The sequence below is a fragment of the Leptospira meyeri genome, from assembly GCF_004368965.1.
Lineage (GTDB): Bacteria > Spirochaetota > Leptospiria > Leptospirales > Leptospiraceae > Leptospira_A > Leptospira_A meyeri.
In genome coordinates this window covers 922745-1038087 of sequence record NZ_SORO01000001.1, presented here as the reverse complement: position 1 = coordinate 1038087, position 115343 = coordinate 922745, and the positions used below count along the sequence as shown (strand labels likewise).

The window sequence follows — 115343 nt, the reverse complement described above, 5'->3', positions numbered from 1 at the left end:
TTTGTGTGATGGTATTACCCGGTGTGAAGTTATTTGCAGCATCAGCACCCCATAGCAGATATTCAATGGCATGCCAACCGACTGAAATATTTTTTGCAGTATCGCCATCAGGACAAGTTCCGCCAGAACAATCTCCTTCATTTGCATCGATTAATCCTTGTTTCGTGATTGGATTTGTTAGGATTACTGTATCAATATAACCTTCATCCAGGGGCCAAGCATTCATCAACGGCTCAAGTTCCACCCCACCTGTTAGAGCTGGGTTATCGATTGGTCCTTGGCTAAAACGAAAGATCTCCGTTTGTAAGTAACTCCTTCTTGCCTTTCTCCAATAGGTTTTGATTTCATTGAGTTCCGTAAGAGAAGGGGACGCTTTTGCCGTAAAAGTTGCCACTTTTTGCCTAAGGGCCACTACATCTGTATATGCATCGCTATAGTTTTGGAATGCAATTTGCGAATAGGTTTCGAGAAAAGCCGATTGGTTGGGTGCACTCCCCGCAAGAGCTAGGGCAGCCAGAAGCCCGGCTTCTGAGTTTTCGGATTCAGGAGTACAATAATTTAGCACAAGGCCAAGTGAAAGTACGAATGATAGATTTCGCATCAACGTCATAGGGCGTATATCTCCTTTGCGAATGAGATTAGTTCTCATTGTCATTTAAACAACGTTCGTAAAGCCCGTATTGAGAGCAAATGGTTTTATTTTTGTCCCGGTTGATATTTATCAGAGCTCCAACTTCTGACCAGTTAATGAACTTTGTTCAAAAAATCTCAATGGTTCGGAAATAAATTATTTGACACTTGTTCAAAAAGCCTTAATTATGTGGCAATTGTCTAAAATATGTTAAAAATGTTCCGATTGGGAGGAAATATGAACACAAATAGAATTCTAGGATTGGCATTGTCCTTGGTTTTCGCAGGCTCACTCTCTGCGCAGACGCAAAGCCAAATGTTCCAACGAGTAGGGGTTGTCGGGGATTCCCTGAGCCAAGGTTTCTTCGGGGTCACCGTAGAGAAAAAAACACAAGATTGGGCATACCCTGTGCTTGTGAGCAAACAAGCTGGTGCTTCTGTTTCTTACAATGTTTTGAAAGGACCTTTTGTTAACTTAGAGGATGTACTGAAATGGGACTGCGGTATTTTCTGTATCGCTGAAAGTATCATTGGTGGAAATGGCTCCACAGTATCTTTGCCAACACATGCGGGGATTACAGGAGCAGAGTATACAAGCCTCTTAAAGACTTCTGGTAAATGTGAAGACATCACGGCCACCAAACAAGAAAAAGAATGGTACTGGGCAAAGTGGTACTGGTATACTTACCGTTGGGTCACAGTTGCAGATTGCCAAGAACCAGACAAGTTTCACCGATTTGGTCTCCGGGATGCAGGAACACAAACCCAAGTAATGGAAAAAGTAAAACCTACTTTCTTATTTGGATCTGCTGGAGCTAACCACGTTCTTTGTACTGCCCTTCATACATCTACTGACTGTTTGGATGAAGCTAGATTCAAAAGAGATATCCGTGAATTTTTCCGCAGAATGTCTGCTATGGGAAGTTTACAAGGTGGAGTTCTTTTTACTGTTCCAAACGTAACAGCCATTGCATTTTTGGAAAACTATAAAGATCCAAATGGACGAGCAAACTATACAGGACTCAAAGCTTTCTTTAGAAATTCTGTATCTGATCCAAACCAAGTATTGGATGCAAATGAGATCTCAACAATTTCCACTTTCTTGAATATGTTAAATAACGAAATCAAAGCGCAAGCTGCGACAATGCGATTTGCCGTTGCTGATTTGCGTGTGATTTTTGATGATTTAAAGGAAAACGGAAGACCGATTCGTAGTGAATCTGGATGGTCTCCTGGAAATGCGAGAGCAAATTGGCCACTTCCAAACCAACCTGGGGTTTTCGGTTTAGATGGTGTTCACCCGAATATGTATGGTCATTCATTATTTGCTAATGAGTTGATCAAAGCAATTAACTCTCGTTATGGATACGCAATTCCGCAAGTAAGTGAATATACTGCATGGTATTATGACTCACTCAATAGAAACCCTGTGGACTTAAAAAAATTCCTGACAGAAAATATCTTTGGTCAGGCAATTTCTTGGGTAATTTCTATCTTTACATAAGAGGTTAAACGATGAGCAAACGGTTTATAGGTATCATTTCGGTTTGTGGATTTCTTTTAGTGTTGTTTGCTTTTGTGGTATGGAAATTTTCATCTCACAAAACAAACAAACAGGCAGAAGTCGCCGATTCCGATTTCGGAAAAACAGAAAGTCACGCCAAGTCGTTGTTTGACGATCCAGAGTTTGCCGACGCTCCCAATCCAGAAGAATTGGAATTGGCACAAGCTGAGGTACTTTGGCCGTTTGCTTTAGAGAAAAAACCTAATCGTAAGGAAGAGATCAAAGAAGAATGGAGAGATTTTGCGGCCAAGTATCCAAAAAATTTCTACATTCCTCGTGAAATTAAATCACGAATGACTGAGTCGGAAGAGAAGGAACATTTGGAGATGTTGGATTCTTTCACTGCAATGGATGCCAGTATTTCTGCTTCTATTTCCAAAGAGAAATGGTCAGACAAACCATCAGCGGAAGAGCCGGGTGCTACAGAAAGACCTTCTGCCAAAACCCAAAAAGCTTATTTTGATTTTAAGATCAACGAATTGGAATCCAGAATCCAAATGGTTGAGTATTGGATCGAAAACAAACATCCTTCCGGAGAAGTAAAACAATCTGCTGAAAAAGACCTTAGCCTTTGGAAAAAAGAACTGAGTAGTTTAAAAGAGGTGAGAAGCCAAGTTCCGAACTCGTAGACCACTCTCCTAACTTGCGTTAAATGTTAAAAGGAGGACCTTATGTCCTCTTTTTTTTTGCCCTTCCATTTTCCTCCCCTGACTCAAAAATTTTCGCTGTGCTTGACAGGAACGACGTTCAAAAAATAGATGAATTTGAGACTCGGTATCAGTGCCTTCTCGACCCTCTTAGGAGAACAGATTCTATGAACAAAAACAGAAATTTCCTCAAGTCCTTCTTGTTTGCTTGTATCACTTTAAGTTTGGTAACTCAATGCAAATCGAAAGAGGCTGACCCGAGTGCTCTCGCTTTGCTTGGTTTTAGCCTCAACCTTGCCACAATTTCAGGGACTCTTACGGACGGAGCAGGGAGTCCCATTCCCAATGCCAGTTTGGAGATGGCCACTTCGGCAAATCTTCGTTCCTCATCTTCACGTTCCCTTGCCAATACAACTGAAACCGGAGGCTGGCAACTTTCTTTAGGTTCGGGAACTTTTGAGATTTTAGTGAAGGATGCTAATGGGAAATTACTCGGATCGTTTAAGATTTCTTCTGCGGAAAACTTGGAACCTTCCATTGAAGATATTTCTCATTTGACTGACAAAATTTTTCTCGTATCTCTTGCCAACGAACGCCAAGTCGGATCGAAATTTGAAATCCTTTCTCCCAAGGATGGAAGCATTGTCAAAACTTATGATCTGACACTGAATATAAAAACTTCTGATTCTTTAACTTGCCAAGTTTTACAAAACAAAACAGAAAAAAATAGTTTTAATGTCGGAAAAGGGGAGGTCACATCTTCTCTTTCCATCAAACCAGTGTTTGGTTCCAACAAGATTCAAATCCATTGTACAAACTAAGTAGGAGTTTCTGCTAAAAAAACAATCCTAACGTATTTTGGAAATCGAATTGCTGCGGGAGGGTCTCACTCTGGTTATGTGGTGAATGGAAGCCTATACACTTGGGGTCGAAATAATTTTGGACAACTTGGATCGGGAACTTCAACAGGTGACCTTACCAATCCAACCATAACCAAACTTTCAACAATCGCAAATGTTGTTTCCCTTGGATTCAATCAAAACAATTCTCTTGCTATCACAGAAGACGGATCTGTTTGGACTTGGGGAGCCAATAGCAGTGGCCAATTGGGTATGGGAAATACCGGAGACTTACAAACTGCAGCCACGGATGCCGGACCAAGAAATCCTCCAAGAAAGGTGCCTGGAATTACAAATGCTGTCATGGGTGTTTACGGTTATGACCATGCAGTTGTATTAAAGTCTGATGGAACGGTTGTTAGCTTTGGTTTGAACTCTGTTGGTCAATTAGGAAATGGAGCCGGCGGAACGGGAACCTATTCTTCAAGTCCAGTGGCTGTGATAGGATTACCTAATGATGTAATCCAAGTAATTGCAGGTTCAGAACATTCGGCAGCCTTGACAAAGTCAGGTGATGTATATGTTTGGGGTAGAGACCAATATGGGAATTTAGGAGATGGAGTCATTGGTACATCGACTGAAGTAAACTCAACTCCCAAAAAAGTTCCTTCTTTATCGGGGATTGTTCATATTGCTAATGGTAGAGACCATATCCTCGCACTCAAAACTGATGGAACTGTTTATGCTTGGGGCCTTGCTTCGAGCGGGCAATTGGGGATTGGTGGGACTGGATCTCCTGCACCGGTTCCAACTCCAACACTTGTGACAGGGCTTTACAATGTGGTTTCTGTATGGGCAAATGGAACTCAAAGTTTCGCCATTCTCAGTGACGGAACAGTAAAAGGTTGGGGGGCCAATTCCAGTGGGAATTTGGGAACAGGACTTACCACTCCGGCAAAATTGTATACTCCTGGAGACATCGTTGTTGGTGTCAGGGACATCCAGTATTTTGGATGTGGAGCACTTCATAATTTCGCAATCTTAAAGTCTGGATCTTTGTATGGTTGGGGTTGGAACTTTAAAGGTTCCATTGGTCGTGCCGATCTCCAAGAAACTTGGGCTGCCACAACACCAATTTATCTCACCATTCCCGATTAATTGATGTTTGATTTTCATTGGTGCAAATGAGAAAATTATTAATTCTATTTTTTCTATCATTCACTTTCTATTTTGGATGTGCATTTGTTGAAACAAATACATGTCCTACAGGAGTGGGGTTATCCGAAATTGTTTATTCCTCATCCGTAATGGGATGTGAGAAAGAGAAAAAATTATGTGAAGATGGTTCCTGTTTGGCCTTACTTGGGCTAGTCCAAACCAACCGAAACCCATGGGATTATGAAGAGGGAGAAGAACTTTCGGGCGGAAGGGCAATGACAAGTTTTGTGACGGATGCCCGCGCTTTTCTCCAGTTCGGAAAAAATTCGCCATTAAATACAATCTCTGATTTTACGGTGGGCCAAGCAGTATTTGAAGTGCCGTGGACTGCAGGTTTTTCGGCTAGTCTTCCTGATCGTGATGGACTTGGACCTTTCTTCCATACAAATTCTTGTTTGGGATGTCATATAGGAAACGGAAGGGCAGTGGAAGACGATGGAGACCCTTTGGTTTTCACCTTGGTAAGGTTAGGTGTTGGAGCAAAAGGGAATGATCCTGAACCAGTCTATGGAACTCAATTCCAACCAAATGCAGTCGCTGGTGTGGCTCCAGAAGGCACTGTCCATTTTGAATATGATACTATTGATGGAAAATATCAGGATGGTAATACTTATTCTCTGAGAAAACCAAATTTGGTATTTAGTGGGCTCGGTTACGGTCCGCTTCACCCAAATCACAAAACTTCTGTTCGGTTGACACAACAGGTCATAGGACTTGGACTTTTGGAATCGGTACCAGAAGAAAATATCTTAAGTCGGTCTGATCCAATGGATTTGGATGGAGATGGAATTTCTGGAATGCCCAATTGGATCTGGGATCTTTCTGGGAGTGGGAAGTCTCTTGGTCGGTTTGGATGGAAAGCAAACGCTCCCAGTCTCAAACGTCAAAATTCAGCGGCCTTTTCTGGTGATATTGGTATCACAAGTCCAATGTTAGGTTCCGAAAATTGTTCATCTTCGCAAACCTCATGTGCCAATGCAATCGGTGGTGGTAAACCTGAGGTTTCAGAAGATAAAATCACTGCCATCACAAAGTATATGCAATTGGTTGCAGTACCTGTCCGCCGTAACCCAAATACGACGGCAATATTAAATGGTAAAAAACATTTTTTCCTAGCAGGGTGTCACAAGTGTCATACAGAAAAGCTGGTAACGGGAAATCAAACTCCTTTTGCTCAACTTGCCAATCAAACCATTCGTCCTTATACCGACCTTCTTTTGCATGATATGGGTGAAGCATTAAGTGATGGCAAAGCGGATGGTGAAGCAACAGAAACAGAGTGGAGAACGGCCCCACTCTGGGGGATAGGGCTTTTGGGAACGGTGAATGGAAAAGCTCGTTATTTACATGATGGGAGAGCTAAAACTTTGGATGAAGCGATCCTCTGGCATGGTGGAGAAGCAGAAAAAAGCAAAAAATATTTTTTAGCACTGAATGTATCAGAACGTGCAGGTCTGATACGATTTTTGTTATCATTATAATTGTTTTCGTTAGAAAAAACTGAGTAAGGGAATGTGTGAACCTTAAAAATTCACTCATTCCTTATGAATTAACACTTGAAGGCAGGCTTTTTAAATTCTAAATTTGTCTGGCATGCAAAAGACTTGGATTTTTCTTTCTTTTTTTTTCAGCTTAACTCTCTTTTTGAATTGTGATCCCGTTCCCACAAAAGAGGATACAAATCCTGTCATGGAAACAGTGCCAGAAGAACAACCAACAGAATCACTTTTGGAAGCTCTTGATTCATCTGATCCTTTTACAAGATCCCAAGCAACAATCCAATTGGGAAGCCGGGAATTTCGTTCCGCCATTCCAAAATTAAAAAAACTTTTAAAAGACTCGGAACCTGGGGTCCGCGCAGGTGCAGCCATTGCTCTTGGTGATTTAAAAGACAAATCATCTTCCACAACGATTGCCAATTTGATGTGGTCAGATTCTGAAAATCCGAAAGATGTTTATTTGGATGCTCTCACTCGTATGAAAGATCCTTCTGTGGGAAATAGAATTTATCCTTTGTTAGATGATAGTAATCCTACGCTTCGTTTGCAAGTTGTGGATGCGTTGGTTCAAATCGGAGCCAATTCAGTTGGACCTCAAGTTTTAAGTTTGGCTTTAAAAAACAAAGATAGGGAAAAAGACAAAACCTATGCGATGGCACTAGGAAAACTAAAAATTTCTGCCTCCGAATCCTATTTGTTAAGTTTGACAAAAATTCAAGATGAATCTCCTACCCTTGCTGCGGCCTATCTGGCACTTGGACGAATCAAAGCAAAAAATGCCAATGAAGTTCTTGTAAATGCACTGAATCTTCCCTATAGCAAAGGAAAAGAAAATGCATCCATGGCTCTCATTGAAATTGGAAATCCTTCTGTGATTACAAAAGTTTTCCAATCCCTAAACTCTGAAAATGCGGAAACGAAACTTTATGCGACTGACGTACTTTGTTCGATCCCATCGAAAGAAGCAGCCAAGTTAGCCTTTGGTCTGTTAAATGGAAAGGATACCAAAAATTGGGGAAGTGCAGCAAAGATTGTTGGTAGACAAAGGTATAAGGAAGGACGGATACGAATCGAAGAATTATTAGAAAAAACTTCTACACCTGAGCGAGATAGTTTTGCAGAAGCCCTAGGTTGGATTGGAGACAAAACTTCCATTCCCGTCCTTCGAAAGGTTTTGTTATCTGGGGAAAAAGAAGGGCCTTATGGTTCTGCTTGGGCTCTCGGTATCCTTGGTGCCAAAGAAGCAGTTCCTGATCTCATCAAAGCACTTGATATGGGTGATGCCAAATTAATGGTGTATGCTTTGGAAGCTCTTGGTTCTATCGCCGATCCAACAAGCCTTCCCAAACTCAAAAGTTTGTTAGCTGATAGGCCCAAAATGGCTCCGCAAATTCTATCTACTGTGGCACTCATTCCTACAGAAGAAGCTCGTTTCATTATCGAAGAAGCAACCAAATCAAAAAATGCCGAAGTATACAGGCCGGCGATGGAAGAAATTGCAAAACGAAAAGATAAAAAATCCATTCCTCTTTTGTTAGCTTATGCCAACGGTGATGATTCTGAAAAACGTAAACTCAGTTACTATGCACTCACTGCTGTGACAGGAGAAAAATTTCGCACAGCCAAAGAGTGGAATGAGTGGGCCAAATCCAAAGGTAATTTATAATTTTTAAATTGGTTTTTTTGTTAAGATCATAGGAAAGATTATATGAAATCGTTAGTGTTATATTTTTTTTTGGCGTACCTCATCTCTTGGACCATTTGGCTTCCTTTGTATTTGCCTAAGTTTGGGATTTATTTTTTACCGGTTTTGCCTTTTCATCATGCATGGGGAGCGCTTGGACCTTTGTCTGCTGCGTTTATTTTAAACAAATTAGAAGATGGCAATGCAGGTATAAAAGATCTACTCTCAAGAATGTTTCAGTGGAAAGTAAGTTGGTTTTGGTATTTCATTGCGATTTTTAGTCCCTTTGTCCTTCTTGTTTTCGCAACTTCTATCAATTATTTTAGTAGCTCAAAGTTTAGTTTTGATGGATTGGGTGGAAGCCTTGAGTTTCCCCAGTTTGGTTTTGTTTCTTTCTTTTTATACAATTTCATCGTCTATGGATTTGGGGAAGAAACTGGATGGAGAGGTTACGCCTTACCGAAGTTACAAAAAAAATGGAATGCTTTGACTTCAACGGTAATCCTTACATTTTTATGGGCGTTATGGCACACTCCGCTTTTTTTATATCGTCCTGGTTTTATGGCAATGGATGCGTTTGGAATTTTCGGATGGTTTATGTCTTTGTTTACAGGAGCCATTCTTTTGACCTGGCTCTATAATTCATCAAGAGGAAGTATTCTTATGGTGGCCCTTTTTCACGGGGCCATAGACATTGTGTTTACTTCTGACTCCATTGATACAAACATAATGAACATCACCGGGTTTTTGCTCGTTGTTTTTGCTGTGTTTGTACTTGGTTTGACGGGGTGGAAAAATTTATCCAAGGTAGGTAGGCAAACAAATTAAGGAATGCGCCAGTTTTGTTAATTGAATTTTGAGTCTTAACTTCCATCAATTCTAATAAAAATACGGGAGCCATTAATGATTTCGGGCGATTTATGAATGCATCCGTTATTTGGGTCATTAGGATGTGTATCTCCTTTCATTAAAATAACATCAAAGTTTTCTGTTTCTCTAACTAATCTAAAATCTTTTACTAAATGATTGTTTCTGCCACAGCCAAGATGATTTCTATCTGCGTTAAAATTTGGAATCCATTGCGTACTTGGTCCGATATAAGTACAGATCATCCGATAAGACAAAAAATCAACGTGATATAACGGACACTGTGTAGTTTCTATTGTTGATATGTGCAAGTTGTGTTCTTTTAATCCAGTGACCATCGCAAATAAATTGGAAAGTTGTAACATTTCTTTTGCAAAATCCAATACAGTTCGGTTGTAATGAATCGGAAGATATTTATCAATTGACTGGACTTCTTTGGAATTGATCTGAAGAGAAAAATTTTTGATTTTCGAAAGAATGTCTAAATAATTAATAATGTTTCTTGAAGGACTTCGTTTCCAAATAGCAATATTGATCCCTTTTCGGTTGATATCAAATAACACTTCTTTATTGTTTGATATACTAAAGTTTTCTATTACTTCATACACTGAGTTCATATTTTTTTGAAATCCTTCAGATTTTGTAATTGAGTTAAGAATTTTTTTATATTTGGGACTCCATACTGCTGTTTTGGGATCATACTTGAAATAAGGATTCCATCTTGAATGGCAAACAACCCATGGGCCAATCGATGTGAACCAATAACTCCAATACCTAGCATATTTTTAAGTTTAATAACATCATCTTCTTTACAGCTCTTCAGTGTATATCCATAAGCCTTTAAATGTGGATGGAGTTTTTTTATATCATCCCAAGATGTTTCTCCGTCAGATGCGATATGAATGATCTTTGCAGAGATATTTCTTTTCTTTATTTCTTCCTCTAAGTCTAAAACTTGAGTAGAACAAGCGTAACTTTTAACGTTGGGTAAAGTCGAAATTAAGAAAAAACCTTTTCTGCGTTTCAAATTTGGAAACTTAGAATTTGTATTCAAAACAGGTTTAAATTGAAACGTGTAGCACCATTTAAGTCCAATTTTGGGTCTTTTGCCAGTAAGTTCTACCGGCATGTCCCCCAGATAAACCTTCATACGTCTGACTCATCCTCTATTGCTTCCGACTCTTCTATCATAGAATCCCAATCGGGAAATGGATCTTCGAACTTTGCCCAACCATCAGGACCTTCTTTATATTCTGTATCACTTAGCAGGCATTTATCGAGAGTTGCCCGTAGTTTTTTTTCATCCATATCTCGACCAATGAGGACAATCTCTTGGCGCCGATCTCCCCAAGGTTCCAGCCAGTGTGCCTGTAAATTTTTAAATACTTCTGGATCATCGGGGATTTCTTCATCAGGGATACTGGCCCACCAATACCCTTCTGGTTTGTAGGAAGATAAGTTTCCCGCTTGGGAATACAAAACAACCCAATCCATTTTACTGGCAATCCATACAAATCCTTTGGCCCGAACCACGCCTGGTTTTTCTGAATGCAACCATTTGTAAAATCGTTCTGGATGAAAGGGACGTCTATTTCCATACACAAAACTTTTGATTCCATATTCTTCTGTCTCGGGAACATGTTCTCCTCGAAGTTCTTTTAACCATAAAGGGGACTGACTTGCTTTCTCAAAATCAAATCGCCCGGTATTCAATACCTTTGTTAAGGGAACTTTGCTATAATCGGTAGATATTATTTCCGCATCGGCATTTAAGGATCGTAAAATGGTAAGGAGCCGATTCTTTTTTTCTTCGGATAACAAACTGATTTTGTTTACAATGATGGTATTACTAAATTCAACTTGGTCTACTAGTAAGTCTACAATGTCCCGATCATCTTCATCACCTGCACCTAATTCTCGTTCTCTTAAAGAGTCTAGGCTTTGGAAGTCTTTTAAAAAATTGACTGCATCCACAACGGTGATCATCGAATCCAAGGTAACAATATCTGATAAACTAACTCCTGTTTCATCTTCAAATGTAAAGGTTTCGGCAATGGGAAGGGGTTCTGAAATTCCAGTGGATTCGATAAGGATGGAATCAAACCTTCCCTCTTTGGCAAGTTTTGTGATTTCAATCAGTAAATCTTCACGAAGGGTACAACAAATACAACCATTCGACATCTCCACTAACTTCTCATTGGTGCGGCTGAGACTTCCACCAGAGGCCACGAGCCTTGCATCAATGTTGACTTCACTCATATCGTTTACAATGACTGCCACACGAAGTCCCTCTCGGTTTGCGAGGATGTGGTTGAGTAGAGTGGTTTTGCCGGCTCCTAAAAAACCGGAGAGGACGGTTACGGGAATTTTTCCTGTCATTCGAATTTCCTTAATGCAATATAGTTGCATTTGTTTTGGTAAGGAAATTCCGTCAACCTTAAATGCAATTTTGTTGCATCAATTCCTGGAGAGGGTTTTATCCAGTATTTCTCCGCATTCTAAGGGAAATCCTTGCATTTTATGAATGAAGTTCAAATTCTTTAGAAATGCAATTGGATCCGTATTACCTAAAGGCCACAAAAACCATCAATTCGATTCGCTCTACTTTACTTGTTATCTTTATTTTAGGAATTCTAGGCAGTCTTGGCTCACTCCATAAAGACCAACTCATCATGATGCTTTTTACGACCTTCTTTTACGGAATGGTCGCATTGACACAGTTTTTGTTATTAAAAAAAGGGAAAGATCCTCGTGCCTTTTGGTTTGTGCTTGTGGATATCCTACTCATAGGTTCTAACACCTTAGGACAAAGTCTTATGGACTTAGATATTGCATCTTCTGCTTTAAAAGACGGTGTGAACTATATTATTTCCTTTTTTATTCTCTTATATTCGGGTTTTCTTTTTTCTTCAAAACAAACCTATATCATAGGATTTTTCTTAACATTAGTGCAAATTGGATCTTTGGTTTTTGCTGGTATTTCAGGAATGGAGTTTGTGGATCGAAATGATACACATAAAATGGCTTATGCAATTTCTTTACCTGTGGAAATTGTGAAAGTTTTCTTTTTGGGAATGGCTACTGTCGCGATTGCAAAAATGGTGAGGTTACTCACTTCGATTAGAGACGAAGCTGTCCAAGGGAAAAAAACTTCTGAAGAACATTCTAAAGTGATGGAAACACAAAAAGAGGCATTGGTAGAAACTGGAGAAAATTTAAATCAATCCGTTGCCGCCTTAAAAGTGTTTGCTGATGATTTAAATAGCCTTGTTCAAAACCAAGCTGCTTCCATTGAAGAAATTTCAGCTTCGTTAACAAAAATTTCACAATCTACGGAGAACTCTTTTACTTTTGTAAAAGACCAATACAATCGAATAGAAACCTTAAATGAAGAAAGCCACACCTTAGAGGGAATCGTTAAAACGGTTCGAGTAGAGATTGATATCATTTCTGGCCAAATCAACGAATCCTCTAAATTTAGTAATTTAGTAACAAATTCGATGGAAAACTTAAATTCTGTTTTAAGTGAGGTAAGTAATAGTTTCCAGAAGGTGGAAGATGTAAACCAAATTATGAAAGAAATTGCTGACCAGACCAATCTTCTAGCCCTCAATGCCTCCATTGAGGCTGCAAGAGCAGGAGAACATGGTCGTGGGTTTGCCGTTGTTGCCCAAGAAGTTGCAAAACTGGCAGAAAATTCTGCGCTAAACGCAAGTGTTATTTCCAAAACGATTCTTAAATCGAAATCGGATTTACTCAAAGGAAATGTTTCGGCAAAAGACGCAAACGAAATGGCATTAAATCAAAAAAATGAAATGAGTAAAATTCAAAATAAGGTGATCAGTTTTAATGAAAAATTTATCGACTTGCAAAGATTAAATGCTCGTGTTTTAGAATCACAGAAGGAGCTAAAGGTGTTGTCCTCCCAGTTGGAATCCATTGCCAAAGACCAATCCCTTGAAAATAAAGAGGTGATGAGAGCGGCACAAAGTATAGAAAAAGATGTCCAAGTAGTCGCAGAAAACACGAGAGTTCTTGCTGAGCATATTGAAGACATTCAAGGATTGGCAAACCGTATCAAATGATCCTTGTCTAACACCATTAACTTAACGGCTGTCCGTTTCGTTCAGGTCCTGAGATGGGAAAACTATTTGTAATTCTTCTCACCTCTTTGATCTTTGAGTGAAAGTCCTATTTAGGAGCCGACTCTATGATTTCGAATAACTATTTTAATGATAACGATGACCTAATTGATCATTTTGATTCCCTTACACCTTGGAACGAGGTAGTTGACCAATACGAACAAGGTTTTGAAGACTTTGCAGAATACCAAAAATCAGGAAAGGAAGAACTCGCTTTTGCTCCGGGAAACTATGAAGACGCCATTGAATTCTATCGTTCTACTTTAGAAGCAGGTGGGGACATTGCCGGAAACGATATCTCTCAAATCGCTAAACAAATGGATGAAGAAGGTCTCAAATACAAAGATGGCCAAGTTGGATTCCCCAAATCTATGTTAGATGTCGTTGAAAAAATCAAATCGGCCGGACTCCTTCCATACGGAATCCACAGACATTATGGTGGACTAGGGTTACCTTCTGTCGTACAATCGATGTTATCTGAATGTGTTTCTCGTGGAGACGGATCCCTTGCCATCACTCTTGGTTGTATGAACCTAGCAGAAACGGTAGAACGATTCGGGACAGAAGAAATGATCCATGAATTTGTTCCAAAGATGGCAGCTGGAGAACTTTGTGGTGCGATGGCTCTGACTGAACCAAACTACGGATCGGACCTTCCTAATTTACAAACCAAAGCTGTTAAAGGTGAAGACGGAACTTGGAAGATCACAGGAACCAAACGTTTCATCACTCACGCTTGTGGTTTTGGTAACGCTCCTTCCATCATCCTCACACTTGCGAGAACAGGAACTACGACAAGTGGTGCTCGTGGACTTTCTTTCTTTTTAGTTCACTCCAAAGATGTATTTGTAGCTTCCATTGAAAAGAAAATGGGACTTCATTGTTCTCCTACTTGCGAAGTGGTGTTTGAAAACAGTCCAGGGATTCTGATTGGGGAAGAAGGAAAAGGTCTTGTCAAATACTCAATGGCCATGATGAACCAAGCTCGCCTCAACATTGCGGCCCAAGCAATGGGGATTGCCACTGCAGCTTTCTTCGAAGGAAAAAAGTATGCAGAAGAAAGAGTGCAGTTTGGAAAAACCATTAACAACATCACTGCAGTGAAAAAAATGTTGGAACGTATGGAACGAGAAGTGGCTGCCATGCGTTGTATTCTTTACGAAGCAAGTTTTGCCGTAGACCAATATCGTTGGAAAGAAGAACGAGGAAAGATGAAAGGTCTTTCTGAGAAAGACATCAAAAAAGATGAGTCTTTCAAAAAATGGGAAAAACTTGCCTCTCTTTTCACTCCACTTTCCAAATACTACATCACAGAAATGGCAAACCTTGTGGCTTATGATGCCATGCAGATCCACGGTGGATCAGGTTATACAGAAGATTATGATGTAGCAAGACTTTACCGTGATGTTCGTATTACCAATATCTATGAAGGAACGACACAATTACAAACGGTAGCTTGTATTGGTGGGATTGTTTCAGGGATGACAGAAACGGGTATTTACCGTGAATACCTAAAATCGGAAATGGCAACTTTTGCATCTAGCCAAGGATTAAACGACCTATTCAAACAATTTGAAACCGTTGTGGCTGAATATGCGGAAATTGATTCCACTCCGCTTCGGGAAGAATTGGCCTTTGAAGTCGTAGAGTCTGCAGCTCGTTTCCACAATAGTTTGTTACTCGAAAGAAGTATTGGTCGTTCTAAGGTAGAAAGAAGAAACTATCGAAAGTCGATCACAGATGCCTATATCCTTGATAGTTCGGCAATCCTTGCTTCAAACCTAACAAAGATTCGTGGAAAGAAAAAAGCTCCAATCACTGCTTAAACCAGTAGATTCAAATCCTCTTCTTCCTTGTTACGCATGTTTTATGGAAGAAGGGGAAGGTATCAAGTCTTCCAACAAACCAGACATTCGCCTCTCTTCTCCATTTTCTTGGAGAGGAGATTCATTTCCTCCCATTTTAGATTCCGAAAACCCTGACCACAAAATACGCATTCGTGATTTAGGAATTCCTTATATTTTCGATATCCACACTCATTTTTTTCCAGAAACGGTAATGAAACTGATTTGGCGTTGGTTTGATAACGTGAACTGGGCGATCGGATACCGGTTACCAGAAAGGGAAAGAGTGGAACGACTTCACCACAATGGGATCGAACGGTTTACTACTTTAAATTATGCTCATAAAGCAGGTATGGCTTCTCCATTAAATGATTGGACTTATGCTAATTATAAAAAATGGAAAGGAGCCGTTCCCTTTGGAACTTTTTATCCCGAAGAGGGAGTTCTTACGTATGTAAAAAAGGCAGTGGAAGAGTATGAATTTTGTGGATTCAAACTCCACTGCGAAGTCTCTAAACTCAATTTAAACACTCCTGAACTTGCCGACACCTTTTTATATTTACAGGAAAAACAAATCCCCATCCTCATCCATACAGGAACGGCACCACTTCCCGGTGAGTTTACAGGGATCCAATTTTTTAAACCTTTTCTCCAAACCTATCCGAAGTTACGGATCATTGTCGCTCATATGGGAGCTCATGAAATCTCCGCCTATGCTTCGTTATTGGAAAGTTTTCCTAACTTAGGTCTTGATACCACAATGGTCTTTGTAGATTTTCTTGCGACCGGGAGAAAAGAAGATGTGGATGCGGCAGTTTTTTATCTGGAAAAATACCAGAATCAAATTTACTTTGGGTCGGATTTTCCGAACATTCCCTATAATCTAAACCATCCCATCACACGTTTTTTAGATCTACCGATTAGCGACCGGGCCAAACAAAAAATCCTACAACAAAACGCAGAAAACTTATTTTTTAAATGAAACGTGGTTGCATTTGCAACAGTGTTGCAAATAATGGGCCAACAGAGGTATTTATGAAATTTGCTAAATTTTTTCTATTTTCTGTTCTCAGTTTCTCTATTTTGAATTGTGCTGAACTGTTTCAGTCCCGAGATAAAAAAGACAATACGGATGCTTTGTTTGCTGCCTTGTTTGCTTCCCCAAGTTGTGGGCCAAGTGCCGTGTCCGGTTCAGCAGGAAATGGCACTCGTTATTTATTTACTGGATGTTCTGGCGACCCAACCTCTGTACTACGGGCATTTGGATTTACCTCTAGTGGGGTTACGTTCAATGCAGGAATCCAGGGAACAAGTCTCGCCTCGACAATTATTACCAATGCTTCCAGTCTTTCCACTTCAGGAAATGATTCGAAAGCGGGAATTGAAATTACATATTTGATGAACCAAGGAGATTCTTTGGTGGATGCTTTGGTCCAATCCACTTCTAGTTTTGCCGGCCCAGGTGTTCAGTTCTCTCCAACGCAGGCGCAGTGGTTGAATGGTTCCACTCCCTCCGCTTTTGTCACCACACCAAGCATTGCTTGGACCTCTTCTGTAGGGATCGAAAAGACAGTTTGTATCGAAGTTCATAAAGAAAATGCGAATGCACATATTTTTGGCTGGTCCAGTGCTTGTAATTCGGTCAATCGCTCTGCTTATGAATTTGAAGAAGAAGATGCAGTGATTACAGGCTTTACAGGAGACCGAGTTGGTTTAAAAATCAATAAAGCAGTCATCAAATCTATTACCATTTATTCTACTGTCATTGGAACGGCTGGTTCCTTACAGTAAAAATTAATAAGAAAGAACTAACGTGAAACCAAATTTTCGTTTTTCAAAATTCAAAATGGGGGGAGTATTGTTCTCCCTCCTATTTTCAGTGATTCTTTTTGCCCAAACTTCAGAATGGGAAAAGGAATTGTTTGAGAAAGGATCAGCTAACAAAAAAAATGCGGAATCTTCTGTTAAAACAAAGGAATCGAATTCTGATTGGGAAGATGATTTAGAAAAGGATTTATTAGACCAAGAAAAACGAGAAAAGGGAACCGAAGGAAGTCGAGGGATCACATCGCCAGTTCAATCGAACCAACAAATCAATCGTTCGGCCCAAAATCTTATGATGGATGCTTATGCTGCCATTGATATTGTTGGTGCTTGGGACAGAAACAAACCAAGGGGAACTGGGGAACGAATTGACAACCAGTTAGACATTCGCACCGCCGAATTTGGGTTTAATGGTGCTGTTGACCAATGGATGCGTGCCAATTTTATTGGGGCTGCTCATGGTGAAAATGGTAAGTATTTTTTTGAAGTCCATGAGGCTTGGGTTCAATTTCCTTTTTTACCTTTTAATACCTCGCTCAAAGCAGGCCAGATGTTCATAGATGTGGGCAGATTGAATAAAATCCATGCTCATGATCGAGCCTTTACTATGACTCCGATTGTTCATGAAAAATTCATTGGATGGGAATCTGCTATAGATACTGGTGCAGAATTTAGTATTCTATTTCCTTGGAAATGGATTACACAAGAACTTGTGTTAGGTGCTACAAATGGAAGGAAATGGGGTCATTCTCATGATGGAGGAATCCAAAAAAATAATCCATTGTTATATGCCCACTTAAAACATTTTTATTATTTTGGTAACAATTGGGGAACTCAATTTGGATTTTCTGGAATTCGATTTGAACCCACAGCGGAAAGAAAAAACCAAAGGCTTTTATACGGGATGGATGCAGTGCTCCGTTGGAACCGATCAAATTTAAGTGAAATTATGCTAATGGGAGAAGGTTGGTACCAACAAGAAATTTTTCCTTCCAATCTTGATCCCATAACATTTCAAAAAACGAAAGCTCCTTCCAAAGACCAGTGGGGTGCCTATGCATTTTTAGATTTTAAATTCCACCAATTATGGTCTATTGGGTTTCGTTATGATTATTTTACAGATAAGTCTCTGGTCGATCAAAACGGCGACCCTGCAAAAAATGCCATTGAGGCCCAATCATTCCAGATGACCTTTCACAGTTCGGAATTTGGAAAGGTAAGAGGTTCTGTGGAAAGAAGATACATTCAAGATTATTCAAAAGCAACAAATGAAGAAGTCAGAGAATATCGTTTTTATGTCCAAACAGTTGCCGTATTAGGTTCTCATCCAGCACATACTTATTAAGGAAAAGAAGAGGAGTTCTAAATCCAATGCGTTTTACATTTATGATTGTCAATCGATTCGTTTCTATTTTATTATTTGCCCTTTTTGTCGGCACACCATTGTTTGCAAAGGTTTCTCTTGTTACAAGTCTTCCCGATATCAAATACATCGCCGAACAAATAGCCGGTGATAGGGCGGAAGTTTCCGGAATGATTCGAGGAACCGATGATCCACATTTTGTCATGACAAGACCCGACTTCCTTGTCAAACTCAGCGAAGCAGATGTTCTTTGTGTGATTGGTCTTGATTTAGAAATTGGTTGGATTCCTTACCTCCAACAACAATCCCGCAATATCAAAATCCAAAAAGGCCAACCGGGATATTGTGATACTTCCTTTGGAGTAAAAATTCTTGGGGAACCAACGGTGATGATGGATCGTTCTATGGGGGATATGCATATTTATGGGAATCCACATTATTGGAATGATCCCATTAATGCGATCCAGATGGCACAAAATATAAAAAATGCTTTCACCCGTGTTGATCCTTTGAACGGAGAATACTACGAAGGGAATTTTAACACCTTCAAAAAACGTCTCATCCAACTCACAAAAGAAGAAATGAAAAAAATGGAACCCTATTTTGGTTTGAAGGTAGCCGTATTTCATGACCAGTTTGTGTATTTGGCTTCCCGGTTTAAATTCAATGCGAATTTAACCATCGAAGAAAGACCCGGAGTTCCACCTTCTGTTCGTTATATGGATCAGGTCATCAGTTATATGACTGCAGAAAAGATAAAAATTATCTTGATTGGTCCTTATCATAATCCAAAGTATGCTGAGTATGTATCTTCGAAGGTTCCGGGGAGCGTTGTTGTCACTTTACCCGTTTCTGTCGGAGGTAGTCCAGAGGCTCTCACTTACGAAGATACCCTGCGACTGATGTTACAAAAAATACGAGATGCAAGCGATAAAACCAAATAATCTAGAATCTCCTGTTTCATTGATTCATACTGACGCACTTTGTGTCGGATATAGAAGGGAATTTCCAGTGGTTTCCGATATCCATTTGCAGGTCCATTCTGGAAAAACCTATGCTCTCGTCGGTGGAAATGGTGCTGGAAAAACCACACTCTTTCGTACGTTGACAGAACTTTTGCCCCCACTCTCTGGAACCATATCTTTTTCAAAAACATTTACCACTTCCTATGTACCCCAAGCCAAACGTATGTCTCTTGAATTTCCTTTGCGAGTGGAAGATGTACTTCTGATGCCAAAAAATATTGGACTTAGCTTTTTACCGAAAAAGAAATTTTCGAGTGAAGATTTGGCACTTATTGAAAGAACAGGCGTTAGTTCGTATTTAAAAAAACAAATCTCTCTCTGTAGTGGGGGACAGTTACAAAAAGTCTTAATCCTTCGTTCCCTCCTCACAAAAGCCAATTTGATTTTTTTAGATGAACCAATGGATTCCTTGGATCATAATGCTAGAGAACTTTTCCAAACAGTTTTATCCGAATATCTAAAGGAAGGAAACAGATCCCTTTTTTTTATCACTCATAGTTTAGAACATGATTGGGGATTTGGGTTTGATGAAATTTTTGAAATAGACGAAGGAAAACTCTATAATATCACCAGTGGAGAAAGGCCGCCAAACTGCCACCACCATGACTAATATACTTTCTAATTGGACTTTATTTTTACCTCAAATCCTTGTAGGTAGCCTTGTGGGTGCCCTTTTATCAGTTCTCGGAATTTTGATCGTACTCAGAGGTATGACTTTTTTTGGTGTCACATTATCCCAAGCTGTTACTTTTTCTGTCGCCTTATCCTTGTTTATGGAATGGCCAGGAGAAATTTTCCCCATTCTATTCTCTTCTGTGTTAGTTTTTCCACTATTGTATGTAAGAAAATTGAGAGGGATGAAAGAAGAGGTCATCCTTGGAATTCTTTTTGTATTCTTTTCTGCGGCTTCGCAAGTCATGTTGTCCCTTGGTGGGAATGTCCAAAATCATTTGATGGCTGCATTTTTTGGGGATATTTTAACTTCACAAGTTAGGACAAATTCCTTTGGAATTTACATCGCTATTTTCTTTTTTATCCTTTACCTAAGTTTTTTCAGACGTTTTCTTTTTATTAGTTTTGATCGGGACGAATACAAAATCCAAGTGGGAAATCCTCTTCCATTTGATCTTTTGTTTTATATCATTTTGGCTGCCTCTCTTACCGTTGCCGTCAATTTACTCGGAACTTTTTATAGCATTGCCCATTTAATTTTACCAGTCTTTGCACTTCTCCCACTCATTCGTTCTTTAAAACTATTAACAGTTGTTTGTGTATTGTTTTCTGTATTTTCCACTATCTCTGGATTTTTGATTTCACTTGTCGGAATTGAAAGAAATGGGGAAATGATTTATTTTCCAACCTCATCTAGTATCATCCTTGTTCTCTGCGGATTGGCTTTTTTTCTCCATTTGATTCGATTTCTAACCACTTCCGTTTTTTCCAAATCTGTCCGATAAATAGTATGTGGAACTAATCCCTTGCAATAGCTGCGGTGAAAACCGCTTCCGTCCCATTTTTACAAAAGAAAGCCCACTGGGTGAATCGTTTTCAATTGTCTCTTGTGTTTCTTGTGGGCTCGTTCAAGTGAACCCCCAACCGGATTTTATGGCTGTCAAAAAGTATTACGACGATTCTTATTTTACTCAACGGACAGAAAGAGGGTATGACAATTATTATTCCGAAAAACTTCGGACAGAGATTGCTCGGGTCTTCCAACTCAATCTAAAGGATTTGGATTTTTTTTCTTGGGAGAGAGATCGTAATTCTCATTTGTTACCAGGGGAAAAACTGTCTTCTTTGGACATTGGATGTGCGGCTGGTTACTTTGTTGCTTACCAAAAAGAACGTGGATACGATGCTTTTGGTATTGAAATTGCCGATGGTCCCGTTCGTTTTGCGAGAGAAACCTTACACTTAAATATCTTCCAAGAGAACTTTTTAGATTGGGACATGGAGTTCCAAAATCAATTTGATGTCATCACACTATGGGCGACGATCGAACACCTTCACAAACCAAAGGAAACCTTAAAAAAGATTCAAAAACATTTAAAACCTGGTGGGGTGCTGATTTTATCCACCTGTCGTTACGGCTTACTTGCAAAACTTGGTGGGAAAAATTGGCGGTATCTCAATGTTCCTGAACATCTATATTATTATTCCTATAAGGGATTAAAAAATTTACTTCTGAGTTTGGGTTTTGAGAAACCAGTATCTTTTACCTATGGAAGTGGAATGACCTCACGCGCCGGAGCCAGTTTATTTTTCAAACTCCGGAAACGTGTGATGGACCAACTTGTAAAGTGGTTTCAGTCAGGTGATATGATGGTGTATATGGTACAGAAGGAGAACTAACCTTCGAGAGATTTTAAAATATCCTCAACACAGAAAGCAACCACTTCCTCCAATTCTGCTGTGGCATCTACGAAGATCGTAGATTCTGGTAAAATTGCCAAATAGTTTTGGTAGATGCGAGCCTGTTCCGAATCGACATCAAATACTTCTTCCTTACCACCACGACTTGTTCTACGTTCTTGTGCCTCTTCCGGTGAAAGATCTAAAAAATAAACTCGGTTGGGTTCAGGAAATCCTCTATCCTCATTTTTATATAAGATGTCGGCTGCATGTTCTTCATCTCTACCTTGGTAAGCGGCAGTGGAAAAATAATAGCGATCTTGTACAATTGATTTACCACTCTTTAACGTTGGTAAGATGACTTCATTGACCGAGCACTCACGATCAGCAATAAAGGTTTCTATCTGTTCTTCTTTTGTCAGTTTGAGTTTTCCTTGTAGGAACTCTCTGATTTTTTTTCCGTGCACACTGTCTGTTGGCTCTCTATGCCAAAGGTTTGGAATGGATTTTGTTAAAAGTGCTTCCGATACCATTCGAGAGACAGTGGTTTTCCCGGATCCATCGATCCCTTCAAAGACAAAGAACTGATTATTTTGGGGCATATCCCCTCCATTTTAAGAATGGTCGTTTTTTCCTCGACTTATTTACTAAACTCGGCAATTTAGTCTAAGGAGCAAAAACATGAAAAAAATTTCGTCTATGCTGATCATTGCTTTTTTGGCTGTATTTATGATTAACTGTGCCTCTGAAGAAGTTAAACAAACGCCAGTTGTGGAAGAACCAAAACCTTCCAAAAAACCAAAATTGGATGATTCATTCAAAACAAGAGCTAGAGATATTAAATAATTTCTACTCAAATCAGAAACCACCCTGGGCAACCTGGGTGGTTTTTTTTATCATTCCGCTTAATTAATAAGCAAATTTAGCGTTTTTCTTCCTCCCGTGTTCGTTGTTGCCTTTTAATTGGGCATATTGCAGTAAAATTCCCTACAATGCTTATTGGTACTGATCTTGCATTAAAAGATTGTATCTATTTATGATTACAGAAAGAGAAAGTCATCAGCTTCTGCGCGATTGGAAAGAATGGTTGTCTGGCGGAACCCTCGTTCCCGTTTTCCAACCCATCCTTTCGTCGGAATCCACTGGCATTTACGGTTATGAACTCCTCGGTCGTCTTTCCACTCCCGAAGGACTGGTAAGCCTAGGAGAATTCTTTTTATCTCAAACCTTTGGTTACGATGAAATTTTTTTCTTAAAAAAGAAAGTCGATGAAGAAATCCGTTATGCTGCCTTACAAAAATTTGCAAAAGAAGCACCTGCAGAAACCAAGTTATTTTTAAATATATCTCCGAACATAATGTACCATACATTGTTACAATTGGAAACAACACTCCCACAAACCATTCGGATGGTGAGAGAAGTTGGAGTGGACCCAGAACGGATAGTCATTGAGATTACGGAAGAAAGATTCCCACATAATTTAGAGTTATTACGTCCCGTTCTTAATTTATACCGACAAGAAGGATTCTCTATTGCTGTGGATGATGCCGGGTCGGAAGCAAGTAATTTAGATCGAATTGGTCTCTTTCATCCAGAAATTATTAAAGTCGACTTACAGATGTTAAGAAGGTCAACATTCTCAAGAAACTTCAAAGAAATTTTACTCAACTTATCAAAGTTGGGAGAATCTTTGGGAAGTAGTTTACTATTTGAAGGAATTGAATCGGAAGATGAACTTTACAATGCTTTGAATTACGGAGCAAGATACATCCAGGGTTTTTATTTTGCCAAACCAGAACCACTATTTGCAAAACGATTTGATTATAGAACTGAAATGCAATCTTCTTTAGAATACTTTCATGCCCGAAAACAATCGGAGATGAATCGCCAAATTGAATGGGAGACTATTTGGAAGGATAAACTATCTGAAATCATGATGGGATTTACGGAAGAGAATGGAATTTGGGAATGGAAGGGTGGATTTGAAACCAATGTTTTTGGAGATGGGGATTTTTTTCGGATGTACATCACAAGTCCGCTTGGGTTCCAGGTTTCTCCTAATTATTCCCGTGGTAATACAGGGAATATAGAACCGGACTATTCCTTTCTTGGAAAAAACTGGTCCTTTCGCCCATATTTTTTTGAACATTTGCACAAATCCAAAACGAGTCGGGATGCTTGGACTCTTTCCCAAATGTATCATGACATATCCGAACGGATGATGTTACGGACATTTGCTAGAAATCTTTCTGAAAATTTGATTTTATTCATCGATGTGGTGGTTTCAAGATCCTGAAAGGTTTTGCGAAAATCCCTCTCATCTGAGATCATGTCATTCAATATGGCAAAAATACAATTTTTGCAATTACCGGTACCTCCTCCTTCCTATTATGCAGCAACGGGAAATGTCCCCCTAGCGGCTGCTAGTTTAGCAAGTTGTCTCGAGTCCAAAGAAGACCCAGTTTTAGGTATCCAACCTTTTGTCATTCCTCCGGAAGATACAGATTCTTTAGGTGACAAAGAATTAATCGATCGGATCGCAAAAGAAGGTCCTGATTTTTTAGGTCTCTCATTATATTTATGGAATACAGAACGTAGCCTTTACATTGCCAAAGAAATTAAAAAACGAAATCCAGATACTAAGATCCTCATCGGAGGTCCAGAGGTCAATGATGACAACCCTTATGTTTTGGGGGAAGAGGGTTATGATATCGCTGTGTCTGGTGAAGCCGAACATAGTTTTCGAAACCTTATGCGGACCATCCTCTCTGGGTCTTCTTTGGAAGGATTGGAAAATGTGGCCTATCGGAAAGAAAACGGAAAACTTACATCCTTTGGAAAACAGGCACAAGCAAATTTTCCACTCACGGATTTTCCTTCTCCCTATACCACTGGCCATTTACAAGTAGATCCCAAACGTTCCACGTATTTGGAAACCGTCAGGGGTTGTAAATCGCAATGTACCTATTGTTTCTATCCTAAGTCCTCACAAAACTTAAGGACACTTGATATTCCTGAAACCATTCGTTTGATTTCCAATTTAAAAGAAAAAGGAGCCAGGGAACTGGTTTTTTTAGATCCTACCTTCAATCATAGACCTGGATTCGAAAATTTTTTGGATGCCATTGCTTTAGTAAACTCCGATGGCCAGATGTCCATGTTTGCGGAATTACGTTCGGAAGGTGTCACTCCAAAAATTGCAACTAAACTTCGTAAGGCGGGATTCACTCGAGTGGAACTGGGACTTCAATCCGTAAACGAAGAAACTTTGAAACGAGTGAAACGTTATGGTAGTCCACACAAAGTGGCAGAAGTGGCGAAGATGTTAGCTGGTGAAGGAATGGAACTGCTTCTGGATCTCATCATCGGACTACCTGGTGACAAACCGGATGATGTGGAAAGAGGAATTCATTTCTTTTTGGAACACGGCCTTGGGGAATGGGTTCAAGCCTTTCCCTTGTCCGTTTTGCCAGGGACTGCCATGCGTCGGGATGCTGAGAAAGAAGGACTTTCTTTTATGTCGACACCGCCATACCGAATCATCCAAACGCCGACCTTTAGTCCAAGGGACTTAACAGAGTCTTTGTACTTTGCAGAAGATTTACTCGAAAGACGACTGGATGAATTTCCAAGACCATTTTTGTGTGCACCAGAATCTGGAAAAAATGACCGAATGGATCTGGAGTTTTCAAGTTCGGGAATTCGATTTTTTAGTTCTGGGTTAGAGAATGCATTTGCAATGGCAAAGGAATGGTCGGGGAGTCGCCATCATAGTGTTTGGTTTCATTCCGAAAATTTGGGAAAGGATCTTTCTAGGATTCTAACATTCATCGAAGGGCGAATTAATTCTGAGCCATTTTCTACCATTGACTTTGTGATTCCTTTGGCCTCTGTTCCCAAATCAAAGGAAGTGGCAGATCTTGTTTCTACCCTTGAGGCCAAAAGAAATTCTTATTTATCCAGGACTTTGGCGCATCGTGGAGAGAACCTACAACACCGATTGGTCTTTGTCATCGACGGACAAAAGTTGGAACTGAAGAACTGGCGAAAGAATGAACTGGATTCAGCTTCGTATTTGATTTATGAAAAACTTCCAACAAGTAAAATCAAAAGTTTGGATCTTTCGGAAGAATCTTTCTATTTGGTGGATGGGGAAGAAGTTGATCCAAAGGATTTTGAATTCTTAAAACAAAATATGGATCCAGAGACCATAACATTTTCCTCTAGAAAACTAGAAGAAAGATGGTCGATGGAAGTTTTAGGTTACGGAGAACTTTAAATTAGGATTTGTGATTTTGTTTTCGAAAGAATTCCACGTTTTCCAAAAATCTTTTTTTCTCACCGGAACGAGAGGAGTGTCCCGCAATCGCCAAGCCTACTGTTAGGTGACCTTCTTCGTTTTTGGTAATTGTTTTGATTGTCCCAAACGCAGTGAGAGGAGATTGCATTTTAAAAAATATATCAAATTGGAATCCGGAAAGTTTTGGTAAACTTTGAATCAAATCAGGGTGGTCTACAATCACTTTGAGTCCACCTTCAGAAATATCAATCACTGGAAATTTTCCATCTGACTTGATCATATTTGAATGACGAATCCGGTCTACCATTTCAAAACATAAAGTTTTCATCTCCATGGCTTTCAGCAAATCAAAGGTTTCTGTTTTACTTTGCATTTGGATGTATCCAATCGGAATGGATTCTTCTTCATCAGTTAAATAGAGAATGGGGAGGATGAGTTCTGATTTGATTTTTTGGTTTCGTTTGTTATTGATTTCTTTATCAATATCTTCTTCGATTTCTTCTGAAAAAACCAAGAAGTCTTCGTTCGGAGCCGTTTCGTAGGATTTGCGATCGGTGGCATCTTCTAACAACAAACCCTTTTTGGTTTTTTTAATTTGGCGGATGATTTCTGAGTCTTCACTTGAGTTAAAAGTCGAAATCTTAATAAAATCCACTGAGTTTTTGAGTTTGGTTTCATAGTCTTGAAAGTTCACTTTGACTGCCGTCGGGACATGAAACATATCTGTTTCAATTTTTGCCTTACTGGAAACCACGTTGGTGATCCAAGCGGATCCAGGTGGGACAGGGATCCTTGAACTTTCTCTATCTTTTTTTGCGATGGCAATTTTATCTAAATGGAGTACATACTGCGACTCCCCTTTATCTTGTTCCACCGTACATTCCAGATGCAGGTATCGGCCTAAAATTTTGTATAGGGTGATTTTTTGGCCCACAGAAAGTGTCAGGGTAGGGCGAACGCTCACAAGAACCTTGTTCCCATCCGCTGATACTTTTTTTAAAAAACAACTTTCCCCAGAGTGGATGTTGTCCTTTAGACTCAATTCCTGGTTTAATAAAAATTTCGTCAAAACATGGAGTTTTTTTTCTTTGTCAGAAAAAACATCCAAAGATCGCTTACTTCTTTCTAGTGTTTCCATAAAAGGTCGTGTTACTTACTATTATCGGACGAATTTCTCCTGAAATTCTCTTGCACGGAGAGTTTTCTTGCCTAAAGTAGAAAAAGGAAGGATAATTATGTCAAATCAACCCCTACCAGGATCTGAGCTTTTCGATGGAGTCAGTGGACAAGAGCTCTTCTCGGTCAACATGGGACTCACCTATCGGGACTTTTTAGTTTTACCCGGATACATCGACTTTAACCCTAGCGATGTAGAACTCGAAACCAAACTTTCCAAAAACATTTCACTCAAAAGACCTCTGATGAGTTCTCCTATGGACACTGTGACTGAGTCAGAAATGGCAATTGCACAAGCGCTTATGGGTGGAATCGGAATTATACATTATAATAATAGTATCGATGAACAAGTGGATTTAGTTCGCAAAGTAAAACGATACGAAAATGGATTTATCAAAGATCCTATCCTTCTTTCTCCTGAACATACACTTTCCGATTTGGATGCAGTTAAAGAAAAGTATGGATTCAGTGGAATCCCCATCACTGAAGATGGAACCGCCAGCACCAAGTTAGTTGGTATTGTTACTAACCGAGATGTAGATTTCGAAAGAGATCGTGACATTAAACTTGGGAAGGTGATGACAACGGAGCTTATCACTGCTAACGTTGGAATTAGTTTGCAAGAAGCAAACAACATCCTTCGCACTAGCAAAAAAGGAAAACTTCCTATTGTTGATAAACAGGGAAAGTTAGTTGCTCTTATTTGTCGTAGTGACCTGAAAAAAAACAAAGAGTTCCCTCAGTCTTCCAAAGATGACCAAAAAAGACTACGAGTTGGAGCCGCACTTTCCACCTTACCAGAGTCACGTGATCGTATGGCGGCCCTTGCGGGAGTCGGTGTAGATGCCATCATCATAGATTCGGCACAAGGAAACTCTAGTTATCAAATGGAAATGATCCAATGGATCAAATCTAATTTCCCAAACATTGATGTGATTGGCGGAAACGTGGTAACAAAAGCGCAAGCGGCAAACCTAATTGCTGCTGGTGCCGATGGACTTCGGATTGGAATGGGACCCGGATCCATTTGTATCACACAAGATACCATGGCAGTGGGCCGTGCACAAGCGACTGCTGTATTCAAAACCGCTGAGTATGCACAAGCACATGGAATTCCGGTGATTGCAGATGGTGGAATTTCTAATATTGGAGACATTGCCAATGCCCTTGCAATTGGAGCTTCCATGTGTATGATGGGATCCATGTTTGCGGGAACAAAAGAAGCTCCAGGTGAGTATTTTTATGAAAATGGAATTCGTCTAAAGAAGTATCGGGGAATGGCTAGTTTGGAGGCGATGAGTAAAGGTGGGGATAAACGGTATTTCTCTGAATCACAAAAGATCAAAGTGGCCCAAGGTGTTTCTGGATATGTTGTGGACAAAGGATCTGTATTGAATCTCATTCCTTATCTCGTTCAAGGACTCAGACAAAGTTTTCAAGATATGGGATTTAGAAATATTCCCGACTTACACAAAGCATTGCGAGAAGGAAAACTTCGGTTTGAAAGAAGAACAGAATCTGCTCAAGCACAAGGTAGTGTTCATGGTTTGTATTCTTACACAAAACCATCCATGAGGGCGGAATAACAATTATTAATGAGATACCTTTCGATCTTCATAATCTTTTTTAGTTTCGTTTCGCTTGGCGCGCAAGGGGTACCTGATTCGAGTTTGTCGGCTCAGGAGCTTTTGGCAAGACTTGACAGAGAAATGGATTTCGGAAAAGGCCTTGTCAAAGGGACTTACGTTCTCATTCGCAGAAACGGAACTTCGGAAACTTGGAAGATCAATCGGTTTTTTAATGGTGAGGATGCTCTCCTTCTCTTTGATCGAAAGGGAAGGGGACTTGAATCCAAACTTTTGACGAAAGACGAGGGAGAAAATGTTTTTTTCTTCAATGTTTTAAGTGCCAAACTCTTTCGAAAAACAGATGATGAAAAATATGAGTCTCTGATGGGCACTGGTTTTTTTTACGTTGATCTTTCAGGATACTCTTATCAGGCCAATTATAACCCTTTAGTGAATACGGATTTGGAAATCGGTGGAGAAGTTTATTACCGAGTTTCTCTAAAACCTATCTTACCATATTTTTATAAAAAGTTAGTGTTACTGATAGGGAAAAAAGATCTCAAACCTTACCGTGTCGACTTTCACGATCGGGATGGAATTTTATTCAAAACATTGAACTTGAAGTATGGTCCCGTGAAGGTGAAGGAAGTTTCGGGAAAGGTAGAAGAAATTCAAAAAGCATCTCGCCTCGAGATGTTAGATTTGAACACAGGTAGCATTACGGTTTGGGAAATCCAAGAAGTGGATAAATCAGTGAACCCTGATGCTTCTTTGTTTGCAGTTGATAATTTAAGTCGTTAAATCTTTGTTAGATCCAGCTCTTATCCTTTTTCGAACTGGATTTATACCAAAACCATTCATAGTTTTATCGAAAGATGAGTTGGCCCACCTTCGTGCTTTGAGACTCAGTAAGGACGAGGCCGTTATCCAAATTCGAGATGGGATCGGTGGCTTGTATAACTATCAGTTTTCTCCCCTTTCCAAAGAATTGAAGTTTCTAAGCGAAACTCAGATTTCTCAAAAAATGGAACGCAAAACCATTGCGATTGCCCTTCCCAAAGGAAACCGCTTTGATTTCTTTTTACAGAAGGTAACAGAGATTGGCCTTGATGCAGTTGTATTTTTAGTGTTTCGTCATTCCATTCGCAAAGAGTTCAATTTGGAACGTGCCGAAAAAATTGTAAAAGAAGCCGCCGCTCAATCTAGGCAATCCGAATTACTTTCTCTTTCCATAGAACCTGCGAAAGAATGGATGGAGTCACATAAGGAAAGTTTGGTGGTGTTGCACCCACATAGGTCAGAAATTTTTACAGTGAAGCAACTCATTGGAAAAATTCCGGTGGTTGGGCCTGAAGGAGGATTTCATGTTGATGAAGAGAGTTGGATGGAAGAAAACCAAATTCCTAGACTCACCCTTCCCGGTGGGGTTCTCCGTACAGAAACTGCAGGCATTGTGGCCGCGAGTTTCCTTGTGTACGGAACTTAGATGAAGCGAAACTTTCTACTTATTGGTTAGCAAAAGAAGGGTTGTGGACAGATTGCAGTTGGTGGAACAAGCAGTAAAACAAGCAGAAGCTGCTGGGTAATTGTCTCCTGTGACATCAGGGTATTTACCTGCACAACCGGCATTACAAGCTTCTAAACTTCCGCCAGTGCATGTAACAAGGAAAGTCATCAAGTTCCTTTCCACCGTTTTGTCTTCTCTCTTTTGACAAGATGTAGAGAAGATCATGACAAAACACAATACAACCAAAACAAACAAACGATTCATATTCCTAAACTCCGTTCTCCCTGCATTTCGTCAATCGGTTCGTAAAAATCTTGACCCTTGTGACTTTTCCTATGCATTGGATGAGATCCTATATGTCAGACGGTCCTAAAAAGGTTTTAGAAAAAAAAGCGCACGGAGAGTTCGAATTCACCGCTTACGGGGAGTTTTTATCCTATTTCCACGCCCATATCGACATTTTCAAAAAACTACTCAAAGCTCGTAAAATGGACCCGGCCAAAGTAGAAGAAGTGGCTAAACAAATCAAATCCTATATGACAGGGAACATCAAAAAGACGGATCAGTTTTTTGAACACCTCCCTCAGTTTGCCACGATGTTAGGTGTTCCACAAAATGAGGTTTCCGCATACCTCAACACAAATTTTATCGAAGTTCTAAATAAAGTACAAGAAAAACTAAAAGCACAGGAATTGGACAAACTGACGAATGCGCCAGCTCCCAGTTTTTCATCTGTAGCGGAAGAAATTGTCGAACGACTCCAGGTCACTCATCCCAAAGATTTTGTTTTCGCTCAAAAAGGGATTCTGATGGTTCTTGAAAACCCTATTACTGGTGAGATCATTGAACCCAAAGGCCTGATGGCGGAGTCGGCCAAAGCAGCACTTTCGATGCCAGCAAGTGCCGAATCGGAGAAAGAACCTGTTTCTTTGACTGATGCATTAGCAATTGCGAATGCGCCTCCAACACCTGTTGCCAAAAAACAATCTCTCATTCCAGAAAAAGACAAATCCATTCTTTTGGAAATTGTGGAAACTTTTGGCGATACATTGACGGGAGAACTCTTAGAAGTAAGAATCGGTCCCGATCCCAAAGACAATCCAGTCCAAGAAACAAACCAATCCAACCAGCAATCCAATTCATCAGAAGAATACGAAATTGAAGATTTAGATTTTGAAGAATCTGACTCATCTTCCTCCTCTGCTTCTTCCAGTGCAGAGGAATCTCTTGATTTTTCACAAGACATTGATGTTGATTTTGAAGAACCAGAGCCAGTCATTCCGGTTGATCCCAATAAAGCAAAGTTAGATGCTTTTGGTGTGAAAGAATTTATGGATATAGTCCAAACCATAACTAATTTTCAAACGAAGTCGGACCAAGTGGGATATCAAAATTGGCTACGAGGTCTTTCTGAATTTGAAAAGGCAGTGGTTTCACTTCGCACTCAAGTTTTAAAGGAACAAAAAAATGAAGCTGTGGATTGGAACTCACTTTTCCAAATGATGAGTTCAAAATCCGATTTGAGCCGAGACGTTTTAAGTGGCATTGTTAAAAAAATCAAAAACTTCCAAGTCGTTAAACTAACATTGGACCGAATGATCCAGGAATTCAAAAAAGGAAGTCCTGAGTTTATGCAGATGGTGAAAATGGCTTGGCCTCATATCCAAAAGGCTTTTTTTGAAGTTCCTAATTATACACAAGTACAAACTCTATTAAAAGGAATTTTGTCCCGAGTGAACGATGAAGGTCATAAAAGAGATTTTTCCAAGATTTTTTCCATGGCACTGAGTTTCATCCAATCTAAATTTCAGGTTTAAACATGATAAGGGAGAAATACTCTCTTCTATTATCTGAATTGAATGTAAAATTAGGATTTTTAATTTTATTCCTATCACTTCAAGTTTTATCGTTAGGTGCCCAAACAACTCAAAATATCATTGTAGATCCATTGTTGCAAAAGCCTTGGATTCCTGATGCGGAAGAGGAGGAGAACCGGAGTTTTCATCGTTTTCTATCTGAATTCAAAAACAAACAAGGAACAGTCAAAAAAAAAGATTTACTAGGACGAAACTATTTAGTCACTCCCGCAGGAAAAATTCGCTTCCTCATTGATGACGAATATTATAAAGAATTTCCAGTAGCAGAGGAAGCCGATATTGCAGCTAAAGAATTGGAAGCTTTATATGAGGTTCGAAAGGAAAAAGAAGCCGTTTTTTTAGGAAAGGGAATTCATCTTTGTTATCGTTTGAAACAAGAAAAAGAACCGGGTTTTTTTCCTAGTTGGCTTGTTCGTTCCAATGAAATAACCAATCGTGCGGCCAATGAATGGTCGGATCAAACCATTCCTCTTGATTTAGTGAGTGATCCTTATGGATGTTATGTGGGAGAATCAAAAAAACTAGAAGATTTGGTATTAGAGTCGGAGTCATTTCGATACCGTATCCGTTTTCCATCTAAGCTACGTTATGAGGGCCTTTTTGGAGACCGATTAGGGATTTACGGAGAAAATAGAGATTCAATTTATCGAATGGTACGTTTTGTTCAGTTTCTTTCTAATTATTTACCTGAAGGCCAAACGGAATGGGAGGAGGCTTTCATTCTCCAAACATCTGGCAAAAAAAAGAAAAATCGCCCGAAAATTGTTCTCTCCATTGGTTCTAGTTTTGATAAAACAAGGCCTTTACGAGATACAAAAAACTATTTCCGTTTTTGGGACTCAATGCGTTCCCTCTCCCCGACTCAAATTAGAAAATTAGGATTTAAAAGAACAGAAAACCAATCCGAGTATTTGAGTGAATGGACCGAGGTGGATGAAATCGGAAATTCAGTTGCAATGGAAATGAAAGAGTATTATCTTTATAACGCACCTCGTGGTTATTTTCTTTCCTTGTCTTATCCCAAACGAGAAAAGGAAACAGCTGAACTCTATTGGCAAACCATACGAAGTACGTTTGTTGTAAAGGAGTGAGGAATGTTTGTTGGTTTTGTTGAAAATCAAAACAGAAAAAAACCGGAACCAAACGGCCAACCCGCACCATTGTTTTATATTTTTTGGACCGGACTTTGCTTTATTTTTGGTTTTGGTTTTTTGTTGCTTCCGTTAGGTGCTTTTTTTCCACTTTCTATTTCTGTTTGGGCATTGTTGGTTTTATTTTTGCCAATTTTATTTTTGGGAATTATTTTATCCAAACGCACTGGCCTAAAGATCCTACTGGCTGTTTTTTTATCCTTACTTGCTGGCGGGAATTCACTTTTGTTTTTGGGAGATTCTATTGGATATGGTTTAGGAATGACTGCCAAGGGAGATGTTCTTCCTGAAGAAGTTTTCGAAAATATTGGATATCGTTATTTATTTTTAAGAGATTTTTATTTGGATGATGTAGAAAAGGGCGAGTTTCGTTCCCCGTTACTTGTTCGGCGAAGATCGGGAGGTGCCGTTTACGGGCCGGTCATTCGATTCCATTACAAACGAATTCGATCTATTTCTGGTAAAGAAATCAAACCTCCATTATATGCTCTTTGTTATTCGAAAGAAGAAATTCAGTGTAACCTTTCCGGATTGTTTTCAGGAGGAGTTGTTCTAAAGGAACCCATATGGGATATGGCCGAGTTGCCATTGGCAAAAGAGTCTCTTTTTTTGGTTTGGCGAGGTCCGCTGGATGCAGAGATGTTTACCAAGGGAATTTATTCCTGTTTGTTCTTTTTGTTTTTAAACTTAGTTTGGGCAGTTATTGTTTATTTCCCTGGTTTGGGCGAAAAAGAATCTTAATCTTTTCTTAATCCCGGATTCTTTTCTCTTAAGTAGACGACTCTTTACGGTTTGATTCAATCGTGAGAGAATGAATCTATGAATGAGTTACTTTATTTCCCTTTTTTTGTTGGGTTACTGGTTCTTCTCTCTCCCTTTGTCGGATACTATATGGCGATCGTTTTAAATGCGAAACGATTGCCACTAGAGCCTTTGTTTCAAAGGTTCTTATTTTCTGGTGATCCACCTTCCCAAACACCAAAACAATATTTAAAAAGTATGTTAGCTTTCCATTTGTTTGGAGCAGGAATTTTATTTTTAATCCTTAGATACCAAAACTTACTCCCAAAGAACCCGTTAAAACTGGTGGGAATGAATTGGGATTTGGCATTGAATACAACCATTTCCTTTATTACCAATACCAATTGGCAGGCATATTCTGGTGAAAGTCAACTTAGCTATTTTTCTCAAATGGTGGGACTCACTCCGCAAAATTTTTTGAGTGCTGGAGTTGGAATTTCTGTATTAATGTTTGTTAGTCGATCAATTGTTTCCTCTAAGGAAACCAAGTTTGGAAATTTTTGGTTGGACTTGTTTCGTTCTACCTTTTATATCCTTCTTCCCATTTCCATTGTCGTTGCGATATTACTTGTGAGCCAAGGTGTTGTACAATCTTTTCTAGACCCTTTGCGAATTGTGGGCTTAGGTGGACAAAACCAAACCATTCCTTTCGGACCTGCTGCTTCTCAAATATCAATCAAACAAATTGGGACGAATGGAGGAGGATTTTTTGGTGTGAATAGCGCACATCCATTCGAAAACCCAACTCCTATTTCGAACTTCATTCAAATGTTTTCGATTCTCTTTTTGCCTGCTTCCTGTGTATTTTTATACGGAAAAATCACAAACTCATTTCGCCATGCTTGGGTTGTGTTCTTTGTGATGTTGGTTTTTTTTATTTTAGGTTTTGTTGGTATTTTTTATTCCGAATGGAACCATTCCGGTTTTTGGGAAGGCAAAGAAACTCGGTTTACTTTGACCGAATCTACTCTTTGGATGTCATCCACAACTGCCGCATCCAACGGATCGGTAAATTCCATGCATGATAGTTACTCGCCACTGGCAGGTGGGATTGCAATTTTTCAGATGATGTTAGGTGAAATCATCTTTGGCGGTGTGGGGACGGGAATGTATGGGATGGTTTTATTTCTAATTCTCACTGTATTTTTGTCAGGACTCATGACCGGCCGAACCCCTGAATATTTTGGTAAAAAGATCGGGAGTTACGAAATCAAATGGACCCTTTTTGGAATCTTGGCACCAACAGCTTGTATTTTGATTGGAACTATGGTCACTATCTTTTTGGAATCGGGTTATTCTGCAAAAGGCCCACATGCTTTATCTCAGATACTTTATGCATACAGTTCTGCTGCTGGAAACAACGGTTCTGCCTTTGCTGGGTTTGGTGCTGATAATTTGTGGGGAAATTTATCTCTCGGTTTATCCATGTTAATTGGTCGTTTTAGCGTGATCTATGCTGTCGTGTTGGTTTCAGGTAGTTTAGGTGGGAAGGTTACAACTTTATCGTCAGAAGGAAACTTTAGATTAGATACCGTCTTATTTGGTGTTTTGACATTTAGTGTCTTACTCATTGTTTGCGGACTTTCTTTTTTCCCAGTTTTAGCACTTGGTCCAATACTTGAGCATCTATTAGTTGGAAAAGGATTATTTTTTTAAGAGGCGATTATGGTGAATACTCAAAATTTAATATCGAAAGAACTTCTTCGCATTTCTTTTTGGACTGCTTTACAAAAGTTTTCTCCTAAAAATGCATTTTCGAATCCAGTGATGGCTACCGTTTGGGTGGGAACACTCATTCTTTTTTTACAAATAATTTATTACTTGGTATCAGGAACTTCATTTCAAAGTGAACTACCAATATTTTTTTGGTTAATCCTTACTTTATTTTTTGCAAACTTCGCAGAGAGTGTAGCTGAAGGGCGAGGTAAGGCTCGTGCTGATAGTTTACGTAAGACTAGATCCTCAACATTATCTAAAAAAGTGGATACGGTCGGGAGCAAAAACTATATAGAAGTTCCTTCCACTGATCTAAAAATCAATGACATTGTTCTTGTGAACGCTGGAGATTCCATTCCCGGTGACGGAGAAGTTGTTTTGGGAATTGCCAGTGTGGATGAGTCTGCGGTTACAGGAGAGTCGGCACCTGTCATTCGGGAAAGTGGTGGAGACCGGTCTGCTGTCACTGGTGGTACAAGAGTGATTTCTGACCATCTCTACATTCGAATCACTTCCAAACCAGGAGAAAGTTTCATCGATAAAATGATCGCGATGATTGAAGGGGCCACAAGACAAAAGACTCCTAATGAAATTGCTTTAGGAATTGTTCTCTTTGCTCTGACTATCCTTTTTTTTCTGGGTGTAGTCTCACTTGTTCCCATTGCAAGCTTTGTTGGAAATCAGATGGGTGAGAATTGGAATTTCTCTTTTTCCGTTTGGCTGGCACTCTTTGTTTGTTTGATTCCTACTACGATCGCCGCTCTTTTAAGTGCGATAGGAATTTCAGGGATGGAAAGACTGATTCGATGCAATGTGATTGCCAAAAGTGGAAAGGCCGTGGAGGCAGCAGGTGATATTCATGTTTTGTTACTAGACAAAACTGGAACCATCACTCTAGGAAACAGAGAAGCTCATCGGTTCTATCCATCTCATGGGGTTACGGAAGAGCAATTAGCCGATGCAGCCCAGCTTTCTTCACTTTCGGATGAAACACCAGAAGGAAGATCGATTGTCGTTCTCGCAAAACAAAAGTATGCGATAAGAGAAAGAAATTTAAAATCGTTAGATGTTCATTGGATTCCGTTTTCTGCATCGACTAGAATGAGCGGTGTTGAAATTTCTGAAAATGGAAAACAAATTCGTAATATAAGAAAGGGTGCATTTGATGCGATTAGAAAACATATTGAGTCTTTGGGAGGAACTATTCCAAAAACGATGCAAATGGTTTCAGATGATATCGCAAGAAAGGGGAGTACTCCGATATTAGTTTCAGAGGGAAATGAGCTTCTGGGTATCATAGAGTTGAAGGATATTGTTAAGGGTGGACTCAAAGAACGTTTTGCGACTCTGCGTAGGATGGGAATTCGCACAGTAATGATCACCGGTGACAACCCACTAACAGCGGCGGCAATTGCAGCTGAGGCAGGAGTAGATGATTTTATTGCCGAAGCAACACCAGAAGCAAAATTAAAAAGGATTCGGGAAGAACAAGCTAACGGATATTTGGTGGCAATGATCGGCGATGGAACCAATGACGCTCCGGCTCTGGCTCAGTCTGATGTGGGTGTGGCAATGAATACAGGGACCCAAACTGCGAGAGAAGCTGGGAATATGATTGATCTGGACAGTAACCCAAGTAAACTCATCGAGATTGTTGAAATTGGGAAACAACTCCTTATGACAAGGGGTGCTCTCACCACTTTTAGTATCGCTAACGATATTGCAAAATACTTCGCCATTTTACCGGCGTTATTTTTGCCATTGGCACCGTTAAACATTATGCAGCTTTCAAGTCCAGACAATGCCATTCTGTCTGCAGTGATATTCAATGCTCTTGTGATTCCTCTACTCATACCCCTTTCCTTACGTGGAGTAAAGTATATGCCTAAATCTCCCGATGCCGCCTTACTTCGAAATTTTCTTATCTATGGTGGAGGTGGGATGATCTTCCCTTTTTTTGGAATCAAACTCATTGACTTAGTTTTATCTGGAGGTTATTTATGAAATCGAAGGAAACATCCAATCAGTTGGAAATTACAATCCGGTTCTTTTTTTTGTCCTTAGTTATATTGGGTTTTTTGTATCCGTTAGCTGTTACAGGTATCGCTCAAAGTATTTTTCCTTCACAAGCGGGAGGGAGTTTGGTGAGAATGAACGATAAAATTGTCGGTTCTGAACTTTTTTCTCAGGCGCTTAATTCGCCCTTTTTATTTCGGTATCGCCCAAGTGCCGTAAGTTTTGGCACAATACCGAGTGGTGCTTCCAATTTGAGTCCATCCAGTTTGGATTTAAGAACAACGGTAGAGGAGAGGGAAAAAGATTTGGAAAATTTGGGAATTAGCAAAGAAGAATGTTCTGAACTCTTGTATGCTTCGGCTTCCGGTCTCGATCCGCATATTTCTACTCGTTGCGCTTATGAGCAATCAAAATGGATTAGCCGACAAACAAAAATGCCAATAGAAACTATCAATGAGTTGGTACATAAATATACGGAATATCCATTGTTTGGGTTTATCGGCCGAGAAAGAGTGAACGTAACGAAACTAAATCTTGAATGGAAACAAATGATCCATGAATGAAGGCAAACGTCCCGAAGATTTTCTATCTCTTGCCAAACAAGAAGAGCCAAAGAAAAAAGGCATCCTGAAAGTATATTTCGGGATGTCTCCTGGTGTAGGAAAAACCTATGCTATGTTAACGGAAGCCCATCATTTAAAAGAAGAAGGGGAAGATATACGGATTGGTATTGTCGAAAGTCATGGCAGATCAGACACAAAAGCTTTGATGGAAGGTCTAAATTGGATTCCTCTTAAAAAAATCGAGTATCGTGGCAAAGTTTGGGAGGAAATGGATTTAGAGAGTATTCTGAAAGAAAGACCTAGTTATGTACTTGTAGATGAATTAGCACATACAAATATTCCTGGTTCGATCAATAAAAAAAGATATCAGGATATTTTTACCTTACTCGATGCAGGAATCCATGTTTTGTCAACTGTAAATGTACAACATCTAGAAAGCCAAGTTGATTCGATCGAAAAAATCATCCAAAGTCCGGTAAAAGAAACCATTCCTGATAGTATTTTGGAAAGAGCCGATGAACTAGTGTTAATTGATATTATTCCTGATGAATTATTAAAAAGGTTGTCGGAGGGAAAGGTATACATTCCTGAAAAAGTAATTTCAGCAAAAGAAAACTTTTTTCGAAAAGAAAATTTAACATATCTTCGGGAATTATCTTTATCTTATACTGCGAAGTATGTTGAAAAGAGAATGCCCCAAGGAAGGGAACGAATTATGGTTGCCATTTCCGCAAGTCCTAATTCGAAAACCCTACTCCGAAATGCGAAAAGATTGGCTTTAGAAAGAAATTCTGAATTGTATGCATTCTTTTCTGAAAACGAAGAAAATAATAGTCCAGAATCGGCTCAGTCCATTCGTTCCCATATCCGTTTTGCCAAAGAGCTCGGGGCAGAAGTGGTACATTCTTTTGAGGCTGATCCTGTGATTGGAATTGTCTCCGCTGTGAATGAAAAACGAATCCACCGTTTAGTAATAGGAGGTTCAAAAAGAAATATATTTTTAGATTTGTTTTATCAAAACATTTCAACAAAAATTATTAAATCTCTTAGAGATGTTGAAATTATAATAGTGCCATTTCGGGAGGATCATGTATTTCATTTTGATTTTTATAAAAAATTAATTCCGTCTTCTAGCATTAGGCAATATCTTTCGGTATTCGCATTAACTACGTTTGTGACATTCTGTAATCAAGTTTTGAATTCCTATATTGGATATTGGACGATTTCGATTCTATATTTGTTTTATGTAGCTATTCTTGGAATGTTCTTTAGTAGAGGACCAGTGCTTCTTGCTGCCATCCTTTCAGCATCTTTTTGGAATTTTTTATTCATTCCTCCTCTTTACACATTTTATATTTCCAAATTAGAAGATGCATTGATGTTTGTGATTTTTATGTTAATAGCTCTCATTAACGGAGGTTTGACGGCAAAACTTAAAAAAAATGAGACAAAACTAAGATCTAGAGAGGAGAAGTTGTCCATTTTATATGAACTCACTCATGACTTATCAAAGACTTCCTCTGCTTCAGAAATTATTAAAATCGGAGATACCTTTTTTAAAAAGATATTCCCTTTTCCGGTAAAACTTCATTTTTATCAAAATGGAGAATTTGTTCCAGCCATAGAGGATCCTAAAGATTTAGCAGTGGCTACCTGGACGATTAAAAATGGAAAACCTGCTGGTAAATACACCGAAACTTTATCTTTATCTAATGTAACTTTTTATCCCTTGGTTTCGCCGGGGGGAATTTCTGGAGTGATTAACGTTGTATCTTTATCGGAGCCGAGTTTGGAACAGGAAATTCTTCTGAATACAGTCGCCAATCAAGTTGCCTTAGCACTTGATAGAGATACACTTTCTGAAGATTCCCGGAAAAATTTCCTATTAAAAGAATCAGAAAAATTATACAATTTGGTTTTTAATTCTCTCTCTCATGAATTAAAGACCCCGCTAACATCCATTCAAGGTTCTGCTTCAGCATTATTGGATCCAGAGATTGATTCTGATCCAACTGCGCGAAAAAATTTGGTTGAGGAGATCCAAGAGAGTTCCTTGGTTCTCAATTTGCTTCTAGGAAATCTTCTCGATATTAGTAGAATTGAATCAGGATATTTGACTTTAAAAAAAGAAAAAGTACACCCTTCAGAGATCATTTATGATTCGGTATCCTACTTAGGAAAAAATAAATTAAATCATCTGATAAAAATTCTTATTAATGATTTGGATGAGCCCATTGAACTTGACAGGGTTCTTTTTTCACACGCTATTTTTAACTTACTCTATAATGCTTGTTTGTATACGCCGAATGGTTCCACGATTTGGATTACCTTGGAAAAAAAGGATAACAGTCTTCAGTGGATTGTGGAAGATAATGGCAATGGTCTTCCGGTAGATTCCTCCAGTATTTTTCAAAAGTTTTACCGGGGTGAATCTTCCGGAAAAATTGGCACAGGTCTTGGGCTTGCTATTTCTAAATCCATCGTAGAGTTACATGGCGGAACCATAGAAGCTATGAACCGCAAGGAAGGAGGGGCTCGCTTTCTCATTGACTTGCCTTGCGGATGACGGAATAGATTTTATATGACTAAAGATTTGATTCTTCTTGTGGATGATGATGCCGCGATTCGAAAGATGTTGCGTATTGCACTCGAAGCCAAAGGTTATGCGACCATCGAAGCGATCTCTAAAAAGGATGCGATTGAATCCGTGGCTTTGAATTCTCCCAAGTTAGTTTTGTTAGATTTACAACTTCCCGATGGAAGTGGATTGGATGTCATAAAAGAAGTAAGAACCTTCTCTGAGATTCCATTCCTTGTTTTATCTGTTATGAATTCGGAAGACGATAAAATTGTTCTGCTTGATGCTGGTGCGGATGATTACATTACCAAACCATTCAGTATGGGAGAACTATTGGCAAGGATTCGAACAGCACTTCGGAGGCTCCCTGCAGAAGAAACACCTGCCAATTGGGAAAGTGGGAATTTGGTGGTGGATTTTGTAAATTACCAAGTCATTAAGAATGGTGCGCTGATTCGGTTAACACCTACCGAATTCCAAATCCTTACCTTACTTATCAAAAATTCCGGCAAAGTGATCACTCATGATGTTTTAATTAAAAAAATCTGGGGAGATCAGGCTTTAAATGAATTGAATTCGCTTCGAGTGCATATCACTCAATTACGAAAAAAAATCGAAGATTCACCTAGTAATCCACTCTGGCTCCTTACGGAACCAGGAATTGGTTATCGTTGGGTTCATCATTGATGAAGAATTTAATAAATCTCAGTATTGCATTCCTTTTATTTATCTTAATGAATTCTTAAGACTGATTCCTAAATCATAATCTACGATCCATTGCTTGGAATTTTGAAACATGGTAATTTATAGTTATCATGTTGTATCAAATAAATGTTTTTTGTTTCTTTAACAAATGCCAAATTCGCTTTGTTGGAATTGTATTCTGCATAACTTTGTCAGTTCTAGGTGGAGTTTTTTTCCCGTTGTCGGCTGAAGAAAAACCAGCAGATGAAAATGCAAAGAAAAATGATTCGGATCCAAAATCTGTTGGTTTGCCAAGTTCGATTCGTTTTGGAGGATTTATTGATTCTTATTATCTATACAATCGAAATCTTCCTAAAGACACAGAACGAAATTTTACGACCCAAGGTGTGCGAAACGGCGAGTTTAATATAAATTTGGCCTACATAGATGCAAAGGTGGAAGAGAAAAACTATCGGGGACGCATTGCATTTCAATGGGGAACATCAGTAAACGCAAATTATGCGGCAGAATCCACAACGGAAAAATATTCGAACCAAAATTCTGTCAAGAACATCCAGGAAGCATTTACGGGATTTAAAATCGGAAATGATACATGGCTTGATGCGGGTATTTTTTTTGGAAATATTGGGCACGAGTCTTGGGTATCACAAAACAATGTCAATTATACGAGGGCATTTGCTCTCGATTATGTGCCTTATTATTCTTCAGGAATTCGATTATCCCATAAGTTTACTGAAAAATTAAGTGGTCAATTGCAGATTCTTAATGGATGGCAAAATATTACAGATAATAATAAAGACAAAGCTTTCGGCAGTCAGATAAAATACAAATTTAGTCCCAGTTTTATTTTAACACTCAATCAGTTTGCCGGAAACGAAGCGCCAAATAATGAAAGAAAACAAATTCGATTGTATCAAAACACAATTTTAGAATGGATCGTTTCTGAAAGATTAAGTCTTGTTGGGCAGTTTGATATCGGGGCACAAAAAGCAAAACAAAGGTTTGTCTACGAACCATGGTTAGCTGTTTATGATCCAAGTTTGGGAGAATATAAAGAGACATCATCCAATGCATTTCGCCAGTGGTATCATGGAACCGTTTGGCTTAGTTACAAACTCACTCCAGGTTACAGATTGAGTTTTCGTATCGAACGTTTTTATGATCCTCTTCAAGTGATGGTGAATACAGGAACTCAGAATGGATTTATGAGTAACGGTTATACTACCACATTTGATATCCTTAAGTTTGATCCTGGATTGCTTCGGTTTGAATATGTCTACCGAAGATCCGCAGATTCTGTATTTGCTTATCGAGACAAACAGACCTCGAAAAAAGAGGATTTCTTTGTCGTCGCATTTTCGATGTATTTTTAGATCTGCTGGCGGTTAAGGCTTTTTAAGGATTTTTATTTAAAAACCGAACCTTTTTTACTCCTTTCGGGTCTAAAATTTGTTCATAGATGTTTCTCCTTATGATACCCGCAGGGAGGGGTTAGTATCCCTGATTTTCTTTTTTTTCTTTCCAAACCGGTTCATTTTCCTAAATTCTCTCCATGTTCTTTCGGTTTCGTTACCCTGTCCTTTTTCTCCTATTCATAGGTTTGGTTCAGGCTGATTTCAGCCAAAGCCAACCAGCTTCAATAGAACTTTTCACTCCGAGCGGGTTTGTCAAACAGCCCAAACAGGTGACGGTTCGCTTTACTAAACCCATGGTCGCACTCGGTGACATCCGACCCAAGGTTGACATCTTCCAAATCAACTGTCCATTACCAGGGACTGGCCGATTTTTGGATTCCACTACCTGGGTTTATGAATATGAAAAAGAACTTCCTGGCGGAGTGGAATGTTCCTTCCAACTAAAGGACGGAACAAAAACTTTAAATGGAGAAACGGTCCAAGGGGAACGCAAATTTTCTTTCCATACGGGAGGACCTTCCGTTCAATACTCTTCGCCTTACCAAGGATCTTCTATCACAGAAGATCAAATTTTTGTTTTGCATTTGGATGCAAAACCGGATATGAGTTCTTTTCAAAAATATGTATACTTTCGATCAGAGGAATTAGGAAATCGAATTCCGATCGTTCTCATCACTGGTTCAGAGAGAAAATCAATTTTAAAATCCACTGGAGATCCAGACAAAGAAGAAACAGTTCTTTTAAAATCGAAACAAACATTTTTACCGGATAAACAAATCCAATTAGTGCTCGGTAAGGGAACCAAGTCTGTATGGGGTGGTGAAATCCGTGAAGAAGAAGTTCTCTCTTTTACGGTAAGGCCTGTATTTTCTGTTCGGTTTAGTTGTGAGAGAGTCAATGCTAAAGCAGATTGTATTCCCATTCTTCCTGTCTCGCTTTCTTTTAGTTCGGCGGTATCTAGATCTAGTTTACAAAAAATTAAACTTGTTTCAAAAGATGGCAAAGAATTTCCAATGTCTCCATTTGGGGAGAAAGGAAATGAGTTTTATGAATGGGTAAGTTTTCCTGGACCTTTTCCAGAGAATACCGAATTTGAAATTCGTTTGCCCGAGCTTGAGGATGATGCAAACAGAAGTTTATCAAACCAAGCATCGTTTCCTTTGAAGTTTAAAACAGATGAGTTCCCACCTCTTGCAAAGTTTAGTGCCAAGTTTGGAATTTTAGAATCAAAAGCCAAACCTGCGTTACCTGTCACTCTCAGAAATTTAGAAGCAAATTTACCTTTGAAATCAATCTCTCTTGGTGTTGGTGGAAAAACCCAAAAAACAATGGATATTTTAGAAATCCAAAAATGGTTTCAAGTATTATCAACTAGAGAAAGAGAACAATCTGTTTTCCAAAATCCACCGACAAATGCTGGTATCTCCTCTTTCACACTTCCGAAACCCAATGGAAAAAAACCGATGGAAGTCGTGGGCATTCCATTGGAAACTCCTGGTTTTTATGTGGTCGAACTAGCCAGTGATGTTCTCGGGAATAATCTTCTTGAAAAAAAGGGAAAGATGTATGTCTCGAGTGCAACTCTTGTGACAAACCTTTCGGCACATTTTAAATGGGGAAAGGATACTAGTCTTGTTTGGGTGACAAATTTGGATCAGGGTCTACCGGAAGCCGGTGTACAAATTAAAATCCTAGATTGTAAGGGAAACCTCCGAGGAGCAGGAATCACAGGCAAAGACGGAACCATGCTCTTTGGAAATTTAAATTTCCAAGAGGTTCCTTATTGTGGCTATCATGAGTTAGGTTCAGGTTTGACCATCTTTGTTCAAAAAAATGATGATATCAGTTTTACCTCAAGCACTTGGGATAAGGGGATTGAAAGTTGGCGGTACCAGTTACCTAGTGTCACAACGGGTCATTCCAAGGAAATTAAATCCATTGTCCTTGATCGGACCTTATTTAAAAAGGGGGAAACGGTTCACCTAAAGCATGTTCGTCGTGGATTTGGAAATAAGGGACTCACCGCAGCAGATCCTAAAGACAACCCGGAACAGGTTATCATCAAACATGAAGGTTCAGGTGAGTCTTATCCCTTGCCACTAGTTTGGTCTTTTCCTGGGCAAGCAGAATCAGAATTCAAAATTCCCAAAACAGCAAAACATGGAATGTACATTATTTATTATCCTTATTCTAATGAGGATTCGAGTTATGGGGAAACAATTGCTCAGTTTCGAGTGGAGGAGTTCCGTCTCCCTGTGGTCAAAGGGAATATACAACTTTCTGGCGACAAACAGGAGTTAATATCTCCAAAGGAGTCTAAAGTTTTATTTGGATTAGAATATCTTTCAGGAGGTGGAGCATCTAACTTCCCTGTGAAAATACGTTCGCAATTGGTTCCAAGTTTTTATTCTCCCAAAGAAGAATACTCTGCATTTTCTTTTTCACCCGAAACTTTGAAAGAAGGAAAATGGAAAGTAAGTGGTTATGAAGAAGAAGAGGTAGAAGAAACAAAACCAGCTGTTTTATCCACTGCGTTAAAAACAGATGAAAAAGGATTTTTACAGTATACCTTTAGCGGTTTAAAACCAATTCCTGGTTATGGAAAATTCCAAGTAGAAATGGAATATGCGGATCCGTCGGGAGAAATCCAAACCGTATCCAGAAGTTTCCCTGTCTCTCCTTCGGAAGTGCATCTTGGAATTTTGCCAGATGGTTGGTTATTTACAGAAGATCACATTAAGCTACAGTTAGTTGCATTGGATTCAAAAGATAAAATTATTCCTTCACAAAAAATAAAAGTCACTGCTTACAAAAGAGAATTTTATTCCAATCGCAAACGTCTTGTTGGTGGATTTTATGCTTACGAACATTATGAGGAAGTAACCAAACTTGGAGAGTTCTGTGAAGGAAAAACCGATTCTAAGGGAATTCTCATCTGTGAAGGAAAATCTCCTTCTGTGGGTGATATTGTATTTCTTGCAGAAACCAAAGATACAAACGGAAATATTACCAATTCTGGATATAGTGTTTGGGTGAGTTCAAAACAAGAAGCTTGGTTCGATGTCAGCGATCACAATCGTATGGACATTTTGCCTGAAAAACGTTCGGTTGATTCTGGTGAAACTCTTAAAGTCCAAATTCGTTCTCCCTTCCGAGAAGCAACTGCCCTTGTGAGTTTAGAAAGAGAAGGGGTTCTTGATTATTTTGTGACGCAAGTTTCTGGGAAAGATCCTGTAGTTTCGATTCCGGTCAAAAAAGAATATGCTCCAAATATTTTTGTCTCTGTATTACTTGTTAGGGGGAGGGTGGGCGATCCCAAACCGACAGGGCTTGTGGATTTAGCAAAGCCAGGTTACCGTTTGGGTCTAACCATGGTAAAGGTGGGATCAAAACCGTACACTTTGTCCGTATCGGTAAATCCAGAGAAAAAACTATACCAAGTCAGAGAAACGGCTAACGTAGAATTAGAAATCAAAACGGCGGAAGGAAAAGTTCCGACCGAATCCACTGAGGTTACACTTGCGGTGGTGGATGAAGCACTCCTTGAACTTTCACCAAATCCTACTTGGAATTTATTGGATGTGATGATGGGGACTAGGCCTCATTCAGTGGGAACTTCTACGGCACAGTCTCAGATCATAGGAAAACGTCATTTTGGACTCAAAGCAAAACCAGAAGGAGGAGGTGGTGGAAAACAATCCACTCGTTCTCTTTTTGAAACTTTAGTATATTGGAAGGGAAAGGCCATTGTGGGTAAGGATGGAAAACTAAAATTTAGTTTTCCATTAAATGATTCCCTCACTAGTTTTCGAATTGTCGCCGTTGCGTCATCGGGGGTAAAAGAGTTCGGAACAGGAATGGCCAAAATCCAAACCACACAAAAAATCCAATCTTTTTCCGGAATACCACCTGTTGTTCGGTTAGGTGACTCTCTCCGTCATGAAGTGACTCTTCGTAATGCGGGGGAAAGTAAGGAACAACTTCGATTGCGTTTGTCCGTTACAGATTTAAAAAATGGAGTGGAATCAAAAGAAGATTTGGAAACCAAATCTGCGATCTTGGGTTCAGGAGAGACCAAAGGTATATTTTGGGATTTAACTGTTCCAGAAAATACCACCAAACGTAAGTTCCATCTGGAAGTTTCTTCACCTAATGGAACAGTCCTTGACCAATTATCTGTGGAACAAGCCGTTCTACCAGTGGACAAAGAAAGGGTTTACCAAGCCGGTCTTTTTTTGTATGAAACACCAATCAAGGAATCTGTCCAAGTTCCAGAAGGATCACAACCAAACTCTGGTAAAATGGTCTGGAAGGCTTCGCCAACAATTTTGACTAGTCTTTCTGGGATCCAAACTTATTTTCAAAACTATCCTTACTATTGTATGGAACAGCGTGTTTCAAAAGCCATTGGCCTCAAATCCGAATCTATGTGGAATGATGTATTCTCTGATTTGAATTCCTTTTTAGATTACGATGGACTCGTGAAATACTTTGCTCGTATGGAATATGGAAGTGAAATTTTGACGGCCTATGTATTAACATCAGCGCAATTGGCAAACAAAAAAATTCCAGAAGAAACTTTGGCTAGGATGATTACTGGTTTACAAGGGTATTTAGAAGGGCGTGTGAAAGGTGAGAGATACAAATTTGGGGCTGATTCCATTGTGCGAAAGATCATTGTTTGGGAAGCATTGACCAGATACCAAACTTATGAATGGGAACAAGTAAGACCAATCTTTGAAGGAATTGAATTTTTACCAACTGCCTCTCTCATTGATCTATCAGAGATTTGGGGAAGAGTAAATGGAGGCGATAGCTCTGTTAAATCTCGTCTGACAAGTACATTACGATCACGACTTAATATCCAAGGATCGGAACTAATCGTTGCAGATTCTGGTTTCACCAATCCTTGGTGGATTTTGGGAAGCCGTGATTATACAATGGCTAAACTTTTATTATGGTCATTCTCAGAACCAAGTTATAAAAAAGATATGCCACGTCTTATCAAAGCCTTTGTTAAAATGCAAAAACGAGGGAGTTACGATACAACGCTTGGGAATGCATATTCCATTTTGGTTTTTGATCGTGTGAGCAAACTATTGGAATCAGAAAAAGTGTCGGGTGGAAAGTTAACCATCCAATCGGCAAAAGAGTCATTTAGCTTAGAACCTAACGGAAAACAAACGGTTTCCCAGGGCATTGGAACAAATCCTGAATCTGTATCTGTCAGTTACGATGGAAAAGGAAAACCATGGGTAGAATGGTCTGTAAAATCCATCTTACCTTTGAAAGCCCCCATCTCTAGTGGTTATCGTTTGAAACGAACATGGGAACCTTTGCAAGTGGCAAAACCAGGAGTTCTATCAAAAGGAGATACAATTCGGGTCAAAATCGAAATCCAAGCCGATTCTGATAAAACCTGGGTGGTGGTGGAAGATCCGATCCCACCAGGATCCTTACCTCTGGGTCGTGGGTTCGGTCGTGAGTCGATCATCGACCAAGATGGAAAACCGGGGGATTCCTCTTATTATTTGAGTTTTGAAGAGAAGACCCTTTCTCAGTACAGAGCGTATTTTGAATATTTGCCCAAAGGAACGCATACCCTAGAGCATAGCTTCCGATTGAACCATGCGGGGACTTTTCAAATGCCTGCCACTCGGGTGGAGGCAATGTATTCGCCGGAGACTCATGCGGAGTGGCCGAATGAAACTGTGAGGATTTCGGAAAATCTGGACTAGGAAAAGTTTACGGATAAAGAGGACTTGGAATTATGACTCTAATGGGTCCGAACCAAGCCCCTCTTTTCCCCATCCGAATCTTAAAAATTGCCTTTTGGTTTACCGTTTTTTTTTATCTATTTTTTCTAATCTTTAATACTAGTTTTACCATTATGGGAGTGGACGTTGGAGACTTCCTTAAACAGTATTTAGGTGCTTTTTTTGGGGTATATCTTTCTACCACGTTCAAAGTTTTTTCAGTTTCATTCTTTTTACATCTAACACTTTTTTCTCTTGTTTATCTAACTTACCATTTTCTAAAACGTTCCGATGTCTCTTGGTATGTATTATCCGCTTGGGTAGTCTTCATTGAAAGTTTTGCCTTGTTCCATTCTATGGTAAGTTTTCCACAAATATATGGTGAGTTCTTTTTCTTCAGGTATCCTTCCTTTGCTCCGTTTCTATATTTTCTCACGGATCACACAAGTCCTACTTACTTTAGTTTTGTATTGGGAATACTTATTTTAGGATTTGTTTTTGTTCTCTTGCGACAGATTTACCTTCATAAAAACAAAGAAAGTTTTTTTGCCATATTGCATGTATTAGTTTTGGGACTCATACATACATCTGGTTATTATATGGTAGGAATTCTTTATTTTGTGATTCTTTTTTGGCAAGGCAAACATTACCAAAGGATTCACATTAAATCTTATGGATTCCTTTTCCTATTCTTCCTTTTTCTTTATTTGGTTCCAAACATTTGGACGAGAATTGAAGGATTAACTCGCTTAGAAGCAAAAGGGAAACCACCCGTTTTTATTATTGCGGCAGACTCCCTTCGTTATGACAAAATTGGGCTTAAACTCGCAGGGAAAAGCATTACACCAAACATCGATTCATTTGCTAATGAAGGTTTTGTCTTTCATGACCATCATACCACGATTCCCCGTACCTTTCCAAGTTGGGCGGATTTATTAACCGGACAATATGCGATGAGCCATAAAGTTCGTGATATGTTTCCCTCTCCAGAGGAAAAACAAAGGATTGGATCTCCCACTTTTTCTACAATTCAACAAAAGTTAAGAGAGATCGGCTATCGAAGTTATGCGATAGGAAGTTTTGCTGCTGATATTTTTCCTCGAGCCAACTTTGGGTTTGATGAGGTACTTGCTCCGAACTTCAATGCTCGCATTATGACAGTACAACGAACTGCCGAATCCCAATTATTTCTTATGCCTTTTCTCACTGGATCTTGGTTTGCTGGTGGGATGTATTTGGAAGAAATGGACGGGTTGTCCACATGGGGAGATGGGAGTCGTATTTTGGATCGATTCCGATCGATATTAAATCGAGAAGGAGATCAAACATTTTCAGTAACTTACTTTTCAAGTGTGATTCATTTTCCTTATACTCCGGCTTATCCTTATTATAAAACTTTTACCGATCCAAACTATTATGGTAAGTATAAATACTTAAAATTTGTAGATCCAACTAACTCTGCCACTCCGAATGAAGAAGAAACAAAGCAGATTCGTGGATTATTCGATAGTGCCGTTTTTGCTTTTGATTCAGAGTTTGGTGATATCATTTCCGAATTAAAAGAAAAAGGAATCTATGATGAATCAATCATCATACTGACTGCAGACCACGGAGAAGCATTGTATGAAGATGTACATGGACAAGGACATGGGGAACATTTACGTGGGGAAGCAGTGACTCATATTCCTCTAATCATAAAATTTCCTAAATCAACAAGTCAGGAAAAGTCTGGCCATCAATTTTTCGGAATTACCTCGAGTGTTGATATCTATCCAACTATAATGGATTATTTTAGAATCTCCACCAAACAAGAGTTTCCTGGAAAATCCTTGTTGCCAATCCTTGGAAAATCCAATTGGGGAGAGGATCGAATGGTTTATGCGGAAACAGGAATTTGGTTTTCCGATACAGGGGACCATTTCTTTCAGAAACAACGAATCCCATATCCGAATATCCTTTCCTTGCACCAAGTGATCCCAGAAGAAGATTATCAAATTATGATCACTGATCCAATGTATAGAGAAACTATTGCGTTTTCAAAACACAGATCTATACAAAATTCTGATTACAAACTTATTTATATTCCCACACGCCAAGGTGTGCTTTTTGAATTCTATGATCGAAAAAAAGATCCTTATAATACCAAGAATCTTTATCCTAATCACCCGATGGCTGTAAAAATGAAAGACATGTTGTACCAAATGGTGGTAAAGTGGGAAGATGCATCTCTCGCAGGAGAGTATTTAATACCAAGTTCTTTATCTGATATCAATGAAAATTAAATAGGAAAAAAAAGAGGAAACTATGCCGCAACGTAACGACTTAAAATCAATTTTGATCATCGGATCCGGACCTATCGTCATCGGGCAGGCATGTGAATTTGACTACTCTGGAACACAAGCAACGAAAGCACTTAGGGAAAAAGGGATACGAGTGATCCTCGTAAATTCTAATCCTGCCACAATTATGACGGATCCTGATCTCGCCGATGCAACATACATTGAACCACTCACGGTTCCTGTATTGGAAAAAATCATCAAAAAGGAGAAACCAGACGCCATTTTACCAACCGTAGGTGGACAGACTGCTCTCAATTTGGCATTAGCTCTTCATCGTGAAGGAGTATTAGAAAAATACAATGTAGAACTTATTGGTGCAAAGGTTGATGCCATTCGAAAAGCAGAAGATAGAGAACTATTTAAACTCGCAATGGAAAAACTGGGAATTCGTGTAGCGAAATCTTTTATGGTTTCCGACATGGAAGCCGCAAGGAAAGCAAAAGATGTGATTGGCTTTCCAATCATCATTCGACCAGCATTTACACTTGGTGGAACTGGTGGAGGTACTTGTTATGATGAAGCCGAGTTTGATGAGATAACACAAAAGGGACTTTCTGCGTCTCCCATCTCGCAAGTGTTAGTTGAAGAGTCTGTAATGGGATGGAAAGAATTTGAGTTAGAAGTCATGCGAGATCTCGCAGACAATGTGGTCATTATTTGTTCAATTGAAAATTTGGATCCAATGGGTGTTCATACTGGTGACTCTATTACGGTTGCCCCTCAACAAACATTGAGTGACCGGGAATACCAAAAACTCCGTGACATGTCAATTGATATCATTCGAGAAATTGGAGTAGAAACAGGTGGTTCCAATATCCAGTTTGCCGTAAATCCAGAAAACGGGGATGTCATCGTGATTGAGATGAACCCACGAGTTTCACGATCTTCTGCTTTGGCATCGAAGGCTACAGGATTTCCTATCGCAAAAATAGCAGCACTTCTTTCCATCGGTTTTACCTTAGATGAAATTCGAAATGATATTACTCGTGTAACACCGGCTAGTTTTGAGCCATCGATTGATTATGTTGTTACAAAAATTCCTAGGTTTGCATTCGAAAAATTCCCTGGTTCAGATCCAACGTTAGGTGTTCAGATGAAAGCAGTTGGAGAGGCGATGGCCATCGGCCGTAATTTCAAAGAAAGTTTTCAAAAAGCACTCAGGTCACTCGAGACTGATCGTTTTGGTTTTGGAAGTGATGGTTATTTAAAAGAACTTTTGGAATGGGAGTCTGTTCCGAAAGAAGAAAGAAAAACTTGGTTAACAGCAAAGGTAAAAAGACCGACCGACAAACGTATTTTCTATGTGAAAATGGCATTTGATTTTGGGATGAGTGTCGAAGAAATTTTTGATATTTGTAAAATTGATCCATGGTTTCTTTATCAATTTGAAGAGTTATACCAGTTAGAAAATAAATTCCGCAAAGAAGGAAAAGTCATCATTGAAGAAATGAAGAAATCTGGTTTCTCTAACCGCCAACTTGCTTTTCTTTCTAAAGAGGAACAAATACTTGCGCAAGTTCGAAGCGGTGCCGCGATTGAAATCACAAAGGCAAAAGTAGAAAAAACCCTTCGAGAAGAAGAAGAGGCCATTGAAAAATATTTAGAAGAGAAAAATATCCAGCCAGTGTATAAGAGGATCGATACCTGTGCTGGTGAATTCGAAGCATTCACACCTTATATGTATTCTTCTTATGACGAAGAGGATGAAGCTGATGTCACTTCCAAAAAGAAAGTGATGATCCTTGGTGGTGGCCCAAACAGAATCGGTCAAGGAATTGAGTTTGATTATTGTTGTTGCCATGCTTCCTTCTCATTGCAAGAGGCTGGTGTAGAGTCGATAATGGTAAACTCCAACCCAGAAACAGTTTCCACTGATTATGATACTTCCGACAGGTTGTATTTTGAACCATTGAGTCTTGAAGATGTAATGGCGATTTTCAAAAAAGAAAAACCGGATGGAGTGATTGTTCAGTTAGGTGGTCAAACACCTCTCAAATTGGCAAAATCACTTGAGAAAAGAGGAGTTCCCATTATGGGAACAAGTCCTGATTCCATTGATAGGGCAGAAGATCGTAAACGGTTTGCTGAAGTTTTAGAAAAATTAAATCTAAAATCTCCTGACAACGGAATTGCAGCATCTAAAGAGAAAGCAAGAGAGATTGCAAGAAAAATTGGTTATCCGGTTCTTGTTAGACCATCGTATGTTTTGGGTGGAAGGGCCATGCTGATTGTTAACGAAGAATTGGAACTAGATAAATATATGGAAGAAGCCGAAGAGGTATCGGAAGATAGACCGCTTCTTGTAGATTCCTTTTTACAGGATGCAATTGAAGTGGATGTCGATGCCCTTTGTGATGGTAAAGATGTATTCATTGCTGGGATAATGGAACATATTGAAGAAGCAGGAATCCACTCGGGTGATTCTGCTTGTGTGTTACCTCCGCAGTCCATTTCTCAACGTATGTTACAGGAAATTGAAGAAGCAACTTATCGTTTGGCTTTGGAGTTAAATGTAAAAGGTTTAATCAATGTTCAATATGCAATTAAAGAAGAAACTCTTTATGTTCTCGAAGTAAATCCTCGTGCATCACGAACAGTTCCTTTTGTTGCGAAATCAATTGGTATCCCTATTGTAAAAATTGCCGTTCGATTAATGTTAGGTGAGTCATTGGCGTCGTTTAAGTTGGGAAAACGATTTTCTGCACCGATGATTACTGTTAAAGAGGCAGTCTTGCCATTTAGTAAATTTCCTGGCGTTGATACTATCTTAGGTCCTGAGATGAGATCGACTGGGGAAGTAATGGGGGTTGCTACTACCAAAGGCGAAGCCTTTGTGAAAGCCCAGATTATGGCGGGTGAGGAACCTCCTAAACATGGAACTGTTTTTGTGACCATCAATGATAAAACTAAGAAAGAGTTGTTAGAATCAGTTCGATCTTTATCTAACTTAGGATATAATATCATCGCAACGGAAGGAACACATAAGTTTCTTTCTGATAATGGAATTCTTTCTAGCAAAATAAACAAAATCTATGATGGTTATTTTCCGAATGTGATTGATTATATTAAAGAAAAGAAAATTCATCTGATCATTAATACTCCTTTATCAAGAGTTACACGTGAAAATGCTTTTACGATTCGACAAGCAGCGATTAAATACAAAGTTCCATGTTTGACAACAGCACAAGCAGCAAAAGCGTTAATTCATGGTTTGGTGGAAATGAAAGATAAAGGTTTCTCTGTGAATTCCCTTCAAGAAATTCACGCAAAACACAAAAATAATTAAAACTAATATGGATTTGGATTTTCTAACGAATGTTTTTGTTAGATATCCAAATCCTTTAGCAATAACTCTATTCGTTTTCGGTTCACACCTAAATCTGATTTCCCTAATCTGGATGCTGACCGAAAGTGAAGGAGTTTATTTTTATCGTCAAAATAGAATTCCACATCGTCCACATATCGCATGATAAGAGATGTAAATTCAGTATAAATGTAATTTGAATTTTCTTGGATGATTTTGGTCCTTGGAGATTGTTCGATACGATCTTTTAGAATTTTATAAGCTTCTACTAAAGGTTTTTTGTAAGTGATTGGGCTTCTATAGTGTACTGTGTCCGTAGGATCGGCAAAACTAGTGATACAATTGGGTGTCGCTGGACAATTGGTTAGTTTGTCAGTTTTGATTCCCAAATGATTCGGTCTTGTTCCTGTGCATCCAACAAAAAGAAAAAAAAGGGGGTAGAGGATGAATCTGGTAATTTGTTTCATTTGCTTCGGTTCCTACAGCGAGTTTCTTTGTATTGGACTGTTCTTTTCTCTAGCTGGGTAAAAAAGCAAGTGGGTGCAAAAGGTAAGTTAGTTACTTTTTCCAATCACTCACAAAAGAACGCCGATTTCAGTCGAAAGTCAGTTTCGAAATTTAGCCAATTAACTATTGGGATCCCCATGTCCCAGGGAATTCTAGCAAAATACCGCCCATTCCTGTTGGCCAAGTTTTGGCTCTCATCTGCACGGTTAGATCCAGAATACCTCTTGCATTGTATTTTGGCTTCGGTTTCTCGCTTGAACTTTCTTTTTACTGCTTCTTACTTGTTAGTATTCCGCCTAAAATCTGACTTTGTTGTCGTTTGGCTCTTGGAAGGACCGAAACTAAATGAAATACATTCGCAAACTGTGGAAATCCGAAGGAATTGAGAAAAAAAGATGGACAAAGTATGGTAAAAGTATTTATATAGAACAATCGTTCGATATAAAAGGATCTCACTTTTATGCCTAAGATAGTCGATCACGATCTTTACCGAGTTGAACTTTTGACTAAGTGTATGCCCATTTTTGTCACAAAAGGGGTCTCCTCTGTTTCGATGCGTGAATTATCAAAGGAACTAGGAGTTTCCACTGGAACTCTTTACCATTACTTCCCAACGAAAGAGATTCTCTTTGAGTCCATGGTAAAACAACTCGTTGCGATAGATGAAAAAGAGATTACTGAACTTTCAGAAAGTCACACAGGTCTTGCCGACATTATGGCTTTTGTTGCTAAACGCGAAGTGCATTTTACTAACCTAATGTTACTCGCAGTAGATGTTAAGCGTCACTTAAGTGAATCGAGTGAACTTATGCAACTAGTGGAAGATTCATTTACTTCGTATCGAACGGCTTTGGATCGATTCTTTCCAACCGATGCACAAACAAATAGTGGAAAGGCATTTCTGTCGTTTTTTTTGGGAGCGTTATTTTTAAAAAATAACGCAACAGAAGAAACTAACTGGCCGGAACTTTTTGAAGGTTTGGGGAACCTCATGGTATTGTTTCAAAGCAAAGAATAAGGAGATAGATTTATGACACTCACTAAAAGACTTAGTTTTTTACTTTGTTATATTTTGCCAATTTTAGTTGTTCTTGCAGAAGAAGTGGGTGGTGTTTCTTATTTGATCGTTCCAGTCACTGTATTTGTCATTTTACCATTGTTAGATTTTATTTGGGGAAAAGATCTTTCTAATCCTGAAGAAACAAATTTTCTTAAATTACAAAATGATTCTTATTTTCGATATTTAACTCAAAGTTGGGCTTACGTTCAACTAGCTTTTGTGGTTTGGTCGGTATATAGAATCGCAGTGTATCCACATACTGCAGTTGAGTTTTTTTTATTTGCAATTTCAGTTGGGATTGTGACGGGAGGAATTGGAATCACCGTTGGGCATGAACTAGGTCATAAAAATACTCGTTATGAACAATTTCTGGCAAAGGTGATTTATATGACTGTTTGTTATATGCACTTTTATATTGAACACAACCGCGGCCACCATACGAATGTTTCGACTCCAAATGATCCAGCATCCTCAAAAAAGAATCAATCTTTCTATCGGTTTTATCCTCAGACGGTAATAGGTGCTTATCAATCAGCTTGGGAATTAGAATCAAAACGTTTAAAAAAGTTGGGTCTTGTCTCCTTTCATTATCGAAATGAGATGATTTGGTATTTTGTGATTACAGTTCTATTTCTCACTTCGATGATCGGATTTGGTTCTTTATATTCTCTTAACGTAATTCGTTGGGATATTCTTGGATTTTTACTACTACAATCATTGATTGCATTTTCACTTTTGGAACTAACTAATTACATTGAACATTATGGTTTAAATCGAAAAGAATTAGGTCCTGGTAAATTTGAAAAAGTGCTGCCAATTCATTCATGGAATCAAAATTATTTTGTCTCCAATGCATTTTTATTTCATTTACAAAGACATTCGGACCATCATGCAAATGCTGGTAGAAGATACCAAGTCCTTCGCCATTTTGAAGAGGCTCCTCAATTGCCATTTGGGTATGAGTTAATGATTCTTGTTGCTTTGATTCCTCCACTTTGGTTTCAAATGATGAATCCTATTTTGGAATCTTGGGAATTAAAGAATCGATTGAAACATTAAAAATTGGTTGGCTTTTGACTTTTCGTGGAAAATGGACCCGCAAAGGAAAACTTTGCAGGCCCGTTTTGGTTTCATTCAGTTTCCAATAAAATTGACCTTTTTGATTTTAAAATCAAAAATAACAAGTACAACAAAGTAGCAACTCCTATGTAAAAGAATCCAGATGCAATGTATCCGGAAAGGGGAGGGTATAAAATGCTAAATCCAAAATCCGGGTTTTCTGATTCACTGAGAAGATTTGCTAATTTTGGTTCGTTGTTATTCATTTCATCTTCTGATGGATAAGAATAGGGATCAAATTCCGCCGGCCATTGGTAAGGGTTTCCATAGTAGAGTGAATAACCTTCTTTTGTCCCTTCTTGGTTGGCAAAAAAATAAATTTCTTCTAATGGCTGTACAGTAACCGCATTTGTTAGGTGGAGAGTTTCATTTTCTCCATCATAAACTTCAATTTCGAATTCAGAATTAATGGTTCTGGATAGTGGAATTTCAGTAAAAACTCCTTCTTCTTTGTTATGGCTCACTGTTCCTTCAAATACAGTATCCCATTCTTTTTTGTTTATTTTGCCGCGAACTGTGATTCTGCGTTCCCAATTGGTTTCTTCAAATTCTAATTTTAAAATTTGGAATGCAGATTGAGATTCGTTTGGAAATAAAAACTTACAATGATTTTCTGCGAGCACCGGGCTTGTGACCGAGTGTGATTTTTCCCAGTATAAGTTTTTGTTTTGTTTTGCCCGGGTTGCATTTGGAAATTTTAAATCGGAACCTGGTTCCGCTTCGAGTCTTAAAAAACGATGTTTTGTTCCACTTAAATCAATTTCACCTGAAGACTTGTTTCCATATTTATAAAGAAAAACAGTTTTTGAGTCCAAAAATTGGTCGGGATTATCACCTAACTTTAAAGTAATGGAGGTTTCGTAATCATATGCACTGGAAACTGATAGTTTTGTGTAATTCATTCCCTCTGGTAGTTTTGGAAGTTCCAATACATAGATTTCCATTTCATCTTTTTTGGAAAATAGGAGTTCAGGTTTTACTTTTTCCGTGTTTTTTGCGATTTCTTCAGCATTTTGGATACGGTATGGAATAATATCTCCGTTGTAAGTGATTCTTAAATCTCCGTAAAAAGAATGTTTGTAAATATCTTCATCTAACATTAGTTTTACAATGCCGTTTGGGGAAAGGTTACCCGAAATTTTTACATCTTTTTTATATTTGAAGTTTTGTACGGCAAGAGGCCTACTCATAACCTGTGTTGTAGTTGAAATAACGAATAGAATGGAAATTAAGTATTGAAGTTTCATTTTGTTTCCTTTTTGAAGTGATTGTATAAAGTTCCTGTTGCAATTAGAGTTAAACCTAAGAATAATCCTGCAAGAATGCGGTAACCTAAGCTTAAATTCCAAAAATCATATAAATAAAATTTTATGATGACTAATGATAAAGAGCCAAATCCAACATATTTGAGAGATTGGATTTTTTTTAGGAATCCTGATGATAAAGCAATCAACCCATACACGATCAAACTGAGTGTGTAGAGGAATAATTTTTTCTCTTCTGGAAATCCAAGATATATTTCAACAAATGTGCCAAGTAACCAATAAGGATAGGCGGCGTATAATAAGAGTTTGGAAAAGTCGGAGAACTTTCTGCTATAGAGATAAGAAAGAACTAAATAAACTGAACCTGTCGCAAATACTAAAAATCGGCCATTTAAGAAGGGGATTTCGTTTTGTGAACGATAGGTGAAAGCAAAAATATAGAACAAAGCAAAAAACCAAACTGGAAAGGCAGCCCAATACATATAAAGTTGTTTTGAATAGGTTGATGCAATTGTCACAAGAAAAGCAAAACTGATGAGACTAAATGCTAAAAGTTTTCCTGAGGTTCCTATTACGATTAGGCTTACAATGAATGGAAGACCAAATAATCCAATGACATCATACAATTTTTTCTTATCTAAACTTAAAACGGTTTTTCTGATGGATCGCTCATAGAGCCCGTAAAATAGAATGAGTAATAACGTGAGCAAAAATGGTTTTGCCGTTGGATAAAAAACGGAAAATACCCAAAAAGACTGAACAAATCCAAGTCCCAACGTTAATCCAATTGCTGTGATTGTGAGAATGGGTTCCTTTGATTTGGTTGTTTCTAAAGTCTGAAATTCTCGTAAAAGAAATAAAAGGAAAACACCCAGCTGGAAAACAATCGGAAAAAACGGCTTAGCATCTACTAGATTTTCATTTGCCCAGCCAACAAAGATTAGGTGATTTGCGCCAAGTAGAAGAAGTGGAATTACTTTCCAATTTGTATCTTTTCTTACCCAAAAGAATAAAACATTCCAGAGGAGTAAATAAGTGAATAAAAACGGATAGGAGTTTTGTCCTGTGGACAATAGTAAGGGTACTAAAAATGCACCAAAAGAAGCAAATCCAAATAACACTTCACTTTTTTGTGAATGAGCGACTGCTACTGTTGTTAAGCTGAGGATTAATAAACCAACAAAACAAGTTTCGGTAGAATACAAATCATACCACAAATAACCAGAATAGTATGCAGAAAACAAAACCGCAATTCCAAGACCCATAAGGCTAGGGGAAAGATAGGGCCTTGAATTTCGAACTTTGAATCCGTAAATTAATACTGGGATGGCCAAAAATAGTCCAATCCAAATTCGCACCGATTCATTGATCCAATACTCTTCAATAGCTAAATAGAAAAACCAGATGGATGCAAGAAGTAAAGAAAACACCCCTAGTTTTACGAATAAGTTTTCTCCAATCCATTGGATGAACCAATTTGGACCTTCGTTTAATGGAACATCCGTTTGGTGGACTAGAGTCGGAACTGGTTCCTGGGTAGTCCGGAGAGATTCTTTAACAGTTTGGGTTTGAGAGAGGGAAATAACTCTTTCTTTTAAAGAAGAAAGTTCCCTCTCCATCGATTGAATCCTAGTCAGGATCTCTTTGGTTTCTTTTTCTTCCACGGTGGAAATGGTTCATATACGTATAAAGAGGGGAACTACTTTTTATTCCGGATCATTCCACATTCCGTTTTCGCGAATGAGGTCAATGAGTAGGTCTGCAGCTTCTGTTTCGGAGACTCCTTTTTTTACAATTTCTTTCCCTTTGTAGAGATGAACCTTACCGATTCCAGCACCAACATATCCAAAGTCAGCATCGGCCATCTCTCCTGGACCGTTGACAATGCAACCCATCACAGCAATTTTTACACCTTTCAAATGTCCTGTTTTTTGTTTGATCATTGCCGTTGTGGACTGTAAATCGAACATCGTTCGCCCGCAAGAAGGGCAAGAAATGTATTCCGTTTTGGTGAGTCGAAGTCTCGTCGCTTGTAAAATATCAAAACTCAAATGAAGAGATTCTTCTGGTTCTCCATCGCCGTAAGACAAACGAACGACGTCACCAATTCCATCCAACAAACTTCCACCGACATGAATAGAAGATTCATATAAAAGTTCATCCTTGTCTTCAGAGTGATGAACAAGAACGATGGGGTAGTCGGATTCCCTTAATTGGTAAGACAATTTTCTGACCGTTATGAGGTCTCCATTTTTTACAGAAAAGAGAAGATTTTCAATCTTTCGTTTTTTAGATTCCTTTACAATTTTTTCTGTTAAATGAATGTTTTGTGATTCAATGTTCCACTCAACACTTCGTTTATCTTTCGCAAAACGAGTGACAAAATCCAAAAGATCTTCCCATGACTCTTCTGATTCTTGAAAGAACAAACTAGGATTGATGACCCACTTTTGAAATCGATAGATATCTTCCGCTAAACTATCATATTGATAAGTTAATTCTTTGGAGAGTTCCACTGAAACTGGGAGTGGAAAAGAACCTCGTTTAACGCTAGTTCCAAGAGAGATTAGGTCCATTTCTGAATTGATTTTAAAATGAATGAGTTCAGGGATTCGACCGGATTTAGAGCCTCTTTGGATTAGATGGAGAACTTCTTCTGCTGATTCCGATCCAAAAAATGGAAAACATGTTTCAATACGAACAGGTGAGTTGTCTCCAATTTTGGTTTCCCCAAATGTCAATTCTTTGGAATAGAATCTTGAATATTGGAATGGATCACGAAATTCGGAATAAATTTTTTCGTTTCCTTTGAATTGTGATTCTGATTTTGAATCGGAGAATCCTGAACGATTCTTAGATTGATAGAAAAATTCGTTATATTTTCTTACCAATTCTTTCGCCACAGGGATTTCATGGATGGCATCTTCTGTAAGTGATACACGAATGGTATCACCAAGTCCATCTTCCAATAAACTTCCTATTCCGATCGAAGATTTGATCCTTCCATCCTTTCCATCACCCGCTTCCGTCACACCCAGATGAAGAGGGTAGTCCATTCCTAAATCGTAAAATCGAGAAACCAACATACGATAAGCTTGGATCATCACTTGCGGATTTGAAGCTTTCATGGAAACTACGATGTCTCGATAAGAGTTTCTTTCTGCTATTCGGATAAATTCCAATGCAGATTCTACCATTCCGAGTGGAGTATCTCCAAACCGGTTCATAATGCGATCAGAAAGACTCCCGTGGTTAGTTCCTATTCGCATAGCCACACCCAGCTCTTTGGCGCGAAGGACTAAAGGTGTAAACACCTCTTCAATTCTTTCTAACTCTTCGTTGTAATCTTTATCCGTATATTCGATGATTTCAAATTTTTTTTTGTCAGCAAAATTGCCTGGATTGATTCTTACTTTTTCAACCCATTCTACACATTTTAATGCAACTTGGGGCGTAAAATGAATGTCTGCCACCAAAGGAACTTTTAGTCCTAGTTCTTTCATTCTCTTGCGTATATTTGGTAAATTGTCTGCGTCTGCTTGGCTAGGTACTGTTAGGCGAACAATTTCTGATCCAGCTTTTTCCAAATCAGAAATTTGTTTGATACTTGCTTCCGTATCTCTTGTGTTAGATGTAATCATGGATTGGATGCGGATTGGGTTTTTCCCACCAATTCCTACACCACCCACCATTACTTCCCGGGTGGGACGTCGTTTATAAAAAAATGGCGATTCGTTATATTTGGTGCTCATTTGAATCTTATGTTCTCATTATCTAGAAAATTAAATTCGAAATTTTGGGCAAGCAGTATGAAAAAAATCTGTGGGTTTCAATTTCCAACCTCCCTGGACCGAAAATCTATTTAGGAAGAATGCCGGGCTTTTTGATACGATGAATACGGAAGTAAAACAAGGTTTACAGCGAAAATACCGGGTGCAGGTCACTGTGGCGATCTACCGCGAGGGAAGTTTGTCCTACAAAAGTGAAATCCTGTCACCAGCTTATTATGATAAACGCCAAGAAGCTAGAGACCATATCCGTCAGGAAATACGAGAAAGATTAGCACATTCCAAATTCTTCCGATCCACTCGTTTGGACTATGATCTTGTTAGATATACAGAAGAAGGAAGTTGTAATACCTTCCTCCGTTATAGCATTCAAGATTCAGAAATTTGAATCCTCAGAAAAAATTATTCGATTGGTATCAAATCCACAAAAGGGACTTGCCCTTTCGAAAGAAAAAACAAGCATACCCTATCTGGATTTCCGAAGTAATGCTTCAGCAAACTCGCGTTAATGCGATGTTACCTTTGTACGAATCTTTTATCAAACGATTCCCAAATCCAGAATCATTGGCTTCAGCAGAGGAAGAGGAAGTTTTGGCTTTTTGGAAAGGACTTGGATACTATAGTCGGGCCAGGAATTTGAGAAAAGCAGCAATCTTTCTTGTCCAAAATTATAACGGGTCTTTTCCAAAAGATCTGAATTCTGTTTTAAAACTCCCTGGAATTGGAAATTATACAGCAAGGGCCATTCTTTCTATTGCCTATGATTTACCCTTAGCAGTGTTAGATGGAAATGTAAAACGGGTTTTGTCTCGCTATTATGGTTACTCAGAAAATATTTTAGGACCCAAAGCTGATCGTGAATTACAAGAGAAAGCGGATCTCTTTTTAAATTTAGACCATCCTGGTGATCATAACCAAGCATTGATGGAATTAGGAGCCACCTTATGTTTGCCAGAATCACCGAAATGTTTATTATGCCCACTAAAGGAATTTTGTTTTGCAAGAATCCAACAAAAAACGGACGAAATCCCGCTCAGAAAAAAAGAGAAAAAACAAATCCAACTTTTTTCAGAAATTATAGTTCTGTTGAACCAAAAGCAGATTTTATTAGTTCGTGAACCCAAAATGCGGTTTTTGAAAGATATGTTCCATCTTCCCTATGGAATGGTCGGAGATATCCCGGAAGAAACATATGCCCCAACTGCTTTTTTTCTTGCTCTGAAAGAAATCATAAAAGACCCGAGGCCGATCGGTAAATTCAAACACACAATCACCCACCATAAGTTGGATTTTTCCGTTTTGGCCTATCATTGGGAATTGAGGGGAGAAATCGAAAAATTGGCAAAGAAATTCGGTGTCGAAAGTAAGTGGGTTACTTTTTCGAGTCTGGATGCTGAATTTCCATCGTCTCTCGCCTCGAAAGTAAAAAAGTTTTTGCTTTACTTAGATTCATAATTCGATACGATTCACGGGCTATGCTCGAGATCATTGTTTGGATCGAACATGTAATCGCGAATATCCCTTTGCCAATCCTTGAGGTTTGGGGGCGGTTTTCTTTTTTATTAGGTTCTATTATTTCTATATTTGCTTTTGCTGGTTTTACCTTTCGGAATGGAAAAACCTTTCGGATTTCTCGAGAAGTTTGGAATTGGAATTTAACCAGTTTCTATTGGTTTGTCATTACCTTTGTATCTATCTTCCTGACTGGTTATTTGGGAAGTTCCATCGTTTTAATCCCTGGAGCCCAAACACTGGAAAGTCTCAAGGATCTTTCCGTATTCCTTTGTTTGAACTTTTTTGGATATCCTGCCCTTCTTGCAGTTCCATTTGCTTATGGACTCTCTGACTTAATTGAAGGTGTCCCACCAGAATTTTTATGGGACTGGTTGCCGGGATATTTTATCAACCCAACTATCTTTTGGTTGTCCTATCAAATGATTGGAAAGTCACCTAATTTTCGTAAGGTGAGAGTCTGGGTTTATTATTTTTTATTTGTTCTACTTTTTTTATCCCTCGAACCATTCTTGTGGGGGTATTTATGTTCGGAACAATTTGGCTCTGAAATTTCCTACCACACAGTTAGTTCTGCACTTTTATTTACCACGGGGATCACTTGGATTTTGGCTCCTTTGGTTATGTTAGTTACATTTCCGATAGTCAGAAGATTGGGCTTTTTTTGGGCAGAAGTTCCGGGGCAAGTCAAAGAAGTCACTTTGTCCGATCCACCTTGGATTTGGACTTCTGGACCAAACGGACAAAAAATTTCCGACAAAGAATCAGATTTAAAAACAGGAATTTCATTACAATTATTCATCGTGACACCTTTTGTTTGTTTGGTGCTTATTCTTGTTGGAATAACTTCTTACGTTACCTTAAAAAATGCAGAACAAGCTGCATTCCAAATGGTTGAGGTTCTTCACCGGCAGTGGTCAAAAAATATCAATTTAAGTTTGGATCGTTATTTCTCTGAGATTCCCAACACACCTGGAAAACAATACGAACAAAGTAAACTTGTGGAAGTTCTGGATGATTCGAAGGTGAATGCGCAAGGTAAGGTGTTTTTACTAGATGCACATTTGAATCCTTTGGCTTCACTTTCTTCGGAAACAAATAAATCCAGGGTATTGGAAGTTGTAAGAGTTGAACTTAAGAAATTAGAAAACGAAATCAGTGCTTCTGAAAAACGTTTCAGTTTTGCCATTGTGACAAAAAAGCCGCTTTCTCGTGAAAACTGGAATGCGATGGTTACGATTTATTCACACCCAAAGCTCAAAGAAAAAACATATCTTATCACTTTATTTCCATATTCATTTTATTTAAGCGGAGTGTTTACTGGAAATAGTAAATCGGCGATGGTATTTGCCTGGGCAATTTTACTAAGTTTAATTTTGGCGGCAGTCATTTCCGAATTTGTAACAAGACCTGTTCTTTCCTTTGCCAATGCATCAAAATCGTTAGCAAAGGGAGATTGGAATTATCCAGTGGGTGAAAGTATGATTGCCGAGCTAAAAGATCTTTCTGAGGCTTTTCGGTTTATGTCTTCGGAGCTTAGACAAAGTTTTGAACGAGTGGAGGAAAGCCAACGATTGGTCATGGAAACCAATTCCAATTTGGAAGAAAAAATTGTCCAAAGAACGGAGGCTCTGATCGAAAGCAACCGCAGCTTACTCGAGATGATCGAAACAAAAGAAAAAATCTTAATCGATTTACATAAAACACAAACGCAACTTTTACAGAGTGAAAAATTGGCAGCTCTTGGGCAATTTGCTGCAGGGATCACTCATGAACTAAACACTCCTCTCGGTGCGATCACCTCCAGTGTTCATTCTATGTCAGAAATTTTAAAAAATGATATAGCAAGTCTTCCTGATTTTTTAGAGTCCTTGGATGTCACCGAAAAAGAAGACTTCCGTTTTTTTTTGAATTTAGGTGTTTCTTTTGGGGCTCGCCATGCCGGGTTACTCAATCGTACAGAAAAAAAGGAAAGAATCGGAATATTAAATTCTCATCAAATAGAAAATCCAGAAGAAGTCATGGAAGATCTGACTTCACTTGGAATTCTTCAGCTGGACGAACCAATCTTAAAAGTTTTAAAAAGACCTAAGTCAGGGATCATTTTGCAAAATGTTTTGATTTTGGGGAGTTTGTATCGTTTGGCTTACGTAATTCAAACAGCAACTGAGAAAGCCTCCCATGTAGTCAATGCCCTCAAACATTATCTTTATACAGATCGATTAGAAACAGAAACGAATTTTCATAATGTTCATATCCCAACTGAATTAGATTCTATACTTACTTTATACCAAACAAAGATTAAAAATGATGTAGAAGTTACAAAATTATATAAAACAACTGATTATTGTTTGGCGGAAAGAGACAAACTGAATCAAGTGTGGATCAATATCATTAACAATGCTTTACAAGCAATGGAATATCGTGGAAAATTAACCATCTCTGTTTTTTCGAATGAGGATATGGTCATCACATCCATTCAAGATTCCGGCAAAGGCATTGCCCCGGAGATTCGTGATAAGATTTTTTTACCTTTTTTTACTACAAAAAAACATGGCGAAGGCATTGGGCTTGGGCTTGACATTTGTAAACAAATCGTAGAAAAAATGAAAGGTACAATTGAATTTTCGTCAGATGAGCAAGGGACTGAGTTTAGGGTGTACTTACCAAAGGTAATCGAAGGGGAAAGAGATTGAATATTACGCAGCTACAAACTGAAAAAAACGCAATCCTATGCGTAGATGATGAGCCGATCCTTCTCCTTTCCCTCGTACAAGAACTAAAACGGGAAATTGGTGGTGGTTTTACATACGAAACGGCACAAAACCCGGAAGAGGCCATGGAAGTGATCGATGACCTTTGTAGTTCTGGAGTAGAAGTCATTCTCATTCTCTCCGATTGGCTCATGCCAGGAATGCGAGGGGATGAATTTCTCATTCAGGTTCATCAAAAATACCCACATATCAAATCGATATTAATCTCAGGTCATGCCGACCGAGAAGCCATCAACCGAGTGAAAGAAGAAGCAAAAACGTATGCCATTTTTTCCAAACCTTGGAATACCAGGGAATTACTCGATGCAGTTCGTTTCTGTTGCAATTTGACCTAAGTCCATTTTTCTGGACGTAAGGTGCGTACCATCTACATCCGCAAACTCCGATTTGAAGAAGCTCGTATCAAACTAGAACGGGAACTCCATGATGCCTTTATGGATGGGGAGACCTATGTCGAAATTTTGCACGGGATCGGGGAAGGAATTCTTCGGCGAATGGCGATTGACTACGTAGAGTCTTGCGGTTTTCTGAAACTAGTGGAGACCGATCCGATGTTTCGGTCAAACCCGGGCGCGACGATTGTGGAAATTCTTGCCCCCTCCAAAGAATACATCAACCGATTGAAATCATGACCGAACCAAACTCTAGTATAGAAATCCTCGACGTCACATTACGAGATGGGGAACAAACAAACGGTGTCTCATTTTCTTGGCAACAGAAGCTAAATATCACAAAACACCTGTTAATGGATCTGAAGGCCAATCGAGTGGAAATTGCCAGTGCTCGTGTCTCACCAGGTGAATTCGAAGCAGTCAAAAAAATTGTGGAATGGGCAAAATCAGAAGGTTTGCACGATCGAATCGAGATATTAGGATTCGTTGATTTTGATAAAACTGTCGAATGGATGAAGGGAACAGGGGTTCGGGTTTTGAATCTTCTCACAAAGGGTTCGCTTAATCACCTAACGAATCAACTTCGAAGGACCCCGTCAGAACATTTTTTTGACATCCAGAAAACAGTCGAATTCGCCGCTGCTTCCGGTATCGCTGTAAACGTTTATTTGGAAGACTGGTCAAATGGATACATCCATTCTCGAGATTACGTATTAGAATATTTACGTGTTGTATCAAAGTTCCCTGTTAGAAAATTTTATTTGGCAGATACTCTTGGAGTTCTGTCTCCTTTGGAAGTTCGAACAGCCATTACCGATCTCGTAAAAGAGTTCCCGGATTTGTGGTTTGAATTCCATGGACATAATGATTATGATTTAGCAGTTGCGAACTGTTTAGAAGCTGTGAGTGCCGGAGTTCGTGGGCTCCATGTGGCAGTCAATGGTCTCGGAGAACGTGCTGGTAATTCTCCTTTAGAGGCTGTCGTCACTGCTATCCATGATAAAACAAAATTTAAAACTTCTATTGTGGAAAAAGAAATCACCAACGCCTCAAGGCTTGTGGCAGTTTTTTCAGGGAAACGTATTTCTGATAACCGACCCATCGTTGGCGAGGATGTTTTCACTCAAACCGCAGGTGTTCATGCTGATGGTGATAAAAAAGGAAATTTGTATGCCAATCCCATTTTGCCGGAACGGTTTGGTAGATCTAGAGTTTACGCATTAGGAAAGTTAGCTGGTAAAGCAAGTATTACAGAAAATTTAAAACAGCTGGGTATGGTTCTTTCCCCTGAAATTGAAAAAAAAGTTTTGGAAAGGGTGATTGAACTGGGAGACCAAAATAAAACCGTCACCAAGGAAGACCTTCCCTATATCATCTCCGATATTACAGGTGAAAATCTAGAAGCAAGTTTTCGTATTGAGACTTGTACAGTGACTAGTGGGATCGGGGTCAAACCAAAGGCCGAAGTGAAGGTGAATTTCCAAGGAAAACTTTATGAAGCAAAGGGAGAAGGGGACGGCGGGTATGATGCGTTTATGAATGCCCTTGGTAAAATTTTAAAAGAATTAAAAATCCAAATCCCAAAACTCTATGACTACGAAGTAAGGATTCCTCCTGGAGGAAATACCAACGCTCTAGTCGAAACTGTCATTACCTGGAAAGTTGAAGGTGCAACTCATCCCATTCGCACCATTGGCATTGACTCTGACCAACAAGTGGCAGCTGTTAAGGCCACGGAACGATTGTTACATATTTTACTTGGGAACGTATGATTCATTTTCTCATTGTGGGCCTCGGGAATCCCGGGGATAAATATAAAAATACACGCCATAACATTGGTTTTATGATTTTGGATGCACTTGCTAGTAGCTTTGGTGTTTCCTTTAAAGATTCCAAAAAGTATATGGAGACAACACATAGCTTAGAAGGGGACAAAGTCCATCTTTTGAAACCTTTAGAGTTTATGAATCTTTCAGGAAAAGCCACGCAAACTCTCGCCAATTTGTATAAAATACCTCCTTCCAGGATTTTAGTGATTCAGGATGAAGTTGATTTACCTTTTGGTAAGATAAAAAATAAAATTGGTGGCGGAACTGCTGGTCACAACGGACTAAAAGATATCGTGGCAAAACTTGGTTCACAAGATTTTCACAGGTTACGGTTTGGAGTCGGCAAACCAGAAAAAGGTGGCATGGAAGTGGCTGATTTTGTTTTGCAAAATTTTAATTCGGAAGAAAAAAACAGTTTGGATGCTCTTATCAAAGAATCTGTTACTAAAATTGAAGATTGGCTCCGAACCAATCGCAATTTAATCCGAAAAGAGAATGGAGATTAGAGTGGATCACACTCCAGACAAAAAATGGTAAATATACCATAGATCACATATATATGACAAAAGAAAAAGAAACTTCCATCAACCTTCGTGGTCTTATTTTTCAAACCATCCTTTCAATTGTGATTGTTTTAGCGATTGTATTTGGACTTGCTTTTTTCTTTCGAAAGGAACTACTCGGATTTAGCGAACACTTTGTTCGTATTTTTGGGTATTTAGGGCTTTTTGTAGGAATGATTCTTTCTGATAGTCTTCCAGCTTTTGTTCCTCCCGATGCCTTTCTAATGCTTGCCATCACAGGAGAAATGGATCCCTTAAAAACGATTCTCTCCATGTCCTTTGGGAGTATCCTCGGTGGATCCTTAGCATACTTGATCGGATTGTATCTCATCCCCAAGTTTCATTTGGGTAGACAAATGGTTTTACACTATGAGGATAAACTCCTTCCTTATCTGCGTAAATATGGGTTTGGTGCCGTGGTTTTAAGTGCCCTGACTCCTATTCCTTATTCTTGGATGGCTTATACGGTGGGAACATTTAAGATGCGTTATTCGCTATTTTTACTTGGATCTCTTTTTCGATTTGTTCGAGTGACAGTTTATTTTTATGCCATGTATCTTGGATGGATTACAGGAGGATAAATGTCAGACGACCGTTTGTTCCCTAAAACAGTTGATGAAGTCATTCTAGAAAAGACTCGATTTTTCTTTTTACCTGATAGGACCGCTGCATTTGTAAAAAATTTGGTTGAAGGAAAGGTTTCGGAAAGATCTCTCATTTGTTGTAATTCCGGCTGTGATGTTTGTAACGAAACCATATACAATTGTTATATGGCTGTAAAAAAAGAATTGGAAAAAAAGTAACTTGGATTCGCTTTTTTCACAACACAAACAAGTTCCTTTGGCCCATGCCTTGCGACCCAAATCTTGGTCAGAATTTGTTGGACAGGCGAAAGTCGTGCAATCACTCAGAGCCATTACCAAACCCACCTCCATTCTGTTTTACGGCCCACCCGGTACTGGTAAAACTACCTTGGCGCATCTTCTCACACAAGGTTGGAGTTTAGAAAAACGTTATTTAAGTTGTGTGACCAGTGGTGTGAAAGAAGTGCGAGAAGTTTTGGATGAAGCCAAACGTAGGGGAACCATTGTTTTGTTTTTAGATGAAATTCATCGTTTTTCGTCCTCCCAACAAGATGCACTTCTTTCCGCCGTAGAGGAAGGTGAGATTATATTAATTGCGGCAACTACAGAAAATCCTAGCTTTCGGGTCAATAAGGCTCTCCTTTCTCGGATGCTTGTCTACCGACTCACCACTTTATCCGAAGAAGAAGAAAATTCTATTTTTGAAACTTGCCTTACAAAACTAAACAATAAAGGAAATTTTTCAGAAGACCTAAAAAAAGAGCTTTTCCGTAGAAGTTCGGGAGATGCAAGAAAACTTCTCGGGTATCTGGAACGAATTTTAAGTTTTACAGAAGACACTGAACATATCGACGAATCTAAGTTAGCTGAGATTTTAGGTGAGAATGTAATCTTTTATGATAAAAACAGTGAGAGTCATTATGATATCATCTCTGCTTTTATCAAATCCCTTCGTGGGAGTGATCCCGATGCCGCACTCTTTTATTTGGCGCTGATGATCGAAGGGGGGGAAGACCCACTTTTTATCGCAAGAAGGCTTGTGATTTTTGCCAGTGAAGATGTGGGAAATGCTAGTGTCCATGCCCTTCCTCTTGCGATTGCCACCTGGCAGGCCGTGGAACGAGTGGGGATGCCGGAAGGTAGGATTCCTCTGGGCCAATGTGCCACTTTTCTTGCCTCAGCACCAAAATCTAACGCAAGTTATTTGGCAATAGATAAAGCCTTACAACTAGTTCGGGAAAGGAAGCGAGAGTTTCAAATTCCCAATCACTTACGAAATGCTCCCACAGCCACACATAAGAAGGAAGGGGCAGGAAAAGATTACCAATACCCCCATGATTTTCCAGGTCATTTCCTAAAAGAACGTTATTTCCCAACCGATTTTTATCCTAACATCCCTCAGTTTTATGAACCGACAAATCAGGGTATGGAAAAGAATTTAAAGGAACAGTTGCAGCGTCTCTGGGGGGACCGGTATTGAGAATTTATCTCAAATTGGATGTAAAAATTGCAAACGATCGAAATTAACACGAAAACAAAGGGGAAAATCATTCTCATCTTGACAATCGAACCTAGTCGTGAGACCATTTTCATACATGGGTTCTGCACCAGATAGTTTTGCGCCAATCCTTCTACAACTTTTGCTCGGAGTCGGTTTCTCCGCTCTGATCTTGACCCTTGCCTTCCTCATCAACCCGAAGAAAAAATCGAAACCTCAAGATACGTTTGAATGTGGGGTTACGTATTATGGTGATGCAAGAGGACTTTTTAACATTAAGTTTTATCTTGTGGCTGTTCTTTTTATTCTCTTCGATATTGAAGCTGTTTTCCTCTATCCTTGGGCAGTGAACTTAATCGGTTTCAAAGAAGCCGGCCTTGGAACTTTCTTTTTACTAGAGATGTTTTTCTTTTTACTCATACTTGTTGTGGGTCTATACTATATATGGAAAAAGGGAGCTCTGGAATGGGATTAACAGAAACACTATCCAAACCGGGTGAGATGTTTGGCGATATGTTCCAAGTGGCTACACTCGACAATGTAGTCCAATGGGGACAAAGTTTTTCTTTATGGCCTTATCCTTTTGCCACTGCTTGTTGCGGAATCGAATACATGAGTACCTCTTGTGCTGATTATGACATTGCTCGCTTCGGTGCTGAACGTCCATCTTTCTCTCCTCGCCAAGCAGATATGATTTTGGTTCTAGGAACCATCACATATAAGATGGCTCCCGTCTTACGTCAGATATACGACCAATTAGCGGAGCCAAAATTTGTGATTTCAGTAGGTGCTTGTGCTTCCTCAGGTGGAATGTTTCACACCTATGGTGTGTTACAAGGTGTAGATCGGATCCTTCCTGTGGATGTTTATGTTCCAGGTTGTCCTCCGAGACCGGAAGCACTCCTTGATGCTCTTGTTAAACTCCAAAAGAAAGTACAAAGCCAGGGATTAGAAGCGAGACGCCAAGAAGTCATGCGGAAAATCCAAGAAATCAACGAACGCAACAAACCTCTCGTAGTGGCATGAAAGAAAAAATTACCGAATACTTAAACTCGCGTTTTCCGGAAGTTTTACTCCCGCAAAGGGACATAAACACCAATTTACTTTATTTTACGATCCAAAAGGAATCCCTTCAAATCGTTGTACAAGCGTTAAAGGATCATCCGGAATTTGCCTTCACTTATTTGAATGATCTTACTTCTATTGATTGGCTTGGAAAAAGGGAACCTCGGTTTGAAGTGGTTTATTTACTTCGTTCTCCCAAAAACAAACACTTCCGATTGCAACTCCGAGTTCCTGTGGAAGAAGGGGGAGAGGTTCCAAGCCTTGTCAGTATTTTTCCTGCAGCCAATTGGCCTGAGAGAGAAGTGTATGACCTAATGGGGATTTCGTTTTCAAACCATCCGCAAATGGAAAGGCTGATTATGCCAGATAACTTTATTGGACACCCACTTCGTAAAGATTATCCACTAGAAGGTCCAGGGCAAGATTATCTCATTGAAGATTTACTCACCATTCATGTGAACGAGGATATTGCCAGTTAGGCGATAGGAAATCATTATGGTAATGTACGAAAAAACAGCCGAACACTTTGGTCAAAAATTCAAAGACCTACCGGAAGGCCATTTACTTGTTAACTTAGGACCAAGTCACCCTGCGACACATGGAATTTTACAAAACGTAATCCAAATTGATGGAGAACGAGTTGTGGATACAGAATCCGTCATCGGTTATGTCCATCGTTGTTTTGAAAAATTAGGAGAACGATACGACTACAATCAGTTCTTAGTTTGTACGGATCGAATGAATTATGTATCCACTCCTCTTAACAATATTGGATGGATACTCACTGTAGAGAAGATGATGCAGATCCAAGTTCCCGATCGTGTTACTTATGTGAGAATGATCATTTCTGAACTTTCTCGGATCATGGACCATATCATTTGTAATGGAATTATGGGTGTGGACCTTGGGGCTTTTTCTGGATTACTCCATTTATTTCATCACAGGGAAAATATTTATCAGATTTTAGAAAAATTAACGGGCGCTAGACTCACAACTACATTTTGTCGTGTGGGTGGAATGGAAAGAGATATCTATCCAGAATTCCAATCGGAAATCAAAACCATTATCAAAGGCTTAAAGCCGGCCTTGGATGAATTCCAAGACCTTCTTATTAGGAATAAAATTTTTAATGAAAGAACCGCAGGGATTGGTGGTTTATCTGCAGAACGTGCCATTGCTTATGGATTTTCTGGCCCAAATCTTCGTGCGGCCGGTGTTCCTTGGGATGTTCGAAAAGATGATCCTTATATGTTCTATGATAAGGTCGATTTTGATATCCCAGTGGGAGAAGACGGATCAGCGCTCGACAGGACTCTTGTTCGGATGGAAGAGATGCGCCAGTCCATGCGCATCATCGAACAACTCATTGATGGAATTCCAGAAGGTCCATATCACGCTGATGTTCCTCACACTTTCCTTCCGCCGAAAGATCGTGTGTATCATAATATGGAAGAACTCATTTACCATTTTAAAATCATTATGCACGGAGTGAAAGTTCCTCCGGGAGAATACTATATGTCAACCGAAGCTGCCAATGGGGAACTAGGCTTTTATGTAGTATCAGAAGGTGAAAAATCTCCTTGGAGAGTGCATGTAAGGCGTCCTTGTTTTTGGTATTACCAAGCATTCCCTGAACTTGTCAAAGGGGGCTTACTTGCTGATACCATTGCGACCATGTCTTCACTCAATGTCATTGCAGGGGAGTTGGATTGTTAATGGCTTATCAATTTTCACAAGATTCAGAAAAACGATTCCAGAGGTTGATTCCGCAGTTTCCGAGCAAACGTTCATTAATTTTGCCATGTCTTTTTTTATTGCAAGCTGACAAAGGTTTTGTGGACCAAGAAGGGATGCAGTACATAGCTGATCGGATTGGTGAACCAGTGTCCCTCGCTCATGTTCATGGAGTTGCTACTTTTTACACCATGTACAATAAAAAACCGGTGGGAAAGCTCCATATTCAAATTTGTGGAAATATTTCTTGTTATCTTGCTGGTTCCGATTCCATCACCGAACATGTATGTTCTAAGTTAGGGATTGAAGCCGGGGAAACAACAAAGGATAAAAAATTCACGGTGGAAGAAGTGCAGTGTCTCGGTGCCTGTGGGTTTGGACCAGTGGCCCAAATCAATGACAAATATTATGAAAACCTAACACCGGAATCAATCGAAGCCATTCTTTCCGAATTGGAAAAGCAGGTATAAAATGGGATTAAAAACTCTTCTCACAACACATATTGGTGCCGCTGATTCCCATACTTTAAATCATTACCGGTCTGTCGGTGGATACGAAAGCCAAAAAAAGGCTCTCACGGAAATGACCGCCGAACAAATTGTAAACGATGTTAAAAACTCTGGCCTTCGCGGTCGTGGTGGTGCAGGTTTTCCTACAGGAAATAAATGGGGATTCATTCCAAAAACAGATAAACCAAAATATTTGATTTGTAATGGAGACGAAGGAGAACCGGGAACATTTAAGGATCGGCTCCTCATTGAGAAATTCCCACATATGCTCATCGAAGGGATGGTGATTGCCGCTAAAGCAATCGATTCCCACCAAGGTTATATTTACATTCGAGGTGAGTTCCATAAGGGAATTCGTATTGTCGAAGAGGCTGTCGAAGAAGCATACAAAGCAGGCCTTCTTGGAAAAAATATCTTAGGCCTTGGATATGATTTTGATTTGGCTGTGTATTCGGGAGCAGGTGCTTATATTTGCGGGGAAGAATCCGCACTTATCAATTCCCTTGAGGGAAGGAGGGGCCACCCACGACTAAAACCCCCATTCCCGGCCGTGTCTGGTTTGTATGCTTGCCCCACCGTTGTGAACAATGTGGAAACATTTTGCAATGTTCCGCATATCATTCGTATGACGGGCGAGGAATATAAAAAAATCGGGACAGAAAAATCACCAGGAACTAGGCTTTTTGCAGTCAGCGGACATGTGAAAAAACCAGGAATTTATGAAGTCGAAATGGGTACTCCCATGAAGGAACTCATTTACGATATTTGTGGTGGGATTAAAAACGATGGAACTCTCAAAGCAGTGATTCCAGGAGGGAGTTCGTCTCCCATTCTCACGGCAGAAGAAGCTATGACAGCCACTATGGATTATGAATCCATAGCTTCTCTCAAATCAATGTTAGGTTCTGGGGCAGTCATCATTCTTTCCGAATCGGCAGATCTTGTGGAAACCACTTACCGATTAGCAGAATTTTATTCTCATGAATCTTGTGGCCAATGTACACCTTGTCGTGAAGGTACACATTGGGTAAAAGACCTTCTTCATAAAATTAAAATCGGAGAAGGAACAGAAAAAGATGTAGAACTCATTTTTTCTTTGTCTAGGAATATGGAAGGTGGGACCACCATCTGTCCGTTAGCGGATGCTTGTGTCATGGCAGTGCGTCCTACGATGACAAAGTTTAAAGGAGAGTTCTCGGCTCGATTGAAAAAGGAAGTGAGCATCTCTCACTAAAGGTCATCGAAACAATATGGACTGGGCTCTAATACTTGCTTGGGGAATTAAAATCCTCTCACTCTTTTTTGTCATTCTAACCGGTGTGGCCTATTATACGCTCGCCGAACGTAAGTTTGCTGGTTTTATCCAAGACCGTCCTGGTCCCAATCGGGCCGGTATTTTTGGACTTTTCCAACCACTTGCCGACGGAATCAAATTCATCGCCAAAGAAGAAATTTTTCCAAAAAACGTTTCGAAAGGGATGTATCTTTTGGCTCCCACAATCTCTATGACTTGTGCCATTATGGCTTGGGCTGTGATCCCTTTTGGGGGAAGTCTTCCCGCGCCGGAATGGCTTACGGCACTTACCGGTGTCAGTACCATTGATTTACAAATTGCCAATCCCGATTCAGGGGTTTTATACATGCTTGCTATTTCATCTCTTTCTGTGTATGGGATTATGATTGCTGGTTGGTCCAGTAACAACAAATATTCGTTACTTGGTGGAGTCCGCTCAACGGCTCAGATGATTAGTTACGAACTTCCTATGGGACTTTCCATAGTTGTGATCGTGATTATGACAGGATCACTAAAGTTAACAGACATTAGCGATTCCCAAAAAGACATGTGGAACATTTTGTCCCCCCCTGGTTTTGTTGCCTTTTTTATTTATGTGACTGCGATGTTTGCAGAAACCAATCGACTTCCTTTTGACTTGGCCGAAGCGGAATCAGAACTTGTTGTAGGTTTTCATACCGAATACGGGGCTTTTAAGTTCGCACTTTTCTTTTTGGCTGAATACATGAACATGATCACCATGTCTTGCCTTACCACCTTACTCTTTTTTGGTGGATACAATGTTCCCTTTCAATTGGGAGCAGGTTCGCATTACCAAGCGTTTTATGGACTTGGATTTTTCATTTTAAAAGTTCTTTTCTTTGCCTTTTTATTCATTTGGGTTCGTTGGACTCTTCCTCGTTTTCGTTATGACCAACTCATGAAACTGGGTTGGAAAAAAATGATCCCTTGGGGTTTATTTGCTGTGATGTTTGCTGCCATTTACACAGTTTATTGGAAAGAAGGATGGATGAAATTATTTATATGAATATCGAATCTTCTCCTTCCTTTTTATTATTTATTTTTTTTGGAACTGTGACTGTGGTAACTGCACTTAGTGTCATCTTCCAAAAAAATCCAGTGGTTTCGGCAGTATCGCTTGTTTTTACCTTCTTTTCTTTGGCGGGGATATATGGAATTATGGGCGCTTTGTTTATTGCCACCATGCAGGTGTTAGTGTATGCAGGTGCCATTATGGTTCTCATTGTTTTTGTTTTGATGTTACTTTCGCAACGAGCAGAAACTTTGTCTCGGTATAGAAAACATCCAATCCGTTTGGTTTTGCTTTCTGTGTTTGCATTAGGATTTTTCTTTTTGTTATATAGCGCACTCACAACGGGAGTTCCTCATTCAGACCAGACGGGAAAAGGTTATGAACTTTCTGAGTATTCATTTCCTATCCAAGGGACAGGAAATGTGAAAACAAAGGGGAATGTGGCGACAGTTGGTGCCTCTACTTACTTGGACTATTTACTCCCTTTTGAAATGATTTCTATCTTACTTCTCGTGGCAGTTCTTGGAGCAGTGATTCTTGCCAAAAAAAGACTCACGGAAGTTGAACAAACCAAGGACAACGTGTTATGAACCAATTCATTAGTGGAATCCCTGTTACATACATCTTAGGTCTTGCTGGAATTTTATTTTCCATTGGTGTTCTTGGAGTTCTCATTCGAAGGAACATCGTCATCATCTTTATGTCTGTGGAACTGATTTTAAATTCAGTGAATTTAGTTTTTGTTACCTTTTCCAAAGCACTTTCCCATATTTCAGGGGAAACAATTGTATTCTTTGTGATGGCAATTGCTGCGGCAGAAGCGGCTGTGGGACTGGCACTTGTGATTGCCATTTTCCGGCATAAAAAATCCACCAATGTGGATGAACTCCAATCGATGAGATGGTAATCTTATGTTAGACTTATTCCCGTTAGTTGTCCTTCTTCCTCTCCTTGGTTTTTTACACAACGGTCTTTTAAAAGACCGAATCCCTCATCGGTTTGCCGGTGCCATTGGGACTTTGGCTGTGTTCATACCTTTTCTTATCACCTTAGCTGCGTTTAACGAATATCGACCTATGGAAAGAACTGCACCGCATTTAGTTCCTGTGTTTGATTGGATTGTGGTTGGCAATTTTAGGTCTTCTTTTGGTTACCAAATCGACCAACTTTCACTTTATATGACACTCATCATTACAGGTATTGGATCCCTCATCCATTTGTATTCGATGGGTTATATGAAAGGAAATGCGGGATATAATCGATTCTTTGCTTATTTGAATTTATTCATATTTTGTATGTTAAACCTGGTTCTAAGTGATAACTTGGTTCTTACCTTTCTAGGATGGGAAGGAGTCGGTTTATCTTCTTATTTACTCATTGGATTTGACTATGATAAAAATTCGGCCGCCGAAGCGGGAATGAAAGCATTTATCTTAAACCGAATTGGTGACGTTGGTTTTATCTTAGGAACTGGGTTTTTGTTTTGGTTAGGTGGTAGTTTGCAATATTTACAACTCCAAACCAATTTGAGTGAATTAAATGAGTTCGCAAATTATGCTAATATTGTAGCACTTTTTTTCTTTGTTGCGGCAATGGGAAAGTCTGCGCAAATTCCATTGTATGTTTGGTTGCCTGATGCGATGGCAGGTCCCACTCCTGTTTCTGCTCTCATCCATGCGGCAACAATGGTAACTGCAGGTATTTTCCTGATTGCTCGGCTTAACTTTGTGTTTTTACTCGCACCAGAAACTTCTTTGTTCATCGCCGTCATTGGGGCAGTGACCGCACTTTTTGCAGCCACCATTGGTACTTTGCAAAACGATATCAAAAAAATTCTAGCATACTCCACGGTTTCACAGCTTGGATTTATGTTTCTTGCGATGGGTAGCATGAGTTATGTGGCGGGACTTTTCCACTTAATGACTCACGCGTTTTTTAAAGCCTTACTCTTCCTTGGTGCAGGATCAGTGATTCACGCCCTACATCATGAACAAAACATCAAACATATGGGTGGGCTGTTCGGTAAAATCAAAGTCACATCGTTTACTTTTTTACTCGGAACTCTTGCCATTGCGGGATTTTTTCCTTTCTCCGGATTTTTCTCAAAAGATTTAATTTTAGAAAAAGCTTACACCTTCGGTGCGTTTGGTTCTACCCTTTGGACTATGGGTATTGTAGCTGCGTTTTTCACTTCGTTTTATATGTTCCGACTGGTCTTTGTTGTATTCTTTGGAAAGGACAACACCGATCCCCATCATAAAGTCCATGAATCTCCTTGGACCATGACCTTGCCACTAGTGCTTCTTGCCATCGGTGCTGTGATTGCCGGGTTTTTACAAACCCCACATTTCTTTTTACACATCGATACTTTAGAAAGATTTTTTGCTCCTGTATTAACAAAAGGGTATGAACTCGCTTCTCTTCATGGAACTTTAGCTGAACACAAATCTCTTGTCCATGAAGTAGAACTTTCGTTAGCTGGATTTTCCGTCTGTATCGCAACCATTGGATTAATCCTTGCTTATTTCCTCTACCAAAGAAAACCAAGTCCCATTTTGGAAGAACATACAGGATTTCGAAAGATACTTTTTCATAAATACTATATTGATGAAATCTATGATTTCCTATTTGTGCGGCCCTTTCTCTTTTTATCAAGAGGAGTGGCTTTCGTTTTTGATACTAAGATCCTCGATCGATTTTTTTTGGGAATTGGAGGGAGCTTCGGTGTGATCGCCAATGGCCTACGAAGATTCCAATCTGGATTCATTGGCGATTATGCCTTGTATGTTGTCATTGGTACATTTTGTATTTTAGTGTATCTATTAACGAGGGGGGTGTAAGGTGCCGGAACAAATTTTATCGATCATTATCTTTTTACCAATTGTATCCTCTTTACTCATTGTATTTCAAAAACGAGTAGGGGCGGTCGTTGTCATCTCGGCATTATCTTCTGCATTTACAACCATCCTCTCCGTGGGTCTTTTTTTCTTTTTCGATTCCACTAAGTCAGGATTACAATTTGTCCATTGGATTCCCGATTGGATTCTTTCCGGCAAACTAAGTGTAGACTATCACGTTGGGCTTGATGGGATTTCGCTTCTTTTATTTGCCTTAACGGCTTTTATGTTCTTCCTTTCGAGTATTGCTTCTTGGTCCAATATACCCAAAAAAATCAAAGAATTCCATATTTGTCTGCTTGTTTTGGAAACAGCAGTCCTTGGCGTTTTTGCTGCTGGAAACCTTGTCCTTTATTATGTTTTTTGGGAACTCATGGTTTTACCTATGGTTCTGATGATTGGAATTTGGGGTGGCGAAGATAGAACCAAAGCCGCATTAAAATACTTTTTATTTTCTATGGCTGGTTCCTTGTTTATGTTAGGTGGTATACTCACTCTATATTTCAAAACAGGGAAAACATCGATCGAATCATTGTCTACTGCAAGTCTTGGAATGTATTCCGAACCACTCCAATGGTTTTTGTTTTTTAGTTTTTTTCTAGCATTTGCCATCAAAATCCCACTTTTCCCTTTTCATACTTGGATGCCGGATGTACATACGCAGGCGCCTACTGTCGGTTCGGTGGACTTGGCCGGTGTATTACTGAAAATTGGTGCTTATGGTTTCATTCGGTTCTGTATTCCTTTTTTCCCAGAACCTAGTTTACTTTCTGGGAATTGGATTCAAATCCTTGCTGTGATCGGTATTGTTTACGGTTCGATGGCAGCTCTTGTCCAAACTGATATCAAACGAATCATTGCTTACAGTTCTCTATCACATTTGGGATTTTGTATCTTAGGTCTCTTCTCTTTTACGAACGAAGGGGTTGTGGGTGGGATGTTACAAATGGTATCTCATGGTGTGTCCACAGGGATGATCTTTCTTATGATCGGAATGATTTATGAAAGAGCCCATACAAGAAACATTGCTGAGTTTGGCGGACTGGCAGGACAGATGCCTGTGTTTTCCACTTTTTTTCTCATTGCTGTTTTATCTTCCGTGGGCCTTCCAGGAACCAATGGATTTGTGGGTGAGTTTCTAATCCTCATGGGAGCCATCAAATCGAATCTATGGCTTGGTGGAATTGCAGCTACGGGAGTTGTACTCGGTGCTCTTTATTTACTCTGGTTTGTGAAACGTTTTCTATTTGGCGTAAGTAAAACCATCCAAGCCAAGCCTTACAAAGATTTAACATTTCGGGAAGTGGGAATCTTATCTCCTCTTGTTCTCTTTATCTTTTGGATTGGAATCTATCCAAAACCATTTTTAGAGATATTACAATCTTCATCTAATGTCTATTTGAATTCGGCATCTGTACAATCGATAGCGGAAAGAAAGGACATACAAAAAGATTTCCTTGGTGGAAACACAAGTCGGCAATTTCCCGATTATACTAGTTTAGGAAAAGAACCTTTGTCTTTTGAAGAAAGGTTGGGTTCTTTCCAATCGAAGTATGCACTTCCTACTTTTCTTTCTGTAAAAGAAAACAAATCGAATTTAAACGAAAATTTGGAAAATTTAGAAAAGTCCATTGAGTCTGATTTTGACTTGGAACCAATCCAAAAAGAGACAATAGGAAACTAAACCATGTCATATACTCCTTCCTCAAATGATTTAATAGCAATTTCTCCCATGCTTATTTTATGTGGAGTGGCTTTACTTTCTCTCGTAGTTCAATTTCTTGTTCCAAAGGAAGAAGACTCCAAACCACTATGGGTGCTTTCTGTTTTGGGAATTCTTGGGGCTATGTATGCTTTGTATCATACAACTGGATCTCCTGGGTATGGTAAATTTTTTGGATCACAAATCTCTCTTAGTCCCCTTACTGTTTGGCTCAGTGGAATTTATTTGATTGCGGGGCTTATCACTTTACTCATTGCTCCACCATTTCTCGCACAACATAAAACTTTGTTTCCTGAATTTTTCCCTCTCCTTCTTTTTTGTTTGGCGGGGATGATGTTTCTTACCTCGGGATATGATTTTATTGTCATCTTTGTTGGATTAGAAATCCTCTCTCTTGCTTTGTATGTGATGATTGGAATGGCTCGTTCTTCTGTTTCTTCTTTAGAAAGTGCGATGAAATACTTTTTACTCGGAACCTTTAGTTCCGGGTTTATGTTACTTGGAATTGCCTTTTTATATGGAGGATCAGGAACAACGAATCTTGACGGTGCCCTTCGTGGTCTTTTTCTAAAAGGTTATGAATCCAATTTTTCTAAATTGGGTTTTGGACTCTTTCTTGTGGGAGTGTCTTTTAAGGCTGCTCTTGTTCCTTTCCATTCCTGGACACCTGATGTGTATGAAGGAGCGCAAACACCGATCACAGGCTTTATGGCAAGTGCTGGAAAGGCATCGGCCCTTGGGTTAATGATCGTCTTGTTCAATCATATCCCGATGGGTGAGATGGGAGATTCTTGGAAGGTTTTAATGGGAGTGATTGCCCTCGTTTCCATGACTTGGGGTAATATTGTTGCTCTCAAACAAGAGAACCTCAAACGAATGTTAGCTTACTCGTCCATTTCTCATGCCGGTTATATTGTGGCAGGAATAACTTGTGGGGCAGGACTTGAAGCCTTGTATTATCTCTTTTCTTATTCGCTTTTAAATTTAGCTGCTTTTGCTATTATTTCCTATTTGGAACAAGGCAAACACGAAGTGACTGTCAATGGAATTGCCCATTTAAGCGCAGAACATCCATTAACCGCTCTGTCACTTTCCCTTATCTTTTTAGCTTTTGCTGGATTTCCTCCCCTCATTGGATTTTGGACCAAACTTTTCCTTTTGCAAAAAATTGCCGAATCGGATTTATTATTCAACCGCATCCTTCTTTTTGGGGCAGTGGCAAACTCCTGTGTGGCCTTTTACTACTATATGAAGATCACCATCCAATCCTATATGAAACAAGAGACTGGAGCTGTGGCCGGAGTTCGCGACCTTCCGAGTATGCCCACTCTAGGTTTTTTGGTATTTCTATTGAGTTTGTTTTTTACTGTGGGTTGGGTCTTTTTCCAACCAGGGGCACTGTTATAGTTCAGTAAATCTGCTATAGCAGAAATACGTCTAGGATAGCGAAAAACGAATTGATTCATAGAAAGGGATCTAGAGGCTAGTCCATAAGTAGGTAATTCGCATGGCAACCATTCTCAGAAAGACAGAAACTCTAAAGGATCCCGTAGCAATGAAGGACTTCCTTTTTTCCAAGGGACTCGTTTATGAATTCTACAAAACCCCGGAAACTTTGGATTTAATCCTTGGCCAAAAGGGTTTAAATGATGCAGAAAAAGCAGAAGTTCTTTCTGGGTTAGAATATCGTTTTGACCAACTGAAAAAAGAGCATGGTTATAAAGCCAACGACCTGGTTGTCCTCCATGACGAAGTTCCTGGAATTCAGGACATGTTAGCAAAATTTGATAAACTTCATATTCATACGGATGAGGAAGTCCGTTATATCATTGATGGAAGTGGGATTTTTGGATTCATCATTGATGGAGAAAAATTCGAAGTCCATGTAAGTAAAGGCGATTTCCTTTCGATCCCTGCCAATACCAACCACTGGTTCACCCTCGATAAAAATTTAAGAATCAAAGCAGTTCGTTATTTCAAAGACAATTCAGGATGGACTCCCGTTTACGTGGATGAATCCCAAGTATTGGTTAACGTTTGATAAAAAGGGAATTCTTTCGAATTGGAAAGTATTTCCTTAAGTGCCGAACAAACAAGGTAAAGTGAAAACCTAAGTAACCGATTCGGTGGATTTTTTTTCTGCAATTCCAAACCACTCGACAATGAATTGAAGAGTGGTCCTTCCTTGGTAAAAATTTTCTTCTAAACTGCCCACCAAATCAAAACTTCCATGTTCTGACATAAATTTTTGGAATTCTACCCCCTTATTCCAAATCATATACTTTAAGGAGCCACTTCCAATCAAATGGAATCTGACATGTTTTCCCCCGCTAAGTGGTGTTAAGTGGATTGCTTTTGCATTTCGTATCCCTAGTTTGATATCTGGATTTCCTTGTCCAAAAGGTTCCAGGTCTTTCCATTCTTTTAGCAACCTCTCTCCCATTTCTTCTGTGAGAACAGTAAAATCGGTTTCGATGGAATGAACTTTGGGTTTGTCTTTGTCGACAGAAAGCCAATTTTTGGCAGCCGTATACAATGCCGATTCAAAGGCAGGGATTTGATCGATTTTAATCGAAAATCCTCCTGCTTCTGGATGACCACCGAAGTGTAAAAAATGTTCAGAAAGAGATTCTAAAAGTTCTAAAACATTTTCTGGACCATAGGAACGAATGCTTCCTCTCGCATCACCATTATCAGGTGCAAGGAATATGGCAGGTTTTTTATAGGTATCCACCATCCTTGTGGCAACAATTCCACTGACACCTGGTTCCATATCTGGTTCATAACAAAACACAATTTCTTTTGTCGTTCGCTCTGGTTTACGTGCGAAATAACGTTCGACCCGGTCCATATTGCGTTTGGTTCTTTCTTTTCTTTCTTCATTGATGGAAAGGAGTTGTTTGGCCTTTGTTTTTGCTTCGAGGTTTGTTTCTGATAATAATAAAGATACGGCTTCTTCTGTTTTCCCCATTCTGCCTGCGGAATTAAGCACCGGGCCAATCGACCAACCTAAATCTTTAGTGGTCACACCTTGGGGGCTTAGTTTCAGTTCTTTTAAGAGTTCCGACAAACCTTTTCTTTTTTTATCACCAACATAGAGTTTGGTGAGCGAGTTTAAGGCGAGTTTGACAAAGTGCCGGTTTTCCCCAATAAGGGGCATCATGTCGGTAATAGTTCCAATCCCTGCAAGGTCTGTTTCTTCTTCTAAACCGGAAAAAAAATCGGGGATTTTAGAGCACTGGTAATAAAAAAGTTTTCTTTCTTCATCCACGGGGATTGTGGTGATAAAGTCCTCTGGGTAGGGTGAAATCAAACTTTCATCTAACGAGAACGATGCGATTATTTCATTTGTCAGTCGAATTCCATTTTGAAAATAGGTGGTTTGGTTCTTGCCTGTTTCTTTCTGAAATTCAGTTTTTTTATAAACCTTTCCAAATTCGTCACTGAGTCGGAATAAAATGGCAGATACTAATTTAAAAGAAAGTACTGCGGTGCAGATTTTTTTTTCTGGGTATTGGGAGTCTGTCCTTCTCGGATTTACCAAAGCACAGTTTGTTGGGATACGAATGGGAACTTCATGGTGATCAAGAACAATCACCTTGATTCCTTTACTTGTCAGTTCTTCGATTTCATCAGCTTGGCTGGAACCAAAGTCGAGTGTTACCAGTAGGTCCGGTTTTACTTTTTTAATTTTTGCCAGTGCTTCTTTACAAAGTCCGTAAGGATCACTTTCCGAAGAAACCATAACTTCTAATTGAATGGAAGAAAATGCGGGATGGGATTTTAAAAAGAAAGCTAGTAAACAAGTGGAACTCACTCCATCTGAATCCCTATCACCATAGAGGAGGATTTTTTTTCCTTCCTTAACAAAGGATAGAAGAAGTTCCACCGCCAACGAAAGATCGGGAAGTGAGAAGGGTGAATACAGACAAGAAAAGTCAGAAGTGAGCAGTTCTTTCGGGTGAATGTTGCGAAAGCCCTCTCTTTTATCCACTAAGTAACGTAAGAGGGGGCGTTTGGAATCAACTTTGGTTCGAACTTCGGAAAGTAACGGTCCGAAGTGAACCTTCGTTACATGATGCAATTGCCAATAATTTTGGAACCGAATTCTACTTCGAGTCCCGGTGTTTTGATGTCGCCTACGACCTTACCATTTTTTTTAAGTTCTACTTTTTCTTTTGCGTCAACGTTTCCTTTGAGGTTTCCGTGAACTACAAGGCTTCCTACTTCTACGTCGGCTTCTACATCACCTGTTTCATCAATGATGAGTTTGCCTTGAGAGGTAATTGTACCTTTGAATTGCCCTTTGATTTTTAATGTTTGGTTGAAGGAAAGGGTTCCGCGAAAAGTGATATCGTCACTAATGATGGTGTCTATAGATTCGTCTTTCATCGATAGGGATAATCTTGTTTGGCTCCTAAGTTTTGGCAACTACACAAGTATTTGTCATCAAAAGGAAATGGAAAAAAGTTCATATTTTCGGGGTTTTCACTTGAGTCTCTAGGTCGATTCTTGAACCTGGGTCTCAAGTATAGGAAAAAACAGTGAAAATTAGGCGCTTCTGGAAGTCAGGGTTCATCCTACTTTTAGCGGTTTTCATCAATCTAAATCTGGTCGACGACCGGTTTGTTTCTCCTCTCGAGGATTTGGACTTTCAATACCAATCTTATGAGTTGGAGGAGACGACTCGTGTTCTTACTTCTTCTAAAGAATCCAATCAAGTTTTGAAATTGGTTCCTTCCCGAAGGGAAGAGTCTCCCGTGAAAGTTTCAGTCATTCGTTGGTCCACTCTTTCGACAGAACCTGCTTTTTTTCATGAAATTCTCATCTTATTCCATTTTCTTTACCTCCCGCCTCCTGTTTTGGCTTAATCGTTGCATGTAGATTAGTCATTAGTCCCCAATCCGATATGGGTTTGGGGGTGTATTCAATTTGAATTAGGAATTATGTTAGAAAAAATCATTCAATTTTCCATTCACAAACGAGCCACTGTACTCGTTTTGACAGTTGCGCTCACCATTATTGGTTTCTACAATGCGCTTCATCTTTCAATCGATGCCATTCCTGATGTGACAAACGTTCAGGTGTCGGCAGTGACTTCGGTCCCTGGTCTTTCTCCTTTAGAAGTAGAACAATTTATCACTTACCCCATAGAACTTGAGTTTAACGGGATGCCAAAAGTCACAGAGATTCGGTCCATCTCAAGAACGGGTGTGAGTTCCGTTACAGTGATTTTTGAAGATGGTACCGACATTTATTTTGCAAGGCAACTTGTGAATGAAAGGCTCAAACAAGCAGAAAACTTTATTCCCAAATCTTACGGAAGGCCAGAACTTTCTCCGATTGCCACTGGTCTTGGTGATATTTATGAATTTGCTCTTGTTTCGGAAAGCCATTCTCCTGAAGAACTTAGAACAGTGATGGAATGGGAAGTGGCAAGGCAACTTCGTTCCGTGAAAGGGATCATTGATGTAAACGTAGTCGGTGGAGATGCCAAACAATTTCAAATCAAAATTGACCCCAAACGACTGTTATCTCATAATTTGACTCTTTCTCATATCACAGAAGCATTGGAAGGTGCCAATGTCAACTTAGGTGGTGGCTACATCCAAAAGGGTGAAGAACAATTTGTCATTCGTGGAGAAAGCCAATTTAAATCCATCGATGACATTGCAAGACTATCTGTAAGGACATCGAGAGATGGGATTCCTTTGACACTGGGTCAAATTGCAAGAGTGGAAACTGGACCTGCCCTCCGTTTTGGTCTCAGTACCATGAACGGCAAACGCGAAGTTGTAGGTGGGACCGCGATGATGTTACTCGGCAGTAACTCCCTCCAAGTCGTGAGTCGAGTGAAAGAAAAAATGAAAGAGATTGAATCACGTCTTCCTCAAGGGATGAAGATTCAAGTTTATTATGATCGTTCTGAATTCATTGGAAGAACTCTTTCGACTGTCTTTACCAATTTGGTGGAAGCAGCCATCATTGTACTTGTTTGTCTCATTTTAACGTTAGGAACAGTAAAGGGAGCCTTCGCCGTTGCGCTTGCAATTCCAGTGTCGATGATGGTGGCTACGATTCTTATGAATGCCTTTGGGATTGTGGGAAATTTGATGTCTCTTGGAGCCCTTGACTTTGGTCTCCTTGTGGACGGTTCCATTGTGATGTTGGAATCCACTCTTCATGGATTTTTACTTCGTAAGAGTTTCCTGCTTTCGAAAACTTCGGCCCAGGACATGGAAGATGGGATGGAAGAAGTGATTATGGAGTCCTGTATCAAAGTGGTCAGGGCATCCGCATTTAGTGTGGGAATTATTTTACTCGTATACTTACCGCTCATGACACTTGAAGGTGTGGAAGGAAGAATGTTCCGTCCAATGGCGATCACCGTTGCTTTTGCATTAGGTGCCGCCCTTCTTTATTCCATTACCACTTTTCCTGCCCTCATGTCGTATATTTATAAAAAACCAATTCTACATGAGTCCGCCTTTTGGGAAAAATTCCAGTTAAAGTATGCGGAAGTCCTTACCTATGGGATGAAGTTCAAACGCCAATTTACTTATGCTGGGATAGGAGTTGTTTTGTTATCTTTTATGCTCGCATCCACTCTTGGTTCCGAATTTTTACCAAGGATTGATGAAGGAGAAATTGCCATCGATATCAAACGATTGCCATCCACTGCCATCAATCATTCTCGTGATTTGAATTTGGAAATGGAAAAGGTGATATTGAAATTTCCAGAAGCGGTCAGTGTAGTTTCGAGACAAGGTAGGGGTGAATCCGCAGCAGAACCCATTGGTTCGGAAGAAGGGGAGATGATGGTGAAATTGAAACCCAGAAAAGAATGGGTTTCGGCGCATGATCGAGAAGAACTAATGGAACTGATGAAAAATTCTGTGAATAATAATGTTCCTTCATCATATATTAGTTTATCTCAACCGATAGAAAACCGCGTCAATGCTTTGTTATCCGGTTCCAAGGCCGATATTGTAATTAAAATTTACGGTGATGATTTAAAAACACTCAAATCCATTGCAGACAATTATGCTTCCAAAATCAAAAAAATCCAAGGGGCTGCTGACTTACGAGTCCAAAAACTTTTAGGTCTCCCTCTTCTCGAAATCAAAATGAATCGTGGAAACATGGCGCGATACGGAGTTCGTGCAGAAGAAATTTTGACAACGATTGAAACACTACGTGTGGGTGCCAATGCAGGAAAGGTTTACGAAGGTTACAAACGATTTGATTTGATTGTTCGTTTAGATGCTGATGTAACAGACATTGGTGTCATTGAAAACGTTCCCGTAATGACTGAGCTAGGTGGGACGGTTCCACTTGGACAAGTCACAGATATTATGATGACGGAAGGCCCAGCTGCACTTTACCACGAAGGACTAAAACGAAGGATCCTTGTCGAAGTGAACGTACGTGGTCGAGATATGATTGGATTTGTGAATGATGTCCAAGCAGCTACTGAGTCCATCGAATCTGGGTTGCCACAAGGGTATTATGTAGATTGGGGTGGCCAGTTTGAAAACTTCACTCGTGCGAAGAATCGTCTTGCCATCGTGATTCCGATTGCTGGTGCCATTATTTTTGCGATGTTATTTATCGCCTTTGGAAGTGTTTATTACGCATTGGGAGTTTTTATTTTAGTGCCACTTTCTCTCTCAGGAGGAATCCTCTCCCTTGTGCTTCGAGGGTTACCTTTTTCCATTCCTGCTGGGGTTGGATTCATTGCTGCTGCCGGTATATCGGTGTTAAACGGGGTCGTTTATGCCTCAGCCCTCAAAGACCAATTGAAAGTCACCCGTGATCCTTCTAAAGCTGTAGTAGAAGCGGCCGTATATACCCTTCGTGCAGTAGCGACCACAGAGCTTGTAGCTATTATTGGATTTTTGCCTATGGCCATTGCCTCTAGTGCGGGAGCAGAAGTCCAAAGACCTTTGGCAACGGTTGTAATGGGTGGAGTGCTTGTGGCGACCATCTTATCACGTTTTCTTCTTCCCATTGCTTTCGAATTTTTAGTCAAACTAGCACAAAGACAAGAAATTAGGCAGATGGAAAGGGAACGTAAGATGAATGAATACTTTGTAGAAGAGATGAAAAAATACAAGGCAACAGAACTTCACGATACCCACGGACATTCACATCATTACGAACCGGATCATCACGAATCACATACGGAAGATGATTCGAAACAAAATAAACAAAATCAGAAATCTAAAAAAAGAGGACTTAAATGAAACCTAATTATTACGTAGCACACCCTTGGCATGGATTGGAACTTGGACCAAAAGCTCCAGATGAGTTGGATGTATTTATCGAGCTGACTCCTCAAGATACAGTAAAATATGAAATCGATAAAGCCTCTGGTTTTATCCGTGTGGACAGACCTCAAAAGTATAGCAATCGTTCGCCGACTTTGTATGGATTCATTCCTAGAACTTATTCCGGTGAAGCATCCGGTAAACATTGTTCTGATGTCGTGGGAAGACCTGATATTATTGGAGACGGCGATCCGATCGACATTTGTGTTCTCAGTGTTAATCCTATCACCCATGGAAATATGATTCTTACTGTGATTCCAATTGGTGGACTTAGAATGATTGATAAGGGAGAGGCAGATGACAAAATCGTCGCTGTTTTAAAAGGGGACGAAGTGTTCGGTCAAATTAAAGACATTTCAGAAGTTCCGAAAGCTCTTATTAACAAACTTCACCATTACTTTTTAACTTACAAACTAGATCCAAACTCTCCTTCTACAGGCACAGTTGAAATTGCAGAAGTATATGATCGAAATGAAGCCATTAAAGTGATCCAGTTTGGAATCGAAGATTATATAAAGAAATTTGTAACAGTATGAAATCGATAACGAAGTTTTTGATTTTATTCCTCCTTGGAATTCATTCGTATACAGTTTTTCCAAAGGAAAAAGCAGTGTATGAACTTCATTCTAAAGATGAATTGTTTTTTTTAGGTGAAGATTCCCGTGCCCAAGATTCCAAAGAAAAATGGAATTTAGAGGAATTGGAGACCTTTGCTGTCACAAGCAATCCTCTCTATTTACGTGAAAAACAAAATATTGGAATGGCTCGTGGTGATATCATTACGGCTAGTTTGTATTATAATCCCATAATCAATATGCAACAGCAATTTATGGGGGCTTCTGCCAATGCAGCAACAGGGAAACCAGAAACATCACTTATATACAACCAGCCATTTGATATGAGTGGGGTGATCCCTCAACGTGAGAAAGTCGCCAAACAAGAGTTTTTGGCAACAATTGCTAGTTTTCGCGACTTCGATCGTTTATTTCGATTACGACTAAGACAAAACTTTTGGACTTATCTTTATGTCACTGAACAAATTAACTACCAAAAGGAGTTTTTGGAAAACTACCAAGACCTTTTGGACTTAACCAAACTCAGAGCAGAAAAAGGAGATATTTCTTTTTTAGAATATGATCGTTTGGCTTTGGAACGTGTTCAGATTGAAAGGGAATACCGAAATGCGAGAATCCTTCGGGCGCAAGTGGTAAAAAACTTAAGGGTATTGATTGGGATTTCAGATATCAATTCTCCATTGAATATCAAAGGAAGATTGGAGTTTATTTCCACACGCGAATTTGGGATTGATTTAAACGATTTTGATATTGAGGAAAGACCTGACTTGGTGGCTTTAAAAATTCGCCAACAAAGGGAACGAATGAATATCGAGTTAAAAAAAAGAGAGATCATTCCACCATTGACCCTGGGTGTTGAATTTTTAAACAAAGGAAATGAAAATGTCACGGGTATTTATGCAGCCACTCCGCTTCCTTTATTTGATCGCAAACAAGGTGAGATCTTAAAGTCGGAAGAATCTTATAAAAAATTGGGATTTGATGTGGATGCAAAAAGGAACGAAATTCTTTCCGAGATTTCAGCAGCCATCAAAGAATTGCAAGCTAGAGAATCCCAACTATTGGATTACCAAAAAATGGGGCTTTTGGAAAAAAACAAAGAGGTCCAAGAAAAGTCAAGGCTTGCTTACATTCGTGGTGCATCCAATTTGGTAACTTTTTTGGAAGCTGAAAAAAACTATCTCAGCGTTCTTCGCAGTTATTATGAAATCATTTATCTCTATTACAATGCTTTGGAAGGATACAAAGCTTCTATCGGAAAGATGGATAGCTCGGAGTTTTAAACTTATATGAAAACAGAATTCAATTTTAAAAATATTCGCTCTTTGAGTATACTAGTGCTCGTTGGAAGTTTGACTTACTTTGGATATACCAAGTTCTTTGGATCTGGTAAAAAAACAGAAGCATTAACCGAAGATAAATCAAAGTTCATTATCTCCCAGGAAATTCAAAAAAACCATCCATTCTCCGTTGTTTATCTTGAAGAGAAAGCTTTGGAAGAAGAACTACAACTTCCGGGAACTGTATCCTATGATATGAACAGTGTAGCAAAGGTTGGTTCTCGTGTTAGTGGACGAATCGTACAGGTGTTTGTGAAAGAAGGAGAACATGTAAAAAAAAGCACTGCTCTTGCATCTATTCAATCTGTAGAACTGGGAACCACAGAAGCAAATTATCTAAAAGCAAGGGCAAGGCTTGAGGCATTAAAGGTGCAAGCAGACCGAGCCAAAGATCTATATGAAAGAAAAGTAACATCTGCAAAAGAATATGAGATGTCCTTAATGGATTACAAATCAGTGAAAGCAGAAATGGAGACATCTCGAAACGCACTTGAAAATCTAGGTCTCAATGAAGTCGAAATTGCAAATTTAGAAGCAGGAAAATATAATTCTAAAAATCTATACATACGAACTCCAATTTCGGGAACAGTAACCGAAAGGGAAGCGATCATTGGTCAGGCGGTAAATGCTCGTGATAATCTTTTTACAGTGGCGGACTTAAGTGTCCTTTGGATCAACTTGGAAGTTTATGAAAAGGATTTAGCATCCATTCGAATGGGAAACGAAGCAAAGGTAATCCCGATTGGATCTAAAGATGACTCCTTAAAAGCGGTGGTATCACATGTGGGTGATGTGATTGATCCAATTAAAAAAACGGCAGAAATTCGTTTGGAAGTTAGAAACTCAAAAGGCAAACTTCGTCCCGGACAAAGTGTAACGGCAACAGTTGTAGGAGCTATGGTAGAATCTTCAGTAAACAAAGCGAAGGTGATTCCTGCGGATTGTATTCATAAAATTGAAGGGGAAAATTTTATCTTTGTGCGAAATAGTGATGGATCCTTTTCTGCAAAAAAAGTTGGTGTCGGTAAAATGTATGACCATTGGGTTGAGATTACAAATGGTGTAGAATCGGGTGAAGCAATTGTGGAAGAAGGAAGTTTTGTTTTAAAAAGTGAATATTTAAAATTATAACTCCTAGTTTTTTGTTGACATAACGCCCATTTCCTAGTTATCTGTTTAGTATGAAAGATCTCACGGAAAAACAAGAACAAGTCCTACAATATATTTCGGACACAGTCCGCGAGAAGGGCTTCCCTCCAACCATTCGTGAAATGGGCGACCAATTTGGAATCACTGCAAAGGGCGCCTACGATCATCTCAAGGCCATTGAAAAAAAAGGGTACATTCGGACTTCCAAAAACCAAAGTCGCGCCATTGAACTTTTAAAAGGAAATGCGGAAGAGGCGCTCCTCGTCCGAGCCTCCGGAATTCCACTCCTTGGCCAAGTTGCTGCTGGTTCTCCCATCCTTGCAGAAGAAAACATTGAGGAATACATCGCAGTTCCAGATGGAATGGCTGCAAAACCTGGTACCTTTGCTCTTCGGGTCAAAGGAGACTCTATGGTAGAAGCGGGGATTAGCGACGGAGACATTGCCATCATCCAAAAAAAAGATACAGCAAGGAATGGCGAAATTGTAGTCGCAATGATCGAAAACGAGGCCACTCTCAAGGTCTTTTATAAAGAAACAGATATGATTCGTTTAGAACCAAGAAATGCAAAGTTAAAACCCATTCGTACCAAAAAGGCTACGATAATTGGAAAACTAATCGGTCTTTATCGTATTTACTGATTGACCAAAGTTTGGTTGGGCATGAGTTTAGAAGGGATGTCGAAACATCTCTTCTTTCTTTCCAATCTTCTCATTTTATTCCTTATCTTTTCTTGCGCCCCCAAAAAACAAGATATCTCTGCGTATGACCTGAAACGTGTTTTGGAACGATTTGCTCAAAACAGAGTCCAGACGGGACTGATGGCAGATACCAAACGACCTACACCAACCGATATGGCTCTTTTTGAAGAAGCATGTGAGGTGTACCGGTTATCCATCCCTGAAGCAAAAGAAATGTTAAAAAAAGAAAACAAAGACCTATACGAGTCAATTTATGGAAATGAATAAAATCAAAGTTTCGGAACGCCTAATTTGGGGAGCCGTTACCTTCTGTTTGGTGGCGGTTGTTTTTTTGAGTAGTGCTGAAAAAGCAAAAGCCATATCCACCGATGGAGAGAAATACTTACAGATTTTGCATGAAGTCGTTTCTTATATTGAAAACGATTATGTGGACCCACAAGAAGAGAAAAAAATCTATACTGGGGCAATACTTGGGGCCTTACAGAGTTTAGGTGATCCACATACACGGTTTTTGGACACAGATGAATTTGGTGAATTACAAAATGAAACCAAAGGTAGTTTTGGAGGAATTGGTGTTGAGATTAGTTTTCAAGAAAACGCATTTATCATCGTGGCACCAATTGAAGGGACACCTGCTTGGAAGGCCGGACTCCAACCCCAGGATAAAATCATAGAAATCAACGGAAAAAGTACGAAGTCAGTTTCACTATCGGAATCAATTGCGATGATGCGTGGGGAGGTTGGTTCTTCTATTTCTATGAAGATTGAGAGAAAAGGAATCAAAGATCCTTTTGTGGTCAATTTGGTTCGAGAGCTCATTCAAATTCGATACGTCAGGTCACATTACCTTCCCGAAACAGAAACTGGTTATATCAAACTGGTTCAGTTTATGGGCAAAGAAACTACAACTAAAGAATTTGCTTCAGCTGTGACTGCTATGAAAGAAGCAGGAGCCAAAAAACTGGTGATTGATCTCCGTATGAATCCTGGTGGCCTTTTGGATTTAGCCATTGATCTTGCCGATCTGTTTTTACCACCGGATGCGGACATTGTGTCCGTAAAAGGACGAGGTGGAGTTCTTGTAAAAAGTTATAAAGCGGATAAAAAAGAAAAAAAGTTTTTAGATATCCCAATCGCTATTTTGGTGAATGGGGGCTCGGCTAGTGCTTCAGAGATTTTAGCAGGAGCCTTAAAAGATAACAAACGTGCTGTCGTGGTTGGTACCCAAAGTTTTGGGAAGGGGAGTGTTCAGTCTATTTTTCCTCTTTCGGGAGGAACCGCAGTTGCCATTACCATTCAAAAATATTACACACCTTCTGGAATTTCTATTCATGGAAAAGGAATCACTCCTGATTATGTTGTGAATCCGATTGCCGCAAGTGAAGATGAAAAATATGCTTTGGAAAAATTGTACAAGAAAAATTTAATTCGTCCATTTTTAGAAACACATACGGAATTCAACGAAGCCACCCTTAATGATTTTTCTGAGATTTTAAAAAAGGAAAATTTAAACATCTCGGATTCCGTCACTCGTATCTTTCTCTTTAATGAAATGAGAGTTGGTTCATCTAATACGAAACCAAGATTGGATTTGGACACCCAACTAGCCGAAGCCATTCGTATTTTGAAATAATGGCCTACGGGTTAGGCATCGAATCTAGTTGTGATGAAACTTCCATCGCCATTGTTCGGGATGGAAAGGAATTAATTTCCTTAAAAGTTTATAGCCAAATTGATTCCCATTCCCCCTACAGGGGGGTGGTCCCAGAAATAGCGTCCAGAGCTCATTTAGAGAAAATTAATACCCTTCTTGCCGTCTCGATGGAAGAGGCGGGTTTATCCTATTCGGATTTGGATTATGTGGCAGTCACCAGCTATCCAGGGTTAGTTGGATCTCTAATGATAGGTGCACAACTGGCTCGATGTATTTCTCTTGTTTTCGGAATCCCTATTGTTGCTGTAAACCACTTGGAAGCACATTTAGCTGTGATCGGGTTAGAAAGGGAACTACCTCCGTTTCCTTGGCTCGGAGTTCTTCTTTCTGGAGGAAATTCTTCGATTTATCTCTATAGAGGGTTTGGTGATCTGCAGATCCTTGCAGATACTCAGGATGATTCTCTTGGTGAGGCCTTTGATAAGGTCAGTGCTGTTTTGAACCTGCCCTATCCTGGGGGTCCTTATTTAGAAGCAAAGGCTGACTCCTACCAACCCACCAATGGAGAACCCAATCCCTTTCCCAAACTTTTAAAGGAAGATGGGGAAGACCGGATTCGTTTTTCCTACAGTGGCCTAAAGACAGCTGTTTTATATTTTTTGAAGGCAAATGCAACGGAACCCCCCGTTGAAAAAATTTCTTATTACTTCCAAAAGACAGCCTTTGAGCTTGTCACTCGGAACATTCGCAAAGCGATCCAGAAAACGGGAATTCGGACAGTGGTAGCAGCCGGTGGGGTTCTCGCCAATGGAACCCTTCGGGAGAATTTGGAGAAAGAAAAAGAAAGGTCTCGGTTTGACCTATTTTATCCTGGCAAAAAAATTTACTGCACAGATAACGGAGCGATGGTCGCATGTCTTGGATACTATCTTTGGAAACAAAAATCTGTAGTAGGGCTCGACTTTAAAGTAAGCCCAAAACGAAACTTTGAACAAATAATATGAAACTTAAATTAACTTGGATTCCGAATACACTCACTTTAGGCAACTTAACGTTGGGATTTGTGTCTATGCTTCTTGTCGCAGAAACCAATCCTTCTCAACCAAATTCCCATGAACTTTATTCGCTTGCGGGAGTCTTTATCATCTTAGCTGCGTTATTCGATGGTTTTGATGGAATGGCAGCTCGTGCATTGAATTGTACAAGTGAATTGGGAGCTGACCTAGATAGCCTTGCCGATTTAACAACCTTTGGAATCGCTCCAGGATTTTTATCGTACAAAATGTTCTTTTATGATATTAAATTGGATATCTTTGACAAACCAGATTATTTTCCCTTAGGAATGTTCATTGCGGCACTTTATCCGATATGCGCAGCTTACAGGTTGGCACGTTTTAATGTGGCACATGACCCAAAATCATTTAATGGACTTCCGTCTCCAGTGGCTGGGGTTGTGATTGGAATTTTTCCTTTGGTATTCTCCGTGTCACAAGTTCCTGTATGGATCGCCGTTGTATTTTTTGTATTCACTGCACTTCTTATGGTTTCCACCTTAAGATATAGCAAACCACAAGTGGCAATCCGTGGTCTTTTCTCTTGGAAAAAATTAGGGATTAGTATTTTGGGATTAGGGCTTTTGTTACTCACCATCGGATTTTATCAATGGCCTTATGTAATGTATGGTGCGGTTGGGTTTTATGTATTTTCTGGAATTGTTTCTTTTCTCATCCAAACCATCCAGGACTACCGGGTGTAGTTTTAGTCTGATTCTTTGAGTTGGAAAATATCAAGAAGGTTGGCTACGGTAAAGATCGTTTTTACTTCCTCTGAAAGATGGATGATACGGACTTGTTTTTTCTTTTCCTTAGTCCAACTGTAGGTATGGAGGAGAATTCCGATCCCGGAGGAATCTAAATAACTTAAGTTTTTAAAATCCAATACGAGTTCCTTGACATCTTCTGTATCAATCAAGGATTTGATGTCAGCTTTTAGTTTTGGTGTGTCTCGAAGGGACAAGGACCCTTTTAAGAGGACTATGGCTTTGTCGTTTTCTCGATTGATTTCATACTGAAACATAACTTCAGTTAAGACAACATCTGAAAGAACCAAATACAATCAAAAAACGTTTGATTTTTCAAAAAAGGACTCTAGAAAAAGAACAATGAAAATCAAGTTTTGGGGTGTCCGCGGATCGATTGGTTCACCCATTCGGCCTGAAAGTGTTAAACATAAAATTGAAAAAATTCTTTCTTTGGCAAGTCCCACCGACATTCAAAACGAACAAAGTATTCTTAGTTTCTTAAATTCTTTAAGTTTTTCTTCTTCATCAACTTACGGTGGTAATACGACTTGTGTTGAGATTCGAGATAAAGATGGAAATCTAATCATCATTGATGGGGGAACAGGGCTCCGTGAACTTGGCAACCAGATGATGGCTTCCGAATTTGGAAAAGGCACAGGCCATGCCTACTGGATCTTGACGCATACTCATTGGGATCATATCCAAGGGATTCCTTTTTTTGTTCCTCTATTTTTACCAGGTAATCATTTTGAATTTATTTCATGTATGAATGATGCTGAAAAAAGACTCGAGCACCAATTTGTATTCACCCATTTCCCAGTTTCTTTTGATCACTATACTGCCAATAAAACTTTTCAGTATATAGAAGAAGGAGAAACAATTTCTCTCGGCCCAAATATACAAGCCTTTAGCAAAGCGGTACGTCATCCTGGAGGAAGTTTCTCTTACCGATTTATGGAAGAGGGGAAGGCAATTATTTTTGCCTCAGATGCAGAATTCAATTTAGAAGAAATGGAAAATATTGATACCTATATTGATTATTTTCGAGATGCAGATGTTTTGGTTTTTGATACACAATATACATTCGAAGATTCACTCCAAAAAATTGATTGGGGTCATAGCTCGGCATCCATTGCCACTGACATTGCCCTACGTGCAAAGGTTAAAAAACTAGTCATGTTCCATCATGACCCCTCTTACGATGATGAGAAGTTGGATTTAGTATACTTACGAGCTCTCAAATACAAAGAGATGTTTGATCCCCATGGAAAATTAGAAATCATTATGGCTTATGAAGGTTTGGAAATAGAGGTTTAAGATGGCTAAAAAAAATTATATCATTGGAATTGATGCAGGGACTACTGGAATCAGGACATTTTGTTTTAACGATAAAGGAAAAGTCATTTCTTCTGCTTACCAAGAATTCAAACAGTATTATCCAAAACCAGGTTGGGTAGAACATGACCCTGAAGAGATCTGGGTCAAAACACAAAAACTTATTGGACAAGCCATTAAAAATGGAAAATTAAATCCGAAGGATGCTGTTGCTATTGGGATCACAAACCAACGAGAAACCTCTGTAGTTTGGGATAAAAAGACCGGCAAACCTGTGTATAACGCTATCGTCTGGCAATGCCGAAGAACATCTGATATTTGTAAGGACTTAAAAAAACAAAGTCTCGAATCAAATTTTCGAAACAAAACAGGTCTTGTTTTGGATGCTTATTTTTCTGGAACCAAAATCCAATGGATCCTTGATAACGTAAAGGGAGCTCGTGCGAAAGCAGAGAAGGGTGATTTGTTATTTGGAACCATCGACACTTGGTTGTTATACAAACTCACAGGTCACAAAGAACATAAAACCGATCATACCAATGCTTCAAGAACTCTCCTCTTTAATATCCAAACCAAAGAATGGGATGAGGAACTTTGTGAAATTTTACGTGTACCAATGTCAATGCTTCCGAAAGCATTTAACTCTCGAAATTTATTTGGATTCACATCGAATGTAAAATCCCTTCCTGATGGAATTCCGATTTCTTCTCTTGTTGGAGACCAACAAGGGGCTCTCTTTGGACAATTATGTACAGAACCAGGGGAAGCCAAAAATACCTATGGGACTGGATGTTTTTTACTCTTCAATGTTGGGGATGAATTTAGAATTTCAAACCAAGGACTCATCACCACATTGGCGCTCGGCCCTGAAGGTAAAACAGTTTATTGTTTGGAAGGATCTGTGTTCATCGGTGGAGCAGTGGTTCAGTTCCTTCGTGACAACTTAGAATTTTTCGAATACTCTAAGGATTCTGAAAAATTAGTTAAGGCCATCAAAACAAAAGATGATTTGGTTTTTGTTCCTGCGTTTGCGGGTCTTGGAGCTCCGCATTGGGACCAAGAAGCTCGTGGTGCGATCTTTGGACTTTCCCGTGACACCACTCCTGCGCAAATCACAAGAGCAGCCCTCAAGGCCATCGCTTTACAATCGTATGAGCTTGCCAATGCAATGGAAAAAGAAACAGGGAAACCATTGAAGTTCTTACGAGTTGACGGGGGAGCCACTTCGAATGCTTGGCTCATGCAATTCCAAGCTGACATATTAGGAACAAAAGTAATTCGTCCACAGAACGTAGACACAACCGTGCTCGGCGCCGCATATCTAGCAGGCCTTGAACGTGGGTTTTTTAAATCGGTTGCAAGCCTTAGAAAAGAAGAAACCAAAACCACTCAGTTTATCCCAAAAATGAAAGAGAATGAGAGGAAAGAGGAAATTGATAAATGGAATTGGGCCATAACACGGGTGAAAACGGGAAATTAAATTACTGCATTCACTGGACCTTGGCGGTAATGGATTTCGATTGTTCGTTGGTATCAATTGATACTGATAAAAATTTGAATCTAAAAAAAAATCATTACCGCTTGATTTCTTTTTTTTGCTGAATGTAACATAATCATTTGCGTTAAAGAAAAAATTAAAATGACTCTACCGACTGAACAAGAACCAACCAAATGGGAAAACTCAGTTGGCAAAAGAGTAACACCCCTGGCGAAATGATCCAAGAATAACTGGCGAGGATTTGAAATCCAAAGGTAAAAATTCCAAAAACAAAAACCAAACCGCCCCCCTTTCGTTTTCGAAAAGAGAAACTGTATAATAAAATGGCAAGAGCCAAAACGAGGGAGACCAAATGCATAGTTCCCACTTGCAAACTAAGAATGAAAACAATTGTCTCTACAGTAAGGGGATAAACATTCACTGGGTAAACCAGACGGCCAATGAGTAAATCGACGAGCACAAACATCGGCACAACCAATAGAAAAAACAAACCAGAGGCAAAGAGGGCAGAGGGTGACTCCTCTTTTTTCCAAGGATTTGTTAATAGATAAATGGATGGGAGTAACGCAAGAACCGCAAAGATTAAAATCTCATCGGCGATTTGTAGGTAAAATTTCGAATCCAAAATCCATTGTTGTAATTGGTTGATTTCGTTTGGTGGCGAAGGAATCTGAAATGATACAAAGTAATAACTGGCAAATAACAAACTACTCAGAAGAAAAGGGAGTCGTTTGTAGTTTCGGAAAGGATAAATTGCCTGATTCATGGCTTAGTATAGAACTAAAGAAACATTTGAGTCTAGAGAAAAAGTATGTGGTTGTGATTAAATTTTAGTAATCAAACCACAGAAGAGAAAACTCAAAAGGTTTCCTTTCTTTGGTTATCCCTCCACCTACAAGAAAAATCCCTGTAGGGTAATAAGGAATTTCAATGAGTAGGTCAGGGGGAAGTCTGTGAAATTCTTTTGATTCGATTTCTTTTCGTGATAAAAAGAAATCAAATCGTAAACTTTCCATCCAATCATTTGTCTTAAAATAAAGTTTTGTAGCCGTCCTCCCGTAAAAGAGAAGAGAATTCCCATCAATAAAAAATTGGAATTTGTCTGCATTGGTAAAGAGAACCTCTTCCTTTTGTTCCTCTTCTCCTTTTTCCCTGTAAGTAAAGATGGATCCTTCTTCATAATAAATATTTCTCGCAAACCGTTTGTAAAGTTCAGTCTCAATCAGGGAAATTAAATCTTCGCCTTCTTGAGGTTTTTTTGTTGGTCCATCTAAAATTTGTTTCATTTTGTTTTTAGAAATAGAAGACCGAATCACCTCATATACAGGTTTTGAAAGACTAGGAAGAATGTATTTGATAAAACGTTCATCATGATCGCGAAGGATTTCTTGTAAAAAGTTTCCATGGATCATGGGAATCATTTCTACGGTAAACATCTGTTTGTTTAAAAATTTTGCAAATTCGGGTTCATGGCGAAATAAATTAGAAACAATGGTTTCCTCTTCTTTTGGGGTTCCCGAAAAAAGAATGGTGACCAACCGAAAGAGAAAGGTTTTACTTTTGGCATCAAAGTATAAGGATTCAATTTTTTCCCGCACTAAGTTTTCCGACAGTTCTGGATGGATGATGTCTCGCAAAGATAAATACTTTGCCGCTTGGAACTGGTCTCTTTTCCCTCTGTATAAATAGGAGGGAGAATTTCGGATTCCACCTATCGTTTTGGTTATCGAAGAAAAACCTGGTTTGGGTTTGGATTCTTGGTCCTTGGAAACCTTCATACTACCCATGTAAGTTGGTGTGACTACAGGTTTTGCAACAAAGGTTTGCCTATTGTAATGCAGCTCATATAAAAATTGAGGAAAAAGAATGGGATCTGAGGTGACAGAGGGAAGTTCTGGAATCTTTTTTTTAAGGATTGGGTAGAATGGAAGAATGGAAGTCTGGATGCGGGCCACTGAGTCCGCACTGGCTAAAAAAAAATGATAATTGTTTCCTTGCCTGTAAATCAAAGGGGTGGAGATTTTTTTAGTTTTTTCTGAATTCTGATTCTAAAGTGTTCCCAATTATAATCTGTTTTTAAAATTTCCAACTCATTTTCCACCCCGAACCGCATGAAGTCATAAATCTCTTCATGATCCATTCCCACAACGATCGAAAGGTCTTGGATGACTCGTAACAATCGTCTCGCATCGCGATCACTGAGTGCAAAGGTTTCTAAAAGTCTTTTTTCGAATTCCGTTAGTTGGATCAAGGGAACCTAAAACGCAGCCACAAGGATGGTTTCGATTTCATTTTTGGGAAGTTCTCTAGGAAGACAATCAAGAAACGAGTATGTTGCTGCCAAGGTCGCAATCCCCGGTAAGTCGATTTTTTTCACTTCGTATTCCGACAACCTTTGTGGAATGCGAAGTTCCAAATAAATTTTACGAATTCCTTCTACCGCTTTGATGGCAGCTTCAATCACGGAAATATTCGTGACATCTTCATCCAGAGCTCTTGCAATCATTACATATTTACCTGCAGAGGAGGTCAGGTTGTATTCCATAACATGTGGGAGTAGGATCGACATACTTTGAAAAATATCTAAATTCGTTACAGTTGTGACCGCAAGTGACAATGCATAACAGAGTCCAAGACTACTTGTGGATTGTGCAATTCCCGCAAGGAGACTTGCCGCATAAATTGAGTTTTTTGGTCCTAAGTTTCTTGGTTCACGAATGGCGGGTACAATGTTTTTGGAGATAAGTTCGATGGAACGTAGGGCGGTCGATGAGGTAATCTCATTGGCATACTTAGAAAGGATACTATCGACTGCCGCCGATAAAATGGAAATTCCGGTTTTCGCAGTTTCGGAACTAGACATCCCAGCCCCAATTTTAGGATCAGAAACAATCAATTCCGGGAAGGCCCATTCGTGAGCAAAGTATTTTCTATTTTTATCTTTATCATCCACAATCGAAAAGAAAGGAGAACATTCATTTCCGAGTAGGGGCTTTGTGGGAACAACGATTAAAGGAAGGCCTTTTTTCTTGGGTTGTTTTTTTCCGATGAGGAGTTCTTCTGCAAAAAGATCATTGGTTGCAAGTAGTGATGCCGCCTTACCTGCGTTTACTGATTCAAACGAGCCATAAGCAACAACACAATCTGCATTGGAAATTCTAAGGAAGTGGGCACATGAATCTAAATCTTTAAAATGGACTCGGTCTACAATATCATCGTAGATGATCACACCTTCAGCGTGTTTTTCGAGACTAGTTTTGATGATAGAAAGTTCTTCTGCGTTCTCTAATTCTTTTTGTGTCGTGATGAGAACAACACGAGAACCAATGTTTTTAACAAATGATCCAAGTTTATATCCACAATCGATTTCGAAGTGAATTTTGGGTGGGAATTGAAAATTGATCCATTCGGGGAGAACTGGCATACGATCCCCTAATTATGATTCGGCGGAGTTAGAGAAATCCTCGGAGAGGACAATAAAAAAGGATCCCTCACCTCCCGTCCTTTTTACTGTTGTCCGAGGAAAGTTGACGCGATTTGGTCGGAGATTTTGTCCAACATCTCTGTGGAGAGATTGTCATAGTCACCGTTTTTCAATCGTTCTTTGATCGCTTTGATTTTTTCCGTACGATCTTCTTCTGGAGGAGCCTGTACGATTTGTTTTGCGATTTGTTTAACTTCAGCTTGTAATTTTGCTTCCGATGCAATTTTTTTGGCAGCATCAGAGATCGAAATTGTATCTACAGGTGCTTGCGTTTCGGTTTCTTTTGGGCCTTGAGTTTTTTTTGGTTCGTACCCGTAACCACCAACTCGTCCTACTTTGTCGACGTTCATATATTTAGTCCTCTTCCTACATCACATATCGGAGGAATCTGAATTTCCCTTAAGTGTTTTTTTTCGATGGTTTAAGAGAAAAACAAACTCTCCCTTGGCATTTGGCGGATCTTTTGCCAATTCCCTAGGATTTGCATAGTAAAGTACCTCTTCAAAGGTCTTTGTCAACTCCCTTCCCACAAGCACTTCCGTTTCCGGAAAGAGCTCTTCGAGCATTGGGTAGAGTCTCGGAAGTTTGTGGACAGATTCATAAAAAACAACAAGTCCATCGATCTCAGAGGCTCTTTCTAATTCTCGGCGTTTTTTACTCGGTTTTTCAGACAGGAAACCCAAAAAATATGTGGGATTGACCTGAAATCCAGAAACAGACAAAAGAGCCGTGAGAGCGGAAGCACCTGGAACCGGGACGATCCGAATTCCCTTTTCCCGGGCGATGCGGACCATCTGGCTACCGGGATCCGAAACCCCCGGGGTTCCTGCATCGGATACCAAGGCCATCGATTTCCCTGCCTTTAGTTGGTCTAAGACATTGGCAAATGGCGTTTCCGAACTGTCTTTATAAAGGGCAAGTACCGGAGTCGTGATTTCTAATTTGGAAAATAGAGAACGAGTTTCTTTTGCCGATTCGCAAAGGACTAGGTCCACCTCTTTAAAGATTTCTAAGGCACGTAGTGTGATGTCTCCCAAGTTTCCGATAGGAGTTGCCACGACATAAAGAGAACCTGTTTCCCGTTTATGGGCCAACGTATTGGCATCCTGGAGGTGATTGGCCCGCAGGGCATGTGCAACCGAGATCGTTATTTCCTTTGGTGCAAGGATTACAGGCAGTTCCTAGAGCACAGGCACTGGGTGTGCCGCAAGCCGGATTGGCGCAAGTAGATGTATTACAACCAGCCCCTGTGGCACAAAGTGTTTGGATGTCATTTACCCGGTTGGGGATGGCACAGGTACTCACTGCCGTGGAAGGGTTGGAGATCAGTCCACCTGTGAGCATAGACCGCATCGTAAAATTGTAAATTTGGCATTTTTGAAAGAATTCTGCCCCAGGAGGAGGAACCGCAAACCGAATTCGTTTGGTTACAACTTTATTGGAGGAAGTTGAGGCTTCATAAGGGAGGTGGGGAAAACTGGGTTGAACCCCATCTTCTAACCACTCTCCTTGGATGGTTTGGATGATTCCAGGGAAAGCTGTGGTCACATAGAGATTGTACCCCTGAAACTGGGGTTCTCTGTTGGTGACAAAATAACGTAAAATAAATTCAGGTCTTGGGTCAGCATTGTAATTGAAAAAATCGGTTTGGTAATCGTTGGTAATGTTGCTATTGACCGCCACAACCGAAAGAATCTGTGGCACATTGGGCGGAACCAAAAAAACAAAGGGTGCCACGGGTGTATCTGTATTGATCCCGCAGTGAAAAAAAGAGAGAAAAGATATGCAGATTAAGTAAATTGGATGTAAAGAGGGAAAACGCATTCTATTTCTCGTTTCCCTTCCAAGTTTTCAGGAATTCAATCTATGGGAATCCAAAAAAAATTACTCTTTGTCTCTATCGCACTGATTGGGCTTTTTTTTCTCATCTTACTTGTAATGGGTGGAGAGGATGAAGAAGAGGCTCGCCGTAAAAAAGAAAGAGGGTCTCAAGCCCTTGCCCTATTTGGAGGTGGAAGCAGCAACCCGAAAGGAACCAATCGTTTGGGGGTACGTGGGGAAGATGCAGGTTCCATCTTCGATTCCGACTATTACAATGCTGGTGGGATGCGTTATGAAGAAGATGGCAATCTTGCAGGCTCAGAATCGGGCGAAGTTCCCATCAATCCGCAAACTGGAAAACCATATCCTCCCGAGGCCATGCAGGCTTTTGAAGAGCTGCGAGAACAATTTCCTGATAATGATTTGATTCCGAAACGAACCACCGCCGAAGAGAAAAAAAAGGCAGCTGAATTTAATCAAAAACTATCACGAGCCACAAACTCCGTATTTGGCGGAAATGCAAATGCAACGGATGTTGCCTTGTATTATAACCATGTTCGAAAACAAGGAAAAGATCGATTGGAAATCATTAACTACCTGATTGAATCTCAAGGCGGAGATGATCCAGAGATGGATAAAAAATTCCAAGAAATTTTGAAAAACATTCAATACCAAAACGAACAGGTGGAAAAAGAAGCAGCTGGCGCTTTTGAAAAAGCAGGCCTTCCTCCTCCAAATTAAATTTCGCCAGAGAGGATGGGATATCGGTAACTGGATTTTGGATCTAGGCCATACACATCCAAATGGAATGAGGGAGGGAGCCTCTCTCGTTTCCATTGCGAAGTCATAAATAATTTTTTAAATTTTTTGATATAACCCAAGAGGGTCTCTGCTGATTCCCATGGGAATTCTTGTTTTAACAATTCAAAACAATTTTCTTCCTTTATGCTTTGGTACACTAGTTTCTCTTCAATCGATTGTAAGATGGGATAAGGCATTAAGTCTTTCTCATCTTCTTGGTTTTCTGAGAGTGGTTTTAGTTCAGCAGTTGGTTTTGTATTTCGTAAAACTCGAATGGATTCTTTTGGTGAGATAAAACGATTGTTCCCATTTTGGATATCGTCCAAAAAGTCTAATAAAAATTCCTTACTAACGCCTGCTAGTGGAGCGATTGATCCAGAAGAATCGCCATCCATGGTTGTATATCCAACGGCTGCTTCACTTCTATTTCCAGTCGAGATTAACAAATGCCCTTCCAGGTTGGCAAGTAACCAAACCAAAGGAGAACGAACCCTTGCTTGGATATTTTGTAAAGGTAAGTCGTGTTCTTTCCAATTCAAAGTTTTTCCAAGTACGGATTCAATTAATTGGACTGAGGCAGATACTGCAGAATCGATTGTAATGGAATAAAAACGACAACCAAGTTCTTCGCTTAAGGTTTTTGCGATTTCCTCGGTAAGATTCGAATTGTTTTCTGTTTTTTGGTATATTGTTACTAGAAGGTGTTTCTCATCTATACCAAGAGAACCAAAGATCGAATCACTATTTTCTCGTTTTGCGATTTCCTTCATTGTATGGACAAGTAGGGCACAAGTGGCACTGTCAGCTCCTCCAGATAAAGAAAGGGTGAATCCTTTTGTTTTTGATTTTCGCAAATAATCGTAAAGTCCAAGACAAACCGCTTTTGTAAACTCTTCGTAATCACTAAGATGGATAGAGGACAAATCTTCCATTTTAGGAATCTCTTTTCGTTTGTCTAATAGAGAAAATCCATGAGTTCTTTGATTCTTTTCATCAAAGAAATGTTTTAGTTCGATTGTAGGGATTTCTCGACTCCCATCCTTTGGTTTTGGACTTCGAAAAGACCTGGCTTTCGATGCACGGAGTTCGATTGGATCAAAACCATAAGAAGTTATTTGGAAAGGAGAAAAGGAAAGTCTTGGGCCTTCTTTGACAATATTTCCTGCAGAAGCAAAAATGGCTCCGCCTTCAAAGATGATCCTTCCTGATTCATTTCCAGTAAGGTTTGTAAACACTTGTAAGTTGCACTGATTTCTACTGGATTCTGTAAAGATTTGCCTTCGAATTTTTTGTTTCCCGATGGCAAAATGGGAGGCACCAGGGGAAAACAATACATCGATTCCTTGTAGAGAATAGAAAGATGAAGGTTTTTGGACGGACCAACTGTCTTCACAAATCTCCACTCCAAACTTCCAATCTTTCGTTTGGAAAATAAAATGCCCAAAAGGAACTTCGTCACCTGCAAAGTTAATGGTTTTATTTAAAAATTCTGATTCGGAATGAAACCATCTTCGTTCATAGTGTACGCCTGTATTGGCTAAATTGAGTTTAGGGATCACTGCGATTACCTTTCCACCAAAGAGGACTGCCATGCAGTTATATAAAAAAGAACCAACAAATACGGGAAGACCAACAAGGATGATTTGGGTTTTTGAAACAGCCTTTAATTTTTCGATGATTTCTTCGGAACGATTCCAGACAAAAGGTTTGTAAAAAGCATCCTCACATCCGTACCCTGAAATACAAAGTTCTGGAAAAAGGATGCAGTCTGCGTCCGTCGCTTCTGGATTTTCGATTGCCTTTTTAATGGATTCATAGTTCCCCAAAAAGTCAAGGGGAGTTGTATTCAATGTTACGGCGGCAATTTTAATTTTGGGCATTGGTGAAAACTCGGTTATAAATCTTATCCGACGCACCTCTGTTTTCTACAACAAAGTTTCGATTCCCATTTCCCATCTTTTCTCTTAAGGTTTGATCTTTTGTAAGTAAGTGAAATTTTTCAATAAATTTCAATCCTGTCTCGGTTTGAAAAAGTCCACCTAACTCTCGCATGACGATTGCTTCGGGCGCATTGTAAATTTTGGGTCCAGTGATGACGGGAAGTCCTAAAGCAGCAGGTTCGATTGTATTATGAACCCGGTGTAACCAAGCACCACCTACATATGCAAAACTTCCATATTGGTAGGCAAATGCCAAAATTCCCATAAGATCAAAAAGAAGAAATTTAGGCAAAGGGTCACCTTGGATTCTTTTTGAAAACACTCCCACCGATCCATATTTTTCCAAATTCGAAATAAAATCTTTCATGCGAGTTTTTTCCCATTTATGAGGAAAAATCCAATAATAAGAATCATCAGAATGTTTTTTTAAATAATCTGTAAAATGTTCTTCGCAAATTCCATATGTGGAACCAAGAATGATTGGTTTGTTTTTGGATAAAAAATCTTTTTGTTCTGAAAGAAAATTGGTAAACAAAGGGTTTGGTAATTTGGTTTCTAATTTGTTCAGAACAGATTCAAATCTTGTATCACCTAATACACAAAAGTCGGTTGTTTTTGTTACAAGGCCTTCGAATTCTTTTGCCATTAGTTCATGGCTTGGGTAAATTCCCGTTAGATAACGAAAGGAGGCCTTGGTTAGGGTACGAATGAGTGGGTTTTTTCTGGAAGACCCAGAAGACAAACTAGCGCAGGCAAGATAAGACTTGGTTCCCATCTGATATGCTTTTTTTAAAAGATTGGGCCAAGTATCCCAGGCCATCACAAAGAGAACTTTGGGTTGGAAATGAGAAAAAATTTGATCATATGCGCCTGCTCTATCTAGAGGAAGATAAAAATACACATCAGCCAATGGATCGTGAAAGGAAGTTTCTTTTACGGAAGAAGAGAATACTGATTGGATGATAAAAACATTTTTGTTTTTTTTTCGGATGGTTTCTGTCAGGGCTTTCGCCTGGTCGAGTTCACCCACACTGGCCGCATGAAGCCAAACAACAAATTTTCCATTTGCAGATTTGGAAAAAATTTGATGAAGAGAACGATTTCTTTTTTCTAATTCTTCTCTTATTTGTTTTACGAATAAGGATAAAAATTTTAAAATCCAATCAATTTTGAAAACAAGAATGTTGTAAAAAAAATATGCCATTTAGCGTTTGTTACCCCAGGTATCGTTCACTTCCGAACCAGGGTAGATGAAAGTTCTTTTATCAATGACAAAACTCAAATTGTCAAAGTATAAATGAAACTCTCCTTTCTTTTGTGAAGCTAAACTTTTTAGTCGAAAGGAGGCAAAAGAAATGGGAAAAGACATCGATTGGATGAGCCTAGTGTTTTCTTTTGGAAGGTTGATGGTAAATTCTAATCTTCTCCATCCCACAAAATTCAAAGTCCCCAAATCAAAATACAAATCCTTGGATTTTTTTTGTGAAAGCCCCATACTTAAATTAATATGATGGCCTTCTGAATACACCCAAAGGATTCCTTGGATGGGCATTCCCAGTGGCATCAGAATAGGCTCTTTCGGTCGAATCTCCCAATGATCAAGCCTTGGATTCTCTACATAACTTTGGACAAGGAAACTGGTTTGGTTTTGGAGGTTCGGATATCCCGATTCTTTGAGAATGTTTGTTTCCTGCAAAAATGCCTCTGATTTTGGAATGGAGGCTGTAAACTGTGTGAGGGTCAAAAAGGAATCCACTCGGTAAAAATCCCAAGGCCTTTCTCCTTCAAAGTCCTCCACAAGAAAGAGAAGGTAACTTGTATCGATGGTGAGAGCTGATTTTAAAATTTGAACTCGGCCCAATTCATCGGGATCATGTGGCCTCGGAAGAGACAAAAGACGGGAAATCATGAGTAGGAAACCCAAACCGATTGTGATTTTTTTTGCAAAGTTCATGATTTCTCACTTTTCGAAAACCCAAAAACGTGTACTCTGTTTTTATCAAAGGAAAGGAATCCGCACGTCATGGGCCGCCGCGACAATTTGAAAATACTCACAACTGCCATTCTAGTGGTCCTACTTCTTTCATCGTTCATTTTTGCATTTATCTATAGAAACGAAATTTACCAAAAACTCCAAACCATCGGAAAAAACCGTGAGGTGGAGATGGTGGATCGGGAAATCGCAAGAGAAAACCAAAGTATCCCGGCACCCAAAGAAAATTTTTCGAAATCAGAATCCAAAGATACTTCTGAAGATCGTTCCAAACTTCCAGAACTTCCTAGTTTAGAGGATATGGAACCTGAGTCAGAGAGGCCTCGTTCTGTATCTGTGGCAGCTTCCACTAAATCAAAAGAAAAGGTGGAACCTTCTTCTAGTTTGCAAGAGAAGTTGGACCAAGTAGAAGAATCCTTATCACCTAAAGAAGAACCAAAAAAAACAAAGAAACCTTCTAAAAAAGAAGACTCACTCTCTGAAGGAATGGAACCTACTTCCTCCACCAAACAGCCGAAAGTGGATGCTACGGATTCTGTAAAACCGACAAAACAAACAAAATCCAAAGTTGCCAAAAAAGAAAAACAGGTGACTTCTCTGCGTAACCAAAAGAGTCGTTCTGCGACTTCTAAAAAACCAGGAACCAAATCACAAAAGTTAGCTGATTCACAAAAATCCACAAAAAGGACATCAGAAGAATCTGGATCTTCTTCAATGGAAGTTCGGATGAGGAATGTGGAACAGAAACTCTCTAGCCAAAATGACAGAAACGAAAAACGATTTGTGGAAATCGAACGTCGGATTGAGTCTTTGGAAAAAGCCTTAGCTAAGTAAGCGTGTCCGATTACGGTTTTTATTACCGCTCCATCCAATCTTCTTTAAAAGATTTGTTTCCAAACAAATCCCCCGTTCTCATTGCCGTATCCAAAACCAAACCTTATGAAGTGGTAAGAGAAGCCTATCTGCAGGGGATTCGCGAATTTGGTGAAAATTATATTCCAGAAGCCATATCCAAATTTACAAAACTAAGAGAAGAGTTTCCTGAAGCAGCTACGTCAGTCAATTTACACCATATAGGTCCTGTCCAATCAGGAACCTTGCGAAAGTTATTTGGAATATTTTCGTTTACTCATGGGGTCGGATCCATTTCTTCCTTAACGGAACTTCTCAAACGTGCCGAGAAAGAAAAAAAACAAATTCGTTATTTGATCCAAGCAAATCTCACGGGAGAGGAGACCAAACATGGTCTGAATTTGGAAACCCTTCGTTCCATGAAAGATACTCTGAGCGGATACCAAAATGAATTTTGTATTTGGGAAGGTTTTATGGGGATGGGACCGTCTAGCGGCGATTTGTTTGCAACAAGAAGAGTTTTTTCAGATTTTGCCGAATTACGTGATACATATTTTCCGGATAAAAAGTTATCTATGGGAATGAGTGGTGATTATGAAATTGCCTGTGAATTGGGAGCTGACTATTTAAGGGTTGGTTCAAAGATTTTTGGAGAGAGAGATTATGCAAAAGAAACCATTTGAAGCGGTTGGGGTTGTAGGCCTTGGAAAGATGGGTGGGGCCATTGCAACGGCCCTTGTCGGAAAAGGTACCAAGGTATATGGATTTGATCCCAACATAAAAGAATCTCCTATTTCAGGAGTGACACTCCTGGGAAGTTTGACCGCCATGTCAGATGTTGCTGAGTTGATCGTGATTGCCGTAAAACCCAATTTAGTCGTTCCCGTCTTAAAAGAATTTTCAAAGCCGACCACTTTTGTTTCCATTGCTGCTGGAATTTCTTATTCGCAAATGGCGGATGTGGCACCAAAAGGATCAAATTCGGTAAGAGTGATGCCAAATCTTCCTTTGGTTTCTGAACGGGGTGCGTTTGCGTATTTTTGTGAAGATCCATCTGTTTCTCAAGTAGAACGATTGTTTGATGGAATGGGAACAGGAATCCGTGTTGCCAAAGAATCTCTCATGGATGCGGTCACGGGACTTTCTGGATCCGGCCCAGCCTATGTGTTAACATTTTTGCAGGCAATGGCAGAGGGAGGATTGCAAGAAGGTTTGAGCTACGAGGAATCTTTGTCTTTGGCAATGGAAACCATAGAAGGAACCCTTGTGTATTTTAGGAATTTGCGAAAGGCTCATCAAAACATTCATCCTATGGAAGTGAGAAATTGGGTGACATCTCCCGGCGGTACAACCATTCATGGTTTAGATGCTCTGGAAAGAGGTGGATTCTCAACCGCCGTAAGGGATGCGATCAAACGAGCGACGGAGAGAAGTAAGGAATTAGGGAAAGGATGATAACGGTTGCGCGGACAGGATTCGAACCTGTGGCCTTTGGGTTATGAGCCCAACGAGCTACCAGCTGCTCCACCGCGCGGTATAAGACCATTATTTTTAAGATTGGTAAATTGTCAACGTAAACAATATGAAAACTTTGCTATTTTCTATCGATTGTAAATTTATCGATTTCCGCCAAAATCTTACTTTACAGTAGTCAAAAAAGACGAATGATTCCTATCTTATACAGAATTCTGGCGGTGCGTTTTGTCTTTTAAAGAAAACACTGATATCGTTTTTGAGCATTACGAAAAAAAAATCTACGACCAAAAACAGCTACTGGAAATCTCTCGTGCCCTGAATTCCACGTTAGACTATAAATACTTAATTGATGCAATTCTTAACATTTGTTTGGCGCAGCTACAAACTTTACATGCGGCTATGTATTTAGAGCCTGAAATTGATTTAGGACTTTTTAAGTTGGAGCCCCAATCCATCAAAGGATTTGAATTAAGTGCTGAGGAACAAAACTACGAAGTAAAAATCGATAGCCCTCTCATTCATTATTTTGAGGAAAAACCCAAAGCCATTACCATGGACCAAATCCTTCAAATGGATTCTTTGAAGTCTATTCCTGATATTACTTACCTCCGTAAGATGGGAGCAGAGATTCTTGTACCACTCAATGCCAAGGGAAAGGTGAATGGACTTCTCGTTCTTGGGGACAAGATGACTTCCGAAGAGTTTTTGGAAGATGAAAAAGAATTTATGACTACCCTTGCGAACCTTGCAGGGATTGCTGTGGACAATGCTAGGTTGTATGAACTGGCAACCGTAGACATGATGACGGGTTTAAAAATCCATCACTACTTCCAGACCAAACTCAAAGAAGAAATGGAACGTTGTCGCAAAAAAGGAACCAAACTTTGTCTATTATTTACAGATGTAGATCATTTTAAAAGTTTTAATGATACTTACGGACATCAGGCAGGTGATGTGGTTCTCATTGAAGTCGCAAAACAGCTGATCAATGCTGGCCAACGACATCATATCCCGGCTCGGTATGGTGGGGAAGAGTTTTGTCTGGTAATGCCTGGAGCTTCAGAAGAAGAAGCCATGGCAAAGGGAGAAGAGATTCGTAAAGCAGTTGAATCCATGGTGGTCAAAAATCCAAATGATGGATCCGATCTAAAAGTGACTTTGTCTGTTGGGGTATCAAGTTTCCGACCAACCGATCGAAACAATAAGGATTTGATCGAAAGAGCGGATAAAGCACTCTATCAGGCAAAACATTCTGGTAGAAACCGCACAATTTGTTATAAAGATTAGGAAATTTGCCGATGGGTAGAGTATGGCAGAGCCAGCATACTTACTCAATGACCTTTCCCCATCGGTTCCTTCTGATGTCTACGAATCCATTCGCAACCGGGCCTTGGGTCTTTCCTCGTATGATTTTCAACCATACTCTTGTTTTATTGAATACAAGACAAAGGATACAATTACCGGGATTGAATACCGGGATTGTATCGTAGACTATACCAGATGCACAAACTCTCGCTGTATCAAAAAGTTAGTTTAGTAGTATTTTTAACTTATTTTGGGGCTTGTCAACCTAGCCCCATTCCATCCCGCCAAACTTCTGTTTCGTATCAGTTTCCTACATCCAAAACTCTACCTCCTCATACCAATATCACCGTAATCGATACAGGGACTCATCTTCTGCTTTCGGGTATCAAATCCAATCAGGGTGATGATTCTTTTTTATGGGATACTGGGTCTGAGCTGAGTTTTTATGAATCAGCGGGCCCCGAAGAAAGTTCTACTTTCACTTTAGGTGGTCAAAGTTTTACTTTGAAGAACATCAAAGGAATTTTGCCAAAATCGATTCCAGGACTCCTCGGAATCGAATTTTTTTCGGAGAATTGTATCTTATGGTATGGCGAAGAGTTGAAACGGTTTCCACGGGATTCCCCATTCTGTGAACATCCAGGTGCATATCTCTCTACCGATTTTAAATTTCTAAATACAAAGAAGAAAGGGAGGTTTTTCTTTCTGCAATTTGAATATCCCGAAGGCCATACATCCTTTGCAGAAATAGACACGGGTGCTTCCCTAAATCTTTTGCCAGAGGGCCCAAATGACCTGTTTCTAGGAGAAAGGAAGGTATTTCTTGCAGGAAATAGAATCAAAATGGCAAACCATAGGGAATCGGCATCTCCTCTCTATCTAGTGACTCAATCGGGGATTCGGGAAGAATATAAACAAGTCCAATATCTCACAGGAATTTCACTTGAGAATTTCCATTTGCCAGGGGACAAGGATAGGGAAGAGGTTTGGGTGATCGGTCTAAACACTCTCCGGACTCGTCCCTTGTTTTGGGACTTCTTTCGGAATCGTGTGGGTATTGTTCGTTTCAAAAACTAAGGTGAAAGAAAAAGAAAAAATCATAGTAGCGATGAGTGGTGGGGTAGATAGTGCGGTAGCCGCAGGGCTTCTGATGGAAGCAGGTTACGACGTCATCGGGGTCAACCTACGCACTTGGGAATATGAAGCCCCTGCCTGCGATACCACAAAAAAATCCTGCTGTTCTCCAGAAGACATTCGTGATGCTCGCGATGTAGGTCTTTCTTTAAACATTCCGTTTTATGTAATCAAAATGGAAAAGGTGTTTGGGGAACGAGTCATCGATCGTTTTATTAATGATTATAAAGATGGAAGGACACCAAACCCTTGCGTGGAGTGTAATACCTTTGTTAAGTTCGGTGCCCTATTCGAACAAGCCAAAACTTTGGGAATCGAAAAAATTGCAACTGGCCATTATGCTCGTGTCATAGAAGTTGATGGGCGTTATGCGATTCGCAATGCAGTGGATATGAAAAAAAACCAAGCGTACTATTTGTACGGTTTGTCCCAAGAAAATATAAAAAATACGGTTTTCCCACTTGGTGAAATGGACAAAGCACAGGTTCGTGAAATTGCAAAACGAATGGGTCTCCCTGTGGCTGAAAAACCGGAATCACAAGAAATTTGTTTTATTCCAGAAAATGATTATAGAGCTTTTTTAAAGAAGAAGGGAATGGAATTCACTCCAGGTTTTTTTAAATTAGCATCTGGACAAATCATTGGCAAACACCAAGGAAAAGAAGGATTTACGATCGGTCAAAGAAAGGGTCTTGGGATCGCATGGAAAAATCCATTGTATGTTTTGTCCATAGAAGA

Annotated in this window: 101 protein-coding genes, 1 tRNA gene and 1 pseudogene (2 of these 103 running past the window's edge); 78 read left to right on the top strand and 25 right to left on the bottom strand. The window is 39.5% G+C overall.

The annotated features are described in order from the left end of the window. A protein-coding gene (locus CLV96_RS04880; protein ID WP_243836407.1) for an imelysin family protein crosses the window boundary here: on the bottom strand, nt 1-601 show its beginning. The gene continues 683 nt to the left of window position 1, outside the view; only the first 601 of its 1284 coding nucleotides appear in the window; it begins with the start codon at nt 599-601; the stop codon falls past the left edge of the window. Between the two features lie 237 nt (nt 602-838). Between CLV96_RS04880 and CLV96_RS04875 the strand changes: the two genes are divergently transcribed. The 6 genes and pseudogenes from CLV96_RS04875 (at nt 839) to CLV96_RS04850 (ending at nt 8909) form a co-directional block, all read left to right on the top strand. Continuing rightward, nucleotides 839-2134, top strand: a complete 1296-nt coding sequence (locus CLV96_RS04875) for an SGNH/GDSL hydrolase family protein (RefSeq protein ID WP_004789032.1) — start codon at nt 839-841, stop codon at nt 2132-2134. Between the two features lie 11 nt (nt 2135-2145). Beyond that, nucleotides 2146-2823, top strand: a complete 678-nt coding sequence (locus CLV96_RS04870; protein WP_004788429.1) for a hypothetical protein — start codon at nt 2146-2148, stop codon at nt 2821-2823. 185 nt (nt 2824-3008) lie between these two features. Beyond that, nucleotides 3009-4838 (top strand): annotated as a pseudogene (locus CLV96_RS20180) (RCC1 domain-containing protein). Nucleotides 4839-4864: 26 nt separating this feature from the next. Then, on the top strand, nt 4865-6379 hold the full coding sequence (locus CLV96_RS04860; protein ID WP_004788756.1) for a di-heme oxidoreductase family protein: 1515 nt from the start codon (nt 4865-4867) through the stop codon (nt 6377-6379). Nucleotides 6380-6491: 112 nt separating this feature from the next. Next, a complete protein-coding gene (locus tag CLV96_RS04855; protein ID WP_004788870.1) occupies nt 6492-8063 on the top strand; it encodes a HEAT repeat domain-containing protein in 1572 nt (523 codons plus the stop codon). A 42-nt stretch (nt 8064-8105) separates the two neighbouring features. After that, nucleotides 8106-8909 carry a type II CAAX endopeptidase family protein gene (locus CLV96_RS04850; RefSeq protein WP_004788575.1) on the top strand — a complete coding sequence of 268 codons (804 nt, stop codon included), beginning with the start codon at nt 8106-8108 and terminating at the stop codon, nt 8907-8909. 35 nt (nt 8910-8944) lie between these two features. On the opposite strand, the gene CLV96_RS04845 is transcribed toward CLV96_RS04850, so the two are convergent. The 3 genes from CLV96_RS04845 to zigA are packed head-to-tail and all read right to left on the bottom strand — an operon-like array spanning nt 8945 to nt 11327. After that, nucleotides 8945-9565, bottom strand: a complete 621-nt coding sequence (locus CLV96_RS04845; RefSeq protein WP_004788442.1) for a DUF1826 domain-containing protein — start codon at nt 9563-9565, stop codon at nt 8945-8947. After that, nucleotides 9562-10098: a hypothetical protein gene (locus CLV96_RS04840; protein ID WP_004788522.1), complete on the bottom strand. Its 537-nt coding sequence runs from the start codon at nt 10096-10098 to the stop codon at nt 9562-9564. The genes CLV96_RS04845 and CLV96_RS04840 overlap by 4 nt, the downstream gene beginning before the upstream one ends. Then, nucleotides 10095-11327 (bottom strand): zinc metallochaperone GTPase ZigA, encoded by a 1233-nt coding sequence (gene zigA, locus CLV96_RS04835; protein ID WP_004788894.1) that lies wholly within the window; start codon nt 11325-11327, stop codon nt 10095-10097. Before zigA ends, CLV96_RS04840 begins: the two co-directional genes overlap by 4 nt. A 167-nt stretch (nt 11328-11494) precedes the next feature. Here zigA and CLV96_RS04830 point away from each other — a divergent pair, with 167 nt between their 5' ends. The 9 genes from CLV96_RS04830 to CLV96_RS04790 all read left to right on the top strand — a co-directional run bounded on the left by CLV96_RS04830 (nt 11495) and on the right by CLV96_RS04790 (nt 21498). After that, the gene (locus CLV96_RS04830) at nt 11495-13033 is read left to right on the top strand and encodes a methyl-accepting chemotaxis protein (RefSeq protein ID WP_004788386.1); all 1539 of its coding nucleotides are present in this window, start codon (nt 11495-11497) and stop codon (nt 13031-13033) included. Nucleotides 13034-13158: 125 nt separating this feature from the next. Next, nucleotides 13159-14916, top strand: a complete 1758-nt coding sequence (locus CLV96_RS04825) for an acyl-CoA dehydrogenase family protein (RefSeq protein WP_004788638.1) — start codon at nt 13159-13161, stop codon at nt 14914-14916. A gap of 43 nt (nt 14917-14959) precedes the next feature. After that, on the top strand, nt 14960-15916 hold the full coding sequence (locus CLV96_RS04820; RefSeq protein WP_004788388.1) for an amidohydrolase family protein: 957 nt from the start codon (nt 14960-14962) through the stop codon (nt 15914-15916). 53 nt (nt 15917-15969) lie between these two features. After that, a complete protein-coding gene (locus CLV96_RS04815) occupies nt 15970-16725 on the top strand; it encodes a hypothetical protein (RefSeq protein WP_004788404.1) in 756 nt (251 codons plus the stop codon). A gap of 22 nt (nt 16726-16747) precedes the next feature. Further along, nucleotides 16748-18103: a TonB-dependent receptor gene (locus CLV96_RS04810; RefSeq protein WP_004788986.1), complete on the top strand. Its 1356-nt coding sequence runs from the start codon at nt 16748-16750 to the stop codon at nt 18101-18103. Between the two features lie 26 nt (nt 18104-18129). Then, the gene (locus tag CLV96_RS04805; RefSeq protein ID WP_004789172.1) at nt 18130-19065 is read left to right on the top strand and encodes a metal ABC transporter substrate-binding protein; all 936 of its coding nucleotides are present in this window, start codon (nt 18130-18132) and stop codon (nt 19063-19065) included. Next, nucleotides 19043-19756 (top strand): metal ABC transporter ATP-binding protein, encoded by a 714-nt coding sequence (locus tag CLV96_RS04800; protein ID WP_040917596.1) that lies wholly within the window; start codon nt 19043-19045, stop codon nt 19754-19756. The genes CLV96_RS04805 and CLV96_RS04800 overlap by 23 nt, the downstream gene beginning before the upstream one ends. Next, complete coding sequence (locus tag CLV96_RS04795; RefSeq protein ID WP_020777811.1) at nt 19749-20603, top strand: metal ABC transporter permease; 855 nt, start codon at nt 19749-19751, stop codon at nt 20601-20603. The genes CLV96_RS04800 and CLV96_RS04795 overlap by 8 nt, the downstream gene beginning before the upstream one ends. A 7-nt stretch (nt 20604-20610) precedes the next feature. Further along, nucleotides 20611-21498 carry a class I SAM-dependent methyltransferase gene (locus CLV96_RS04790; RefSeq protein WP_004788919.1) on the top strand — a complete coding sequence of 296 codons (888 nt, stop codon included), beginning with the start codon at nt 20611-20613 and terminating at the stop codon, nt 21496-21498. On the opposite strand, the gene tmk is transcribed toward CLV96_RS04790, so the two are convergent. Then, nucleotides 21495-22100, bottom strand: a complete 606-nt coding sequence (gene tmk / locus CLV96_RS04785; protein WP_004788878.1) for a dTMP kinase — start codon at nt 22098-22100, stop codon at nt 21495-21497. The two genes, CLV96_RS04790 and tmk, sit on opposite strands and share 4 nt — an antisense overlap. A 79-nt stretch (nt 22101-22179) precedes the next feature. On the opposite strand from tmk, the gene CLV96_RS19790 reads away from it, so the two are divergent. From CLV96_RS19790 to CLV96_RS04775, 3 genes are all read left to right on the top strand, one after another. Next, the gene (locus CLV96_RS19790) at nt 22180-22344 is read left to right on the top strand and encodes a hypothetical protein (protein WP_002973824.1); all 165 of its coding nucleotides are present in this window, start codon (nt 22180-22182) and stop codon (nt 22342-22344) included. A gap of 190 nt (nt 22345-22534) precedes the next feature. Then, nucleotides 22535-23794: an EAL domain-containing protein gene (locus CLV96_RS04780; protein ID WP_004788617.1), complete on the top strand. Its 1260-nt coding sequence runs from the start codon at nt 22535-22537 to the stop codon at nt 23792-23794. Between the two features lie 45 nt (nt 23795-23839). After that, the gene (locus CLV96_RS04775; RefSeq protein ID WP_004788945.1) at nt 23840-25777 is read left to right on the top strand and encodes a B12-binding domain-containing radical SAM protein; all 1938 of its coding nucleotides are present in this window, start codon (nt 23840-23842) and stop codon (nt 25775-25777) included. Nucleotide 25778: 1 nt separating this feature from the next. Here the strand turns inward: CLV96_RS04775 and CLV96_RS04770 are convergent, their stop codons facing one another. Next, nucleotides 25779-26936: a DUF1577 domain-containing protein gene (locus CLV96_RS04770; RefSeq protein WP_004788306.1), complete on the bottom strand. Its 1158-nt coding sequence runs from the start codon at nt 26934-26936 to the stop codon at nt 25779-25781. 97 nt (nt 26937-27033) lie between these two features. Between CLV96_RS04770 and guaB the strand changes: the two genes are divergently transcribed. Genes guaB through CLV96_RS04755 form a run of 3 tightly spaced genes read left to right on the top strand, consistent with a single transcriptional unit; the run spans nt 27034 to nt 30028 of the window. Beyond that, on the top strand, nt 27034-28560 hold the full coding sequence (guaB, locus tag CLV96_RS04765; RefSeq protein ID WP_004788643.1) for an IMP dehydrogenase: 1527 nt from the start codon (nt 27034-27036) through the stop codon (nt 28558-28560). A gap of 9 nt (nt 28561-28569) precedes the next feature. Further along, on the top strand, nt 28570-29343 hold the full coding sequence (locus tag CLV96_RS04760; protein WP_004788959.1) for an outer membrane lipoprotein-sorting protein: 774 nt from the start codon (nt 28570-28572) through the stop codon (nt 29341-29343). A gap of 4 nt (nt 29344-29347) precedes the next feature. Continuing rightward, a complete protein-coding gene (locus tag CLV96_RS04755) occupies nt 29348-30028 on the top strand; it encodes a 16S rRNA (uracil(1498)-N(3))-methyltransferase (RefSeq protein WP_004788446.1) in 681 nt (226 codons plus the stop codon). A 15-nt stretch (nt 30029-30043) separates the two neighbouring features. On the opposite strand, the gene CLV96_RS04750 is transcribed toward CLV96_RS04755, so the two are convergent. After that, nucleotides 30044-30313 (bottom strand): hypothetical protein, encoded by a 270-nt coding sequence (locus tag CLV96_RS04750; RefSeq protein WP_040917599.1) that lies wholly within the window; start codon nt 30311-30313, stop codon nt 30044-30046. 92 nt (nt 30314-30405) lie between these two features. Between CLV96_RS04750 and CLV96_RS04745 the strand changes: the two genes are divergently transcribed. The 12 genes from CLV96_RS04745 (at nt 30406) to carB (ending at nt 54252) form a co-directional block, all read left to right on the top strand. After that, nucleotides 30406-31866, top strand: a complete 1461-nt coding sequence (locus CLV96_RS04745; protein ID WP_004788351.1) for a hypothetical protein — start codon at nt 30406-30408, stop codon at nt 31864-31866. Between the two features lie 2 nt (nt 31867-31868). Beyond that, a complete protein-coding gene (locus CLV96_RS04740; RefSeq protein WP_004788587.1) occupies nt 31869-33017 on the top strand; it encodes an LIC10775 family protein in 1149 nt (382 codons plus the stop codon). Nucleotides 33018-33020: 3 nt separating this feature from the next. After that, nucleotides 33021-33818, top strand: coding sequence for a hypothetical protein (locus tag CLV96_RS04735; protein WP_004788902.1), 798 nt, complete (start codon nt 33021-33023; stop codon nt 33816-33818). A 78-nt stretch (nt 33819-33896) separates the two neighbouring features. After that, nucleotides 33897-35534, top strand: a complete 1638-nt coding sequence (gene kdpA / locus CLV96_RS04730; protein ID WP_004789225.1) for a potassium-transporting ATPase subunit KdpA — start codon at nt 33897-33899, stop codon at nt 35532-35534. A 12-nt stretch (nt 35535-35546) separates the two neighbouring features. Next, nucleotides 35547-37598, top strand: coding sequence for a potassium-transporting ATPase subunit KdpB (gene kdpB, locus CLV96_RS04725; RefSeq protein ID WP_040917720.1), 2052 nt, complete (start codon nt 35547-35549; stop codon nt 37596-37598). Further along, nucleotides 37595-38173 carry a potassium-transporting ATPase subunit C gene (locus CLV96_RS04720; RefSeq protein ID WP_004788716.1) on the top strand — a complete coding sequence of 193 codons (579 nt, stop codon included), beginning with the start codon at nt 37595-37597 and terminating at the stop codon, nt 38171-38173. Before kdpB ends, CLV96_RS04720 begins: the two co-directional genes overlap by 4 nt. Further along, complete coding sequence (locus tag CLV96_RS04715; RefSeq protein WP_004788605.1) at nt 38166-40739, top strand: sensor histidine kinase; 2574 nt, start codon at nt 38166-38168, stop codon at nt 40737-40739. The genes CLV96_RS04720 and CLV96_RS04715 overlap by 8 nt, the downstream gene beginning before the upstream one ends. Nucleotides 40740-40754: 15 nt before the next feature. Continuing rightward, nucleotides 40755-41438, top strand: coding sequence for a response regulator (locus tag CLV96_RS04710; RefSeq protein ID WP_004788707.1), 684 nt, complete (start codon nt 40755-40757; stop codon nt 41436-41438). Between the two features lie 128 nt (nt 41439-41566). Beyond that, entirely contained in the window at nt 41567-42829 is a 1263-nt protein-coding gene (locus CLV96_RS04705; RefSeq protein ID WP_004788495.1) for a porin, read from the top strand. A gap of 179 nt (nt 42830-43008) precedes the next feature. Further along, complete coding sequence (locus CLV96_RS04700; RefSeq protein WP_004788761.1) at nt 43009-48609, top strand: alpha-2-macroglobulin family protein; 5601 nt, start codon at nt 43009-43011, stop codon at nt 48607-48609. A gap of 41 nt (nt 48610-48650) precedes the next feature. After that, nucleotides 48651-50909, top strand: coding sequence for a sulfatase family protein (locus CLV96_RS04695; RefSeq protein ID WP_004789128.1), 2259 nt, complete (start codon nt 48651-48653; stop codon nt 50907-50909). A gap of 22 nt (nt 50910-50931) precedes the next feature. Continuing rightward, a complete protein-coding gene (carB, locus tag CLV96_RS04690; RefSeq protein ID WP_004788950.1) occupies nt 50932-54252 on the top strand; it encodes a carbamoyl-phosphate synthase large subunit in 3321 nt (1106 codons plus the stop codon). A gap of 38 nt (nt 54253-54290) precedes the next feature. Here the strand turns inward: carB and CLV96_RS04685 are convergent, their stop codons facing one another. After that, complete coding sequence (locus CLV96_RS04685) at nt 54291-54737, bottom strand: DUF1499 domain-containing protein (protein WP_004788674.1); 447 nt, start codon at nt 54735-54737, stop codon at nt 54291-54293. A 554-nt stretch (nt 54738-55291) separates the two neighbouring features. Here CLV96_RS04685 and CLV96_RS04680 point away from each other — a divergent pair. Together CLV96_RS04680 and CLV96_RS04675 are read left to right on the top strand one after the other, a co-directional pair. Further along, nucleotides 55292-55795 (top strand): TetR/AcrR family transcriptional regulator, encoded by a 504-nt coding sequence (locus tag CLV96_RS04680; RefSeq protein ID WP_051012813.1) that lies wholly within the window; start codon nt 55292-55294, stop codon nt 55793-55795. Nucleotides 55796-55807: 12 nt separating this feature from the next. Continuing rightward, on the top strand, nt 55808-56896 hold the full coding sequence (locus CLV96_RS04675; protein ID WP_004788949.1) for an alkane 1-monooxygenase: 1089 nt from the start codon (nt 55808-55810) through the stop codon (nt 56894-56896). A gap of 71 nt (nt 56897-56967) precedes the next feature. On the opposite strand, the gene CLV96_RS04670 is transcribed toward CLV96_RS04675, so the two are convergent. From CLV96_RS04670 to ispG, 3 genes are read right to left on the bottom strand one after another with little or no spacing between them, the layout of a single operon-like run. Beyond that, nucleotides 56968-58203 carry a hypothetical protein gene (locus CLV96_RS04670; RefSeq protein WP_004788879.1) on the bottom strand — a complete coding sequence of 412 codons (1236 nt, stop codon included), beginning with the start codon at nt 58201-58203 and terminating at the stop codon, nt 56968-56970. Beyond that, a complete protein-coding gene (locus CLV96_RS04665; RefSeq protein WP_004788651.1) occupies nt 58200-59885 on the bottom strand; it encodes a DUF2339 domain-containing protein in 1686 nt (561 codons plus the stop codon). The genes CLV96_RS04670 and CLV96_RS04665 overlap by 4 nt, the downstream gene beginning before the upstream one ends. A gap of 42 nt (nt 59886-59927) precedes the next feature. Then, the gene (ispG, locus tag CLV96_RS04660) at nt 59928-61973 is read right to left on the bottom strand and encodes a (E)-4-hydroxy-3-methylbut-2-enyl-diphosphate synthase (protein ID WP_040917603.1); all 2046 of its coding nucleotides are present in this window, start codon (nt 61971-61973) and stop codon (nt 59928-59930) included. A gap of 139 nt (nt 61974-62112) precedes the next feature. Between ispG and CLV96_RS04655 the strand changes: the two genes are divergently transcribed. The 23 genes from CLV96_RS04655 (at nt 62113) to CLV96_RS04545 (ending at nt 83457) form a co-directional block, all read left to right on the top strand. Further along, nucleotides 62113-62397, top strand: a complete 285-nt coding sequence (locus CLV96_RS04655) for a hypothetical protein (protein ID WP_004788885.1) — start codon at nt 62113-62115, stop codon at nt 62395-62397. Next, the gene (gene mutY / locus CLV96_RS04650) at nt 62394-63464 is read left to right on the top strand and encodes an A/G-specific adenine glycosylase (RefSeq protein WP_004788744.1); all 1071 of its coding nucleotides are present in this window, start codon (nt 62394-62396) and stop codon (nt 63462-63464) included. Before CLV96_RS04655 ends, mutY begins: the two co-directional genes overlap by 4 nt. A 20-nt stretch (nt 63465-63484) precedes the next feature. Then, nucleotides 63485-66217, top strand: coding sequence for an ATP-binding protein (locus CLV96_RS04645; protein WP_004789152.1), 2733 nt, complete (start codon nt 63485-63487; stop codon nt 66215-66217). Next, nucleotides 66214-66630 carry a response regulator gene (locus tag CLV96_RS04640; protein ID WP_004789009.1) on the top strand — a complete coding sequence of 139 codons (417 nt, stop codon included), beginning with the start codon at nt 66214-66216 and terminating at the stop codon, nt 66628-66630. The genes CLV96_RS04645 and CLV96_RS04640 overlap by 4 nt, the downstream gene beginning before the upstream one ends. Nucleotides 66631-66651: 21 nt before the next feature. Continuing rightward, nucleotides 66652-66927 (top strand): Smr/MutS family protein, encoded by a 276-nt coding sequence (locus CLV96_RS04635; protein ID WP_004788326.1) that lies wholly within the window; start codon nt 66652-66654, stop codon nt 66925-66927. Beyond that, nucleotides 66924-68459 carry a (R)-citramalate synthase CimA gene (gene cimA, locus CLV96_RS04630; RefSeq protein ID WP_004788576.1) on the top strand — a complete coding sequence of 512 codons (1536 nt, stop codon included), beginning with the start codon at nt 66924-66926 and terminating at the stop codon, nt 68457-68459. The genes CLV96_RS04635 and cimA overlap by 4 nt, the downstream gene beginning before the upstream one ends. Continuing rightward, a complete protein-coding gene (gene pth, locus CLV96_RS04625; protein WP_004788653.1) occupies nt 68456-69022 on the top strand; it encodes an aminoacyl-tRNA hydrolase in 567 nt (188 codons plus the stop codon). Before cimA ends, pth begins: the two co-directional genes overlap by 4 nt. A gap of 53 nt (nt 69023-69075) precedes the next feature. Next, the gene (locus CLV96_RS04620) at nt 69076-69660 is read left to right on the top strand and encodes a YqaA family protein (RefSeq protein WP_004788787.1); all 585 of its coding nucleotides are present in this window, start codon (nt 69076-69078) and stop codon (nt 69658-69660) included. Continuing rightward, nucleotides 69661-69882, top strand: a complete 222-nt coding sequence (locus CLV96_RS04615) for a hypothetical protein (RefSeq protein ID WP_004788876.1) — start codon at nt 69661-69663, stop codon at nt 69880-69882. It abuts the gene before it with no gap. A 1-nt stretch (nt 69883) separates the two neighbouring features. Continuing rightward, nucleotides 69884-71143 carry a replication-associated recombination protein A gene (locus CLV96_RS04610; protein ID WP_004788615.1) on the top strand — a complete coding sequence of 420 codons (1260 nt, stop codon included), beginning with the start codon at nt 69884-69886 and terminating at the stop codon, nt 71141-71143. 115 nt (nt 71144-71258) lie between these two features. Further along, nucleotides 71259-71636, top strand: a complete 378-nt coding sequence (locus CLV96_RS04605) for an NADH-quinone oxidoreductase subunit A (RefSeq protein WP_004788658.1) — start codon at nt 71259-71261, stop codon at nt 71634-71636. After that, the gene (locus tag CLV96_RS04600; protein WP_020777857.1) at nt 71627-72187 is read left to right on the top strand and encodes an NADH-quinone oxidoreductase subunit B; all 561 of its coding nucleotides are present in this window, start codon (nt 71627-71629) and stop codon (nt 72185-72187) included. The genes CLV96_RS04605 and CLV96_RS04600 overlap by 10 nt, the downstream gene beginning before the upstream one ends. Continuing rightward, nucleotides 72184-72705, top strand: coding sequence for an NADH-quinone oxidoreductase subunit C (locus CLV96_RS04595; RefSeq protein WP_004788409.1), 522 nt, complete (start codon nt 72184-72186; stop codon nt 72703-72705). The genes CLV96_RS04600 and CLV96_RS04595 overlap by 4 nt, the downstream gene beginning before the upstream one ends. Nucleotides 72706-72721: 16 nt before the next feature. Continuing rightward, nucleotides 72722-73942, top strand: coding sequence for an NADH-quinone oxidoreductase subunit D (locus CLV96_RS04590; RefSeq protein WP_196795764.1), 1221 nt, complete (start codon nt 72722-72724; stop codon nt 73940-73942). After that, complete coding sequence (locus CLV96_RS04585; protein WP_004788677.1) at nt 73942-74430, top strand: NADH-quinone oxidoreductase subunit NuoE family protein; 489 nt, start codon at nt 73942-73944, stop codon at nt 74428-74430. The genes CLV96_RS04590 and CLV96_RS04585 overlap by 1 nt, the downstream gene beginning before the upstream one ends. A gap of 1 nt (nt 74431) precedes the next feature. Continuing rightward, nucleotides 74432-75703 carry an NADH-quinone oxidoreductase subunit NuoF gene (gene nuoF / locus CLV96_RS04580; protein WP_004788368.1) on the top strand — a complete coding sequence of 424 codons (1272 nt, stop codon included), beginning with the start codon at nt 74432-74434 and terminating at the stop codon, nt 75701-75703. A gap of 16 nt (nt 75704-75719) precedes the next feature. Then, a complete protein-coding gene (gene nuoH / locus CLV96_RS04575; protein WP_004788468.1) occupies nt 75720-76790 on the top strand; it encodes an NADH-quinone oxidoreductase subunit NuoH in 1071 nt (356 codons plus the stop codon). Further along, nucleotides 76769-77386: an NADH-quinone oxidoreductase subunit J family protein gene (locus CLV96_RS04570; RefSeq protein WP_004788502.1), complete on the top strand. Its 618-nt coding sequence runs from the start codon at nt 76769-76771 to the stop codon at nt 77384-77386. The genes nuoH and CLV96_RS04570 overlap by 22 nt, the downstream gene beginning before the upstream one ends. After that, complete coding sequence (gene nuoK, locus CLV96_RS04565) at nt 77383-77703, top strand: NADH-quinone oxidoreductase subunit NuoK (protein ID WP_004788397.1); 321 nt, start codon at nt 77383-77385, stop codon at nt 77701-77703. The genes CLV96_RS04570 and nuoK overlap by 4 nt, the downstream gene beginning before the upstream one ends. Before the next feature lie 4 nt (nt 77704-77707). Next, nucleotides 77708-79636 (top strand): NADH-quinone oxidoreductase subunit L, encoded by a 1929-nt coding sequence (gene nuoL, locus CLV96_RS04560; RefSeq protein ID WP_004789107.1) that lies wholly within the window; start codon nt 77708-77710, stop codon nt 79634-79636. Between the two features lies 1 nt (nt 79637). Beyond that, complete coding sequence (locus tag CLV96_RS04555) at nt 79638-81377, top strand: complex I subunit 4 family protein (RefSeq protein ID WP_004789064.1); 1740 nt, start codon at nt 79638-79640, stop codon at nt 81375-81377. 3 nt (nt 81378-81380) lie between these two features. Then, nucleotides 81381-82823: an NADH-quinone oxidoreductase subunit N gene (locus CLV96_RS04550; RefSeq protein WP_004788493.1), complete on the top strand. Its 1443-nt coding sequence runs from the start codon at nt 81381-81383 to the stop codon at nt 82821-82823. Nucleotides 82824-82923: 100 nt separating this feature from the next. Then, the gene (locus tag CLV96_RS04545; protein ID WP_004788654.1) at nt 82924-83457 is read left to right on the top strand and encodes a cupin domain-containing protein; all 534 of its coding nucleotides are present in this window, start codon (nt 82924-82926) and stop codon (nt 83455-83457) included. 69 nt (nt 83458-83526) lie between these two features. Here the strand turns inward: CLV96_RS04545 and recJ are convergent, their stop codons facing one another. Next, nucleotides 83527-85500 (bottom strand): single-stranded-DNA-specific exonuclease RecJ, encoded by a 1974-nt coding sequence (gene recJ / locus CLV96_RS04540; protein ID WP_004788330.1) that lies wholly within the window; start codon nt 85498-85500, stop codon nt 83527-83529. Further along, nucleotides 85488-85808, bottom strand: coding sequence for a bactofilin family protein (locus CLV96_RS04535; RefSeq protein ID WP_002973855.1), 321 nt, complete (start codon nt 85806-85808; stop codon nt 85488-85490). Before CLV96_RS04535 ends, recJ begins: the two co-directional genes overlap by 13 nt. Nucleotides 85809-85960: 152 nt before the next feature. Here CLV96_RS04535 and CLV96_RS04530 point away from each other — a divergent pair, with 152 nt between their 5' ends. The 10 genes from CLV96_RS04530 (at nt 85961) to CLV96_RS04485 (ending at nt 96921) form a co-directional block, all read left to right on the top strand. Beyond that, on the top strand, nt 85961-86287 hold the full coding sequence (locus CLV96_RS04530) for a hypothetical protein (RefSeq protein ID WP_004788628.1): 327 nt from the start codon (nt 85961-85963) through the stop codon (nt 86285-86287). 75 nt (nt 86288-86362) lie between these two features. Further along, nucleotides 86363-89662 (top strand): efflux RND transporter permease subunit, encoded by a 3300-nt coding sequence (locus CLV96_RS04525; RefSeq protein ID WP_004788312.1) that lies wholly within the window; start codon nt 86363-86365, stop codon nt 89660-89662. Then, a complete protein-coding gene (locus tag CLV96_RS04520; RefSeq protein ID WP_004788688.1) occupies nt 89659-90282 on the top strand; it encodes an inorganic pyrophosphatase in 624 nt (207 codons plus the stop codon). Before CLV96_RS04525 ends, CLV96_RS04520 begins: the two co-directional genes overlap by 4 nt. Next, nucleotides 90279-91604 carry a TolC family protein gene (locus tag CLV96_RS04515; RefSeq protein ID WP_004788717.1) on the top strand — a complete coding sequence of 442 codons (1326 nt, stop codon included), beginning with the start codon at nt 90279-90281 and terminating at the stop codon, nt 91602-91604. The genes CLV96_RS04520 and CLV96_RS04515 overlap by 4 nt, the downstream gene beginning before the upstream one ends. A 6-nt stretch (nt 91605-91610) precedes the next feature. Then, nucleotides 91611-92792, top strand: a complete 1182-nt coding sequence (locus CLV96_RS04510; protein WP_004788433.1) for an efflux RND transporter periplasmic adaptor subunit — start codon at nt 91611-91613, stop codon at nt 92790-92792. Nucleotides 92793-92842: 50 nt separating this feature from the next. Beyond that, nucleotides 92843-93451, top strand: coding sequence for a transcriptional repressor LexA (lexA, locus tag CLV96_RS04505; RefSeq protein ID WP_004789204.1), 609 nt, complete (start codon nt 92843-92845; stop codon nt 93449-93451). Continuing rightward, complete coding sequence (locus CLV96_RS04500; protein ID WP_243836403.1) at nt 93452-93778, top strand: LA_1448 family UV-C exposure upregulated protein; 327 nt, start codon at nt 93452-93454, stop codon at nt 93776-93778. Between the two features lies 1 nt (nt 93779). Beyond that, on the top strand, nt 93780-95144 hold the full coding sequence (locus CLV96_RS04495) for a S41 family peptidase (protein WP_035983884.1): 1365 nt from the start codon (nt 93780-93782) through the stop codon (nt 95142-95144). Further along, nucleotides 95144-96169, top strand: coding sequence for a tRNA (adenosine(37)-N6)-threonylcarbamoyltransferase complex transferase subunit TsaD (gene tsaD, locus CLV96_RS04490; RefSeq protein WP_004788735.1), 1026 nt, complete (start codon nt 95144-95146; stop codon nt 96167-96169). Before CLV96_RS04495 ends, tsaD begins: the two co-directional genes overlap by 1 nt. Beyond that, a complete protein-coding gene (locus CLV96_RS04485; protein ID WP_035983779.1) occupies nt 96166-96921 on the top strand; it encodes a CDP-alcohol phosphatidyltransferase family protein in 756 nt (251 codons plus the stop codon). Before tsaD ends, CLV96_RS04485 begins: the two co-directional genes overlap by 4 nt. 2 nt (nt 96922-96923) lie before the next feature. Here the strand turns inward: CLV96_RS04485 and CLV96_RS04480 are convergent, their stop codons facing one another. Next, nucleotides 96924-97274 (bottom strand): STAS domain-containing protein, encoded by a 351-nt coding sequence (locus tag CLV96_RS04480; protein ID WP_243836402.1) that lies wholly within the window; start codon nt 97272-97274, stop codon nt 96924-96926. A 52-nt stretch (nt 97275-97326) separates the two neighbouring features. On the opposite strand from CLV96_RS04480, the gene CLV96_RS04475 reads away from it, so the two are divergent. Together CLV96_RS04475 and glpK are read left to right on the top strand one after the other, a co-directional pair. Continuing rightward, a complete protein-coding gene (locus CLV96_RS04475; protein WP_004789149.1) occupies nt 97327-98283 on the top strand; it encodes an MBL fold metallo-hydrolase in 957 nt (318 codons plus the stop codon). A gap of 1 nt (nt 98284) precedes the next feature. Beyond that, entirely contained in the window at nt 98285-99781 is a 1497-nt protein-coding gene (glpK, locus tag CLV96_RS04470; RefSeq protein ID WP_004788471.1) for a glycerol kinase GlpK, read from the top strand. Nucleotides 99782-99935: 154 nt separating this feature from the next. Here the strand turns inward: glpK and CLV96_RS04465 are convergent, their stop codons facing one another. From CLV96_RS04465 to CLV96_RS04435, 7 genes are all read right to left on the bottom strand, one after another. After that, nucleotides 99936-100565 (bottom strand): hypothetical protein, encoded by a 630-nt coding sequence (locus tag CLV96_RS04465; RefSeq protein ID WP_243836401.1) that lies wholly within the window; start codon nt 100563-100565, stop codon nt 99936-99938. 64 nt (nt 100566-100629) lie between these two features. Then, nucleotides 100630-101808: a FliG C-terminal domain-containing protein gene (locus CLV96_RS04460; protein ID WP_040917606.1), complete on the bottom strand. Its 1179-nt coding sequence runs from the start codon at nt 101806-101808 to the stop codon at nt 100630-100632. Next, nucleotides 101805-102050 carry a hypothetical protein gene (locus tag CLV96_RS04455; RefSeq protein WP_004788827.1) on the bottom strand — a complete coding sequence of 82 codons (246 nt, stop codon included), beginning with the start codon at nt 102048-102050 and terminating at the stop codon, nt 101805-101807. Before CLV96_RS04455 ends, CLV96_RS04460 begins: the two co-directional genes overlap by 4 nt. 6 nt (nt 102051-102056) lie before the next feature. Then, entirely contained in the window at nt 102057-103223 is a 1167-nt protein-coding gene (locus CLV96_RS04450) for an iron-containing alcohol dehydrogenase (protein ID WP_004789281.1), read from the bottom strand. Nucleotides 103224-103306: 83 nt separating this feature from the next. Beyond that, nucleotides 103307-103633, bottom strand: coding sequence for a flagellar biosynthesis anti-sigma factor FlgM (locus CLV96_RS04445; protein ID WP_004788968.1), 327 nt, complete (start codon nt 103631-103633; stop codon nt 103307-103309). A gap of 21 nt (nt 103634-103654) precedes the next feature. Further along, a complete protein-coding gene (rsmI, locus tag CLV96_RS04440; protein ID WP_004788438.1) occupies nt 103655-104377 on the bottom strand; it encodes a 16S rRNA (cytidine(1402)-2'-O)-methyltransferase in 723 nt (240 codons plus the stop codon). Further along, nucleotides 104367-105107: an LIC11073 family putative lipoprotein gene (locus CLV96_RS04435; RefSeq protein ID WP_004788952.1), complete on the bottom strand. Its 741-nt coding sequence runs from the start codon at nt 105105-105107 to the stop codon at nt 104367-104369. Before CLV96_RS04435 ends, rsmI begins: the two co-directional genes overlap by 11 nt. Before the next feature lie 42 nt (nt 105108-105149). Here CLV96_RS04435 and CLV96_RS04430 point away from each other — a divergent pair, with 42 nt between their 5' ends. Beyond that, nucleotides 105150-105845: an LIC_20245 family lipoprotein gene (locus CLV96_RS04430; RefSeq protein ID WP_004788944.1), complete on the top strand. Its 696-nt coding sequence runs from the start codon at nt 105150-105152 to the stop codon at nt 105843-105845. On the opposite strand, the gene nadE is transcribed toward CLV96_RS04430, so the two are convergent. Genes nadE through CLV96_RS04415 form a run of 3 tightly spaced genes read right to left on the bottom strand, consistent with a single transcriptional unit; the run spans nt 105842 to nt 109799 of the window. Then, the gene (gene nadE, locus CLV96_RS04425; protein ID WP_004788831.1) at nt 105842-107785 is read right to left on the bottom strand and encodes an NAD(+) synthase; all 1944 of its coding nucleotides are present in this window, start codon (nt 107783-107785) and stop codon (nt 105842-105844) included. The two genes, CLV96_RS04430 and nadE, sit on opposite strands and share 4 nt — an antisense overlap. Then, nucleotides 107772-109049, bottom strand: coding sequence for a 3-deoxy-D-manno-octulosonic acid transferase (locus tag CLV96_RS04420; protein WP_004788746.1), 1278 nt, complete (start codon nt 109047-109049; stop codon nt 107772-107774). Before CLV96_RS04420 ends, nadE begins: the two co-directional genes overlap by 14 nt. Further along, complete coding sequence (locus CLV96_RS04415; RefSeq protein WP_004788783.1) at nt 109050-109799, bottom strand: flagellar filament outer layer protein FlaA; 750 nt, start codon at nt 109797-109799, stop codon at nt 109050-109052. It lies immediately after the preceding gene. A 69-nt stretch (nt 109800-109868) separates the two neighbouring features. Between CLV96_RS04415 and CLV96_RS04410 the strand changes: the two genes are divergently transcribed. From CLV96_RS04410 to CLV96_RS04400, 3 genes are read left to right on the top strand one after another with little or no spacing between them, the layout of a single operon-like run. After that, complete coding sequence (locus CLV96_RS04410) at nt 109869-110672, top strand: hypothetical protein (RefSeq protein ID WP_004788818.1); 804 nt, start codon at nt 109869-109871, stop codon at nt 110670-110672. 2 nt (nt 110673-110674) lie between these two features. Continuing rightward, entirely contained in the window at nt 110675-111373 is a 699-nt protein-coding gene (locus CLV96_RS04405) for a YggS family pyridoxal phosphate-dependent enzyme (RefSeq protein WP_004788451.1), read from the top strand. Beyond that, nucleotides 111354-112145 (top strand): pyrroline-5-carboxylate reductase family protein, encoded by a 792-nt coding sequence (locus tag CLV96_RS04400; protein ID WP_004788571.1) that lies wholly within the window; start codon nt 111354-111356, stop codon nt 112143-112145. The genes CLV96_RS04405 and CLV96_RS04400 overlap by 20 nt, the downstream gene beginning before the upstream one ends. 6 nt (nt 112146-112151) lie before the next feature. Here CLV96_RS04400 and CLV96_RS04395 read toward each other — a convergent pair. Beyond that, nucleotides 112152-112224: transfer RNA gene (locus CLV96_RS04395), tRNA-Met, on the bottom strand. A gap of 167 nt (nt 112225-112391) precedes the next feature. Here CLV96_RS04395 and CLV96_RS04390 point away from each other — a divergent pair. The 4 genes in view from CLV96_RS04390 to mnmA are tightly spaced (at most 22 nt apart) and all read left to right on the top strand, a layout consistent with a single transcriptional unit that may run on beyond the window. Continuing rightward, nucleotides 112392-113453 (top strand): sensor domain-containing diguanylate cyclase, encoded by a 1062-nt coding sequence (locus tag CLV96_RS04390; protein WP_004789018.1) that lies wholly within the window; start codon nt 112392-112394, stop codon nt 113451-113453. Nucleotides 113454-113475: 22 nt separating this feature from the next. Next, on the top strand, nt 113476-113703 hold the full coding sequence (locus CLV96_RS04385) for a hypothetical protein (RefSeq protein ID WP_004788740.1): 228 nt from the start codon (nt 113476-113478) through the stop codon (nt 113701-113703). After that, complete coding sequence (locus CLV96_RS04380; RefSeq protein WP_004789214.1) at nt 113667-114548, top strand: hypothetical protein; 882 nt, start codon at nt 113667-113669, stop codon at nt 114546-114548. The genes CLV96_RS04385 and CLV96_RS04380 overlap by 37 nt, the downstream gene beginning before the upstream one ends. A 1-nt stretch (nt 114549) precedes the next feature. Beyond that, nucleotides 114550-115343, top strand: partial view of a tRNA 2-thiouridine(34) synthase MnmA gene (gene mnmA, locus CLV96_RS04375; RefSeq protein ID WP_020777378.1) — the 5' portion only. The gene runs 349 nt beyond the window's last position; only the first 794 of its 1143 coding nucleotides appear in the window; its start codon is at nt 114550-114552; its stop codon lies off the right edge, out of view.

What these genes read in the sequence shown, in the direction of transcription:
- CLV96_RS04740 (WP_004788587.1), top strand. Translation starts at nt 31,869, where the DNA reads ATGATAAGGGAGAAATACTCTCTTCTATTATCTGAATTGAATGTAAAA.
- CLV96_RS04595 (WP_004788409.1), top strand. Translation starts at nt 72,184, where the DNA reads ATGAAAGAAAAAATTACCGAATACTTAAACTCGCGTTTTCCGGAAGTT.
- CLV96_RS04535 (WP_002973855.1), bottom strand. Translation starts at nt 85,808, where the DNA reads ATGAAAGACGAATCTATAGACACCATCATTAGTGACGATATCACTTTT.
- nuoL (WP_004789107.1), top strand. Translation starts at nt 77,708, where the DNA reads ATGTTAGACTTATTCCCGTTAGTTGTCCTTCTTCCTCTCCTTGGTTTT.
- CLV96_RS04780 (WP_004788617.1), top strand. Translation starts at nt 22,535, where the DNA reads ATGATTACAGAAAGAGAAAGTCATCAGCTTCTGCGCGATTGGAAAGAA.
- CLV96_RS04585 (WP_004788677.1), top strand. Translation starts at nt 73,942, where the DNA reads ATGGCTTATCAATTTTCACAAGATTCAGAAAAACGATTCCAGAGGTTG.
- nuoF (WP_004788368.1), top strand. Translation starts at nt 74,432, where the DNA reads ATGGGATTAAAAACTCTTCTCACAACACATATTGGTGCCGCTGATTCC.
- CLV96_RS04815 (WP_004788404.1), top strand. Translation starts at nt 15,970, where the DNA reads ATGAAATTTGCTAAATTTTTTCTATTTTCTGTTCTCAGTTTCTCTATT.
- CLV96_RS04475 (WP_004789149.1), top strand. Translation starts at nt 97,327, where the DNA reads ATGAAAATCAAGTTTTGGGGTGTCCGCGGATCGATTGGTTCACCCATT.
- CLV96_RS04450 (WP_004789281.1), bottom strand. Translation starts at nt 103,223, where the DNA reads ATGCCAGTTCTCCCCGAATGGATCAATTTTCAATTCCCACCCAAAATT.
- CLV96_RS04385 (WP_004788740.1), top strand. Translation starts at nt 113,476, where the DNA reads ATGGCAGAGCCAGCATACTTACTCAATGACCTTTCCCCATCGGTTCCT.
- ispG (WP_040917603.1), bottom strand. Translation starts at nt 61,973, where the DNA reads ATGAGCACCAAATATAACGAATCGCCATTTTTTTATAAACGACGTCCC.
- CLV96_RS04620 (WP_004788787.1), top strand. Translation starts at nt 69,076, where the DNA reads ATGACAAAAGAAAAAGAAACTTCCATCAACCTTCGTGGTCTTATTTTT.
- CLV96_RS04645 (WP_004789152.1), top strand. Translation starts at nt 63,485, where the DNA reads ATGCTCGAGATCATTGTTTGGATCGAACATGTAATCGCGAATATCCCT.
- CLV96_RS04400 (WP_004788571.1), top strand. Translation starts at nt 111,354, where the DNA reads ATGCAAAAGAAACCATTTGAAGCGGTTGGGGTTGTAGGCCTTGGAAAG.
- CLV96_RS04545 (WP_004788654.1), top strand. Translation starts at nt 82,924, where the DNA reads ATGGCAACCATTCTCAGAAAGACAGAAACTCTAAAGGATCCCGTAGCA.
- CLV96_RS04525 (WP_004788312.1), top strand. Translation starts at nt 86,363, where the DNA reads ATGTTAGAAAAAATCATTCAATTTTCCATTCACAAACGAGCCACTGTA.
- CLV96_RS04695 (WP_004789128.1), top strand. Translation starts at nt 48,651, where the DNA reads ATGGGTCCGAACCAAGCCCCTCTTTTCCCCATCCGAATCTTAAAAATT.
- CLV96_RS04710 (WP_004788707.1), top strand. Translation starts at nt 40,755, where the DNA reads ATGACTAAAGATTTGATTCTTCTTGTGGATGATGATGCCGCGATTCGA.
- CLV96_RS04415 (WP_004788783.1), bottom strand. Translation starts at nt 109,799, where the DNA reads ATGAACTTTGCAAAAAAAATCACAATCGGTTTGGGTTTCCTACTCATG.
- tsaD (WP_004788735.1), top strand. Translation starts at nt 95,144, where the DNA reads ATGGCCTACGGGTTAGGCATCGAATCTAGTTGTGATGAAACTTCCATC.
- CLV96_RS04770 (WP_004788306.1), bottom strand. Translation starts at nt 26,936, where the DNA reads ATGGAAACACTAGAAAGAAGTAAGCGATCTTTGGATGTTTTTTCTGAC.
- CLV96_RS04485 (WP_035983779.1), top strand. Translation starts at nt 96,166, where the DNA reads ATGAAACTTAAATTAACTTGGATTCCGAATACACTCACTTTAGGCAAC.
- tmk (WP_004788878.1), bottom strand. Translation starts at nt 22,100, where the DNA reads ATGCCCCAAAATAATCAGTTCTTTGTCTTTGAAGGGATCGATGGATCC.
- CLV96_RS04735 (WP_004788902.1), top strand. Translation starts at nt 33,021, where the DNA reads ATGTTTGTTGGTTTTGTTGAAAATCAAAACAGAAAAAAACCGGAACCA.
- CLV96_RS04795 (WP_020777811.1), top strand. Translation starts at nt 19,749, where the DNA reads ATGACTAATATACTTTCTAATTGGACTTTATTTTTACCTCAAATCCTT.
- CLV96_RS04750 (WP_040917599.1), bottom strand. Translation starts at nt 30,313, where the DNA reads ATGAATCGTTTGTTTGTTTTGGTTGTATTGTGTTTTGTCATGATCTTC.
- CLV96_RS04845 (WP_004788442.1), bottom strand. Translation starts at nt 9,565, where the DNA reads ATGAACTCAGTGTATGAAGTAATAGAAAACTTTAGTATATCAAACAAT.
- CLV96_RS04520 (WP_004788688.1), top strand. Translation starts at nt 89,659, where the DNA reads ATGAAACCTAATTATTACGTAGCACACCCTTGGCATGGATTGGAACTT.
- CLV96_RS04410 (WP_004788818.1), top strand. Translation starts at nt 109,869, where the DNA reads ATGGGCCGCCGCGACAATTTGAAAATACTCACAACTGCCATTCTAGTG.
- CLV96_RS04655 (WP_004788885.1), top strand. Translation starts at nt 62,113, where the DNA reads ATGAATACGGAAGTAAAACAAGGTTTACAGCGAAAATACCGGGTGCAG.
- CLV96_RS04420 (WP_004788746.1), bottom strand. Translation starts at nt 109,049, where the DNA reads ATGGCATATTTTTTTTACAACATTCTTGTTTTCAAAATTGATTGGATT.
- CLV96_RS04745 (WP_004788351.1), top strand. Translation starts at nt 30,406, where the DNA reads ATGTCAGACGGTCCTAAAAAGGTTTTAGAAAAAAAAGCGCACGGAGAG.
- CLV96_RS04380 (WP_004789214.1), top strand. Translation starts at nt 113,667, where the DNA reads ATGCACAAACTCTCGCTGTATCAAAAAGTTAGTTTAGTAGTATTTTTA.
- glpK (WP_004788471.1), top strand. Translation starts at nt 98,285, where the DNA reads ATGGCTAAAAAAAATTATATCATTGGAATTGATGCAGGGACTACTGGA.
- CLV96_RS04870 (WP_004788429.1), top strand. Translation starts at nt 2,146, where the DNA reads ATGAGCAAACGGTTTATAGGTATCATTTCGGTTTGTGGATTTCTTTTA.
- CLV96_RS04720 (WP_004788716.1), top strand. Translation starts at nt 37,595, where the DNA reads ATGAAATCGAAGGAAACATCCAATCAGTTGGAAATTACAATCCGGTTC.
- CLV96_RS04615 (WP_004788876.1), top strand. Translation starts at nt 69,661, where the DNA reads ATGTCAGACGACCGTTTGTTCCCTAAAACAGTTGATGAAGTCATTCTA.
- CLV96_RS04855 (WP_004788870.1), top strand. Translation starts at nt 6,492, where the DNA reads ATGCAAAAGACTTGGATTTTTCTTTCTTTTTTTTTCAGCTTAACTCTC.
- CLV96_RS04760 (WP_004788959.1), top strand. Translation starts at nt 28,570, where the DNA reads ATGAGATACCTTTCGATCTTCATAATCTTTTTTAGTTTCGTTTCGCTT.
- CLV96_RS04675 (WP_004788949.1), top strand. Translation starts at nt 55,808, where the DNA reads ATGACACTCACTAAAAGACTTAGTTTTTTACTTTGTTATATTTTGCCA.
- CLV96_RS04600 (WP_020777857.1), top strand. Translation starts at nt 71,627, where the DNA reads ATGGGATTAACAGAAACACTATCCAAACCGGGTGAGATGTTTGGCGAT.
- cimA (WP_004788576.1), top strand. Translation starts at nt 66,924, where the DNA reads ATGACCGAACCAAACTCTAGTATAGAAATCCTCGACGTCACATTACGA.
- CLV96_RS04550 (WP_004788493.1), top strand. Translation starts at nt 81,381, where the DNA reads ATGTCATATACTCCTTCCTCAAATGATTTAATAGCAATTTCTCCCATG.
- CLV96_RS04430 (WP_004788944.1), top strand. Translation starts at nt 105,150, where the DNA reads ATGGGAATCCAAAAAAAATTACTCTTTGTCTCTATCGCACTGATTGGG.
- CLV96_RS04820 (WP_004788388.1), top strand. Translation starts at nt 14,960, where the DNA reads ATGGAAGAAGGGGAAGGTATCAAGTCTTCCAACAAACCAGACATTCGC.
- carB (WP_004788950.1), top strand. Translation starts at nt 50,932, where the DNA reads ATGCCGCAACGTAACGACTTAAAATCAATTTTGATCATCGGATCCGGA.
- CLV96_RS04830 (WP_004788386.1), top strand. Translation starts at nt 11,495, where the DNA reads ATGCAATTGGATCCGTATTACCTAAAGGCCACAAAAACCATCAATTCG.
- CLV96_RS04860 (WP_004788756.1), top strand. Translation starts at nt 4,865, where the DNA reads ATGAGAAAATTATTAATTCTATTTTTTCTATCATTCACTTTCTATTTT.
- CLV96_RS04850 (WP_004788575.1), top strand. Translation starts at nt 8,106, where the DNA reads ATGAAATCGTTAGTGTTATATTTTTTTTTGGCGTACCTCATCTCTTGG.
- CLV96_RS04515 (WP_004788717.1), top strand. Translation starts at nt 90,279, where the DNA reads ATGAAATCGATAACGAAGTTTTTGATTTTATTCCTCCTTGGAATTCAT.
- CLV96_RS04825 (WP_004788638.1), top strand. Translation starts at nt 13,159, where the DNA reads ATGATTTCGAATAACTATTTTAATGATAACGATGACCTAATTGATCAT.
- guaB (WP_004788643.1), top strand. Translation starts at nt 27,034, where the DNA reads ATGTCAAATCAACCCCTACCAGGATCTGAGCTTTTCGATGGAGTCAGT.
- lexA (WP_004789204.1), top strand. Translation starts at nt 92,843, where the DNA reads ATGAAAGATCTCACGGAAAAACAAGAACAAGTCCTACAATATATTTCG.
- CLV96_RS04800 (WP_040917596.1), top strand. Translation starts at nt 19,043, where the DNA reads ATGCAAGCGATAAAACCAAATAATCTAGAATCTCCTGTTTCATTGATT.
- CLV96_RS19790 (WP_002973824.1), top strand. Translation starts at nt 22,180, where the DNA reads ATGAAAAAAATTTCGTCTATGCTGATCATTGCTTTTTTGGCTGTATTT.
- CLV96_RS04715 (WP_004788605.1), top strand. Translation starts at nt 38,166, where the DNA reads ATGAATGAAGGCAAACGTCCCGAAGATTTTCTATCTCTTGCCAAACAA.
- nadE (WP_004788831.1), bottom strand. Translation starts at nt 107,785, where the DNA reads ATGCCCAAAATTAAAATTGCCGCCGTAACATTGAATACAACTCCCCTT.
- CLV96_RS04700 (WP_004788761.1), top strand. Translation starts at nt 43,009, where the DNA reads ATGTTCTTTCGGTTTCGTTACCCTGTCCTTTTTCTCCTATTCATAGGT.
- CLV96_RS04570 (WP_004788502.1), top strand. Translation starts at nt 76,769, where the DNA reads ATGGATGAAATTATTTATATGAATATCGAATCTTCTCCTTCCTTTTTA.
- nuoH (WP_004788468.1), top strand. Translation starts at nt 75,720, where the DNA reads ATGGACTGGGCTCTAATACTTGCTTGGGGAATTAAAATCCTCTCACTC.
- CLV96_RS04445 (WP_004788968.1), bottom strand. Translation starts at nt 103,633, where the DNA reads ATGAACGTCGACAAAGTAGGACGAGTTGGTGGTTACGGGTACGAACCA.
- CLV96_RS04670 (WP_004788879.1), bottom strand. Translation starts at nt 58,203, where the DNA reads ATGAAACTTCAATACTTAATTTCCATTCTATTCGTTATTTCAACTACA.
- CLV96_RS04805 (WP_004789172.1), top strand. Translation starts at nt 18,130, where the DNA reads ATGCGTTTTACATTTATGATTGTCAATCGATTCGTTTCTATTTTATTA.
- CLV96_RS04465 (WP_243836401.1), bottom strand. Translation starts at nt 100,565, where the DNA reads ATGAATCAGGCAATTTATCCTTTCCGAAACTACAAACGACTCCCTTTT.
- CLV96_RS04510 (WP_004788433.1), top strand. Translation starts at nt 91,611, where the DNA reads ATGAAAACAGAATTCAATTTTAAAAATATTCGCTCTTTGAGTATACTA.
- kdpA (WP_004789225.1), top strand. Translation starts at nt 33,897, where the DNA reads ATGAATGAGTTACTTTATTTCCCTTTTTTTGTTGGGTTACTGGTTCTT.
- CLV96_RS04705 (WP_004788495.1), top strand. Translation starts at nt 41,567, where the DNA reads ATGTTGTATCAAATAAATGTTTTTTGTTTCTTTAACAAATGCCAAATT.
- pth (WP_004788653.1), top strand. Translation starts at nt 68,456, where the DNA reads ATGATTCATTTTCTCATTGTGGGCCTCGGGAATCCCGGGGATAAATAT.
- CLV96_RS04435 (WP_004788952.1), bottom strand. Translation starts at nt 105,107, where the DNA reads ATGCGTTTTCCCTCTTTACATCCAATTTACTTAATCTGCATATCTTTT.
- CLV96_RS04605 (WP_004788658.1), top strand. Translation starts at nt 71,259, where the DNA reads ATGGGTTCTGCACCAGATAGTTTTGCGCCAATCCTTCTACAACTTTTG.
- CLV96_RS04590 (WP_196795764.1), top strand. Translation starts at nt 72,722, where the DNA reads ATGGTAATGTACGAAAAAACAGCCGAACACTTTGGTCAAAAATTCAAA.
- CLV96_RS04840 (WP_004788522.1), bottom strand. Translation starts at nt 10,098, where the DNA reads ATGAAGGTTTATCTGGGGGACATGCCGGTAGAACTTACTGGCAAAAGA.
- CLV96_RS04680 (WP_051012813.1), top strand. Translation starts at nt 55,292, where the DNA reads ATGCCCATTTTTGTCACAAAAGGGGTCTCCTCTGTTTCGATGCGTGAA.
- CLV96_RS04875 (WP_004789032.1), top strand. Translation starts at nt 839, where the DNA reads ATGTTAAAAATGTTCCGATTGGGAGGAAATATGAACACAAATAGAATT.
- nuoK (WP_004788397.1), top strand. Translation starts at nt 77,383, where the DNA reads ATGAACCAATTCATTAGTGGAATCCCTGTTACATACATCTTAGGTCTT.
- CLV96_RS04775 (WP_004788945.1), top strand. Translation starts at nt 23,840, where the DNA reads ATGGCAAAAATACAATTTTTGCAATTACCGGTACCTCCTCCTTCCTAT.
- CLV96_RS04685 (WP_004788674.1), bottom strand. Translation starts at nt 54,737, where the DNA reads ATGAAACAAATTACCAGATTCATCCTCTACCCCCTTTTTTTTCTTTTT.
- zigA (WP_004788894.1), bottom strand. Translation starts at nt 11,327, where the DNA reads ATGACAGGAAAAATTCCCGTAACCGTCCTCTCCGGTTTTTTAGGAGCC.